Below are 113,180 nucleotides of genomic sequence, written 5' to 3'. Positions count from 1 at the left end.
TCGGAGGACAGCGAGAGGCCGTCCTTCTTGACCAGCTCGGTGTACTCGAAGACCTGGCCGCCGATGAAGACCGCGCCCATGGCGAACGTGAGGATGAACCACGCCCGGAGCTTCTTCACGTCACCCCGCTCGGCGGCGAACACGCCGAGCTGGCAGGTGAGCGAGGAGAGCACCAGGATCGTGGTGTTGACCGACGAGAAGGGCACGTTGAGGGCGTGGGCCTTCTCGGTCCAGAACTCCGGCCCCTTGACGGAGCGGAGCGTGAAGTACATCGCGAAGAGGGCCGCGAAGAACATCAACTCGGAACTGAGCCAGACGATCGTTCCGACGCTGACCATGTTCGGCCGGTTGACCGATCCGTGCGCGTGCCCGGTTTCTACTGCTGTTGCTGTCGCCACGACGGACATTATGTCGGTCCCTTATTCCGTCTTCACGTCGGGGGGTGTCCCTCGGAGTGTCCGGTGCGTGCGGTATGCCCGCTTGGGGGGCGGCGCGGGGTCCGGATGGGGGCTGAGCAGCGGCGTGTCCCTTTTCTGATGGTTCCTCGGAGGGGCCCGCGACCCCGTTGCCCGGTGCGTCGTTGCACGGCTGGAGCAGCCGCGGGAGGTAGGGGACGGGACCCGGGGTCGGCCGTACGGGTGGACCGGACGGGATCGGGTGACGGGCCGTCCTCCGGGTGGGTGAGCCGGGGTGCGGCCCGGTTGGCCGGGAAGCTGCACGAGGAGGACTCGGCGGGGGTGATCGGGAGTAGCATCCGGATCAGGCGAACGTGGTCCGGATCACACTTGAGGGAGCAGGGCCCATGGCGTACACGACCGATGAGATGCTCACCGTCCTCGTCTACAGCGACGACCGCAACACCCGCGAGCAGGTGCTGACGGCGCTCGGCCGCCGGCCCGCCGAGGACCTTCCGGAACTGACCTACCTGGAGTGCGCGACCACCCCCGCGGTGCTCAAGGCACTGGAGAAGGGGGGAGTGGACCTCTGCGTGCTGGACGGTGAGGCCGTTCCGGCCGGGGGGCTGGGCCTCGCGCGCCAGCTCAAGGACGAGATCTACGGCTGCCCGCCGGTGCTGGTGCTGATCGGCCGGCCGCAGGACTCCTGGCTCGCCGCCTGGAGCCGGGCCGACGCGGCCATCTCCCACCCGGTGGAGCCGGTGGCGCTGGCCGAGGCGGCGGCCACCCTGCTGCGGGCGCGACTGGCGAAGCGGACTCCGGCAGTCCGCTGAAGGCGGCCCGGCAACTGGAAAGGACAGGGGTAGAAGCGGAGGCTTCGCTCGATAGGCTGGCTCCATCCGTACGGACGTCCCCCCGTAGTGGGGAACCGACAACAGCTGGAGTCAGCCATGGTGAACGTGAACCCTGCGAACGGCGGTAGCGACCCCGCGCAGGTGGTCCGCACCTGGCCGGACCTCCTGGCGGCGCTGTTGCGGGGGGAGGACCTCGACCGCTCGTCCACCGCGTGGGCGATGGACCGGATCATGAGCGGCGAGGCGTCCCCCGTACAGGTGGCCGGGTTCATGATCGCGCTGCGGGCCAAGGGCGAGTCGGTCGAGGAGATCGGCGGCCTGGTCGACGCGATGTACGCGCACGCGGAGCCGCTGGACATCCCCGGCCCGGCGGTGGACATCGTCGGCACCGGCGGCGACCGGGCGAAGACCGTCAACATCTCCACCATGTCCGCGATCGTCGCGGCGGCCGCCGGCGCCAAGGTGGTCAAGCACGGCAACCGGTCGGCCTCCTCGAGCAGCGGCTCCTCGGACGTGCTGGAGAAGCTCGGGGTGGCGCTGGACCTCTCCGCCCGGCGGGTCGCCGAGGTGGCCGAGGAGGTCGGGCTCACCTTCTGCTTCGCGGCGAAGTTCCACCCCTCGATGCGGCACGCCGCCACCGCGCGGCGCGACCTCGGGGTGCCGACCTCCTTCAACATCCTCGGCCCGCTGACCAATCCGGCCAAGGTCACCGCGCACGCCATCGGCTGCTTCGACACCCGGCTGGCCGGACTGATCGCCGGGGTGCTGGCCGAGCGGGGTGCGACGGCGCTGGTCTTCCGCGGCGACGACGGACTGGACGAGCTGACCATCACCACCACCTCGCAGGTCTGGCTGGTGCGCGAAGGGGTGGTCACCCGGACCGCCTTCGACCCGCGGGACGTCGGCATCGAGCTGGTCGGCATCGAGGCGCTGCGCGGGGCGGACGCCTCGTACAACGCGGAGGTCGCGCGGCGGCTGCTGGCAGGGGAGCACGGGCCGGTCCGGGACGCCGTCCTGCTGAACACGGCGGCGGCGCTGGTCGCGCTCGACCTGCGCGACGCACCGCTCGCCGAGCAGCTGGCGGCCGGCATGGAGCGGGCCGCCAGGGCGATCGACTCCGGCGCGGCCCAAGACCTGCTGCGGCGTTGGTCGGAGGCCACCAGCCGGATCTGACACGGCAGTTGACGGGGCCCGCGGGAACTCCTCCCGCGGGCCCCTCGCGCTGTCCGGATGCCGGACGCCCGTTTGACCGCCCGATGGGCGCGGCCTAGAGTCTTCGCCAGGTCATGAGTGACAGCGCGAAGCCCCAGCTTGCTGTCCGGCAACCCTCCGTCCGTGGCGGGGTGCCCTGGGTGAGGACCGGGTCGTCACGGCAAGCCGTCCGTGCGACAAGCGCGGACGCCGGACGAATGACACTCCCGGGGTCCCTTACCCCTTGAAGGAGTGCATCCCCATGTCCCCCGTCGCCACCGAAATCTGCGCCCCGCTCGCCGTCCTCGGCACCGACGTCCAGGTCCCGCTCGCCAGTGGTGAGAAGGTCGGCTACGCGGCACTCGACTACGCGGCCAGCTCGCCGGCGCTCCAGCGGGTGTGGGACGACGTCGCCGCCTACGCGCCGTACTACGGCAGCGTCCACCGCGGGGCCGGGTACCTCTCCCAGCTGTCCACCGACCTGTTCGAGCAGAGCCGCCGCACCGTCGGCGAGTTCCTCGACCTGCGCGAGGGCGACCAGGTGGTCTTCACCCGGGCCACCACCGACTCGCTCAACCTGCTGGCCGCCGCCGTTCCGGCCGGCACCCGGGTGTTCGCCTTCGAGACCGAGCACCACGCCTCGCTGCTGCCCTGGGCGCACGCCGGACTGGACGTCACCTACCTGCGGGCGCCGCGCTCGCGGGCCGAGGCGGTGGCCGCGCTGGACGCCGCGCTCGCCGAGGCACCCGAGGGCCCCAAGCTGCTCTGCGTCACCGGCGCCTCCAACGTGACCGGCGAGCTGTGGCCGGTCGCCGAGCTGACCGGGACCGCGCACCGGCACGGCGCCCGGGTGGTGCTGGACGCCGCCCAGCTGGCGCCGCACCACCGGGTCTCGGTGCGCGAACTGGACGTCGACTGGATCGCCTTCTCCGGCCACAAGATCTACGCGCCGTTCGGCGCCGGGGTGCTGGCCGGCCGGGCGGACTGGCTGGACGAGGCCGAGCCGTACCTGGCCGGCGGCGGGGCGACCCGGACGGTGGCCCGGGAGGCCGACGGCTCGGTGGCCGTGCAGTGGCACACCGGCCCGGCCCGGCACGAGGCCGGCTCGCCGAACGTCATCGGCGCCTACGCGATCGCCTCGGCCTGCCGGGCGCTGACCGAGGCGGGCTTCGACGCGCTGGAGGCCCGCGAGCGGCAGCTGGTCGCCCGGCTGACGGCCGGGCTGGCCGAGATCCCGCAGGTCAAGGTGCTGAACCTGTTCGGGGCCGACTCCGCCCGGGTGGGCGTGCTGTCCTTCGTCGTCCGGGGCTGGAACAGCTCGCACTTCTCGGCCGCGCTGTCCGCCGAGTACGGCATCGGGGTGCGCGACGGCCTGTTCTGCGCCCACCCGCTGGTGCGCACGCTGCTCGGGGACGAGGACGTCGCGCCGTCCGAGTGCGGGGCGCCCGAGCCCTCGCTGCCGGGCGAGCGCAGCCTGAACGCGATCCGGGTGAGCTTCGGCGCCGGGACGCCGGACGAGCACGTCGACCGCTTCCTGACCGCCGTCCGGGAGCTGGTCACGGACGGTGCGGCGTGGAACTACCGCAACGAGGGCGGGCGTTGTGTCGCCGACTCTCGGCGCGAGGGCTGACCGCTACTCGTCCAGGCCGAGGGCGAAGGCGGCCTCCAGGTCGTGCTGGGAGTAGGTGCGGAAGGCGATCTGGGTCTCGGTGTGGGCCACGCCCGGGACCTTGTTGAGGCGGCCCGGGATGACCTCGGCCAGGTCGTCGTGCCGGCGCACCCGCACCATCGCCACCAGGTTGTAGCCGCCGGTCACCGAGTAGACCTCGCTGACGCCCTCGATGGCGGCGATGGACTCGGCGATCTCCGGGATGCGGTCGACACTGGTCTTGATCAGGACGATGGCGGTGATCACAGTTCGGGCTCCTTTGTGGGGTGCCGCCAGCGTATCGGGCGTCGGCCCGGTCGTCTCGGGGGGTGGCGGACCGCGGTGCAGGCGTAGAGGAACCCGGCCGAGAAGCCGATCACGTGGACCAGGTAGGCCACCCCGGGGCCGGCCGAGTGCACCGACCACCATTGCAGGGCGAACCAGAGGCCGAGCACCAGCCAGGCGGGGAAGCGCAGCGGCAGGAAGAGGAGCAGCGGGACGAGGGCCGTCACCCGGGCCCGGGGATGGAGGCGTAGGTAGGCACCGAGGACGGCCGAGATCGCCCCGGAGGCCCCGATGAGCACCCGGGTGGAGTTCGGCGAGTGCGCCTCGGCGAGCGCGAAGCCGTACGTGGTCAGGCTGCCGGCGGCCAGGTAGAAGAGGACGTACCTGGCCCGGCCGAGCCGCCGTTCCACGGTGGGGCCGAAGACCTGGAGGAAGAGCAGGTTCCCCAGCAGGTGCAGCCAGCCGGCGTGCAGGAACAGCCCGGTGAGGACGGACAGGGCCGGGTGCTTGCCCGGGGTCGGGGCGGCCGGGCAGCCGGGGGCCGGGTCGGGGGCCTCGGCCAGTTGCTCGGCGGTCAGCGGCCGTCCGGCCAGCACCTCGGCCGGGACGGCGCCCCAGCGCTGCTCGTACCGCTGCTCCGAGCAGACCCGGGCCTGGCCGGTGCCGTACAGCGGGTTGAGCCCGGCGGCGGGGCCGAGCAGGAAGACCAGGGTGTTGAGGGCGATCAGGGCGTAGCTGACCACCGGGACGGGCACCGCCGGGCGGCCGCCCCGGGCGGCGGTGTGGTCGGGGACCGCGAGCGCCATGCGGCCAAGCATCCCTCCGGGCGCCGCAGGTGACACGGTGGTTTACGGCAGGTGGACTAGCCGGGGAGTTCAGGCGACCGGTGGCCGCGGTGGTTGCCCCAGGCAATAGGCTTGGGGCGGGCATTCCCGCCTCCCGCCGCCGATGCCGGGGCTCCGGGGGGAGCGCCTAGCCCACCCAGGGACCACCCGAGAGGACCCCCGATGACCGTCCCCGCCCTGACCGCCGAGACGCGCTGGCGCTGCACCCTGTGCGGCAACCTCACCCGCTTTGACGTGACCCGCACCGCGCGGGTGACCGAGTTCCTGCACTTCGACCTGGCCGGCGAGTCCAAGGTCGAGGAGACCGAGGTGCTCAGCGAGACGATCGAGTCGGTGCGCTGCCGCTGGTGCAACGCGGTGGACCAGGTCGAGCTGGTGGCCCGCCCCGGTGCCGAGGGGGAGCAGGCCCCCGCCGAGCAGGGCTGATCCCCGCCGCCGCGGCGGGCGGGTGCGCGGAGCACCCGCCCGCGCCGCACGGGACAATACAGAACAAGACGCACGGAGCGTGACGACAGGGGCGGCCGCGGCCGACCCCGCTGGACCAGGATCGGAGCCGAGGACGTGGTGGACGCAGCGAAGGAGCCCGGCGAAGCCCAGGGGCTTCAGCCCGCTGCGGCCGAGGCCCAGGCCGAGGCGGCCGGGACGGCGGACGACTCCTCCGAGCCCGCGGAGCGCGTGGCCGAGAAGCTCGACCGGCCGCTGCCCGAGGGGGTGCGCCGGCGCGTGGTCGGGCTGGCCTCGGACGCGCTCGGCGGGCTGCCGCCGGCCGAGCTCCCGCAGAGCCTGCGCCAGTACGTCAAGTTCACCCCGGTGCGGCGGGCCAAGTACGCGGCCACGGCGCTGGCGGCGGCGCTGGAGGCGGAGCCGGCCTTCCGGGTGCGGATAGCCGAGCGGCTGCGCCTCGGGCAGCCGGACCTGGTGAGGGCGCTGGAGTGCGGCACCGTCCCGAGCGCCGCCGATCCGATGGACGTCGCGGCCGCCGCCTACCTGGTGCGTTCGGCGGGCTGGAGCCGGCTGGTGGCCGAGGCCGGCGAGGAGGCCGAGCGGGCCGGTGCCGAGGACGCGGCCGCGGAGGCGGCCCGGCTGGTGGAGAAGCTGCAGGCCGAGCTGGCCGAGGTGCGGGCCGCCGCCCGGGCGGACCTGGACCGGCAGCGGGCCGAGTCCGACGGTGTCCGCAAGGAGGCCGAGTCGCTGCGCAAGAAGGTGCGGTCGCTGGAGAGCGACACCCGCCGGGCGCAGGCCGAGACCCGCCGGGTGAGCGGTGAGCTGGAGGCCCTGAAGGCGCAGGCCGCGGCCGAGCGCGGCGCTGCCGAGACCGAGGCGCGCAGGCTCCGGCACCGGCTCTCCGAACTGGAGACCGCGGCCGAGCAGGGCCGTCGGTCGGCCCGTGAGGGGCGCAGCGTCGAGGACATGCGGCTGCGGCTGCTGCTGGACACCGTGCTGCAGTCGGCCCAGGGTCTGCAGCGGGAGCTGGCGCTGCCGGTCTCCCAGATCCGCCCGGCGGACCTGGTGGAGGCGGTGGTGCCGGGGGCGGCCTCGCCGCACGACGTGGCCCGGCGCGGGCTGGCCGAGGACGATCCGGCGCTGCTGGACCAGCTGCTGGCGATCCCCCAGGTGCACCTGGTGGTGGACGGCTACAACGTGACCAAGACCGGCTATCCGGCACTGCCGCTGGAGCAGCAGCGGATCCGGCTGCTGGGCGGGCTGGCGATGCTGGCCCAGCGCACCCAGGCGGAGGTCACCTGCGTGTTCGACGGGCAGGACCTGGACGTCCCGGTGATCATGGCGCCACCGCGCGGGGTCCGGGTGCGGTTCAGCCGGACCGGGGAAACGGCCGACGAGCTGATCCGCCGTCTGGTGCGGGCCGAGCCGCAGGGTCGTCCGGTGGTGGTGGTGTCCACCGACCGGGAGGTCGCGGAGGGCGTGCGGAAGGCGGGCGCGCGCCCCGTGGCGTCGGTGCTGCTGTTGAACCGGCTGGCCCGGCCCTGACGTCGGCCGATTCCGTGTGATTCCTGGTCAGGGGCGGTTCCGGGGCCTTGTGAGGGGGCTGTGGAGTCAGTGTGGGGTGGCCGAGTTCATGCCATCGGGGGAGTGGCAAAACGGATAGATCTTCACTAGGGTCTGGCGTCAAACCTATTTTCGGGAATCTCATCCCATCAGGTGAGTCCGCTGGAAGAAGGAGCCGGTCCCTTGGCCTCCCACCGCCGTCCCAAGCAGCCGAGCCGCGCGCGGATCTCCGTGCTCACCGCTGCCGCTGCGACCGCGGTCGCCCTCTCCGCCCAGGTGGCCGCGCACGCTGCGCCGCAGCCGAACAAGGCGGACGTCAAGGCGCAGATCGACCAGCTCCAGGAGGAGCAGGAGCAGGCGGCGGAGAAGTACAACGGCGCCAAGGAGCGGGCCGACCAGCTGCGCAAGCAGGCCGACCAGCTGCAGGACCAGGTGGCCCGCAGCCAGGAGCAGATGACCCAGCTCCAGGGCGGCCTGGCCGAGGTGGCGGGGGATCAGTACCGCTCCGGCGGCATCGACCCGTCCGTCCAGCTGATGCTCTCCTCCGACCCGTCCGGTTACCTGGAGAAGGCCTCGACAGTCCAGCAGGCGAGCACCAGCCAGGCCGAGGCGCTCAAGGGGCTGCTGGAGCAGCAGCGCCGGCTGGACCAGGAGAAGGCCGAGGCGGCCGCCGTGCTCGCCTCGCTGGACACCACCACCAAGGACCTCAACCAGGCCAAGGCGGACGTCAACACCAAGCTGAAGGCCGCCCAGGACCTGCTGAACTCGCTCAGCGCCGCCGACCGCGCCGCGCTGAAGGCCCAGCAGGCGCAGGACGACCGCGCCTCGCGCGGCAGCGAGCGGGTCGACCTCGGCAGCCTGCCGCCGGCCAGCGGCTACGCGGCCGTGGCGATGGCCAAGGCGATGAGCAAGCAGGGCTCGCCGTACGTGTGGGGCGCCACCGGCTCGACCACCTTCGACTGCTCGGGCCTGATGGTCTGGTCGTACGGGCAGGCGGGCGTCTCGCTGCCGCGCACCTCGCAGGAGCAGGGCCACTACGGCACCCGGGTGCCCTCGCTGGACCAGGCCCAGCCCGGCGACCTGGTGATCTACGGCTCCGACATGCACCACGTCGGGATGTACATCGGCAACGGCATGGTGGTCCACGCGCCGCACACCGGTGACGTGGTGAAGGTGATGAAGGCCGACGCGATGCCGATCAACACCATCCGCCGGGTCTGACGGCCCGACACGCCCGCGGGGCTCCTCGAGGGCCTGTGAAAAGCGCCACCCTCCCCGTGGGGGTGGCGTTCGGCTTTCCCGCCCTTTTGTGACCACATGCTGAGAACCGATCAGCCTTGTGTGTACCAGTGGTCACCATCGGTCATTTTCACAAAAGAACTTGGGTAATCTTCTGTCTTTTTTCTGACAAGGATTTGAACCGATCACGGTTCAGTTACTAGGGTCATGCTCCGAACCACCGCACTGTCGATCGCCCAGCCAGGGTGGCGGCGGTGGTTACCGCCGAGTTCGCGAGGCAGCGGGGCAGGTCGAAGCGACTGCCCGACAGGGGAGCCCGGTGTTCGGGGCGCTGCGGAGCGGAGCCGGGGAACCACGTTCCTCCGGGGTGAATCGGCGCCAGGTCGGCCGGTGGAACGGCCGTGAGGCGTCGTAGGGCATGCTTCCGGCCCGAACCCGTCAGCTCACCCGGTAGGCGGACGTAGGAAGAAGGAGTCCGCCTTCGTGGCGTCCCATCGTCGTCCCAAGCCCGCCGGTCGCGCCCGCGTCTCGATCCTGACGGGTGTCGCCGCGGCGGCCGTCGTCCTCTCCGCGCAGGGTGCCCACGCGGACCCGCAGCCGACCAAGGAGCAGGTCAAGGGGCAGGTCGACCAGCTCAACGAGCAGGCCGAGGTCGCGACCGAGAACTACAACGCCGCCCAGGCCAAGCAGCAGGAACTGGAGAAGCAGGTCTCCGGCCTGCAGGACCAGGTGGCCCGTCAGCAGGCCCAGGTCACCGAGCTCCAGGGCGGCCTCGCCGAGATCGCCGGCGAGCAGTACCGCAACGGGGGCATATCCCCGACCGTCCAGCTGATGTTCTCCTCCAGCCCGGACAACTTCCTCAGCCAGGCCGGCACGCTGAACCAGGCCGGCAGCACCCAGAAGGGTCAGCTGAAGGAGCTCCAGGAGCAGCAGCGCAAGCTCGACCAGGACCGCAACGAGGCCCAGGGCAAGCTCGCCGAGCTGGAGTCGACCACCCAGCAGCTGAAGGCCTCCAAGGACGAGGTCCAGGGCAAGCTGAAGGCGGCCCAGGACCTGCTCAACACCCTGACCGAGCAGGACCGCCAGGCGCTGCGCCAGGCCGAGGAGAAGGCCGCGGCCGACGCCAAGGCCAAGGCCGACGCCGCCCAGGCGCAGCAGCAGCAGGCCGACCGCGCCTCGCGCGACAACAGCCGCGGCAACCTGGCGACCGGCTCGACCGCCGCTCCGGTGAAGGTGGCCGCGGGCAGCTCGCGCGGTGCCGCCGCCCTCTCGTACGCCGCGTCCAAGGTCGGCAGCCCGTACGTCTGGGGCGCCACCGGCCCGGGCTCCTTCGACTGCTCCGGCCTGATGGTCTGGGCGTTCAACCAGGCCGGGGTGTCGCTGCCGCGCACCTCGCAGGCGCAGGCCGGGGCCGGCACCCGGATCGGCTCGGACATCTCCCAGGCCCAGCCCGGCGACCTGCTGATCTTCTACAGCGACGCCCACCACGTCGGCATCTACGCCGGCAACGGCCAGGTGCTGCACGCTCCCAAGCCGGGTGCGTCGGTGCGATACGAGGCGGTCGGCAACATGCCGCTGTCCTCCATCGTGCGGGTCTGATCCCCGCTCGGACGCCTCCGGGCCCGGCCTTCCCCAGGGAAGGCCGGGCCTGCGGCTTTTCCGGCGGGTCGAGCTGATGTCCGATTAGGGGTCGAATATTCGGGTTGGGAAGGGTTTGGACTCGCTTGCCCGGACTCGCTAACGTCTGCCACCGGACTCCCGCTCGACGGCCGCCCGTCCCGGTGCGGCGGCGGGGCCGCGCCGCAGGATTGGAGCCGCTGCCGCCATGCCCGTGCACCGCCGTTCCCAACTGCTCACCCGGGCGCTGGTGCTGACCGCGGCCGCCGCCACCGCGCTGGGCGTGGCCGCCGGAGGCCGTGCCCAGGCCGCGCCGGACAGCCCGGACCCGGGCGATCGTCAGGACGTCAGGACACAGGTCGAGCAGCTGTACGACGAGGCCGAGCAGGCCTCCGAGAAGGCGAACGCGGCGCAGGAGGCCCAGCGGCGGCTCCAGGGCGAGACCACGATCCTCCAGGGCGAGATCGCCATTGCCCAGGACCAGCTCAACGAACTGCGCGGCGACCTGGCCACGGTGGCCGGGGCCGAGTACCGCGGCGGCGGGATGGCCCAGACCGCCCAGCTGTTCCTCTCGTCCGACCCGGAGGGCTACCTGGTCCGCGCCCGCACCCTGGGCCAGGCCGCCGCGCGCCAGCAGGAGACCCTGCACGAGCTGGTCACCCGGCAGCGCCGGCTCGACCAGCGCCGCACCGAGGCGGCCGGCAAGCTCGCCGAGCTGGACCAGACCCGCCGCACGCTCGCCGACACCAAGCAGCAGATCCAGCAGCGGCTCGCCGGGGCGCAGAAGCTGCTGAACGGCCTGGGTGCCGCCGAGCGGGCCCGGATGACGGCCCAGGACGCCCGGGACGCCGAGCAGCGCGCCACCCGGGGCACCGACCGGCTGGACCTCGGCACCGCCCCGCCCGCCTCCGAGCGCGGGGCGGCCGCGCTGGCCGCCGCGGTGCGGATGATCGGCTCCCCGTACGTCTACGGGGCCACCGGACCGCACGCCTTCGACTGCTCGGGTCTGATGTACTACAGCTGGCGGCAGGCCGGAGTGACCCTGCCGCGCACCTCGCAGGCCCAGGCGTACGCCGGGCAGCGGATCAGCCTGTCCGAAGCGCGACCGGGAGACCTGGTGATCTTCTACCGGGACATGCACCACGTCGGCATGTACGCCGGCGGCGGCGTGATCGTGCACGCCCCCCGCCCGGGCGCCAAGGTCCGCTACGAGAGCGTCACCGCCATGCCGGTCTCCGGGGTGGTCCGGCTCTGAACGCCCCGACGCCCGGCTCCGCCGACCCCGAAGACCCCGCCGGGATACCCCGCCCCCGCCGCGCGCTGTCCCGGCGGGGCGCGCTACTGCTCGCGGCCGGCGGGCTGGCCCAGCTGTCGCTGCCCCCGGCCGCCCCGGCGGCGCCGCCCGCGGCGCGCTCGGCGGACCGGCACGGCGAGGTGGCCGCCGCACTGGCGGAGCGGGCCGGGTCGGCACCGCCGTGGGCCGGGCTGCCGGTGGCCGAGGCGGCGTACCGCAACGTGGTGCTCGCCGCCTCCGGCGGGCCGGAACGGCTGACCGCGGCCGCCGACCTGACGGTGCGGATCGCCGGGTACGACGAGTACCCGGTGGTGTACCCGCGCCGGATCGAGCTGGTCCCGGCCGGGGGCGGCTGGCGGGTGGAGCGCGAGGAGGGCGCGGGCGGACCGCCCGCGCCCTGGGACTTCGGGCCGCTGCGGTCGGCGCCGGGCGCGCACTGCCTGGTGCTCGGACCGGTCGACGGCCCCGACCCGGCCGAGCTGGTCGCGGTGGCGGACCGGGCGGTGCCCGCCGTCACCGAGGTCTGGGGCGACGCCTGGCCGCAGCGGCTGCTGCTGGAGCGGCCCGCCACCGAGGAGCGGTTCGCCCGGCTGCTGGAGGGCGACCCGGACGGCTGGACGGGCATGGCGGCGGTCACCGTGGCCGCCCCCGGCGCGCCCTGGCACACCCCGGCGGACCGGGTGCTGGTCAACCCGGAGGCGTACGGGCGGCTCAGCGACTTCGGCCGTCAGGTGGTGATCACCCACGAGGCCACCCACGTCGCCACCAGGGCCGACACCCGGGCCTGGACCCCGCTGTGGCTCTCCGAGGGCGTCGCCGACTGGACGGCCTACCGCGACACGGGCCGCGGCCCGCAGCAGATCGCCCCCGAGCTGGCCAGGGACGTCGCCGCCGGGAAGCAGCCCGCCGCGCTGCCCGCCGACCGGGACTTCGCCGCCGGGGCCGACGGCATCGCCCAGGCCTACGAGCAGTCCTGGCTGGCCTGCGAGCTGATCGCCCGCACCCACGGGCCGCAGCGGCTCGTCGCCTTCTACCGGGCCGTCGGCGCGGCCGACGGGCAGGGCGAGGACCGGGAGCGCCGGACGGACCGGCTGATGCGCCGCGAGCTGGGCGTCGGGCTGGCGGAGTTCACCAGGCTCTGGCTGGAGCAGGTGGCGGCGCTGAAGGGCTGACCGGCGCCCGGCTCAGCGGTGCTGCCGGGCCGGGGCGCCCGGGTGGTCGATGCCGTCCAGCAGGTCCTGCTCGTAGGCGATGCCAGGGCGGACCGGGTAGCCGGCGGCCGGCAGCGCGGCGGGCTCGCGGTCCAGCACCACGGTGGGCGGCAGCGGCGCCTCGCCGCGGGTGGAGCGCCAGAGCCTGACGCAGGAGAGCACGGCCGCGGCCAGCAGCAGCAGGTTGCGCGCGGCCAGTACGGCGACCGCCGCCGGCTCGCTGGCCAGGACCTGGGTGAACACGGTCGGGAACTCGACCAGGGTGAGCGGGCAGGCGAGCAGGATCAGCAGCGCCACCGGCCGCTGGCTGCTGTTGCGCACGGTCAGGCAGACCGCCGCGACGCCGACCAGCCAGACCAGGTACTGCGGGCTGATCACCCGGCTGGTCACCACGAAGATCAGCAGCGCGCACAGCGCCGCGTCGTACATGGTGGCCGCGCTGCGGCGCTTGGAGGTGTAGCGCCACAGCAGCAGCCAGGCGAAGCCCAGCAGGGTGCCGGCCATCATCACCTTGCTGATCACGCTGACCCACGGCCCGAGCATCTCCGGGGAGCCGTAGTTCATGGTGACCTTGCCGTCCCAGGCGCCGGCGAGCCGGGCGAAGTGCAGGGGCAGCGCGCCGAGCGACTCGACCTCGATGCCGCGGTCCTTCTGGAACGCCAGGAACTCGAAGGCGCCGTTCATCCCGGCCGTCAGCAGGAAGCCGATCGAGACGGCGGTGGCCCCCGCCAGCGTCCAGGAGCGGCGGGTGCGGCGGCCGGAGGGGGTGCCGATCAGGCCGAGCAGCGGCCAGATCTTGACGATGCCGCCCAGGCCCAGCAGCAGTCCGCCCACGGCCGGGCGGCGGATCAGCGCCAGCAGGCCGGCCAGGGCGACCGCGGTGACGATGACGTCGAAGCGGTTGTAGATCATCGGGCCGAGCAGCGGGACGCCCACCACCCACATCCAGGCGCCGGTCAGTGCCCGGCCCCGGCGCAGGCCGGTGCGCACCAGCAGCGCGGCCGCGGCGGCGTCGGCGATCCCGCAGATCACCCAGAACGACACCAGGTACGACCAGGGCAGCAGGCCCGGCAGCAGGATCACCAGGGCGGCGCCCGGCGGGTACTGCCAGGTCACGTCGTCGAACGGGAAGGTGCCGGTCTGGAGCACGCCGTACCAGGCGTGGTAGATCATCCAGACGTCCGCGGTGACGTCGCCGCCGGGCGCCTTCAGCACGCCCGTCGCCAGCAGCACCAGCAGGGCGCGGGTGGCGACCCAGGTGGCACCGAGCGCGGCGAGCGCCCCGAGCGGGCGGCCGAGGCGGCCGCGCGAAGAACCGGGCTCGGTGGCCGGGGCCAATTCCACTGCGCTCCCTCGTTCGTCTCGGACGTCCCCACCGGAGGCGTCGTACCGACGGACGCCCGGGCCGCGTCCTGGACGACGGCCTAGGTACTAGGACTGACCCGGGGGTCAAACGGTTGCCGTGTGCGGTTCCGTTCCCGGCGGGTCATGGTGTTGACCTATCGTACGGATCACCCAGCGGTACACCGCGCACCCCCCGACCGAGCGAGCCTGGCCTGATGCACAGAACCTTGATCGTCACCAATGACTTCCCGCCCCGCCCCGGCGGCATCCAGGCGTTCGTGCACAACATGGCCGTCCGTCAGCCCGCAGGCAGCGTGGTGGTCTACGCCTCTACCTGGCGGGACGGCAGCGAGGTGGCCCGCTTCGACGCGGAGCAGCCGTTCCCGGTGATCCGGGACCGGACGAAGGTGATGGTTCCCACACCGCGGGTCACCCGGCGGGCCGCCGAGATCCTGCGGGCGGAGAAGTGCGACTCGGTCTGGTTCGGTGCCGCCGCCCCGCTCGGGCTGATGGCGCCCACGCTGCGCCGGGCCGGGGCCGGCCGGCTGCTCGGCATGACCCACGGGCACGAGGCCGCCTGGGCCCAGCTGCCGGTCTCCCGGCAGCTGCTGCGGCGGATCGGCGCGGGTACCGACGTGCTGACGTACCTGGGCGAGTACACCCGCTCCCGGATCGCCGCCGCGGTCGGGCCGCAGGCCGCGGCCCGGATGGTCCAGCTGCCGCCGGGCGTGGACGAGACGACCTTCCACCCGGACTCCGGGGGCGCCGAGGTGCGCCGCCGGCTCGGGCTGGCGGACCGGCCGGTGGTGGTCTGCGTCTCCCGGCTGGTGCCGCGCAAGGGCCAGGACACCCTGATCGAGGCGATGCCGCAGATCCTCGCCGACGTGCCGGACGCGGTGCTGCTGATCGTCGGCGGCGGCCCGTACCGGGCGGACCTGGAGAAGCTCGCGGACGCCACCGGCGTACGGGACTCGGTGCGGTTCACCGGCTCGGTGCCGTGGGAGGAGCTGCCGGCCCACTACGGCGCCGGGGACGTCTTCGCGATGCCCTGTCGGACCCGGCGCGGGGGCCTGGACGTCGAGGGCCTGGGCATCGTCTACCTGGAGGCGTCGGCGACCGGCCTGCCGGTGGTCGCGGGGGACTCCGGCGGGGCACCGGACGCGGTGCTGGAAGGCGAGACCGGGTACGTGGTGCCCGGCGGCTCGGCCTCGGCGGCGGCCGAGCGGATCGTGCGGCTGCTGCGCGACGAGGAGCTGCGGCGGCGGATGGGCGAGGCCGGGCGGCGCTGGGTGGAGCGCTCCTGGCGCTGGGACCTGCTGGCCGGGCGGCTGACCTCGCTGCTGGCCGGGTGACGACGCGTACGGGCCCCGCCTCCTTCCTGGAGAGGCGGGGCCCGTACGGCGCCGGCGGCTACTTCCGGTAGAGCGCCTCGACGTCGGCCGCGAAGTCCTTCAGCACGGCGTTGCGCTTGAGCTTCAGCGAGGGCGTCAGGTGGCCGCTCTCCTCGGAGAACTCGGTGTCCAGCAGGCGGAACTTCTTGACCGCCTCGGCGTGCGACACGGCCGCGTTGCCGTCGTCGACGGCGGCCTGGAGGGCGGCCAGCAGGTCCGGGTCCTCGGCGAGCTCGGCGACGGTGGCGCCGGCGGGCTTGCCGTTGAGCTCCTTCCACTTCGGGAAGAAGTCCGGGTCGACGGTGATCAGGCAGGCGACGAACGGCTTGCGGTCGCCGACCACCATGACCTCGCCGACCAGGGCGTGGCCACGGATCCGGTCCTCGATCACGGCCGGGGCGACGTTCTTGCCGCCGGCCGTGACGATGATCTCCTTCTTGCGGCCGGTGATGGTCAGGTAGCCGTCGGAGTCCAGCGAGCCGAGGTCGCCGGTGGAGAACCAGCCGTCCTTGAAGGCGTCGGCGGTGGCCTGCGGGTTGTTCCAGTAGCCGGTGGAGACGTGCGGGCCCTTGAGGAGGACCTCGCCGTCCTCGGCGATCCGGACGGAGGAGCCGGGCACCGGCTGGCCGACCGTACCGATCTTCGGCCTGTCCCACGGGTTGAAGGCGGTGGCCGCGCAGGTCTCCGTCAGGCCGTAGCCCTCCAGGACGGTGAAGCCGATGCCGCGGTAGAAGTGGCCCAGGCGCTCGCCGAGCGGGGCGCCGCCGGAGATGGCGTGGGTGGCCCGGCCGCCGAGGGCGGCGCGCAGCTTGCTGTAGACCAGCTTGTCGAAGACCGCGTGCTTGAGCCGCAGGACCAGACCGGCGCCGCCGGCGTCCAGCGCCCGGCTGTAGGCGATCGCGGTGTCGGCGGCCTTGTCGAAGATCTTGCCCTTGCCGTCGGCCTGGGCCTTGGCGCGGGCGGTGTTGTAGACCTTCTCGAACACTCTGGGCACGCCCAGGATCAGGGTCGGCTTGAAGGCGGCCAGCTCGGCGGTGACGTCCCGGATGTCGGAGACGTGGCCGAGCTTGATCGGGGCCATCGCCGGGGCGATCTCGGCGATCCGGGCGAGCACGTGGGCCAGCGGCAGGAAGAGCAGGACGGAGCTCTCGCCGGTGCGGAACAGCGGGGCCAGGCGCTCGACGACGTTGCCGCACTCGGCCAGGAAGTTGCCGTGCGTCAGCTGACAGCCCTTCGGGCGGCCGGTGGTGCCCGAGGTGTAGACGATGGTGGCGACGTCGTCGGGGCCGGCGATCCGGCGGCGCTCGTGGACCGTCGCGTCCGGGACGTCCTGCCCGGCGGCGTCCAGCGCGGCGAGTGCCCCGCCCTCGATCTGCCAGGTGTGCTTCAGCTCCGGCAGCCGGTCGCGGACCTCGCCGACCACCGCGACGTGCTGGGCGGTCTCGGTGATCACGGCGACGGCGCCCGAGTCGCCGAGGATCCACTCGACCTGCTCGGGGGAGGAGGTCTCGTACACCGGCACGGTGACCGCGCCGGCCGTCCAGATCGCGAAGTCCAGCAGCGTCCACTCGTACCGGGTGCGGGACATGATGCCCACCCGGTCGCCCGGCCGCACGCCCGCGGCGATCAGGCCCTTCGCGGCGGCGTGCACCTCGGCCAGGAACTGGACCGACGTCAACTCCTGCCAGTGGCCGTCCACCTTGCGGCTGAGCACGGCGACGTCCGGGTGCTCCTCGGCGTTCCGGTGCACCGGGTCGGCGAGGTTGCCGCCGCTCGGTACCTGGTAGAGGGCCGGAAGGCTGAAGTCGAGCAAGACTGCTCCTCGTTCGCGACGCTGCGGGACGGCAGGACGTTACTGCCCGGTAGGCAGCTTCGACCAGAGGGGTCGGCCCCGGTGTTCGAAGTGTCACACCCGGCCGGGTCCGACCAGGCCGTGACCGGGTCGTTCGAATGGCACCCTACGGCAGCGCGGCCCGACCGGCCGGTAACATGCCCGCCCGCCAGGCGCCCGCCCGTGCCACGGCCGCCCGCGGAGCGAGGCCCGCGCCACCGGGCCGCGCACCGGTCGCGATAGCCTGCTCCGGGCGGACCGGGCCGAGCGCGCCCCGGCCGGACCGGCAGGCAGAGGCGACGAGGCGGAGGGCCATTCCATGGCGGAGCACACCAGGTCGAGCATCACCATCGACGCGATCCCGGCCACGGTCATGGCCGTGATCGCCGACTTCGCCGCCTACCCGGCCTGGACCGGCGAGGTCAAGGAGATCGAGGTCCTGAAGACCGGTGAGGACGGCCGCGCCGCCGAGGTCCGGCTGCTGCTCGACGCCGGCGCCATCCGCGACGAGCACGTCCTCGCCTACACCTGGGACGGCGACCGCGAGGTCTCCTGGACCCTCGTCCGCAGCCAGATGCTCCGCTCGCTGGACGGCTCCTACACCCTCGCCCCGCTGGCCGGCGGCCGCACCGAGGTGACCTACCAGCTCGCCGTGGACGTCAAGATCCCGATGCTCGGCATGATCAAGCGCAAGGCCGAGAAGGTCATCATCGACCGCGCCCTGGCCGGCCTGAAGAAGCGCGTCGAGGACACCGACGGCAAGAAGCCCGCCCAGAGCTGACACCACCGAACGGGGGGAGGACGGCATGACGGCGACACGCACCATCCTGGTCAGCGGCGAGGCCGGCGCGCCCACGGTGGCCGCCGCCACCGCACTGCACGCCGCCCGGCGCGGCCACCGCACCTGGCTGCTGGCCGCCGACGACCCGCACCGAGCCCTGGACTCCGCCCTCGGCACCCGGCTGGAACCCGAACCGCTGCTGTACGCCCCGGGCCTGACCGTCTCCCGGATCGACGAGCAGGCCGCCTTCCGCTACGCCGTCGGCGAGCTCACCGGCCGGCTCAAGCCCGCCCTCGACCTGCTCGGCGCCGAACAGCTCGACCCCGAGGAGCTCACCGCCCTCCCCGGCATCGCCCGGCTCGCCCTGCTGCGCGCCCTGCCCGCCGCCGACCAGGACGTCCTGGTGGTGCTCGCCCCGCCGCCCGCCGAACTGATCGCCACCCTCGCGCTGCCCGAGCAGCTCGCCCGCTACCTCGACCGGCTCGTCCCCGAGCAGCGCCAGGCCGCCCGGGCCCTGCGCCCGCTGCTGGCCGGGCTGGCCGGCGTCCCGATGCCCGCCGACTGGCTGTACGAGGGGCGCACCAAGGCCGCGGCGGCCCTCGCCGAGTCCCGTGCCGCGATCACCGACCCCGGCACCAGCGTCCGGCTGGTCGTCCCGGCCGACGGCCACCCGTACCGGGAGCTGCGCCGGATCAGGGCCGGGCTCGCGCTGCACGGGCACCGGCCGGACGCCGTGGTCGTGCACGGCGCGCTGCCCGAGGCCGCCGCCGCCTCACCCGACCCCTGGCTGGCCGCCCTGGCCCGCCGCCGGCAGGAGGAGCTGACCGGGCTCGCCGCCGAGACCGACGCCCCGGTGCTGGTCACCGGCCTGGCCGAGGTCACCCTGGAGGACGTCGCCGACCGGCTCTACGGGGACGCGGACGGGCCCGAGCGGCTCGCGCCCGAGCCCTGGCCGGTCGAGGACCGGCTCGCCGAGGAGGGCCTGCTGGTCTGGCACCTCGACCTGCCCGGCGCCGACCGCTCCGAGCTGGACCTGGTCCGCCGGGGCGACGAACTGGTGGTCGGACTCGGCACCCACCGCCGGGTGCTCACCCTGCCGTCCGCGCTGCGCCGCTGCACGGTGGCCGGGGCGGGGCTGCAGGAGGGGGTGCTCTCGGTGCGGTTCGCGCCCGACCCGGCGCTCTGGCCCCGGGGCTGACGGGGGGTCGGCCGGGGCGACGGGCGTTCGACGCGGCTCTCGGCGGGCCTCCGGCGGGCGTTCGTCGGCTTTTCGGGCCGCCCGGTCGGTCGGGTAGCGTCGGGCCGGAGGGCCGCGGGGTGCGGCCACGGCTGAGGAGGCGCCCGCGATGACCAGCACCGACGACCGCACCGAGCCCGGCGACGACCGCACCGGGGCCGGCGGCGGGCAGGACGGCGGGCACGGCGGCCAGGGGCACCCGTTCGGGCCGGAGCTGGGCCCACTGGTGGACGAGGTGCGCCGGTTCGCCGGGGCGCTCGGCGAGAAGGCCCAGGAGGCGAGCGCCACCACCCTGATCACCCTCTCCGGGCTGGCCGACCGGCTGCGCACCCAGCAGCCGGAGGTCTACTCCCACCTCGCCGCCGCCGGCACCGGGCTCGCCGCCGCGGGCTCCGAACTGCTGGCCGCCTACCGCGCCGCCGTGGCCGGGCACGAGAGCCGCTGGACCGCCGGGCCGGGCGCGCCGACCGAGAAGATCGACCTCGACGCCGACTCCGACGCCGACTCCGACGCCGCCCCCGGCGCGGACCGTGGTGCCGGCCGTGGCACCGGCTTTGACGAGGCTGACGGGCCGTCCGCCAAGCAGTGAAACCGTAACTTTCGGAGGGTGATCGCGTTGCTCTCGTACGTCACGAAGGAGGAGATTAGATACGACTTTTGAAGCTTCGCGGCCCGTTTTCCCCAGAATTGTCTTCGGATAATGTATGCGAGGCTGTATACGGGGGCCGGGTTGGGCGGTAGCGTTCCGTCCAGCGGAACGAGTGAATAGCTGAGGGACACATGGCTCTGACCATCGGCGTCGATGTCGGCGGGACCAAGATCGCGGCAGGCGTGGTCGACGACGCGGGCGCGATCCTGGCCCGGACGAGGGTGCCCACCCCGGCCGATCCGCAGTGGGCGGTCGACGCCATCGCGCAGGCGGTGCGCGAGCTCAAGGAGGAGCACCCCGGCGTCACGGCGGTGGGTGTCGGAGCCCCCGGCTTCGTCGACAGCAACCGTTCCACGGTGATCTTCGCCCCCAACATCGACTGGGAGAACGAGCCGCTGCGCGGGCGGATCGAGGAGCTCACCGGCCTGTCCACCGTCGTCGAGAACGACGCCAACTGCGCGGCCTGGGCCGAGTTCCGCTTCGGCGCGGCCGCCGACCACCGCGACATGGTGCTGATCACCGTCGGCACCGGCATCGGCGGCGGCATCGTCCTGGACAGCCGGCTGCACCGCGGCCGCTTCGGTGTGGCCGGCGAGATCGGCCACCTCAACATGGTCCCCGACGGCCTGCTCTGCGGCTGCGGCGGCAAGGGCTGCTGGGAGCAGTACGGCTCCGGGCGCGCGCTGCGCCGCTACGGCCGGGAGAAGACGGCCGCCGACCCGCAGCGCGGCCACCGGATGCTGGAGCTCAACGACGGCGTGGCCGAGACCATCCGCGGCATCCACATCACCCAGGCCGCCGAGGAGGGCGACCCGCTCGCCCTGGAGTGCTACGCCGAGCTGGCCGACTGGCTGGGCCGCGGCATGGCCGACCTCGCCGCGCTGTTCGACCCGGGCGTCTTCGTGCTCGGCGGCGGCGTCTCCGACTCCGGCCGACTGCTGCTCGACCCGGTCGCCAAGGCCTTCGAGCACTACCTGACCGGCGGGGTGCACCGTCCGCGCGCCGAGGTCGTGCTGGCCTCGATGGGCTCCGCCGCCGGCATCGTCGGCGCGGCGGACCTCGCCCGCGTCCCGTAACCACGGCCTCCCCCTTGCGCCTTCGGCCGCGGGGGAGAACTCCTCGAGCCCGCCGGCGGCGGTGCGACCGGGCCCCGACCGATCCCGGACGCACCGCCGCCGTCGCACGTCCCGGCCCGGCCGCGTACGGTCGGATCGATCCGGTGACCGCCCAGGGGAGGACCATGAGCGCCGCGACCGAGAACGCCGTGACCACGAACGCCGCGACCGAGAACGCCGGCCCGAGCGCGGGCGCCCCCGCGGCCGAGGCCGCCGCCCGGCCCGCCCCGCTGCCGCCGCCCGGCCCGGGCCGGCTGCGCCTGCTCAGCTACAACATCCGCTCGCTGCGCGACGACCGGCGGGCGCTGGCCCGGGTGATCAGGGCCTGCGAGCCGGACCTGGTCTGCGTCCAGGAGGCCCCGCGCTACTGGCGGCCCGAGGGCCAGGCCGCCTGGCTGGCCCGGAGCACCGGGACGGCCGTGCTGGCCGGCGGCGGCCGCACCGCCGCCGGTCCGCTGCTGCTCGCCCGGCCCGGCGCGGTGGAACTGCTGGAGGTGCACGACCGGCTGCTGCCCAAGACCCGCGGCCTGCACGCCAGGGGCTTCGCCAGCGCGCTGCTGCGACTGCCCGGCACGGCGCCGTTCACCGTCACCAGCTGCCACCTCAGCCTGGACCAGGAGGAGCGCCACGGGCAGTTCGAGCTGCTGCTCGACCAGCTCGGCATCGCCGAACTCGGCGTCGTGGCAGGGGACTTCAACGAGCATCCGGACGGGCCGGGCTGGCGGCTGCTGGCCTCCCGGCTCCAGGACGGGTACCCGACCGCGCCTTGGGGAGGCGAGTTCACCTCCGTGCCGGAGCGCCCCTACCAGCGGATCGACGCCGTCTTCGCCACGCCCGGGATCACCGTCCTCGGCTGCGGGGTGCCGCACGGGCTGCCCGGCGTCACCGAGGCGGACCTGCGGGCCGCGACCGACCACCTGCCGGTGCTCGCCGTCCTCGAACTGCCGATCGTCCCGTCGAACGGCTAGACGACCGCGCCGTGGTCAGGGTCCTCCGGCTCGTCCTCGTCCCGGTCCTTCATCCGCGCGACCAGGGTGACGAAGCCGCCGAGGAAGGCGGTGATCCCGACCCAGGCGGGCCAGCCGGAGATCTCCCGCCAGACCACCGCGTCGACCAGCAGCAGGGCGGGGCCGCCGAGCACCGCCAGCCAGGCGAACTTGGCCGTCACGTCGGCGGTCGGCAGCGGCGGGGGCTCCGGCGGGACGAAGTGGCCCTCGTCGGTCTCCTCGGCCAGCTCGAAGTCCCGAGGACCCGCGCCGCCCGCCGGCATCACCGGCCGGCCGGAGCGGGGGCGGGGCTTGGGGGCGAGGTCGGAGAGGTCGTCCTGGTCGCCGCGGCCGCCGTCCTGGTAGCCGCCCTTGAGCTCGTTCTGCGCCCGGAGGTTCTCGATCTCGGGCCAGTTCGGGTTGTTGAGGTCGACCGGGTCGTCGAACTGGGCGACCAGAGCGGCGAAGATCTCGTCCTGCTCGGCCTGGCTGCGCTCGGGCGCGCGGCGCGGACGGCGCTCGGCGGAGGCCGCGGGCTCGGTGGCGTCCTGCGCGGAGCCCTCGGTGGCGTCCTTGACGGCGTCCCGGACGGGCGGGGGCGTCGGGGCGCCGCCGTCCGCTCCGGTACGGTCCGCCGGCACACCGCCCGGGGCAGCGGCGTTCGTCCCGCCGTCCTTGGTCGCGCCGTCCTCGCGGGGAGTCTCGTCCCCGCCGCCCGCCGTGCTGCTCTCGTGCACTTCCGGCCCTTCAGCCATGGTGGTCGTCGGATTCAACCCGGATGACGCCCGCCGCGTGCGCGGGAGCCAGCCGTCGGATGAAGTCCTGGCTGGCCGCGAATATTTCCGCCGCGTCGTGGTCCAGCGTCGCGACGTGGAAGCTGCGCTGGCACAGCCGCTCCGCCACGTCCGTCGAGGATATCCGGGCCAGCACCAGTTCAGAGTTGGCCGGCGAGACGACGTGGTCCTGCGGGCTGTGGAAGAGCAGCACCGGCTGGGTCACCTCCGGCAGCAGCCCCTGGACCTCCCGCCACAGCCGGCTCAGCGACCAGGCGGCGTGCAGCGGGGTGCGGTCGTAGCCGACCTCGGCCGCGCCCGCCCGGGCGATGTCGCCCGCGACCCCGCGCAGGCTGGGGACCAGGTGGCGCAGCACCGGCAGCAACACACTCGCGGGGGTGTCCGAGCGCACCGACGGGTTGACCAGCACCAGGCCGGAGACGGTCGGCCCGTGCAGCGCCGCGAGCCGCAGCGCCAGCCCGCCGCCCATCGACAGCGCGCAGACGAAGACCTGCTCGCACTCCTCGGCGAGCGCCAGCAGCTCGCGCTCGACCTCCGCGTACCAGTCCTCCCAGCGGGTGACCTGCATGTCCTGCCAGCGGGTCCCGTGCCCGGGCAGCAGCGGCAGCGAGACGGTGTGGCCGGCCGCCGCCAGCTCCTCGGCCCACGGCCGCAGCGACTGCGGCGAGCCGGTGAAGCCGTGGCAGAGCAGTACTCCCACCGGTCCGCCACGGTGGCGGAACGGCTCGGCACCGGGCAGCAACGGCATGGCGGACTCCTTCGCGGGCGGGTGGCGCTGGGGGAGGGACGCTGGAGGGGAGGTGCTGCGGAACCGCATCGTCCCACGCGCCGCGCCGGGTCGTACACCCCCTACGGGCGGGCCCGGGCACCGGCCCCCCGGCGGGGCCGGGCGCGGCGGACGGCCGCGGGGCATTAGGATCGACCGGTCCGCATAACAGGAGGCCCGGGTTGTTCTACCGACTGATGAAGATGATCGTCGCGCCATTGCTTCGGATCTTCTTCCGGCCCTGGATCGAGGGCGAGGAGAACATCCCCGCCGAGGGTGCGGCGATCATCGCGAGCAACCACCTGTCCTTCTCGGACTCGTTCTTCTTCCCCGCGCTGATCAGGCGTCGGGTCACCTTCATCGCGAAGGCCGAGTACTTCAACACCCCGGGTCTCAAGGGCCGGCTGACCGCCGCGTTCTTCAAGGGCGTCGGCCAGCTGCCGGTGGACCGCTCGGGCGTGCGCGGCGCCGGTGAGGCCGCGATCCGCAGCGCCATCGCCGTGCTGGACCGCGGCGAGCTGTTCGGCGTCTACCCGGAGGGCACCCGTTCGCCCGACGGCAAGCTGTACCGCGGCAAGGTCGGCGGTCTGGCCCGCGTCGCGCTGGCCACCGGCGCCCCGGTGATCCCGGTCGCCATGATCGACACCGAGAAGGTGCAGCCGCCCGGCCAGGTCGTTCCCAACTTCGGTATCCGTCCCGGCATCCGGATCGGCCGCCCGCTGGACTTCTCCCGCTACCACGGCATGGAGAACGACCGCTTCATCCTCCGTTCGGTGACGGACGAGGTGATGTACGAGATCATGCGGCTGTCCGGCCAGGAGTACGTGGACATCTACGCGACCGCCGCCAAGCGGCAGATCTCCGAGGAGAAGAAGAAGGCCGACGCCGAGCGCCGGGCCGCCGCCAAGGCGGAGAAGGCGGAGGCCGCCGAGGCCGAGAAGGCTGAGAAGGCGGAGAAGGCCGAGAAGGCCGCCGAGGCGGGCAGCTCGGAGAAGCCGCAGTAGCCGGAGCAGGCGCCCGGGTGGCCGCGTGGCCACCCGGCCGGGCCCAGGGGAGGGGCGGGGGCGGATGACGGACGACGGCGGCAGAGCCGGCGCGGTCGGCGGCACGGTGGCGGCCGGCGGCATGTCCGTCGAACTCCCGCTGTGGCGGGCGATCTCCTACTTCCGGGTGCTGGCCCTGTGCTACGCGCTGCTGCGGTACTTCAACTCGTACCTGCACTTCCTGCACCCGGTGGCCGGCTGGATCTTCCTCGGCGCGCTGACCCTGTGGACGCTGGCCAGCACCCGGGCCTTCGGCAACCCGCAGCGCTGCACCTGGTACGTCCTGGGCACCGACCTCACCCTCGCCGTCACCGGCATCGTGATGAGCGGGATGACCGACTCCCCGGCCAGGATCAGCCACGGCGCGCCCACCCTGCCGACCATCTGGGCGGCCGGCACGGTGCTCGGCTTCGCCGCGAAGGGCGGCTGGCGCCCGGCGGCGGCCTCGGGCTCGGTGATCGGCGTCGCCAACATCCTCGGCCACGGCGGTCCGACCGGCGACAACATCCACAACATCGTGCTGCTGATGGTGGCCGGCTGCGCGATCGGCTACGTGATCGAGCTGGCCCGGGCCAGCGAGGCCACCCTCACCCGGGCGCTCCAGGTCGAGGCGGCCACCCGGGAGCGCGAGCGGCTGTCCCGGGACATCCACGACGGCGTGCTCCAGGTGCTCGCCCTGGTCCAGCGCCGCGCCACGGAGCCTGGCGGCGGACCGGGCCCCGGCGCGGGCCTCGCCGAGCTCGGCCGGCTGGCAGGCGAACAGGAGCGCGCGCTGCGGGCCCTGATGACGGGCGGTCCGCTGCCGGCCCAGCGCTCGCCGCTCGCCGACGCCGCCGGGCCGGTGGACCCGGACGCGCCGTGCGACCTCACCGCGCTGCTGCGCCCGTACGCGGACGAGCGGATCACCCTCTCCGCCCCCGGCACCCCGGTGCTGCTGCCCGGCCGGGCGGCGGGCGAGCTCGCGGCGGCGGTCGGCGCCGCCGTCGACAACGTGCGCAAGCACGCGGGGGAGCGGGCGCGGGCCTGGATCCTGGTCGAGGACGAGCCGGAGGCCGTCACGGTCGGCATCCGGGACGACGGCCCCGGGTACGCCCCCGGGCGGCTCGGCGAGGCGGAGCGGGCCGGCCGGCTCGGCGTCTCCCAGTCCATCCGCGGCCGGCTGCTGGACCTCGGCGGCACGGCCGAGCTGTACTCGGCGCCCGGGGAGGGCGTCGAGGTCGAACTGCGCGTCCCGAGGAAGGCCACTCAATGACCGACCAGCCGATGACCGATCAGCCGACCGCCGACCGGCCGGTGCGGGTGATGGTGGTGGACGACCACCCGATGTGGCGGGACGCCGTCTCGCGCGACCTCGCCGAGGCCGGGCTGGACGTGGTGGCCACCGCGGGCGACGGCGAGGAGGCCGTCCGCCGGGCCCGCGCCTGCACGCCGCAGGTGGTCGTGCTGGACCTCAACCTGCCCGGTCTGCCCGGCGCCGAGGTGTGCCGCCAGGTGGTCGCGCACGACCCGGCGGTCCGGGTGCTGGTGCTGTCGGCCAGCGGCGAGCACCAGGACGTGCTGGAGGCGGTGAAGTCCGGCGCGACCGGCTACCTGGTGAAGTCGGCCGGGCGGGAGGAGCTGCTGGACGCGGTGCGCCGTACGGCCGTCGGCGACGCGGTGTTCACCCCGGGCCTGGCCGGCCTGGTGCTCGGCGAGTTCCGCCGGCTGGCGGCCGAGCCGGCCCCGGCCTCGGCGCCGGCCGCCCCGCAGCTGACCGCCCGGGAGACGGAGGTGCTGCGGCTGGTGGCCAAGGGGCTGTCCTACCGGCAGATCGCCGACCGGCTGGTGCTGTCGCACCGGACGGTGCAGAACCACGTGCAGAACACGCTCGGGAAACTGCAGCTGCACAACCGGGTGGAGCTGGTCCGGTACGCCATCGAGCAGGGCCTGGACGACGAGATCTGAGGACCGGCCGAAGGGCGGCGGGGGCGCCTGGCCCGGTTGTGGCCGGGGGAGCCGCCCCCGGCCACGCCCGTCGGCTCAGCGCAGCGCGGCCGTCGCCTCGCGCAGCAGGCCCGCCACGATGTCGACCCCGTCGCGGGTGAGCACCGACTCCGGGTGGAACTGCAGCCCGGCGAAGCCGTGCCCGCGCAGCGCGTGCACGTCGCCGGTGAGGGCGTCCCGGGAGACCTCGACGCCCCCGGCGGCGAGCCGCGCCGCGTCGGCCTCCGAGCAGCGCGCGGTGAAGGTGTTGTAGAAGCCGACCGTGCGCTTGCTGCCGAACAGGTCGATGCGCTCCTGCGCCCCCTGGTACGGGACGGCCTTGCGGCCCAGCGCGAGCCCGAGCTCGGCGGCCAGCAGCTGGTGGCTCAGGCAGACCGCGAGCAGCGGCGCGGTGCGGGCGCCGGAGCGGACGGCGGCCAGCGCGTCCGCGACGATCGGCCGCAGCACCGCCATCTTGGGGTCGTCCGCGAGCGCCGGGTCGCCCGGGCCGGGGCCGAGCACCAGCGCGCCCCGGTGCGCCGCGACCCGCTCGCGCAGCCCCGGCTCGTCGTACCGGGCCACGGTCACCCGGTGGCCGAGCGAGCCGAGCAGGTGGGAGAGCATCGAGGTGAAGGTGTCCTCGCCGTCCACGACCAGGGTCGGCTCGGCCTCGGTGACCTCGGCCGGCTGCTGCATCCGCAGCCAGAACGGCGCGAGGTCGGCCCGGCGGGCGTCCAGGGCGGCCTGCACCCGGTGGTCGTCGGCGAGCCGGGGCCCGGCCGGGTGGGGGAGCCGGGCGGGCGCGGGCCGGGCGCCGATCGCGGTGAGCACCCCGGCGGCCTTGGCGTGGGTCTCGGCGACCTCGGACTCCGGGACGGAGTGGCGGACCAGGGTGGCGCCGACCCGGACGACCAGCCGGCCGGTGGCCGGGTCGATGTCGGCGGTGCGGATGCAGATCGGCGAGTCCAGCAGCTGCCCGCCGCTGGCGGAGCGGCCGATCAGGGCGAGCGCGCCGGAGTAGTAGCCGCGCCCGGTGGGCTCGTAGCGCCTGATCACGCGGGTGGCGTTCTCGACCGGGCTGCCCGTGACGGTCGCGGCGAACATCGTCTCGCGGAGCACCTCGCGGACGTCCATCGAGGTGCGCCCGCGCAGCTCGTACTCGGTGTGGGCGAGGTGGGCCATCTCCTTGAGCCGGGGCCCGAGCACCTGGCCGCCGAGGTCGCCGACGGTGCACATCATCTTGAGCTCCTCGTCCACGACCATGGTGAGCTCCTCCAGCTCCTTGGGGTCGTGCAGGAAGCGGAGCAGCGAGTCGAGGTCGGAGCCGCCGGTGGGATAGCGGTAGGTGCCGGAGATCGGGTTCATCACGACGGTGCCGCCGCTCTGCCGGACGTGCACCTCGGGGGACGCGCCGACCAGCACCCGTCCGCCGGTGTGCACCAGGAAGGTCCAGTACGCGCCGCGCTCCTGCTCCAGCAGCCGGCGGAAGAGCGTCAGCGCGAGCTCGGGCCCGAAGTCCTCCAGCGTCGCGTGGAAGTCGCGCCGGATCACGAAGTTGGCGCCCTCGCCGTTGCCGATCTCGTCGCGGATCACCCGGCGGACGATCGACGCGTACGCGTCGTCGTCCACGTCGAACCCGCCACCGGCAAGTGAGACCGGCAAGTTCGGTAGGGCGTGGGTGAATTCGGCCAACGGGAGGGTGTGCTGCTCGGTCACCGAGAGGGCCTGCAGCGGTGTGCCGTCGTCGTGCGCCTCGAAGCCGCGCTCGCGGATCTGGCGGTACGGGACGAGCGCGAGCAGGTCGTGCACCGGGCCGCCGCCGGCCGGCGCGCCGCTGCGTACGGGCAGGTCGGCGAGGCGCTCGTAGCTGTCGACGGTGCCGACCAGCACCTCGACGGTGTCCGGGCTGAGCCGGGGGGTGCGGCGGTGCAGCAGGGCGAACGCGGGGGCGTCGGGGCCGGTGAGGCGGGAGAGCAGGTCGACGGCGGTGGTCACGGAAACGGCATCCTTCCGGGTGGACTGGCTGAGAGGCGGTGCAAGGTCCGCTCCCGGAGGGCCGTCTGCTCAGACGCCGACGGCCGCCCCGAGGGGCGGCCGTCGTGTTCGTCTAGGAACGCGTCGTCTGTGGGCCACCCTTGGGGGAGGCCCACCACCAGGAGTGGGTGTGGGGCGCGTGCATGGTCCGACACTAGCGGATACGCCGGGACGGGTGAGGGGGATCACGCGTTTGTCCGAGATGTGTCTCATCCTTCGGGCAATAGTCACAAGTCACTCCTGTCACCCCGTAGCCTTGCGGTGTGACCGCTACGACTGACACTCCGAGGACTGCCCACTCCTGGCAGTCCCTGCCCGCGGCGCAGCAGCCTGAATGGCCGGACCAAGAGGCTCTGCGCAAGACCCTTGCCGAGCTCGCCTCGTATCCGCCGCTCGTCTTCGCCGGCGAGTGCGACCAGCTGCGCGCCCGGCTCGGAGCTGTGGCGCGCGGGGAGGCCTTCCTCCTCCAGGGCGGTGACTGCGCCGAGGCCTTCGACGGTGTCTCGGCGGAGCACATCCGCAACAAGCTGAAGACCCTGCTGCAGATGGCCGCGGTGCTGACGTACGCGGCCTCGGTGCCGGTGGTGAAGGTCGGCCGCATCGCCGGCCAGTACTCCAAGCCGCGCTCCAAGTCGACCGAGACCCGCGACGGCGTGACCCTGCCGGTCTACCGCGGCGACTCGGTGAACGGCTTCGAGTTCACCCCCGAGTCCCGCATCCCGGACCCGGAGCGCCTGAAGCGGATGTACAACGCGTCCGCCGCGACGCTCAACCTGGTGCGCGCGTTCACCACCGGTGGTTACGCGGACCTGCGCCAGGTGCACGCCTGGAACCAGGACTTCGTCCGCAACTCGCCGGCCGGCCAGCGCTACGAGCAGCTCGCCCGGGAGATCGACAACGCCCTGGCGTTCATGAGCGCCTGTGGCGTGGAGCCGGAGGAGTTCAAGGCGGTCGAGTTCTTCTCCTCGCACGAGGCGCTGGTCCTCGACTACGAGACCGCGCTGACCCGCGTGGACTCGCGCACCGGCGAGCTGTACGACGTCTCCGGCCACATGGTGTGGATCGGCGAGCGCACCCGGCAGCTGGACCACGCGCACATCGAGTTCGCCTCCAAGATCCGCAACCCGATCGGCGTCAAGCTCGGCCCGACCACCTCGGTGGACGACGCGCTCGCCCTGATCGAGAAGCTGGACCCGGAGCGCGAGCCCGGCCGCCTGACCTTCATCACCCGGATGGGCGCGGGCAAGATCCGCGAGCACCTGCCCACCCTGGTGGAGAAGGTCACCGCCTCCGGCGCCAAGCCGGTGTGGATCTGCGACCCGATGCACGGCAACACCTTCGAGGCCTCCAGCGGGCACAAGACCCGCCGCTTCGACGACGTCCTGGACGAGGTCAAGGGCTTCTTCGAGGTGCACCGCGCGCTCGGCACCCACCCGGGCGGCATCCACGTGGAGCTGACCGGCGACGACGTCACCGAGTGCGTCGGCGGCGGCGACGAGGTCATGGTGGACGACCTGCACCAGCGCTACGAGACGGCCTGCGACCCGCGCCTCAACCGCAGCCAGTCGCTGGACCTGGCGTTCCTGGTGGCGGAGATGTACCGCGGCCAGTAGGCCCGGCGTCCGTCCGATGTGACGAAGGCCCCTCCGGATTCGGTGTTCCCGAGCCCGGAGGGGCTTTTTCGTAACGGTTTCGCCGGGTAAGGTAAGCCTCAGTGAACTAAGGCAGACCTTAGTCAAGATCCACTCCACTTCACCCCCGGGAGACACCGCGATGTACGTGTGCATGTGCCATGCGGTCACCGAGGACCAGGTGAAGAAGGCGATCGACGGCGGTGCCGGCACCCCGCGCCAGATCGCGAAGGGCTGCGGGGCCGGCACCGACTGCGGGTCCTGCGTGCGCCGCATCCAGGCGCTGCTCGGCGAGCACGGCGCCCGCCCCTGCCCGACCGCCCGGCTGGCCGCGAAGCTCGGCCTCGCGGACCCGGAGGTCCCGGCGGCGGGGCCGACCGTGCCGGCGCCGGCCCCGGGGATCGCCCCGGTGGTCCCGCTGCGGGCGGCCTGAGCCCGGGGCCGTGCGCCCTCAGGACTCCGGCTGTTCGATGACCTGGGCGATGTAGAGCGCCTCGCCGAGCTTCTCCAGCAGCTCCAGCTGGGTGTCGAGGTAGTCGATGTGGTGCTCCTCGTCGGCCAGGATGTCCTCGAAGACGTTCGCCGAGGTGACGTCGTTCTTGGCCCGCATCACCACGATCCCGCGCTTGAGCCGGTCGATCGCCTCGACCTCGATCTGGCGGTCCGCCTCGAACATCTCCTTGACCGTCTGGCCGATCCGGACGTGGAACAGCCGCTGGTAGTTGGGCAGCCCCTCCAGGAACAGGATCCGGTCGGTGAGCGTCTCGGCGTGCTTCATCTCGTCGAAGGACTCGTGCCGGGTGTACTTGGCGAGCTTCGTCCAGCCGAAGTTCTCCTGCATCTTGGCGTGCAGGAAGTACTGGTTGATCGCGGTCAGCTCGGCGGTGAGCTGCTCGTTGAGGAACTCGATGACCTCGGGATCGCCCTGCATGGTGATGCCTCCTGCGCTCGTGCTGCCGGTGTGCTGCGCATCCTGGCACCGCTTTGGGAGGAAATTCCAGTAAGTTCACACTCACTAGGACATGTGTCGGAATATCCGATTCATGCCGAAACGTGCTGGTGGGCGGGTGACCGCCGGTCCGTACGATCGGGGGCGCGAATCAGCGCTAAGGGGCGTGCGCCGAGGCCTGTCCGCCGTCTGTCACCATGGATCCATGGGTCAGTCGAAACACGAACCGCTTCCGCCGTCTGACCCGAGGCTCCCCCCGGGACAGCGCGCGCAGCGCGGCTGGCCCGCCCTGCACTACGGGCCGGTGCCCCGCTTCAAGCCGCTGACCTGGGACCTCCAGGTGTTCGGAGCCACCGCCTCGGCGGAGAAGCACAGCTGGGACTTCGACGCCTTCAACGCCCTGCCGCGCACCACCGTCGTCGGGGACCTGCACTGCGTGACGAGGTTCTCGGTGCTCGGCAACGAGTGGACGGGCGTGTCGGCCGCCACCGTGCTCGAGATGGTGCCGCCCGCTCCCGGCGTCACCCACGTCATGGTCTGGGCCGAGTACGGCTACAGCGCCAACCTGCGGCTGGCCGACTTCGCGGACCCGGACACCCTGCTCGCCACCCACCGCAACGGCGAGGCGCTCACCGCCGAACACGGCTTCCCGGTCCGGCTGGTGGTGCCCCGGCTGTACGCCTGGAAGGGCCCCAAGTGGGTGCGCGCGGTGGAGTACATGCGGGCCGACCGGCGCGGCTTCTGGGAGGAGCGCGGCTACCACAACCTCGCCGACCCCTGGCGGGAGCAGCGCTACTCCTACCAGGAGGAGCCCGGCGACGGGCCGCTGCGCTGACCCCGTCCGGTCCTCGGACTCAGAACAGCGAGAACTTGACCGTCACCGTGCTGCGCTGCGGGCGCCGCTCGCCCGCGGCCGGGCTCTGGCCGGACGACGTGACCGCGCCGAACACGTCCCAGCCGCTGGTCTGCATGGTGAAGCCCGCCGCCTGGAGCGCCTTCTGCGCCTCGTCCTTGCTCATCCCGGTGACGTTCGGGACCGGCACCATGCCCTTGCTGACCACCAGCGAGACCGCGGAGTTCTCCTGCAGCAGCTGCCCGGCCGCCGGCGAGCTGCTGATCACCGAGCCCTCGGGCACCGTGTCGTCGTAGGTCTCGGTCACGGTGCCCCTGGTCAGCTGGGCGCCGGTCAGCGTCGAGGCGGCGTCGGCGGCGCTCCTCCCGGCGAGGTCCGGCACCGCGATCCGCTTGGGGCCCTTGGACAGGGTGACGGTGACGCTGTCGCTCTTGCGGGTGCGCGCGCCCACCCCGGGGTCGGTGGAGATCACCTGCCCGGACGGGACGGACTCGCTGAACACCTCGACGAACTTCCCGTGCAGGCCCTCCCTGTCCAGGACCCGCTGCGCCTCGGCCCGGTCCTTGCCGAGCACGCCCGGCACCGAACCGTACAGCCCCTCGGAGATCCCGTAGGTGGCGCCGCCGATCGCCAGTGCCAGGGCGACCGCCGCGGCCGTCCAGATCAGCGGCCCGCGGGGCAGGCGGCGGCGCGGCCGCCCCGGCCGGCGCCGGTGCACCGGGGTCGGCTCGTCGTACGGGCGCGGCTCGGCGAGCAACTCGTCCATCAGCTCCGGCGGCATGTCCAGCACGCTGGTGCGCTCCGTCGGCGGCTCGTCGGCGGTACGCGGCAGCGGCTGGATCACCGAGGTCGGCTCGCTGGTCGGGTAGCGCGGGCTGGGCCGGGTGGAGGCCGGCGGCTCGGCGTCCAGCTCGGCCGGGGTGAGGGTGCGGCGGACCCGCTGGACGGCGGCGAGCAGCTCGACCGCGTCGTACGGACGGGCGTCGGCGGACCGGGCGCAGGCGCCGGCCACGATCGCGTCCAGCTCGGGGCCCACGGCGGGGGCGACCAGCGACGGGGCCGGGACGTCCTCGTGCAGGTGCTTGTACATGACCTGGACGGGGTTGTCGCCGGTGTGCGGGCGGTGGCCGGTGAGCATCTCGTACAGCAGGATGCCGGCCGCGTAGACGTCCACCCGCTGGTCGGTGGGGGTGTCCGGGAGGATCTGCTCGGGAGCCAGGTAGGAGACGGTGCCCAGGACGGTGCCGCCGGTGGCGGTGGTGGTCGAGGTGGGCGCGCCGTCGGCGGTGCCGAGCACCCGGACCAGACCGAAGTCGGCGACCTTGACCAGGCCGCCCTCGGTGATCAGCACGTTCTCGGGCTTGACGTCGCGGTGGACCAGCCCGGCCCGGTGGGCGGCGCCGAGTGCGGCCAGCACCGGCTCCAGCACGTCCAGCGCGGCCCGGACGGACAGCGCGCCGCGGTCGCGCAGCAGGTCGCGCAGGGTGCGGCCGGGCACGTACTCCATGGCGAGGAAGACGTGGCCGCCGTCCGCGCCCTGGTCGAAGACGTTGACCACGTTGGGGTGGGTGAGCTTGGCGACCGCCTTGGCCTCGCGGATGAAGCGGGCGGTGAAGCCCTCGTCCCCGGCCAGCGAGGGATGCATCACCTTGAGCGCGACCACCCGGTCCAGGCGGGTGTCGGTGCCCCGGTAGACGGTGGACATCCCGCCGGTCGCGATGCGCTGCTCGACCCGGTACCGGTTGTCGAGCAGGCTGCCGATCAGGGGGTCGTGCAGTGCCATGTCCACCCGGTGAGTCTAGTGCCGCCGGGCGAGGCCGGACCCGGAGGACACCGCCTCCGGGCCCGGCTGTGCCCTGCTTGTGACACGGCTTCGCGCCGCGGGGGCCGGTGCCGTGGGCGTGCCGGACGCTCAGAACGCGGGGCGCTCGCGGGTGTCCAGGTCGGCCCGGCCGGCCATCGCGGAGGAGGCCTCGGCATGGAAGCGGCGCGGGATGCGGCCGGCCCGGTGGGCGAGCCGGCCCGCCTCGGCGGCGTGCCGCATCGCCTCGGCCATCAGCACCGGGTCCTGAGCCCTGGTCACCGCGGAGGCGAGCATCACCGCGGCGCAGCCCAGCTCCATCGCCAGCGCCACGTCGGAGGCGGTGCCGGCGCCCGCGTCCAGGATCACCGGGACGCCGGCGCCCTCCACGATCAGCTGGAAGTTGTGCGGGTTGCGGATGCCCAGGCCCGAGCCGATCGGCGAGCCCAGCGGCATGATGGCCGCGCAGCCGACGTCCTCCAGCTTGCGCGCCAGCACCGGGTCGTCATTGGTGTACGGCAGGACGGTGAAGCCGTCGTCGACGAGCGTCTCGGCGGCGTCCAGCAGCTCGATCGGGTCGGGCAGCAGGGTGCGCTCGTCGGCGATCACCTCCAGCTTGACCCAGTCGGTGCCGAGCGCCTCGCGGGCCAGTCGCGCGGTCAGCACGGCCTCGCCGGCGGTGAAGCAGCCGGCCGTGTTGGGCAGCACCCGAACGCCGTTGCGGGTCAGCACGTCCAGTACGGAGCCCTGGGTGCCGGCGTCGACCCGGCGCATCGCGACGGTGGTCAGCTCGGTGCCGGAGGCGAGCAGCGCGCGCTCCAGGACCTCCAGGCTGGGGGCGCCGCCGGTGCCCATGATCAGCCGGGAGGAGAAGGACGTCCCGGCGATGGTCAGAAGGTCGTCGGCCATGGTTCAGCCTCCCTGGACGGCGGTGAGGATCTCGATCCGGTCGCCGGTGTCCAGCGCCGTCGCGGGCCACGAACCGCGCGGCACCACGGCCTCGTTGAGCGCGGCGGCGACGCCGGTGTTGGCGGCGCTGACGGAGGCCACCACCTCGGCGAGGGTGGTCCCGGCGGACAGCCGGCGGGGCTCGCCGTTGACGGTCAGGGTGATCTCGGTCGGGGCGGTCTCGGTCGGGGCGGTCCCGTTCTGCGGGGTCCCGTTCCGGGTGGTCTCGGTCATGCGGAGGCCTTCGTCGTGGAGCGGTCGGGGGAGAAGCGCAGGGGCGTGAACGGCCTTGCAAGATCGGGGACTTCGCCGGTGGCCAGGTACTCGGAGACCAGGTCGGCGGTCACCGGGGTGAGCAGCACGCCGTTGCGGTGGTGGCCGGTGGCGGCGACCAGTCCGGGCAGCGAGGTCGGGCCCAGCAGCGGGGCGTTGTCCGGTGATCCCGGGCGCAGCCCGGCCGAGGTCTCCAGCAGCGGGAGTTCGGTGATACCCGGAACCAACTCGTGGGCGTCACGCAGGAGTTCGTACACCCCGCCGGCGGTGACGGTGGTGTCGTAGCCCTGCTCCTCGGTGGTCGCGCCGACCACCAGCTCGCCGTTCTCGCGCGGCACCAGGTACACGTGCCGGCCGCGGACGACGGCACGGACGTTGCGGGACAGGAACGGACGGTAGGCGTCCGGGACGCGCAGCCGCAGCACCTGCCCCTTCACCGGGCGGATCGCGGGCAGCACTCCCTCGGGCAGGCCGGGCAGCCGGTGGCTGTGCGGGCCGGCGGCGAGCACGACCTGCTCTGCGCTCACCGTCTCCCCGGTGCTCAGGCGGGCGCCGGTCGCCCGGCCGTTCCCGACCAGCAGCTCGACGGCCTCGGCCCGGTGGAACAGGACCCCGGCGCCCTCGCAGGCGAAGACCAGGGCGTCCAGCAGCCGGCGGCCGTCCACCTGGTGGTCCTCGGCCACGTGCAGGCCGCCGCGCACCCCGGGGGCGAGCATCGGCTCCAGCTTGCGGGCCTCCCGGCCGGTCAGCCAGCCGGAGTCCAGGCCGAGGCGCTGGTGGAAGGCGTGCAGTTCGCGCAGTTCCGCGCGGTCGTCGGAGTCCAGCGCGACGGCGAGCGTGCCGCAGCGGCGGTAGCCGGTGTCCCGGCCGCCGCCGGCCTCGGTGAGCTCGGCGGCGAAGTCCGCGTACCGCTCGTTCGAGGCCATGCCGAGGCGCAACAGCGGCTCCTCGCCGTACTGCAGCTCGGTGACCGGGGCGAGCATGCCGGCGGCGACCCGGGCCGCGCCGCCGCCGGGGGAGGGGTCGACCACGGTCACGTTCCGCAGGCCGCGCTGGGCGGCGCGCCAGGCGACGGCGAGGCCGATGACGCCCCCGCCGATCACCAGCACGTCGGCGTGGGCGGGCGATGGCAAGCGTGACAAAGCTGCTCTTCTCCCTTCGCCGGTATGACCCGGATCAGGTTCGGACGGTCGCAGGCCGTGTCAGCCCGCCTCTCAGCCCGGTCCGCCGGGCTCCCGTGTGGTGCCCCCACCTTAACGCCGGGGGTCGGCCCGGCCGAAGGCCCGTACGCAGGGTGGACAGCGGCGCGGGAGGTGGGCCCGCCCGGCCGCAGGCCCGTACCGGGGAGGGACCGACCGCACCCCCCGCCCACCCCCGGCCCCGCGGCCGCCGGTCGGCCGCTGAGTACAGTGACCGGCGTGGCAGAGCTGAGCGGAACGGATCAGGTGGTCGTCGTCGGAGCCGGGCTGGCCGGGGCGCAGTGCGCCCTCAAGCTGCGGCAGGGCGGTTGGCAGGGGCGGATCGTGTTGGTCGGCGAGGAGCCGCACGCGCCGTACGACCGGCCGCCGCTCTCCAAGGACGTGCTGCTCGGCGAGGCCGACTCCACCGCCCTGGACATCGACTACGGGCAGCTCGACATCGAGCTGCTCACCGGCCGCCGCGCCACCGGCCTCACCCCCGGCGTGCTGCACACCGATGGCGGCGACCTCCCGTACGGCTCGCTGGTGATCGCCACCGGCGCCGTGCCGCGCGCCCTGCCCGGCGCCGAGCGGGCGCACCTGCTGCACACCCTGGACGACGCCCTGGCGCTGCGCGCGCTGCTGCGCCCCGGGCTGCGGCTGGTGCTGGTCGGCGCGGGCTGGATCGGCGCCGAGGTGTCCACCGCGGCCCGCGCGGCCGGCTGCGAGGTGACGGTGGTCGAGGCCGGTCCGGCGCCGCTGCCCGGCGCGCTGCCGACGGAGATCGGCTCGGCGATGGCCGGCTGGTACGCCGCGGCCGGGATCGAGCTGCGCTGCGGCGTCGGCGTGGCCGCCGTGGAGCCCGGCGCGGTGCTACTGGCGGACGGCTCGCACCTGCCCGCCGACGAGGTGGTGGTCGGCATCGGGGCCCGCCCCGCGACCGGCTGGCTGGCCGGCTCCGGGGTCGAGCTGGACGCGACCGGAGCCGTCGTCGTGGACGGGCGGCTGCGCACCTCGGTGCCCGGCGTCTTCGCGGCCGGCGACTGCGTCAGCTACCCGTCGGCCCGGGCCGGCGCCCGGCTGGCCGTCCAGCACTGGGACCACGCCCTGCAGTCCGGTGAGGCGGTGGCCGCCGCCGTCCTGGGCGCGGACGCGCCGGACTACGACCCGGTGCCGTACTTCTGGTCCGAGCAGTTCGGGCGGATGGTCCAGTACGCCGGCCGGCACGCCGAGGGCGACGTGCCGCTCTGGCGCGGCGGTCCGCAGGACGGCGAGTGGTCGGTGCTCTGGCTGCGCGACGGCGTGCCGAGCGCGCTGCTGGCCGTGGACCGGCCGCGCGACCTCACCCAGGGGCGCAGGCTGATCGAGCGCGGTACGGCGCTGGATCCGGCCCGCGCGGCCGACCCCGCGGTGCCGCTGAAGGCGGCCGTGGCGTAGGGCCGGGTGCGCGGCGGGCCGTCGAGGTGGCAGTCTGGTGCCGTGAGTGAGATCGATGCCAAGACTGACGCCCTGGTCCCCGAGTGGCTGTACCTGCCCGACATCTCCGAGCGGTGGGGTGTGCTGGTCACCGAGGTCCGCAACATGGTCAAGAAGGGTGACCTGATCGCGGTCCGCCGCGGTCCCAACAAGTCCCTGCAGGTCCCGGCGGCCTTCATCGACGAGACCGGCCCGGTCAAGCACCTGGTCGGCCTGCTGACCGTGCTGCGGGACAGCGGCTTCTCCGACGAGGAGATCATCGAGTGGATGTTCTCCGAGGACGAGTCGCTGCCCGGCACCCCGGTGCAGGCGCTGTGGGAGAACCGGGCGACGGAGGTCAAGCGCCGCGCCCAGGCCATGGCGCTGTGATGACGGACCCCCGCGCCGCCCTCGCCGACGCCCGGCTGTACCTGTGCACCGACGCCCGTCGGGAGCAGGGCGACCTCGCCGAGTTCCTGGACGCGGCCCTGGCGGGCGGGGTGGACGTCGTCCAACTGCGCGACAAGGGCCTGGAGGCCCGGCAGGAGCTGGCGGCCCTGGAGGTCTTCGCCGACGCCTGCCGCCGGCACGGCAGGCTGCTGGCCGTCAACGACCGCGCCGACGTCGCCCACGCGGCCCGACCGGACGTGCTGCACCTCGGCCAGGACGACCTGCCGGTACCGGCCGCCCGGGCGATCCTCGGCGAGGACGTGCTGATCGGCCGCTCCTGCCACGCCGAGTCCGAGGTGGACGCGGCGATAGCCGAGCCGGGCGTGGACTACTTCTGCACCGGCCCGGTCTGGCCGACCCCGACCAAGCCGGGCCGCCCGGCCCCGGGCCTCGGCCTGGTCTCGTACGCGGCGAAGCAGGCCACCGACCGGCCGTGGTTCGCGATCGGCGGGATCGACCTCGGCAACCTGGACGAGGTGCTGGCCGCCGGCGCTCGCCGGATCGTCGTGGTGCGGGCGATCACCGCCGCGGCGGACCCGGGGGCGGCCGCCGCCGAGCTGTCCCGCCGGGTGCGCGCCGCGCTCTGACCGCCCGGGTCCGCGGAACCCGCCGGATCCGCCCGGATCCGCCCGGATCCGTGGGGCCCGGCCCGAACCGGTAGAGGACCCGCCCGAGGCCGTCGCCGTCCGTCAGTACTTGCGGACGGTGGCGGCCTCGGCCAGTGCCAGCAGCACCGTACGGGCCCGCCCGTCGGCGAGCGGCGCCGCCTCCAGCGCGGCCAGCGACTGCCGCATCAGCTCCTCGATCCGGCGTTCCACCACCTCCGGCGCGCCGCTGCGGGCGACCAGGGCGCGCAGTTCGGCGACCTCGGGGGCGGCCAGGTCCGGTGCGCCGAGCCGCTCGTCCAGGTGTCGGGCGTCGGCGGCCGACAGGCCCCGCATCGCGTGGGCGACCAGCAGGGTGCGCTTGCCCTCGCGCAGGTCGTCCCCGGCCGGCTTGCCGGTGACGGCGGGGTCCCCGAAGACGCCGAGCAGGTCGTCGCGCAGCTGGAAGGCCTCGCCCAGCGGCAGCCCGAACGCCCCGTACGCCTCGACCAGCTCGGGGCCGGCGCCGGCCAGCAGCGCTCCCACCTGGAGCGGCCGCTCGATGGTGTACTTCGCGGACTTGTAGTGCAGCACGGTCTGCGCGCGGTCCAGCGCGCCCTCGTCGGTCGAGTCGCCGGCCACCGGCTCCAGCACGTCCAGGTACTGGCCGAGCATGACCTCGGTGCGCATCAGGTCGAACACCGGCTTGGCGGCCAGGACGGCGGCGGGCTCCAGGCCGGAGCGCAGGAAGAGCTCGTCGCACCAGATCAGCAGCAGATCGCCGAGCAGCACCGCGGCCGAGGCGCCGTACTGCTCGCGGTCACCGCGCCAGCCGTTGTCGCGGTGCAGCGCCTCGAAGCGGCGGTGGACCGAGGGCAGGCCGCGGCGGGTGTCGCTGCGGTCCATCAGGTCGTCGTGGACCAGGGCGCTCGCCTGGAGCAGCTCCAGGGCGGCGGCCGCGTTGGCGATCGCCTCGCCGGTGGTGCCCCCGGCCGGGCCGCCGGCGCCGCGCCAGCCCCAGTAGCAGAACGCCGGGCGCAGCCGCTTGCCGCCGTCCAGCAGGAAGTCGCGCAGCGCGTCGGCGGCGGGGGCCAGCTGGGGCGAGATCTTGTCGAGCAGCACGGACTGGCCGTCCATGAACGCGGCGAGCGCCGCGTTGACGCGGGTGCGGACGTCCTCCACGTCAATGGGATTGGCCGCACTGATGGCCGAACCGGGGTTGGCCGGCCGGGTGCTGGACGAGGTCACGATGGGGCTCCGCTGGTTCTCTGGGGGTGCAGCAAGCGTAGCGGGGCGGCTGGGAACGGGCGTGCGAGCGGCCCCGCCGGGGGCGTGCGGGAGGCGTCGCGGAGCCCTACCGGGGTGAACCGGAGCGCCGTCCATCAGTTGTCTCAATAGATGGAATCCGATGTCCGGCCCCTCCGACCGCCGGATAGCCTGCCAGCATGGCACTCGGCATCGCTTCCACGAGAACGGATCGCGCACTGACCGTGCGCGAACTCCTGGCGGCCGGCAAGCGCTCCTTCTCCTTCGAGTTCATGCCGCCGCGCACCGAGGTCGGCGAGCAGAAGCTCTGGGACGCCATCCGCCGGCTCGAGCCCCTCGACCCCAACTTCGTCTGCATGACGTACGGCGCCGGCGGCTCCTCGCGCGAGCGCACCGTCAACATGGTCGGCCGGATCGCCACCGAGACCACCCTGACCCCGGTCGCCCACCTCACCGCGGTGGACCACTCGATCGCCGAGCTGCGCAACATCATCGGCCAGTACGCCGACCAGGGCGTGCGCAACGTCCTCGCGGTCCGGGGCGACCCGCCCGGGGACCCGATGGGCGAGTGGGTCAGGCACCCCGACGGCGTCACCTACGCGTACGAGCTGGTGGAGCTGATCAAGGGCATCGGCGACTTCTGCGTCGGCGTCGCGGCCTCGCCGAACATGCACCCGCGCTCCACCGACTGGGACGAGGACATCCGGCACTTCGTCGCGAAGATCCGCTCCGGGGCCGACTACGCGATCACCCAGATGTTCTTCGAGGTGGACGACTACCTGCGGCTGCGCGACCGGGTGACGGCCGCCGGCTGCGAGGCGCCGATCATCCCGGAGATCATGCCGGTCACCAACGCCAAACAGCTGGAGCGCTTCCCGCAGCTCAGCGGCTCGGCCTTCCCGGCCGACCTGGAGGCCCGGCTGCGGGCGGCCATCGACGACCCGGCGGCCCTGCGGGCCGTCGGCATGGAGCACGCCACGGCGATGGCCGAGCGCCTCCTCGCCGAGGGCGCGCCCGGTCTGCACTTCATCACGCTCAACCACTCGACGGCGACGCTGGAGATCTACCAGAACCTGGGGCTGCACCAGCGCTGACGCCGGGTGTTCACGAGCCCGTCACCGTACCGGGGGTGGCGGGCCCGGTCGTGTGCGGCCGGTGTCCGGGGGCCCGGGGAACGCGATGCGGTACCCCGGCCGTTGAACCGGTACAGTCGCCGCACACGCGCGGCGCACACGCGCGGGCACGCGACTGGAGGTAGCGGGCGGATGGGCATCGGATACCTGCTGCTGTACGCCGCGTTGGCGGTGGTGGCGCTCTGGCTGGTCGCGGAGGTGCTGCTGCAGAACCGGGCCCCGGTGCACTGGCGGGTCCTGGCCCTGGCCGGCTTCCTGGGCGTGGCCGTCGGGATGGTCCTCGGCTCGGTCGTGGTGATCGGCGCCGGCGCCGCGCTGTTCGCGGTCGGCCAGACCTTCGTCACCCTCTCGGTCAGGCGCGGCTACCAGACCGGCTGGTCCCTGCGGAAGCCCGACGGCAGCCTGCCCGGACCGCTCGCCAAGGTGCCGCTGCTCGGCGCCCTCACCGGCGGCACCGCCGCGGTGGCGGCCGCCGCGGCCACCCGGAAGCGGGTCGGCGAGGTCAGCGCCGTCGAGGAGACCCCGGAGCCCCTGCCGGTGCCCGACGAGGTGCCGGAGGTCGAGCAGACCGCCGCCTTCGAGATGCAGGAACTCGCCCAGGACGGCGTCTACGCCTCCGCGTACTACGAGCAGCAGCCGCAGGTCCAGCACCAGCCCCAGGACCCGTACGCCGGCGCCTACCAGGCCGGCTACGACCAGCAGCAGTGGCAGACCCAGCAGCAGCCCGCCTTCGGCTACGAGCAGCAGCCGTACGAGCAGCCGTCCTACGACCAGCAGTCCTACGGCGGCTACCCCCAGCAGCAGGACCCGTACGGCGGCTACCCGCAGCAGGATCCGTACGCGGGCTACCAGCAGCCGCAGCACCAGCAGGCCTGGGACCAGAACGCCCAGCCCCAGCAGCAGTGGCAGCCCCAGCCCGACCCGAACGTCCAGGGCATCCCGCAGCAGCCGACGTACGACCAGAACCACGGCTACCAGCAGCAGCACACCTGGCACCAGGGCTGACCCCGGGCCGACGGCCCTAGGCCGGGCCGATCAGCCCGGCGGTGATGCAGGCCGACATACCGACCCGGGCGAGGCCGCCGCCGGGGTGGGCGTTGCCGCCGACCAGGTAGAGCCCGGGGACGGGCGACTCGTTGGCGGCCTTCAGCCAGGAGCCCCCGGAGCCGGCCAGGGCCGGGCGGGCGACCGCGCCGCCGAGGGCTCCGGTCTCCCTGCGGGTGTCCTCCGGGGTGCGCACGACCCGCCACAGCACCCGCTCGCGCAGGCCCAGGCCGGCCGCGTCCACATGGGCGAGCAGGTGGTCGGCGTAGCGGTCGGCGACGCCCGGCGCCGTCCAGTCGAACTCGCCCTGGGCGGGAACGGTCGCGGTCAGCACCACGCTCTCGTGGTCGTCGTCGGGCCGCAGCGCCGGGTCGTCCGGGCGCAGCACCTGGACGGTGGGGCGCTCGCAGGGCGGGACGGAGAGGGTGAGGGCGTTCGCCTCGGCGGCCGGATCGGCCGCGTGCACCACCGTGCGGTGCGCGGTGCCCTCCGGGCGGGGCCCGCGCAGTGCGAGCAGCACGCTGAACCGGCCGGGCACCTCCTGCGGCTCCCAGTCCTCGGCCGGCACCCCCGGCCACTCGCAGAGGCCGTGGCGGTGGAGGGCGGCGGTGTCCATCGCGGAGACCACCAGGTCCGCGTCGATCCGGCCGCCCGCCGTCTCGACCCCGCGTGCCCGGCCGCCCTCGACGACCACCCGGGTGACCGGGGTGTCGAAGCGGAACTCGACCTTGCGCAGCTCGCAGCGGCGGAACACCGCGTCCGCGAGCGCCCGCAGGCCGCCCCGGACGTACCAGACGCCGAAGGACTGCTCCATGTACGGCAGCACGGTGGCCCCGGCGGGCGCCTCGGCGGGGTTGAAGCCGTACCGGACGGCCGACTCGAACAGCAGGGCGGTCAGGCCGGGGTGGCCGCCGAGCTCGCGCGCGGCCACGTGCTCCAGGGACCACGGCTGCGCGCGGCGCAGCCGGGCCAGGCCGGTGCGCGGCGGGACGGGGTACGGGTCGGTGCCCAGCAGGGCCCGGTCGGCCGCGGACAGCACGCCGCGCTCGGCCGGCAGCGGCTCCTCCAGCAGCGGGCGGCGGGTGGCCTCCCAGACCGTCCGGCCGTGGTTCATCACCGCGCTCCAGCGGGCGCCGGAGCCCGCGCCGAAGGCGGCGTCCAGGGCCTGGCTGACACCGCCGCGGGAGGCGTTCGGCAGGGTGACGACGGTGCCGTCGGCGAACAGGTGCCGGCTCTCCGGGTCGACCGGGGCCAGCTCGACCAGCTGCTCCAGCGGCTCCCTGCCGGTCTTCAGCGCCAGGTCGCGGTAGACCGCGGGGAGGGCGAGCAGCCCGGGCCCGGTGTCGAAGGCGAAGCCCTCGCGCTCGTACCGCCCGACCATGCCCCCGTGGGTGCCGCCCGCCTCGCAGACCGTCACCCGGTGGCCGATGGTCGCCAGCCGTGAGGCCGCCGCGAGCCCGCTCATTCCTGCGCCGATGATGACGATCCGTGCCATGGCACCAGATCCTAGGACGGCCCTTACGCGACCCCCGCCGCCCGGGCGGCCCGGCGCTCGCGGCGGCGGGCCCGGAAGGCCCGGATCCTGCCGACCGCCAGCCAGACCAGCAGCAGCCCGACGGCCAGTACCACGGCGGCCGCGGTGGCGGCCAGCCAGGGGTGGAAGATCGCCAGGGTGATCAGGCCGGCCACCGAGAGGTCCTCCGCCAGGCTGACCACGATGTTGCTGGCCGGCTCGGGGGAGGTGTTGACGGCCATCCGCAGCGAGGCCTTCACCAGGTGGCTGACCAGCGCCGAGGTGCCGCCCATCGCGCCCGCCGCGACCTCGCTCAGCGAGCCGGGGTCGTTGCTCGCGATCAGCACGCCGACGGTGGCGCCGGCGACCGGCCGGATCACCGTGTGCACGGCGTCCCAGACGCTGTCCAGGTACGGGATCTTGTCGGCCACCGCCTCCAGTGCGAACAGCACGCCGGCCACGACCAGCACGTCCGTGCGCTCCAGCGCCCGCGGCACCGAGTCCGCGTCGGCGAACCTGCCCAGCAGGCCGAGCAGCAGCACCACCGCGTAGGCGTTGACGCCGCTGGCCAGTCCGCTGGTGAAGATCAGCGGCAGGACCGTCATCTCGTCCCCCTCCTCGTCATCGCGTCCCCTCGTCGTCCGGTGGGGCCGGTCCGTGCCCGGCTCCGCCGTACCGTACCGGCAGCCGGGACGCGGTGGGCGCACCTCCCGGTTCCGGCGGCCGCCGGTCCGGGGCGGACTGAGTACGGATACTCAGATCCACGGTTGAGTACCTCAGCGGATGGCCGCCGACCTGCGCAGACGGGAGAGTGGAGGCACCCGGGAGGGCGGCGCGTCGGGCGCCGGGCCCACCCGGGCGGCGGATCCGTCCGTCCCCCGGAAGCGAAACGCCAGGGGGAGGCGGCGGACGGACCGCCACGGGGCTGGTCACGGTCCTCGCACCGCCGACACGGGGCGGCGGAGCGGGCCGGGGGGAGACCGGCCGTACGGGGGAGTCGCACCGCCGACCGTGGGATCGGCGGAGCGACGGCATGGCGGCGGCGCGGAACCGGGGGAGGACCGCGCCCGCCGCCTTACGCCGTTTCCGGAGCCTTTCCGGCCACCCTTGCCCGCTTCCGGCTCACCGGCGGCCCGGATTGTCAGTGCCGCCGTTCACGATGGAGACGCACGGACCACCCGGTCCGCGCGCTGCCTCGGAACGGGGGAGACCATGACCATCAGCCGTCCTGAGCCCGTCACCGCCCGCCTCCACTCCGCCGCCCTGCCGCTCTTCCCGGGCCCGTCCTCCGGACGCCCCGCCACAGCGGACGTCCACCCCGTGCTGCGCCGGGTCTCCGCGCCGCCGGCCGCCCTCGACCTGCTCGCCGACGCCCACCGCACCCTCGCCCGGGCCCGCGCCCTGGAGGATCCGCTGGAGCGCTACGCCACCGCCCACCTGGCCGCGCTGCGCACGGTGGCCGCCGTCCTGGCGGTGCGCGGCCGCCCGGAGAAGAGCCCGCGCCGCCGCAAGGCCATCCGCAGCGCCTGGGAGGTACTGCCCGAGGTGGCCCCCGAGCTCGCCGAGTGGGCGCTCTACTACGGTGCGGGTGCCCGCCGCCGGGCCGCCGCCGAGGCCGGGATCAGGGGCGCCGCCTCGGCCCGCGACGCCGACGACCTGATCCGCAACTCCGCCCTGTTCCTGCGCCTGGTCGAGCGCCTGCTCGGCCTGCACGCCGCCCCGCCCCCGCCCCGGCTGCCGCCGGACGGCGGCGAGCCGCCGGGCGTGGGCGTGGTCCCCGCCGGGCCGGTCTAGGGCCTGTCTCTCGGATTTCGTCGGATCAGGCCGCGGCGTCGGGGTGCGTGCATCGCAAGGCGGAGGTGGGGGTACCACCCGGCCGCAGGCGGGGGGAGCGTCGTGGGCCCGGCAAGGATCCGAGGGACAGGCTCTAAGGTGGAGGCATCCTGATCGAACTGCACGTGCCAAGGAGCCCCACCTTGTACCCGACGCGTCCCCGCAGCGCCCTGCGTACCGCCGTGGTGTGGGAGGTGGTCCGGGCGGCCCTGGAGAAGCGGTCGGCCGAGCTGGACCAGCCGGTGCTCGACGTGGTCGACACCGGCGGCGGCACCGGGAACTTCGCCGTGCCGGTCGCCAAGCTCGGCCACCGGGTCACCGTGGTCGACCCGAGCCCGGACGCCCTGTTCGCCCTGGAGCGCCGGGCCGCCGAGGCCGGTGTGACGGACCTGGTGCGGGCCGTCCAGGGCGACACCCAGACCCTGCCCGAGCTGGTCGCCGCCGGCAGCGTCGACGCGGTGCTCTGCCACGGCGTGCTGGAGATGGTGGACGACCCGGCCGAGGCGCTCGGCAGCCTGGCGGGCACCCTGCGCGAGGGCGGCGTGGTCAGCCTGCTGGCGGCCAACCGCAACGGCGCCGTGCTGGCCCGCGCCCTGGCCGGCCACTTCAACGAGGCCCGCACCGTGCTCACCGCCGCCGACGGCCGCTGGGGCGAGCAGGACCCGATGCCGCGCCGCTTCACCGGCGAGGAGCTGGGCCGGCTGGCCGAGGCCGCGGGCCTGCGGGTGGAGTCGGTGCACGGCGTACGGGTCTTCTCCGACCTCGTCCCCGGCGTGCTGGTGGACACCGAGCCGGGCGCGCTGGACGCGCTGCTGAAGCTGGAGGAGGCCGCCGCCGCGCAGCCCGCCTTCCACGCCGTGGCGACCCAGCTGCACCTGCTGGCCACCCTGGGCTGAGGCGCCCCTCCGGGCCCGCGCGCCCCTTCACCGACCCTCCCGCCGCCGTACGGCTTTTTCGCACGCCGTACGGCGGCGGTTCAGGATCTTGAAGCCGCCGGTTCTCCCGGCCGTGTCCCCGTCCCGCGCCGCCCGGCTCCGGCCCTGCCACGGCGCCCGGTGGCGAACCTGCCCAGGTCCGGGACGATTCCATCCGATCGGGCACTTGTCCGGGGCGTGGTGCGTTGACACCGGTGCGGCCGTCCCCGCACGAAGTGGCCCGTCCCACGCGGCGCCGACCACTCCGTAACGGGCCCACGGACCGTATGATCTGGGTAAAGCCGGAAAGCATGACAGCCGGACGCGTGGGGCATATGGACGACACGGGCCGGGTCCCCCGCACGGGCGTCCGACCGTGTGCCCCAAGGCTGATTGGACTTGCCTCCCCGACCGGGGTGGGCGGACCGGTCGCACCCGCGACCGACGAGTAGGAGGACTCCGTGCCGCTCTCGGAGCACGAGCAGCGACTGCTCGACCAGATGGAGCGAGCGCTGTATGCCGAAGATCCCAAATTCGCGTCTGCGCTTGAGGGAACCGGGCTGCGCACCTACACCCGTCGGCGGGTCTACCTGGCCGTCGCCGGCTTCGTGGTGGGCATCGGCCTGCTGATGGGCGGCATGGTCGTGCCGGACCAGATCTGGGTCAGCGTCGTGGGCTTCCTGGTGATGCTCGGGTGTGCGGTGTTCGCCGTGACCGGCTGGCGCCGTGGGCCCGCCGGCCAGGGGGCCGGGGCCCGCCCGGCCGCCGCCCCGCGCCGCAAGGCCGGGATGATGGACCGGGTGGAGCAGCGCTGGCAGCGCCGCCGGGACGAGCAGACCGGGGGCTTCTGAGCCGCCGGGCCGATACGTGTGAAGCCGGGGCGGGCAGTCGATCGACTGCCCGCCCCGGCTTCGTGTCCGGACCCTCGTACCGGGACCGGACGCCGGAGTCAGGACTTCGGAGTGGACCGCTCGCGCCGGGCGCGCACCCGCCGCGCCGGCGCGGAGAGCGTCTCGACCATCCGCTCGACCGCGGTGCCGACCGCCGTCCGGGCCGCCCGCCCCGCGTCGGAGATCCGCCACCACAGCTGCGCCGAGGACGGCGGCAGCAGCAGCGCCCGGGTCCGCCCGGCCCGCCCGGCCGTCGCCAGCATCCCCCGCCGGACGGTGCGGACGTCGGCGGCCAACGGCTCCGTGGCGGCCTGCCCGGGTGGGGCGTAGAGCACCCGCTCGGTGGCCAGTGCCAGCCGTCCGGTGGCCGCCGCCGAGTCCGCGTCCAGCTTCGCCTTCTCGGTGATCCGGCGTGCCGCCGAGCGCGGGGTGCGTGACTCGTCCGGGGGAATTCCGAGGTCCCAGGCGGAGTCGATCAGCTCGTCCCAGGCGGCCAGCACCTGGGCGTCGGTCAGCTCCGCCGGTCCGCCGCCGGGCCCGCGCCGCCCGCCGCCGCCCAGCCGGCGGCGGCGCAGGGCGGTGCGCCAGAGCATCGGGACGAGCAGCAGGGCGATCAGCGCGAGCACCGCGGCCAGGGTGCCGAGCACCTGGCCGGAGAGCAGCCAGGACTCCTCGGCGGCCGTGGAGAGGGCCTTGTCCTTGGTGCCGCACTCGCCCAGCTGGCGCTGCTTGGGGGTGCAGTCCGAGCTGGAGGTCGGCGCCGGGGCGGCCGACGCGGTCTGCGGGGCGGCGGTCGCCTGCTGGGTCGGCGCGGTGGTCGGGGCGCTGGACGTGTCGGTGTAGCGGGCCGGGACGCCGCGGCTCGGGGTCGGCTCGAAGCGCAGCCAGCCGTAGCCCGCGAAGTACAGCTCCGGCCAGGCGTGGTACATCCGGCCGGTCACCGAGTAGTTGTCGCCGCCCTTGCTGTCGCCGGGGGTGAAGCCCACGGCCACCCGGGCCGGGATCTTGAGGACCCGGGCCATCGCCGCCATGGTGGAGGCGAAGTGCACGCAGAAGCCCCGGCGGTTCTGCAGGAAGACGGCGATCGCGTTGTTGCCGGTGCCGCCGTTGACCGCGGTGTCGTACTCGAAGTCCGGCCCGGTGAACCAGTTGACCAGTGCCGTCGCCCGGTCGTAGTCGTTCCGCGCGCCGGCGGTGACGGACTTGGCCTTCTCGGCGACCACCGGCGGCAGGTCGGCCGGGACGGCGGTGTAGTGCTCCCTGATGTCGGACGGCGCGGAGGCCGCGAGGCGCAGCTCGGTGGCGGTGGGCCGCAGGTCCAGGGCGCTGACGTGGTACTCCAGGCCGCGGATCGCCTTGTCGTTGGTCGGCAGGACGGTGCGGGTCAGCGGGTCGAGTTTCCAGTCGCCGCGGTTGGGGACCTGGACGGTGGCGGCCGGGTAGGGCATCGGCAGCCAGCTGCCCGTCAGCCGTTCCTTGACCTTGAAGTCGCCCTCGATCCGCGGGACCTGGGCGTTGCGCAGGCCCTCGGGGGTGGGCAGGGTCGCCGGGAGGTCGGTGACCGCGGTGCTGCCGAGCTTCCAGTTGGTGCCGTCGAACTGGTCGAGCGAGCCGGTCCGCAGGTAGATCTGGTCGGCCAGCGGGCTGTCCATGGTGTAGGTGAGCAGCTCCTCGTCGGTCGGCTTGGTGATCGCGGCCTCCAGGCTGACCAGCGGGTCGAGGCTGGTCGACAGGCTCCCGCCGCCGTGCTTGCCGCCCGATCCGCCGGAGCCGGAGTCCAGCAGTCCGGAGCTCCAGTTCGGCAGGACGACGGGCAGCAGCAGCGCCACCGCCAGGGCCAGCACGCCGACCTGGCGGCCGCCCGGGTTGACCCTGCCGGACTCCGTGGCGCCGCGCGCGCCGCCGTAGAACACCCGGCCCCAGCGGGAGACCCGGTCCTGGCCCTCGGCGAACAGCAGCAGCAGGTAGCCGGCCGCGGCGGCGGCGAACCAGACCCAGCTGCCGTGCTCCCCGGCCAGGCCGTTGCCGACCGAGTACAGCGCCAGCAGCGGCAGCCCGGCCAGCGCCGAGCGCCGGTAGGTCACCGCGACGGTGTCCACCGCGACGGCGATCAGACCGACCGCCGTGACCAGGATCAGCCGCAGTCCGGCGCTGGGCGGAGCCGGGATGGCGTACTGCTGGATGTCGTCCAGGCCGGCGCTGAAGACCTGGCCCAGCACCCGCATGGTGGCCGGTCCCGGCAGCACCCCGCCGGCGCCGGCGAAGCCGAGCAGCATCAGCAGGAGCAGCACCAGCAGCTGCCCGAGCGGCACCGTCCAGCGGTACAGCGGGGCGCGGCGCAGGCCCGCGCCGACCGCGGCGATCACGGCGACCACCAGGAAGGCGTGGGTGAGCCAGCTGCGGGTGGTGAGCAGCGGCATCATGCACAGCGAGGCGAGGGCGGTGGCCAGCGCCGAGTACGCGGTCAGTTTGGCCCGGGTGGTCACGCGCCGGCCTCTTCTCGGTAGGGGGCGGTCGTCCTGCTGCCGTCGGCGGCCCGCCACAGGTCCGGTACGGAGTCCCCGGCACGCACCGGGAGGACCGTCCAGCCGGACTCCCGCAGCTGTCGGACCCTGGCCTCGAAGTCGTCGCCGCCGGTGTGCGGGGCGAGCATCCGCAGGCCGGCCCAGGTGCCGGTGTCCAGGAGGAAGGCGATCGCCCCGCCGGCCCGGCTGCGCAGCCGGCCCAGCCGGGTGGCCTGGGCCTCGTCCAGCTCGCCGAGGACGGCGACCAGCAGGCCCTCGCCGCCGGCCCGCAGCGGGTCCTCGGCGCGGGAGAGGGTGCCGCCGTCGGACAGGTCGGCGACCGCGAGGGCGTCCAGGACCAGCCCTGAGGTGTCGGCGGTGCTGTGGCTTCCGCCCGCGCCCGGCCCGGGCACGGACTGCCCGGTGTCGGTGAGCAGCCGGGTCTGGTAGCCGCGCTCCAGCAGGTGCACGGCGACGGAGGCGGCGCAGCCGATCGCCCACTCGAAGGAGGAGGCGGGGCCGCTGCCCCGGTGGGCGATCTCCCGGGTGTCCAGCACGACGGTGGCCCGGGCCTGCTGGGGCTGCTCCTCGCGGCGCACCATCAGCTCGCCGTACCGGGCGGTGGAGCGCCAGTGCACCCGGCGCAGGTCGTCGCCGGGCCGGTACTCGCGCAGGATCACGTCGTCGTCGCCGGCCAGCGCCAGGGTGCGGCTGTGGCTCTCGCCCTGGCCGATCCACTCGCCGCTGAGCCGTACCGACGGCAGGGCCTGGACCTGGGGGACGACGGTGAGGACGTCGGAGGCGGTGAAGGCGCGGGTCACCTCGCACATCCCGAACGGGTCGGACAGCCGCAGCTGCAGCGGCCCGAGCGGATAGCGGCCGCGCAGGTCGGAGCGGACCCGGTAGGAGACCTCGCGGTGGCCGCGCGGCTCGACCCGGTCCAGCACGAAGCGCGGGCGCGGCCCGAGCACGTAAGGGACCTTGTCCTCCAGCAGCAGCACGCCGGTGGGCACCCGGGAGACGTTGTCGACCCGCAGGTGGACCCGGGCCTCCTGGCCGGCGACCGCCCGGCGCGGGCTGAGCCGGCGTCCGCTGGCCACCCGGTAGCGGGTGTTGGCGACCACCACCACGGCGGCCAGCGGCAGCGCGGCGAGCAGCACGCCGACGCGCAGCAGGGCGTCCTGGTCGAGCAGGTACGCGCAGACCACCGCGGTGACCCCGGCGGCGAGGAAGGACCGCCCCCGGGTGGTGAGACCGCGGAGCCCGGCCCGCAGTCCCGATGCCGAGTCGGACTGGGCCACCTCAGCCCCTCCGGACGGCCGGGCCGCCCTGCGGGCGCGGCAGCGGCAGCCGGGAGACCAGGTCGGCCACGATCTGCTCGGAGGTGCGGCGGCTGAGCTGGGTCTCGGCGGTCGGCATCAGACGGTGCGCCAGGACCGGGACGGCGAGGCGCTGGATGTCGTCCGGGGTGACGTAGTCGCGCCCGTCCAGCGCGGCGGCGGCGCGTGCGGCCCGGACCAGGTGCAGGGTGGCGCGGGGCGAGGCGCCCAGGCGCAGCTCGGGGCTGGTGCGGGTGGCGCCGACCAGGTCGACGGCGTAGCGGCGGACCGGGTCGGCGATGTGCACACTGCGGACCAGGTCGATCAGCTTGAGGATGTCGGAGGCGTGCGCGACCGGCTGGAGGTCCTCCAGCGGGCTGGCGCCGGCGTGCACGTCCAGCATCGCGAGCTCGGCCTCGGGGCTGGGGTAGCCGATCGAGATCCGGGCCATGAAGCGGTCGCGCTGGGCCTCCGGCAGCGGGTAGGTGCCCTCCATCTCGACCGGGTTCTGGGTGGCCACGACCATGAACGGCGAGGGCAGTTCGTAGCTGGTGCCGTCGATGGTGACCTGGCGCTCCTCCATGGACTCCAGCAGCGCGGACTGGGTCTTGGGCGAGGCGCGGTTGATCTCGTCGCCGACCACGACCTGGGCGAAGATCGCGCCCGGGCGGAACTCGAAGTCGTGCCGCTGCTGGTCGTAGATGTTGGTGCCGGTGACGTCCGACGGCAGCAGGTCGGGCGTGAACTGGATGCGGCGCACGGTGCAGTCGAGCGAGCGGGCGAGCGCCTTGGCCAGCATGGTCTTGCCGACGCCGGGCACGTCCTCCAGCAGCAGGTGGCCCTCGGCGAGCAGGACGGTCAGGGCGATCCGGACGGCCTCCGGCTTGCCCTCGATCACGCTCTCGACGTTGGCCCGGACGCGGTCGACGACCGCGGCGAGCTCGGGGAGCCCGACCTGCCGGTACCCGTTCGCCCTCTGCTTCTCGTCCCCCGCAGGACTGCCGAGACCGGCCTGGTCGTTGTAGCTCGTCACCCGTTTACGCTCCCTGGCACCCTGTGCCCGCCCCGTCCCGAGGCCGGACCCCACCCCATGCTTGACGCGGCCGTCCCGGGGGCGGTTCCGCACGAGGGATCCGGCGCCGGGAAGGCGGCCTGCGGCCTGGCCGCCCCAGGTGGTTCGGGGTCCGACCGGCAGGCGCATTCTCCCTTGCGGGACGGCCGGAAGTCACCATTCGGGGACGCCCGAATGCCCGGGCGCCCGGACGTCGTCGGCCGGGCCGGGCCGGGCGGAGCGGGTCAGTCGATCTCGCGCAGCAGGCCGGTGTGGACGTCGAAGACGAAGCCGCGGACGTCGTCGGTGTGGAGCAGGAAGGGAGAGGTGCGGACGCGCTGCATGGACTGGCGGACGTCGCCGTCCAGGTCGACGAAGGCCTCCACCGCCCACTGGGGGCGCTGGCCGACCTCCAGTTCCAGCTCGCGGCGGAAGTCCTCGGTGAGTCCGAGCAGGCCGCAGCCGGTGTGGTGGATCAGCGCGATCGAGCGGGTGCCGAGGGCGCGCTGGCTGATGGTCAGGGACCGGATGGTGTCGTCGGTGACGACGCCGCCGGCGTTGCGGATGACGTGCGCGTCGCCCAGTTCGAGGCCGAGCGCCGCGAACAGGTCGAGGCGGGCGTCCATGCAGGCGACCACGGCGATCTTCTGGACCGGACGGGCGTCCATGCCGCCGTCCTGGAAGGTCACCGCGTAGCTGCGGTTGGCCGTGACGAAGCGGTCGATGACGGTGGGTCCGGCAGGGGCGGCAGCGGCGTTCGGCGAGGGCCGGTCAGGTGTCACTGTCATGGTGGCGACGTTAGTGCGGATCGGGCCCGCGCGGTGGGGAGAGTGGCGACAGAACCCGGCGCTGTGATCGAGCGCATAGCCACAACCGGAGGGTTTGTCCCGGCTGGTCCCACAGTGCCCGCACGCGGTGGCGGACAGGGGGCGCGCGCCCGCCGCCGAAGGCCCCCAGTCCGCACCGCCGCCGGGCCGCCCCGACGGCTGCGACCTGCGGTGATCCGTACCGCCGCCCGGGTGGTGCGCCGGAGCGGGCCATTGACTGGCAGGACCCGCGCGATAGAGTTTGCGGCGCAGTGGAGCACACCCGCCGGGGCCCGTCAACGGGGTCCTCCCGGCCGGTGCGGCCCGTTCGACGCGGCCCGTGGCCTCCTCCCGCTCCGTGACCACCTGGCGCACCTTCCCCGGCGCCGGGCGGTCACGATCTTCCCCTCGAGCGGGCGGGGACCACGGGCCGCTTCGTCGTGCCGGGGCGCGGTGGGCGAGAATGGTCGCAGCTCCCGGACGTCGGGCTGCTCCGCACCGAGGAAGGGCGCCACCGCGCATGACCACCAACGAACCGGGCCCCAAGCACGTTCCGGTGATGCTCCAGCGGTGCATGGACGCGCTGGCCCCGGCGATCTCCCGCCCCGGTGCCGTCGTGGTGGACGCCACCCTCGGCCTCGGCGGGCACAGCGAGGCGCTGCTCACCCAGTTCCCCGACGTGCGGCTGGTCGCGGTGGACCGCGACCCGGTGGCGCTGAAGCTGTCCGGCGAGCGGCTGGCCCCGTTCGGCGACCGGGCCACCCTGGTGCACGCCGTCTACGACGAGATCCCCGAGGTGCTGGAGCGCCTGGGCATCGACCGGGTGGACGGCGTCCTGTTCGACCTCGGCGTCTCCTCGATGCAGCTGGACGAGGCGGAGCGCGGCTTCGCGTACGCGCAGGACGCGCCGCTGGACATGCGGATGGACCAGACCCGGGGGATCAGCGCCGCGGAGGTGCTGAACACCTACAGCCACGGCGCCCTGGCCCGGATCCTCAAGGTGTACGGCGAGGAGCGGTTCGCCGGGAAGATCGCCTCGGTGATCCTGCGGGAGCGGGAGAAGGAACCGTTCAGCAACAGCGCGCGTCTGGTCGAGTTGGTGCGCAACGCCATCCCGGCGGCGACCCGCAGGACCGGCGGGAACCCGGCCAAGCGGACGTTCCAGGCGCTGCGGATCGAGGTCAACGGCGAGCTGGAGGTCCTGGACCGGGCCATCCCCGGCGCGCTGGACGCCCTCGCGGTCGGCGGCCGGATCGTCGTGATGTCCTACCAGTCGCTGGAGGACCGGCTGGTCAAGCAGTACTTCGCCGCCGGTGCGACCAGCACCGCCCCGCCGGGGCTGCCGTTCATCCCGGAGGAGCACCAGCCCTGGCTCAAGTTGATCACTCGCGGTGCCGAGCTGGCCACCGAGGAGGAGATCGAGGAGAACCGGCGCGCCGCGCCCGTACGGCTGCGGGTGGCGGAGAGGATCAGGGACCGAAGCAAGCGGGGCTGACGAACCGGCCCCGGCGGGGTCCGAAGGGCGGAGGAAAGCAGTGGGGCCGGTGGCCGGTGAGGTCCGGGCGGGGCGGGGTGGACTCCCCGGGCAGGGCAGGGCGCGGATCACGGTCCGGCCGGGCAGGCGTCCGGTACGGCGGCGTACGCCGTTCGCGGTGCTCATCGTGGTGCTGCTGGCGGCCGGGCTGCTCGGCCTGCTCGCGTTGAACACCGCGCTCAACGAGGGCTCCTTCGAGCTGTCCCGGCTGCAGAAGCAGACCACCGCGGCGACCGACGAGCAGCAGAGCCTCCAGCACGAGATCGACAAGAACTCGGCCCCGGACGCGCTGGCCAGGCGCGCCGCCGAGCTGGGCCTGGTCCCGGCCGGCGGGATGGCCTTCCTGGACGTCCCGAACGGCGGCAAGGTGGTCGGCACCCCCGGCGCTGCGCAGGACAGCCCGCCGGTCAAGCGCTCCACGGCCGAGCCGTGGCCGACCAGGGCCCAGTCCGGCGCGGCCCAGCCCGCCGCCGGGCCCTCGCCGGCCGCGCCGCCACCGGGCGGGGCCCCGTCGCCGGCCGCCCCGCCGCCGGCCGCCCCGCCGCCCACGCCGACCCCGGCGGCCTCCGCCGGTGACTCGGTGATCCAGCTCAACCCGGTCCAGCCCACCGCGGCCGCGAAGCCGAGCGGGGGTGCCGGCCGATGACTCCTCCACGTCAGCCCTCCGGTTCCGGATCCGGCAGCGGCAACGGCCGCCGTCCGGTCCCCCGGGGCAGCGCGCAGTCCGCCTCCGGCCGCAGTCAGCCCGCCAAGGGCCAGCCCGCCCGGGGTCAGTCGGCCAAGGCCCAGCCCGCGAAGCCGCAGCCCGCGAAGGCCCAGCCCGCCCGCAGCCAGTCGGCCAAGGCCCAGCCCGCCAAGTCGGCGTCCGTCGGCCGTACCCCGCGGGCGCCCCAGCAGCGCCGCCCCGAGGGCCGCCCGCCGGCCCGCAGCCAGGCCGCGGTGCGCCCGAAGGGCCGTCCGCCGCTGCGCCCCAAGGCGCTCAAGCTGGCCGAGCCGAAGCGCCGGCTACGGGCGATCACCGTGGTGCTGTCGCTGGTGTTCTCCGTCTTCGCGGGCCGCCTGGTGCAGCTCCAGCTGGTGGACGCCGACGCGCTGGCCGCCGACGCCAACACCAACCGCTACCTGAACATCCCGATCACCGCCGAGCGCGGCGCGATAACGTCCTCCGACGGGGTCGCCCTGGCGGCCACCGTGGACGCGTACGACATCACCGCCGACCCGGCGATGTTCACCCCGGAGGCGACCGGCATCCCGGACGCGCCGGAGCAGGCGGCCGCGCTGCTGTCGCCGATCCTCGGCGTGCCCAAGGAGAAGATCGCCGCCGACCTGCACACCCCCAAGAGCCGCTACAAGCGCCTCGCGGCCCAGCAGACCCCGGCCGCCAAGAAGCAGATCAGCGACCTCAAGTCGGGCCTGGAGAAGCAGGCAGGATCGCGGGCCTGCCAGGCCCAGAAGAAGCTGCTCGGCAAGCCCGCCGACCAGGGCGGGCGCACCCGGGTCGACAACGAGTGCGCCAACCCGCTGGCCGGGGTGTTCAACCGGGAGACCCAGAAGCGGATCTACCCGGCGGACGGCCTGGCCGCCAACCTGGTCGGCTTCGTCAACGCCGAGGGCGAGGGCGCCGGCGGCCTGGAACTCCAGTACCAGAAGCTGCTGGCCGGCAAGGACGGCCACAGCAGCTACGCCCAGTCGGGCGGGCGGCTGGTGCCGACCGCCGGAGGCTCGATGGAGCCGGCCGTGTCGGGCAGCGACGTGAAGCTGACCGTCAACCGGGACATCCAGTGGGCCGCCCAGCGGGCGATCACCGACCAGGTGGCCAACTCCGGCGCGGAGAAGGGCTACGTGGTCGTCCAGGACGTGAAGACCGGCCAGGTCCTCGCGATGGCCACCGCGCCCGGCTTCAACCCGAACGACCTGAGCCTGTCCAAGCAGGCCCAGCTGGGCAACCCCGCCCTGGGCGACGCGTACGAGCCGGGCAGCACCGCCAAGCTGATGAGCATGGCCGCCGTGCTGGACTCCGGCAAGGCCACCTGGGACACCAAGGTCACCGTGCCCAACCGGCTGGTCCGCGCCGGGCAGCAGTTCAAGGACGACGTCGACCACGACACCTGGTACCTGACCCTGGCCGGGGTGCTGGCCAAGTCCTCCAACATCGGCACCATCGAGGCGGTCGAGACCCTCGGCGACGGCGACCAGCTGAAGGCCAACCAGGCCCTCGACGGCTACATGCGCAAGTTCGGCGTGGCCGCGCCGACCGGCCTGGGCTTCCCCGGGGAGACCCCCGGGATGCTCAAGAAGCCGGAGGACCTGGTCGCCTCGGAGAAGTACAACATCTCCTTCGGCCAGGGCCCGATGCAGATGAACGCGCTGCAGGCCACCTCGGTCTACTCGACCATCGCCAACGGCGGGGTGCGGGTCGCGCCCAGCATCGTCCAGGGCGTCACCGACCCGGACGGCACGTACAAGCCGAGCGCGCCGGGGGAGCAGACCAGGGTGGTCAGCCCGGAGACGGCCAAGACCCTCACCTCGATGCTGGAGTCGGTCGTCGACGACGAGCAGGGCACCGGCGGCAAGGCCGCCATCCCCGGCTACCGGGTCGCGGGCAAGACCGGAACCGCCAACCGGGGCGCCGCCAACGGCGTCGGCTACGACGGCTACACCGCCTCCTTCATCGGCTTCGCCCCCGCCGACGCCCCCCGGTACACCGTCTCCTGCACCCTCCAGGGCCCGGTCAACGGCCACTTCGGCGGCCAGCTCTGCGGCCCGGTGTTCAAGCAGGTGATGGAGTTCACCCTGAAGACCATGCAGGTCCCGCCGAGCGGCAGCCAGGCGCCCAACCTCACCGTCGACTGGAAGCCGTGAGCGAGCGATGAGCAACGAACGGACGGGGCCGGAGCACGGCGCGGCGGAGGGCCGGTTTGGCCCTGGACACCCTTCGGCGGATAGCCTTCCCGCCGTGCCGAAACCCGATCAAACCACCGTGAGTCCGCCCCGCCCGACCGGGACCACCGCCCTTCCGCTCGCCGAGCTGGCCGCCGAACTGGGCCTCGCGCCCGTCGAGGGCGGCGCCGTCAGCGGCGTCACCCACGACTCCCGCGCGGTCCGGCCGGGCGACGTGTACGTGGCCTTCCCGGGCGCCAACCACCACGGCGCGGCCTTCGCCGCCAAGGCCGCCCAGGCCGGCGCGGTGGCGGTGCTCACCGACCCGGCAGGCGCCGAGATCGCGGCCGCCACCGGCCTGCCGCTGCTGGTCGTCGACCGGCCGCGGGCCGTCATGGGCGAGCTGGCCGCGATCGTCTACGGCCGCCCCTCCGGGCGGCTGCTGATGATCGGGCTGACCGGCACCAACGGCAAGACCACCACCTCCTACCTGGTCGAGGGCGGTCTGCGCGGCGCCGGGCGCAGCCCGGGCGTCATCGGCACCGTCGAGATGCGGGTCGGCGAGGAGCGGATCAAGAGCGAGCGCACCACCCCCGAGGCCACCGACCTGCACGCGATCCTCGGCGTGATGGCCGAGCGCGGCGCCGACGCGGTGACCATGGAGGTCTCCAGCCACGCCCTGGTCTTCGGCCGCACCGACGGGGTGGCGTACGACGTCGCGCTGTTCAACAACCTGACCCCCGAGCACCTCGACTTCCACCCGGACATGGAGGACTACTTCCAGGCGAAGGCCCGGCTCTTCCAGCCCGGCAAGTCCCGCCACGGCGTGGTCAACCTGGACGACGAGTACGGCCGCCGGCTCGCCGCCGAGGCCAAGATCCCGGTGACCACCTTCTCGGCCACCGGCGCCGCCGAGGCCGACTGGCGGGCCGTGGACGTCCGGCTGGGGCCGGTCGGCTCCACCTTCCGGGTGCTGGGCCCGGACGGCGCCGAGGCCGAGGCCTCCGTCCCGCTGCCCGGCCCGTTCAACGTCGCCAACGCGCTCGCCGCGATCACCACGCTGGTCGCCGCCGGGCTGCCGCTGGACCGGGCCGTGGCCGGCGTCGCCGCCGTCCCCGGCGTCCCGGGCCGGCTGGAGCGGGTGGACGCCGGACAGCCGTTCGTCGCCGTCGTCGACTACGCGCACAAGCCGGACGCCCTCAAGGCCGTCCTCGCCTCGCTGCGCGAGGTCACCGAGGGCCGGCTGCACGTCGTGGTCGGCTGCGGCGGCGACCGTGACCCGCACAAGCGCGGCCCGATGGGCGCCATCGCCGCCCGTCTCGCCGACACCGCCCTGCTGACCAGCGACAACCCGCGCAGCGAGGACCCGCTGGCGATCCTCGCCAGCATGCTGACCGGCGCCGCCACGGTGCCCGAGGCCGAGCGCGGCGCCGTCCTGGTCGTCCCCGACCGGGCCGAGGCGATCGGGCTCGCCGTCGCCCGCGCCCAGGCGGGGGACACCGTGCTGGTGGCCGGCAAGGGCCACGAGCTCGGCCAGTACGTACGAGACGAGATCCGCCCCTTCGACGACCGGGAGGTGCTGCGCGAATCCATCGCGCGGACCACGGCCGCACGGGGCGACCGAGGAGTAGAGCAGCAGTGATCGCACTGACCCTCGCCGAGGTGGCCGCCGCCGTCGGAGGCACGCTGGACGGCGCCGACCCGGACGCCCTGGTCACCGGCCCGGTCGAGGTCGACTCGCGGAAGGTGGGCCCGGGCGGCCTGTTCGTGGCCTTCGTCGGCGAGAACGTGGACGGCCACGACTACGCGGCCAAGGCGGTCGAGGACGGCGCCGTCGCGGTGCTGGCCTCCCGCCCGGTCGGCGTGCCCGCCGTCCTGGTGGACAGTGTGGTGGAGGCGCTCGGCAGGCTGGCCCGCACGGTGGTCGCCCGCGCCGAGGGCACCGCCGTGGTCGCGCTGACCGGCTCGGCCGGCAAGACCAGCACCAAGGACCTGATCGCCCAGCTGCTCCAGCGCCGCGGCCAGACCGTCTTCCCGCCCGGCTCGCTCAACAACGAGATCGGCCACCCGATGACCGCGCTGCGGGTCGAGGCCGGCACCCGGCACCTGGTCATGGAGATGGGCGCCCGGCACAAGGGCGACATCGAGTACCTCACCTCGATCACCCCGCCCCGGATCGGCCTGGTCCTCAACGTCGGCACCGCCCACGTCGGCGAGTTCGGCTCCCAGGAGGCGATCGCCGAGGCCAAGGGCGAACTGGTCGAGTCGCTGCCCGCCGACGGCACCGCGATCCTCAACGCGGACGACCGGCTGGTGCGCGCGATGGCCTCCCGTACCAGGGCGAAGGTCGTCCTGTTCGGGGAATCCCCGGACGCCCACGTACGGGCCACCGACGTTCGCCTGGACGCCACCGGGCGGCCATCGTTCACGCTCACCACCCCGGCCGGTTCCGCGCCCGTGCAGCTGCGCCTGTACGGTGAGCACCACGTCTCGAACGCCCTCGCCGCCGCCGCGGTGGCGGTGGAGCTCGGGATGTCCGTCGACGACACCGCGGCAGCCCTGGGCGAAGCGGGTGCGCTGTCCCGCTGGCGCATGGAGGTCGTCGACCGGGCCGATGGTGTCACCATCGTGAACGACGCCTACAACGCGAACCCCGACTCGATGCGGGCCGCGCTGCGGGCGCTCGTCTCGATGGGGGGCCGGGGCCCGGAGCGCCGCCGCACCTGGGCGGTGCTCGGCGAGATGCGGGAGCTCGGCGAGGAGAGCCTGGCCGAGCACGACGCCATCGGGCGGCTCGCCGTCCGGCTGGACGTCACCAAGCTGGTGGCGGTCGGCGGACGCGAGGCGGCCTGCATGGAACTCGGCGCGAGGAACGAAGGTTCGTGGGGTGAGGAGTCGGTGCTGGTGTCCGACGCGGACGCGGCGGTCGAGCTGCTGCGCAGTCAGCTTCGGCCGGGGGATGTGGTCCTGGTGAAGGCTTCCCGTTCGGTGGGGCTGGAGAAGGTGGCCGAGGCCCTCCTGGCGGACGGTGTGGCCGAATAATGAAGCAGATCCTTTTCTCCGGGATGATCGGTCTCATCCTGTCGCTGCTCGGCACCCCCGCCCTGATCAAGCTGCTCGCGAAGCACGGCTACGGCCAGTACATCCGTGACGACGGCCCGAAGGCGCACCACAGCAAGAAGGGCACGCCCACCATGGGCGGCATCGCCTTCATCCTGGCGACCCTGATCGCGTACTTCGCCACGAAGGCGATAACGGGCGAGAGCCCGACCGCCTCCGGGCTGCTGGTGCTCTTCCTGACCGCGGGCCTCGGCCTGGTCGGCTTCCTGGACGACTACATCAAGGTGGTCAAGCGCCGCTCGCTGGGCCTGCGGGCCAAGGCGAAGCTGGCCGGCCAGTCGATCGTCGGCCTCGGGTTCGCCGTCCTGGCGATGCAGTTCCCGGACGACCGCGGGCTCAACCCGGCGTCCCAGAGCCTGTCCTTCGTCCGGGACTTCAAGTGGGCGATCGGCCCCGTCCTGTTCGTCATCTTCGCGTACTTCATGATCGCCGCGATGTCGAACGGCGTGAACCTGACGGACGGTCTGGACGGCCTCGCCACCGGTGCCTCGGTGATGGTCTTCGGCGCCTACACCTTCATCGGCATCTGGGAGCACACCCAGAGCTGCGCCTACGCCATCACCGCGACCGCCAACTGCTACGACATCCGCGACCCGCTGGACCTCGCCGTCGTGGCCTCCGCCCTGATGGGCTCCTGCTTCGGCTTCCTGTGGTGGAACACCTCGCCCGCCAAGATCTTCATGGGTGACACCGGCTCGCTCGCCCTCGGCGGCGCCCTGGCCGGTCTGGCGATCTGCTCCCGCACCGAGCTGCTGCTCGCCCTGCTCGGCGGCCTCTACGTGATCATCACCCTCTCGGTGATCATCCAGGTCGGCTCCTTCCGGATGACCGGCAAGCGCGTCTTCAAGATGGCGCCACTGCAGCACCACTTCGAACTCAAGGGCTGGACCGAGGTCCTGATCGTCGTCCGGTTCTGGATCATCCAGGGCCTGTGCGTCGCGGTCGGCCTCGGCCTGTTCTACGCGGGATGGGTGACCGGATGACCAACCCCGACTTCCAGGGCCTGCCGGTCGTCGTGGCCGGGCTCGGCGTCTCGGGCATCAGCGCCGCGCGCGTCCTGCACGGCCTCGGCTCCCGGGTCACCGTGGTGGACGGCGGCAGCGGGCCCGGCCTGGCCGCCCGGGCCGCCGAGCTGGAGGCGCTGGGCGTCACCGTGCGGCTCGGCGACGGCGCGAGCCTGCCCGAGGGCACCGAGCTGATCGTCACCTCGCCCGGCTGGGCGCCGGACAGCCCGCTGTTCGCCGCCGCCGAGGCGGCCGGGGTGCCGGTCTGGGGCGACGTCGAGCTGGCCTGGCGGCTGCGCAAGCCGCTGCCCGGCACCGGCGAGCCCGCCCCCTGGCTGGCCGTCACCGGCACCAACGGCAAGACCACCACCGTCCAGATGCTCGCCTCGATCCTCACCGCCGCCGGCAAGCGCACCGCCGCGGTCGGCAACGTCGGGGTCTCGGTGCTGGACGCGGTGCTCGCCGAGGAGCCCTACGACGTACTCGCGGTCGAGCTCTCCAGCTACCAGCTGCACTGGGCGCCCTCGCTGCGCCCGTACTCGGCGGCGGTGCTCAACCTGGCGCCCGACCACCTCGACTGGCACGGCTCGATGGAGGCGTACGCCGCCGACAAGGGCCGGATCTACGAGGGCAACGTGGTCGCCTGCGTGTACAACCTGGCCGACCCGGCCACCGAGGCGCTGGTCCGCGAGGCCGACGTCGAGGAGGGCTGCCGGGCGATCGGCTTCGGCCTCGGCGCGCCCGGCCCGTCGAACTTCGGCGTGGTGGACGGGTTGCTGGTGGACCGCGCCTTCGTCGAGGACCGGGCCAAGAACGCGGCCGAGCTGGGCGCCGTCGCCGACGTGCACCCGCCGGCGCCCCACAACATCGCCAACGCGCTCGCCGCGGCGGCGCTGGCCCGGGCGTACGGCGTCGAGCCGAAGGCCGTCCGGGAGGGCCTGCGCGCCTTCCGCCCGGACGCCCACCGGATCGCCGAGGTCGGTACGGTCCGCGAGGTCACGTACATCGACGACTCCAAGGCCACCAACACCCACGCGGCGGCCGCCTCGCTGGCCGCCTACCGGCCGATCGTCTGGATCGCCGGGGGCCTGGCCAAGGGCGCGACCTTCGACGACCTGGTGCAGGGCGCGGCCGAGCGGCTGCGCGCGGTGGTGCTGATCGGCCAGGACCGGGCGGTGATCCGCGAGGCACTGGAACGACACGCTCCGGATGTGCCGGTGATCGAGGCGGCCGAGGGCCAGACTGGCGCGGTGGCGATGGCCGAGGTCGTTCGAACGGCCGCGTCGCTCGCCCGATCGGGTGACACGGTGCTGCTGGCACCGGCCTGCGCCTCGATGGACATGTTCACCAACTACGGCGAGCGCGGCGACCTCTTCGCGGCGGCCGTCCGGGAGCTGGCGGGCGAGTAGGCGGGCCGGCGCGGAGCGTCGGACGGAAGAGAGTGAGCGGGGAGCGGTGGCGGGGCAGGGCAGAGCGGATTCCGGCGTCGTGAAGCGGGATGCCGCCGAGCCGATGAGAGTGATCTCCGCCACCACGACCAAGTACAAGTCGGCCGGTCCACTGGCCCGCGTCCAGGCCCTCCGGGCCCGGGTGCGGTACTGGCTGGACCGGCCGCTCACCCCGTACCTGCTGATCGTCGGCAGCACCCTGCTGCTGGTCGTGCTCGGCCTGATGATGGTCTTCTCGGCCTCGCAGATCCTCGCCCTGAACCAGCACCACACGGCGCAGTACTACTTCCTCAAGCAGCTGATCGCGGCCATCCTCGGCCTGGTCCTGCTGATCGGCTTCGCCTCCGTCCCGCTGGCGGTGCTGCGGGTGATCGTCTACCCGGTGATGATCGGGGTGATCGGCGCCCTCACCCTGGTCGCCATCCCCGGCATCGGGGTGCGGATCAACGGCAACCAGAACTGGCTGGACTTCGGCTTCTTCCAGTTCCAGCCCTCGGAGTTCGCCAAGCTCGCGCTGGTGCTCTGGGGCGCCGACCTGCTCGCCCGCAAGCAGAAGGCCGGCACCCTCACCTCCTGGAAGCACCTGCTGGTGCCGCTGGTGCCGGGAGCCCTGCTGCTGCTCGCGCTGATCATGTTCGGCGGCGACATGGGCACCTCGATGATCCTGGTGGCCATGGTGTTCGCGCTGCTCTGGATGGTCGGCGCGCCGATGCGGCTGTTCGTGGCCACCCTCGGGGTGGCGGTGGTGGTCTGCACCGCCCTGGTGGTCACCGTGCCGCACCGGGCGGAGCGGCTGAGCTGCATCGGCGTCACCAAGATCGACCCGGAGGGCGCCTGCTTCCAGGCCCTGCACGGCGCCTTCGCGTTCGCCAACGGCGGCGGCTTCGGCACCGGCCTCGGCGCCGGCGTGGAGAAATGGGGCCAGCTGCCCGAGGCGCACACCGACTTCATCTTCGCCGCGACCGGCGAGGAACTCGGTCTGGTGGGGACGCTGTCGGTCCTCGGCCTCTTCGCGGCACTAGGCTACGCGGGTATCCGTGTGGCCATCGGCACGAAGGACCCCTTCGTCAGGTACGCCGCGGGAGCCGCCACCACCTGGATCATGGCGCAGGCCATGATCAACCTGGGGTCGGCACTGGGACTGCTGCCCATCGCGGGCGTCCCGCTCCCGCTGTTCTCCTACGGCGGTTCCGCCATGCTGTCGGCCATGTCCGCGATCGGAGTGCTGCTGTGCCTGGCGCGCAGTTCCTCCGGCGCGAAGGCGGCCCTGGCCGCCCGGACCAAGAACTCCCGGATCAGGAGACAACTGGCCCGGGTGCTGCCACGACGACGAACCACAGCGCGCCCGGCCCCGGGGCCGGCACGCAGGGAGCGGTGAATTTCGGTGCATGTCGTACTCGCCGGCGGGGGGACCGCCGGTCACATCGAGCCGGCCATGGCCCTCGCGGATGCCCTCCGCAGGCACGACCCGTCCGTCGGGATCACCGCCCTGGGCACCGAGCGCGGACTGGAGACCCGGCTGGTACCCGAGCGCGGCTACCAGCTGGAGCTCATCCCGGCCGTCCCGCTGCCCCGCAAGCCCACCCCGGAGCTGATCACCGTCCCCGGCCGGCTGCGCGGCACCGTCCGGGCCGCCCAGGAGATCATCGAGCGGGTCAACGCGGACGCCGTGGTCGGCTTCGGCGGCTACGTCGCGATGCCCGCCTACCTGGCCGCCAAGCGGGCCGGCGTGCCGATCGTGGTGCACGAGGCGAACGCCCGCCCTGGCCTGGCCAACAAGATCGGCGCCCGCTACAGCGACTTCGTGGCGGTCTCCACGCCGGACAGCAAGCTGCGCGACTCCCGGTACATCGGCATCCCGCTGCGCCGGACCATCGCCACCCTGGACCGCGGCGCCGCCCGCCCCGAGGCCCGCCAGTACTTCGGCCTCGACCAGCGGCTGCCCACGCTGCTGGTCTCCGGCGGCTCCCAGGGCGCGCGCCGGCTCAACGAGACGATCACCGCGATCGCCCCGCGGCTCCAGCAGTACGGCGTGCAGATCCTGCACGCGGTCGGCCCCAAGAACGAGCTGCCGCAGGTGGCGGACGTCCCCGGGATGCCGCCGTACCGCCCGGTTCCGTACCTGGACCGGATGGACCTCGCCTACGCGGCCGCCGACATGATGCTCTGCCGGGCCGGCGCCATGACGGTGGCCGAGCTGGCGGCCGTCGGCCTGCCCGCCGCCTTCGTCCCGCTGCCGATCGGCAACGGCGAGCAGCGGCTGAACGCCCAGCCGATGGTCAAGGCCGGCGGCGGTCTGCTGGTGGACGACGCCGAGCTGACCCCGGACTGGGTGCTGCAGAACGTGCTGCCGGTGCTCACCGACCCGCAGCGGCTGTGGGACATGAGCCGGGCGGCCGCCGAGTTCGGTCGCCGGGACGCCGACGACCTGCTGGTCGGCATGGTCTACGAGGCGATCCAGGCCCACCGCGGCGGCCGCCGCCGTGGCTGACGGCCGGCTCGCCGACCCGTTGGAGGAGGAGCTGGAGGAGGAGGAGTCCGCTCCCCGCCTCCGGCTCTCCCGGCGGGGCATCGTGGTGCTGGGCGCGCTCGGCGCCGCGGTGTCCGGCGTGCTGGCCTGGCTGGTGTTCTTCTCCTCGGTCCTGGACGTGCGCGACGTCGCCGTCCAGGGGACGAGCGACGGCAAGCTGACGGCGGACCAGGTCCGCGCGACGATCGGCGGGCTCGGCGACGGCCCGCTGGCGCGCGTGGACCTGGACGACGTCCGCCACCGGGTGGAGGCGATCCCCCGGGTGGCCGGTGCCGAGGTGTGGCGGGGCTGGCCGCACACCCTGCGGGTGAAGGTCGTCGAACGCAAGGCGGTGGCCGCGGTCAAGGGGGATGACGGCCAGTTCACCCAGGTGGATGCCGGGGGCGTGAGCTTCGCCACCGAACCGGCCCCGCCGGAGGGCCTTCCCGTGGTCGAGCTGCGGCTCAGTCAGCAGGCGAACGACGCGGACGGGGTGATCTCCCGTCCGCAGTTGGTGCAGGGCGCGGTGGCGGTGGCCGCCGGGCTGCCGCCGGAGGTCGCCAAGCGGGCAGGATCGGTGCTGGTGCACTCGTACGACGACATCGAGTTGCAGCTCAGCGGGGGTGCGACGGTGCGCTGGGGGAGTCCGGAGCAGATCGACCGCAAGGCCCGGGTCCTGGTCGCCCTGATGAAACAGAAGGGTACGAACTTCGACGTGACGGCGCCGGAGGCGCCGGCGGTGTCGGGATGATCCGGTAGGTTCTCTGCCTGAGGGTGGGGTTGACGCCTCGAAGTGTCGGCCCGACTCTTGGTGGTCACCCCCGGTTTCCTAAGCCGGCCGATGATCACATAGGCTCAAAAGAAAAAGGGAAGCTCGGCGTGTTCGTTGAAACACGTGCCTGGAGCCACCTAGTGTCCTGTGTCACCAGACTGTGTTTCCTGGTGATGTGACGGAGGCACAGAACTAACCCTAAAGGTCAAGTTTAGGGTTGGGGTCGGCGGTCGGCATTTCGGACATTCAGTCAGAAACCAGGCTCCCTACCCATCGACATCCGTCGGTACGGCCCCGCCCCGGGTCGGCCGACCCGGAAATTCGAGGCGAGAGGCCTTCGACGTGGCAGCACCGCAGAACTACCTCGCAGTCATCAAGGTCGTCGGAATCGGCGGCGGTGGTGTCAACGCCATCAACCGGATGATCGAGGTCGGTCTCAAGGGCGTCGAGTTCATCGCGATCAACACCGATGCGCAGGCCCTCCTGATGAGCGACGCCGACGTCAAGCTCGATGTGGGCCGTGAACTCACCCGGGGCCTCGGCGCCGGCGCCAACCCCGAGGTCGGCCGCAAGGCCGCCGAGGACCACCGCGAGGAGATCGAGGAGGTCCTCAAGGGGGCCGACATGGTCTTCGTGACCGCCGGTGAGGGCGGTGGCACGGGCACGGGCGGCGCTCCCGTCGTCGCCAACATCGCGCGCTCGCTGGGCGCCCTGACCATCGGCGTGGTCACCCGCCCGTTCACCTTCGAGGGCCGCCGCCGGGCCAACCAGGCCGAGGACGGCATCGCCGCCCTGCGCGAAGAGGTCGACACCCTCATCGTGATCCCCAACGACCGGCTGCTGTCCATTTCGGACCGCCAGGTCAGCGTGCTCGACGCTTTCCGCTCGGCCGACCAGGTCCTGCTCTCCGGTGTCCAGGGCATCACCGACCTGATCACCACCCCGGGTCTGATCAACCTCGACTTCGCCGACGTCAAGTCCGTCATGTCGGAGGCCGGTTCGGCGCTCATGGGCATCGGCTCGGCCCGCGGCGAGGACCGCGCCAAGGCCGCCGCCGTGATGGCGATCTCCTCGCCGCTGCTGGAGGCCTCGATCGACGGCGCCCGCGGCGTGCTGCTGTCCATCTCGGGCGGCTCCGACCTCGGTCTGTTCGAGATCAACGAGTCGGCCCAGCTGGTCAGCGAGGCGGCCCACCCCGAGGCGAACATCATCTTCGGTGCGGTCATCGACGACGCGCTCGGCGACGAGGTCCGGGTCACCGTCATCGCGGCCGGCTTCGACGGCGGGCAGCCGCCGGCGATCGTCCGCGACCCTGTGGTCAAGTCCACCACCCCGGAGCGCCCGGCCACCCCGCCGGCCGCCCCGGAGCGCCCGGCCGGCCGCCCGTACGGGAGCATCGGCTCGGTGACGTCCCGTTCGGAGGGCGAGTCCTCGACCTCCGGGTCGAGCCGGACCGCCGAGACCCAGGCCACCGCGACCGCCGCCGCCCCGGTGCCGCCGCAGGTGCAGCCGGCCCGGCAGCCGTTCGTGGAGAGCCCGGCCGAGGAGCTCGACGTCCCGGACTTCCTTAAGTGATCGATCACGCGATCCGCGCGGGTGCTCACTTCGCCTTCACCTCCCGGTGGGGCGGGGTGAGCACTTCGCCGTACGGGGAGCTCAACCTCGGCGGCGCCGTGGGGGACGACCCGCAGGCCGTGCGGGAGAACCGGGCGCTGGCCGCCCGGCGGCTGGGGCTCGACCCGGCCGACGTGGTGTGGATGAACCAGGTGCACGGCGCCGAGGTCGCCGTGGTGACCGAGCGCCAGCAGCTCGGACAGGCCCCGACGGTGGACGCGGTGGTCTCCGACCGGCCGCTCGCGCTGGCGGTGCTGACCGCCGACTGCACCCCGGTGCTGCTGGCCGATCCGGTGGCGGGCGTGGTGGGCGCGGCCCACGCGGGCCGGCCCGGGCTGGCGGCCGGGGTGGTGCCCGCGGCCGTCCGGGCGATGGTCGAACTGGGCGCGGAGCCCTCGCGGATCACCGCCGCCACCGGACCCGCGGTCTGCGGCCGCTGCTACGAGGTGCCGGCCGGGCTGCGCGACGAGGTCGCCGCGGTGGTGCCGGAGGCCTTCGCCGAGACCTCCTGGGGGACTCCGGCCCTGGACGTTCCGGAGGGAGTCGCGGCCCAGCTGGCCGCGGCGGGGGTCAACGAGCTGGTGCGGTCACCGGTCTGCACCCTCGAATCCGCCGATCACTACTCCTATCGCCGCGAGCAACGCACCGGCCGGCTCGCGAGCTACGTCTGGTTGGGCTCTGATCACTGATGACGAACGACATCTACGGACCGTTCCCGGGAAGCACCGAGTTCGTGGCGGCGCTGACGGAGGGCCAGCGGGCCCGGTACGAGGAACTCGGCACCAACCTCGAGGTGGTCGAGCGCCGGATCGCGGACGCGTGCGCGGCCGCCGGGCGCGCCCGGGACGAGGTCACCCTGGTCGTCGTCACCAAGACCTACCCCGCCGAGGACACCGCGCTGCTGGCCGGACTCGGTGTGACGGACGTCGCCGAGAACCGCGACCAGGACGCCGCTCCCAAGGCGGAGCAGTGCAGAAACCTTCCTCTTGACTGGCACTTCGTCGGCCAGCTGCAGACCAACAAGGTCCGCTCGGTCGTCCGGTACGCGAACCACGTGCACTCGGTGGACCGGCTCCGGCTGGTCGAGTCGCTCTCCGCGGCGGTGCTCAAGTCGGAGCGCCCGGAGCTGGGTTGCCTGGTGCAGGTGGCGCTGGACAAGGCGCACGGGGAGGGCGAGCACCGGGCCGGGGTCGCGCCGGAGGACGTCGCGCGACTGGCCGACGCCATCGCCGACACGCCCGGGCTGCGACTGGACGGTGTGATGACCGTCGCTCCGCTGGCCGGCCCGCTGGCCGGAGATCCGGCCTGCGCCTTCGAGCGACTGGCGGAAATCGCAACCGCCGTACGGGCGGACCATCCGGCTGCCACCATGGTCTCCGCAGGGATGAGCGGCGACCTTGAGCAGGCGATCGCGGCCGGAGCGACACATGTGCGCGTCGGAACGGCGGTACTCGGAGTGAGGTCACCCCTCAGGTAACGTCACCGGGTAAGTAGATCAGACAGCAGGACAAAATAGGACAGAATCTAGCAGCTCTTCGGAGTGCTAGCGAACCGTGGATCGCAGCTCCGCGGCCCCCGCTCCACGCATCTGACCGGCCGTCGGGCTGACACGCCGTCGTGGAGGGACCGCGGAATCCGCAGGCGGGGCCGTCACGAGCCCGGGCTGCCGGGACGGAGCGCCGGTCCGCACGGAGCGAGCGAAGCGGGCGACCGTCAGAAGGTGCGCGCGTCGCGAAGCTGCCGCCGAGCGTCAGCGAGGCGGCTATGAGCGGAGGAGACAGGAGCATGGCCGGCGCAATGCGCAAGATGGCGGTCTACCTCGGCCTCGTGGAGGACGAGACGTACGACGGCCAGGGGTACGACCCCGACGACGACTACGACGCGGATCCCGAACCGATCCGGACGGGCCAGCGGACCGAGGACATCCCCCGGCCGGCTCCGGCCCCCGCGGCCGCCGCGCCCGCCCCGGTCTCCTCGATCACCCCGCAGCCGGTGCCCGCGGCGGTGCCGATCCGGCAGGAGACCCCGAGGATGGCCCCCGTGTCGTCCATCACACCCGAACGCCGCCACAACCTGGAGAAGAGCGCACCGGTGATCATGCCCAAGGTCGTGAACGAACGAGAGCCCTACCGCATCACCACGCTGCACCCCCGAACCTACAACGAGGCCCGTACCATCGGGGAACAGTTCCGCGGCGGGACCCCTGTGATCATGAATCTGACCGAGATGGACGACACCGACGCGAAGCGACTCGTAGACTTCGCCGCTGGACTCGTCTTCGGTCTGCACGGCAGTATCGAGCGCGTGACACAGAAGGTGTTCCTGCTGTCGCCTGCTAACGTCGATGTCACGGCGGAGGACAAGGCTCGGATCGCCGAGGGTGGGTTCTTCAACCAGAGCTGACCCGGCCACGACTTTACGTGTGGATCTGATCAACAGTGGGTTAGCGACAGGTGACGAGCGGCAGGCCCGAGGGATCGGGACCGGGGAGAGGGAAACGCGATGGACATCGTGTGGGCGGTGCTCTACTACGCCCTGACCGTCTTCCTGGTGTTCCTGCTCGTACGACTGGTCATGGACTGGGTCTTCCAGTTCGCGCGTTCGTGGCGGCCCGGCAAGGCCATGGTCCTGGTCCTGGAGGCCACGTACACTGTCACGGATCCGCCGCTCAAGCTTCTTCGGCGGCTCATTCCGCCGTTGCGTTTCGGGGGCGTGGCGCTCGACCTGTCCTTCTTCGTACTGATGATCATTGTGTATGTCCTGATCTCGCTTGTGCACCCCTAGTCGTAGGTGAGCGATGCGACAGGATGCCGGTGTGCCGACGATCACGTTGAGGTGAAGAGATGCCATTGACCCCCGAGGACGTTCGGAACAAGCAGTTCACGACCGTCCGCCTGCGTGAAGGCTATGACGAGGACGAGGTCGATGCCTTCCTCGACGAGGTCGAGGCGGAGCTGACCCGCCTCCTCCGGGAGAACGAGGACCTGCGCGCCAAGCTGGCCGCCGCGACTCGTGCCGCCGCGCAGAACCAGGCCAACCTGCGCAAGGAGCCGCAGCAGGACGCCCCCCGACAGGGCGGCGCTCCGGTGCCCGCCGCCATATCCGGCCCGCCGGTCCCCGGCCAGCAGGGTCCGGGCGGCCCCCAGCAGATGGGCCCCGGTGGTCCGCAGCAGATGGGTCCGGGTGGTCCCCAGCAGATGGGCCCCGGCGGCCCCCAGCAGCAGATGGGCAACCAGCCCCTCGGCCTGCCCGCCGGCTCCGCCCCGCAGCTTCCCGCTGCCGGCGGCCCGCAGCAGCAGATGAACCAGACCATGGGCGGCCAGCAGCAGCTGGTCCAGCCGATGGGCGGTCAGATGCTCCAGCCCATGGGCGGCCCCGGTGGCCCGCAGCAGATGGGCAACCCGATGGGCCAGGGCATGGGCCAGCAGCAGATGCAGCCGATGGGTGGCCCCATGGGCGGCCCGCAGCAGATGGGCGGCCCGATGGGCGCCCCGATGCAGCAGCAGGGTCCCGGTGGCGACAGCGCCGCCCGCGTGCTGGCGCTCGCTCAGCAGACCGCCGACCAGGCGATCTCGGAGGCCCGTTCCGAGGCCAACAAGATCGTCGGCGAGGCGCGCAGCCGGGCCGAGGGCCTGGAGCGCGACGCCCGTGCCAAGGCCGACGCGCTGGAGCGGGACGCGCAGGAGAAGCACCGCGTCGCGATGGGTTCGCTGGAGTCGGCGCGGGCCACGCTGGAGCGCAAGGTCGAGGACCTGCGGGCGTTCGAGCGTGAGTACCGCACGCGTCTGAAGTCGTACCTGGAGACCCAGCTGCGCCAGCTGGAGTCGCAGGCCGACGACTCGCTCGCTCCGCCGCGGATCCCCGCCACCGCGTCGCTGCCGCCGGCGGCCTCGTCGATGGCTCCGGCCGGTGCCGGTGCGATGAGCAGCGGCGCGCCGAGCTTCGGTGGCAACCAGCCGTCCTTCGGGGGCAACTCGCCGTCCTTCGGTGGGAACAGCTCCTTCGGTGGCGGCTCCTCCGCGCCGAGCTTCGGCGGTCAGTCGACCGGTGGCAACAGCGGTGCTCCGCAGATGCAGCCGGCCGGGATGACCCAGCCGATGGCGGCCGTCCGTCCGCAGCCGCCGCAGCCGATGCAGCAGGCTCCGGCGCCGATGCGGGGCTTCCTGATCGACGAGGACGGCGACAACTGAGGTTGTAGCAGGGCCTTCTGAGGGCGCCCCCTTTCCGACCCACGGGTCGGGGAGGGGGCGCCCTTTGGCGTGCCTGGGGGCGTGCGCGAGGAGGTGGGGGCGCGCTCGTTGGTACGGGGCGCGGGCGTGGGGAACTCGGAGGGGGCGTGCGGGAGTTGGGGGGAGCGTGTGGTGTGGGTGGGTACGGCGAAGCCGCCGTCACCCCGGAGGTGACGGCGGCTCCGTGGTGGGGCGTCAGGCCTTGCGGAGCTGGAAGGCCAGGCCGAGGGACTCGTCGGTGAAGGTCTCGGACTCCCAGTCCGCCGCACCGGCGGCGAAGTCCGTGGCCAGGACCTCCTCGGCGACGAGGGGGCCGTGCTCGGCGACGGCCTCGGCGGTCTCCTCCGAGGTGGCGCGCCAGCGCAGGACGATCCGGTCGGCGACGTCCAGGCCGGAGTTCTTGCGGGCCTCCTGGATCTGGCGGATGGCGTCGCGGGCGATGCCGAGGCGCTTGAGCTCCGGGGTGATGGCCAGGTCGAGCGCGACCGTGGCGCCGGACTCGTTGGCGACGGCCCAGCCCTCGCGCGGGGTCTCGGTGATGATCACCTCGTCCGGGGAGAGGGTGACCGTCTCGCCGTCCAGCTCGACCGAGGTCTCGCCGTTGGCGCGCAGTTCGGCGGCCAGGCGGGCGGCGTCGGTGGCGGCGACCGCCTTGGCGACGTCCTGGACGCCCTTGCCGAAGCGCTTGCCCAGCGCGCGGAAGTTGGCCTTGGCACTGGTGTCGACCAGGGAACCGCCGACCTCGGCCAGCGACTCCAGGGTGGAGACGTTGAGCTCCTCGGCGATCTGCGCGCGCAGGTCGGCGGGTAGCTCCTCCCAGCCCTGGGCGGCGACCAGCGCGCGGGAGAGCGGCTGACGGGTCTTCACGCCGGACTCGGCGCGGGTGGCCCGGCCCAGCTCGACCAGGCGGCGGACCAGCGCCATGTGCCGGGAGAGCTCGGTGTCGATCAGCGACTCGTCGGCGGTCGGCCAGCTCGCCAGGTGCACCGAGGCCGGGGCGTCCGGGGCGACCGGAACGACCAGGTCCTGCCAGACCCGCTCGGTGATGAACGGGGTGAGCGGGGCCATCAGGCGGGTGACCGTCTCCAGGGCCTCGTGCAGGGTGGCGAGCGCGGCGGCGTCGCCCTGCCAGAAGCGGCGGCGGCCGCGGCGGACGTACCAGTTGGACAGGTCGTCGACGAAGCCGGAGAGCAGCTTGCCGGCACGCTGGGTGTCGTACGCCTCGAAGGCGGCGTCGACCTCGCGGACCAGGGTGTTCAGCTCGGAGAGCACCCAGCGGTCCAGCTGCGGACGGTCGGCCGGGGCCGGGTCGTTCGCCGAGGGCGCCCAGTTCGCGGTGCGGGCGTACAGGGCCTGGAAGGCGACGGTGTTCCAGTAGGTGAGGAGGGTCTTGCGGACCACCTCCTGGATGGTGCCGTGGCCGACCCGGCGGGCCGACCAGGGCGAGCCGCCGGCCGCCATGAACCAGCGGACGGCGTCGGCGCCGTGCTGGTCCATCAGCGGGATCGGCTGGAGGATGTTGCCCAGGTGCTTGGACATCTTGCGGCCGTCCTCGGCCAGGATGTGGCCCAGGCAGACGACGTTCTCGTAGCTGCTCTTGTCGAACACCAGGGTGCCGACGGCCATCAGCGTGTAGAACCAGCCGCGGGTCTGGTCGATCGCCTCGGAGATGAACTGCGCCGGGTAGCGCTTCTCGAACAGCTCCTTGTTCTGGTACGGGTAGCCGTACTGGGCGAAGGGCATCGAGCCCGAGTCGTACCAGGCGTCGATGACCTCGGGCACGCGGGTGGCGGTGCCGCCGCAGTCGCGGCAGGCGAAGGTCACCGCGTCGATGTACGGGCGGTGCGGGTCGAGGCCGCTCTGGTCGGTGCCGGTGAGCTCGGACAGCTCGGCCAGCGAGCCGACGCAGGTGAGGTGGCCCTCCTCGCAGCGCCAGATCGGCAGCGGGGTGCCCCAGTAGCGGTTGCGGCTGAGCGCCCAGTCGATGTTGTTGTTCAGCCAGTCGCCGAAGCGGCCGTGCTTGACCGTCTCAGGGAACCAGTTGGTGGCCTCGTTCTCGCGGATCATCGCGTCCTTGACGGCGGTGGTCCGGATGTACCAGGACGGCTGCGCGTAGTAGAGCAGCGCGGTGTGGCAGCGCCAGCAGTGCGGGTAGCTGTGCTCGTACGGCAGGTGGCGGAAGAGCAGGCCGCGCTCCTTGAGGTCCGCGACCAGGGCCTCGTCGGCCTTCTTGAAGAACTGGCCGCCGACCAGCGGGACCTCGGGGGCGAAGGTGCCGTCGCCGAGCACCGGGTTGACCACCGGCAGGCCGTAGCGGCGGCAGGTCGCGAGGTCGTCCGCGCCGAAGGCGGGGGACTGGTGGACGATGCCGGTGCCGTCCTCGGTGGTGACGTAGTCGGCGGTGAGGACGTAGTGGGCGTTCTCGATCTCGACCAGGTCGAAGGGGCGGCTGTAGTTCCAGCGCTCCATCTCCGCGCCGGTGAAGGACTCGCCGGTGGTCTCCCAGCCCTCGCCGAGCGCCTTGGCGACCAGCGGCTCGGCGACGACGAGCTTCTCGGTGCCGTCGGTGGCCACCACGTAGGTGACCTCCGGGTGGACGGCGGCGGCGGTGTTGGAGACCAGGGTCCACGGGGTGGTGGTCCAGACCAGCAGGGCGGCCTGGCCGGCCAGCGGGCCGCTGGTCAGCGGGAAGCGGACGAAGACCGAGGGGTCGACCACGGTCTCGTAGCCCTGGGCCAGCTCGTGGTCCGAGAGGCCGGTGCCGCAGCGCGGGCACCAGGGGGCGACCCGGTGGTCCTGGACCAGCAGGCCCTTGTCGAAGATCTGCTTGAGCGACCACCAGACGGACTGGACGTACGACGGGTCCATCGTCCGGTAGGCCTCGTCGAGGTCGACCCAGTACCCCATGCGGGTGGTCAGCTCGGTGAAGGCGTCGGTGTGGCGGGTCACCGACTCGCGGCACCTGGCGTTGAACTCGGCGATGCCGTACGCCTCGATGTCCTGCTTGCCGGAGAAGCCCAGCTCCTTCTCGACGGCGAGCTCGACCGGCAGGCCGTGGCAGTCCCAGCCGGCCTTGCGGGCGACGTGGTAGCCCTTCATGGTCCGGTAGCGCGGGAAGACGTCCTTGAAGACGCGGGCCTCGATGTGGTGGGCGCCGGGCATGCCGTTGGCGGTGGGCGGGCCCTCGTAGAACACCCACTCGGGGCGGCCCTCGGACTGCTCCAGGCTGCGCTGGAAGATCTTGTTGTCCTGCCAGAAGGACAGGATCTGGTGCTCCAGGGCAGGCAGATCCACCTGCGCGGGAACGGGGTTGTAGGAGCTCATCGCGGGCGTCTACCTCCGGCGGATGCTGGGACTGGATCCTCCGGAGGGACGAGACGGACCTGCCGCCCCGCGGTACCACCCTCCTTGGCCGCGGTGCTGCGTTCGCGGCCCTCTTGTTTGGGCTTGCTGCCGGGTCTAGTGGGCCACCGCGGTGATCGCGGCGGCCGTTCTTCCGGCGGCTCCGGGGTGATCTTCCCGCCGTGCACACCCCCGGGCTCACACCGTCCCCGGGTCGCTGGTGGCTGCGTACGTCGGTACTCGTCCCATCTGCGCCTTGCACGGCCAGTGTATCGGCCGGGTGAGTCGGTTTGTCCAAACCGTTTCCGGCGGGCGGGTGGGAGCGCTCCCCGGGGCGCTCTGGGAGCACTTCCGGGGCACTCCCGGAGCACTGCGAGGGCGTGCGGCGACGGAGGTTAGCCGGAGTCGATCTGGGCACAAATCTCTGAGCACACGGGGCGTGACGATTGGGGCGGCTGCCTGGGTGGGAACGTTATGAGGCGCCGGTATGTCATGTTGTGACCGGTTTTGATCGGGATTATCGTTCCGGCACTGGGAGCCGCCGGGAACCGGCGGCTCGATTCGTTCGTAGATGGGGTCGAAAGCCATGGCTGAGAAGGGAACCGGCGCGGGTACCGCCACCAAGCGGGCACGCAAGGCCGTGGCGGTCGACCCAGGGGAGGGGACCGTGACCACTACCGCACCGAAGAGCAGCACCGACACCGTCACCGCGTCGCGCGGCGCCGAGTCGGTGGACCCGGCCACGCTGCCGGTCCGGCCCGGCGAGGACCCGTGGACCACCGAGGAGGTCCACGAGCTGCACGACGAGCTGATCAGCGAGCTGGACCGGCTCCGGAACGAGATCGACGCCGCCGAGACGGCCATCTCCGGCCTGATGCGCGACTCCAACGACGGGGCCGGCGACGACCAGGTGGACGCCGGTACGAAGAACATCTCGCGGGAGAGCGAGCTGGCGCTCGCCAACAACGCGCGGGACAGCCTGGCCCAGACCGAGCGCGCGCTGGAGCGGCTGGAGGGCGTCGGCTTCGGCACCTGCGAGTCCTGCGGCCAGGCCATCGGCAAGGCCCGGATGCAGGCCTTCCCCAGGGCGACGCTCTGCGTGCAGTGCAAGGCCAAGCAGGAACGCCGCTGAACCGGGCGACCGGAGCGACGCGGGGGGTCGGGCTTGCCGTACGCTCGACCCCGTAACGTCGCCTGAATAACGTCGCCTGACGCGTTCGTGAACGCGGGCAGGCCGGCACGGGCCCACCACCCTCCCCCTCCAGCGGACCGGGGGAACTCCATCGGCAGCGGAGCGGATCATCAGTACGCAAGGTTCCCCCCAGACCCGGGACGACGCCGTCCCGTCCCCCGCCGATGCCGTGGAGGTGCCCGTGACCGAGCCGACCGGGGCGTCCGCGGACGCCGCCACGGCCGAGAAGCCCAAGGGGCCGCGCCGGGTCGGCGTGCTGCTGGTCGTCGCCGTACTCGCCTTCCTGATCGACCTCGGCAGTAAGCTGCTGGTCGTCGCCCGACTGGAGAACCACGCGGCGATCAAGGTGATCGGGGACGTCGTCACCTTCCAGGTGATCCGCAACTCGGGCGCGGCCTTCGGGATGGGGCAGGCGCTGACCGTCGTCTTCACGATGATCGCCTCCGCCGTCATCGTGGTGATCTGGCGGATCGCCCGCCGGCTGTACAGCCTGCCTTGGGCGATCGCGCTCGGGTTGCTGCTCGGCGGGGCGCTCGGCAACCTCACCGACCGGCTGTTCCGCGCGCCCGGCGTGTTCCGCGGGCACGTGGTGGACTTCATCTCCGTCCAGCACTTCGCGGTGTTCAACCTCGCGGACTCGGCGATCGTCTGCGGCGGGATCCTGGTGGTCCTGCTCTCCTTCCGGGGCAGCAACCCGGACGGGACCGTCCACCAGCCGGCGGAGAAGGCCGAGAAGACGGAGCAGGCCGAGAAGTGGGCCGGGCCACCGGCGGGCGGGGGCGGGTCGCGTTTCCGGCATACTCGTACGGGTGAGTACCGCAGCGCAGAACCGAAGCCTCCCCGTACCCGACGGCCTGGAGGGTGAGCGCCTCGACGCCGCCCTGGCCCGGATGTTCGGCTTCTCCCGGACCAAGGCCGCCGAGCTGGCCGCCGACGGCAAGGTCACGCTCGACGGCGCCGTGGCCGGCAAGTCGGACCGGGTCACCGCCGGTTCCTGGCTGGAGGTCGAGATCCCCGCCCCGGCCGCCCCCGTGCAGGTCGTCGCCGAGCACGTCGAGGGCATGCGGATCGTCCACGACGACGAGGACATCGTGCTGGTGGACAAGCCGGTCGGCGTCGCCGCGCACCCCAGCCCGGGCTGGAGCGGTCCCACCGTGATCGGCGGACTGGCCGCGGCCGGGTACCGGATCTCCACCTCGGGCGCCGCCGAGCGCCAGGGCATCGTGCACCGGCTGGACGTCGGCACCTCGGGGCTGATGGTGGTCGCCAAGTCCGAGCGCGCCTACACCGACCTCAAGCGGCAGTTCCACGACCGGATCACCGAGAAGCGCTACCACACGCTGGTGCAGGGCCACCCGGACCCGATGAGCGGGACGGTGGACGCGCCGATCGGGCGGCACCCCAGCTCGGACTGGAAGTGGGCCGTCACCCGGGACGGCAAGCCGTCCGTCACCCACTACGACCTGATCGAGGCGTACCGGGCCGCGTCGCTGCTGGCGATCAAGCTGGAGACCGGACGCACCCACCAGATCCGCGTCCACATGTCCGCGCTGCGCCACCCCTGCGTGGGCGACCTGACGTACGGCGCCGACCCGACGCTGGCCAAGCGGCTCGGGCTGACCCGGCAGTGGCTGCACGCGGTGTCGCTCGGCTTCGAGCACCCGTCGGACGGGCAGTGGGTCGAGTTCTCCAGCGAGTACCCGGAGGACCTGCGGAAGGCGCTGGACATCATCGCGGCGGAGAGCTGAGGTGACGGCCGCCGCGATCCGGGTCGCCGTGGGGGAAGCGGACCTGGAGCTGGTGCGCGCCGTCCGGCACGAGGTCTTCGTCGTCGAGCAGAACGTGCCGGAGGAGCTGGAGTACGACGAGTACGACGCGACCTCGGTGCACCTGCTGGCCGTCGGGGCGGACGGGGCCGCGCTGGGGACGGCGCGGCTGATCCACGGTGAGCCGGCGCGGAAGCTGACGGGCGGTGTCGACGGGCGGGTGCTGCTGGGGCGTCTCGCGGTCGTCGCGGCGGCCCGGGGGGCGGGGCTGGGCGCGGAGCTCGTGCGGGCGGTCGAGGCCGCGGGGGCCGAGCACGGGGGTGCGGAGGTCGAACTGCACGCCCAGGTGCAGGCGCTCGGGTTCTACGAGCGGCTGGGGTACGTGGCGGAGGGGCCGGTGTACGACGACGCGGGGATCGCGCATCGGACGATGACGCGGGTGCTCTGAGGCGATCGAGGCGGGTGGGGCTGGACCTCCGGGGGTGGGTTTCCGGTGGTCGCCTTCCGCTCCGCGCAGCTCCCCGCGCCCCTGACGGGGCGCGGGGAGCTGCGTTTCTCGGGTCAGGTGTCGGTGGTGCGCAGGCGGGGGAGGGCGTGGGGGTGTTCGTCGCGCAGGTGGGCGATGAGCTGTTCGCGGATGTCGAAGCGGAGCTGGGCGGCGTCGTCGGGGGTGCGGGCGGTCATGGTGGCGCGGACGACGATGGTGCTGGGCGTGGTGTCCGTGACCTGGAGGGCCCACTCGGCGCCGTCCCAGAGCGGGTGCCGGTCGAGGCGGGCGCGCAGGGTGGTGCGCAGCTCGTCCACCGGGGTGGTGTGGTCGAGGTGGAGCAGGACGGCGGCCAGTAGGCCGGGGTCGCGGCGGGTCCAGTTCTCGAAGGGCTTGTTGACGAAGTACGAGACCGGGACGACCAGCCGGCGGTAGTCCCAGAGCCGGACCACCAGGTAGGTGAGGGTGATCTCCTCGACGGTGCCCTGCTGGCCGTCCACCACCACGGTGTCGCCGATCCGGACGGTGTCGCTGAAGGCGATCTGGAGGCCGGCGAAGAAGTTGCCCAGGGTGCTCTGGGCGGCGATGCCGGCCACGATGCCGATGAGGCCGGCCGAGGCGAGCAGGCTGGCGCCGACGGTGCGCATGGCGGAGAAGGTCAGCAGCATCACGGCCACCGTGACCACGACGATCAGCGCGCTGACCACGCTGCGCAGCATGCTGATCTGGGTGCGCACCCGCTGGATCCGGGCCGGGTCGTCGACGCGGGTCTCGTAGCGGCTGAGCAGGGCCTCCAGGGCGGCGGCCACCACGCGGACGGTGAGCCAGCCCAGCGAGGCGATCAGGAGCAGCAGGAGCAGGTGGTGCGCGCCGTCGTCGCCCGCCGTGCGGAGGATCCGCTGGAGCGGCTTGTTGGCGAGCAACAGGGCTGATGCCACGGTGAGTTGGAGCGGGATCCGGCATCTGCGGAGCAGTGGCCAGACCGGGGCCGAGGGGTGGCGGGCGGCGGTCCGCTGGAGGGCCTGGTCGACGATCCAGCCGACCGCCAGGGTGGCGGCGACGGTGGCGAGGAGCGAGATCAGCAGCCAGGGCATGGGCCGTACGATACTCGGGCGCAGTGGGGTGAAACGGGCGAAATGGTGTGGTGGCCTTATCGGACGCCTACCCGGATGGCCGATACGATCAGCGCCCATGGAGTTCGGTGGGGCATGGCGTCGTTGGCGCGCCCGGGGAACAGCGGTCAGACGCAGGCTGCTGGCCGGGGCGGTGGCCCTGGTGGCGGTGGCCGCGGCGGGTACCGCGACGGTGGCGTCCGGCGGTGAGCAGACGGTCCATCGGGAGGACCGTTTCCTCGGCATGCCGGAGACCCCCGGCAGCGCCGAGCAGGTCCAGCTGGACACCTCGTTCTTCACCACCGAGGGCGGCGGCCCGCGCCCGGCGGTGCTGCTGGCGCACGGCTTCGGCGGTTCCAAGGAGGGTCAGCGCGAGCGCGCCGAGCAGCTGGCCCGGCAGGGGTACGCGGTGCTGACCTGGTCGGCGCGCGGCTTCGGGCGCTCGGGCGGCCGGATCGGGCTGAACGCGCCGGACCGCGAGGTCGAGGACGTCAGGCACCTGGTGGACTGGCTTGCCCAGCGGCCCGAGGTGCGGCTGGACGCGCCCGGCGACCCGAAGGTCGGCATCACCGGCGCCTCGTACGGCGGGGCGGTGTCTCTGCTGGCCTCCGCGTACGACCACCGGATCGACGCGGTGGCCACCCAGATCACCTGGTGGAACCTGGCCGACGCGCTGTTCCCGCAGGGTGTGCAGGGCTCGGGCGCGGCTGACGGTGTGTTCAAGAAGCTGTGGGCCGGGATCTTCTTCACCACCGGCGCGGCCGGGGACCTCGGGCCCTCCGGCGAGGCGCCGCGGGAGAGCGGCGGCGCGGAGCCGAAGACGGACGGGCCGGTCGGCTGCGGGCGGTTCCTGGAGTCGCTCTGCCGGATGTACGACCGGGTCGCCACCGCCGGGCACGCCGATCCGGAGGCCGTCGCGCTGCTGGAGCGTTCCAGCCCGTCCTCGGTGGCGGCGCAGCTCAAGGCGCCCACGCTGGTGGTGCAGGGGCAGCAGGACTCGCTGTTCCCGCTGGACCAGGGGGACCGCATCGCCCGGGCGGTGGCCGCCAACGGCGCACCGGTGGCGGTGGACTGGTTCGCCGGCGGCCACGACGGGGGGACGGACACCAGCGCAAGGGTCGACGACCGGGTGACGGCCTGGTTCGACCACCATCTGAAGGGGCGGGGCAACGACACCGGCGCCGCGTTCCGGGTCACCCGCACCGGCGGGCTCGACTCGACCGGCTTCCAGGCCGTGCTGCGCGGGGCCACCGCCGACCGGTACCCGGGGCTCGGCGGCACCGGCTCGCGGACCGTCGAGCTGGCGGGCGGCGAGCGGACCCTCGCCAACCCGCCCGGCGGCGCGCCGCCCGGGATCTCGACGCTGCCGGGCGTCGGCGCACTCAGCCAGGCGGCCTCGCTGGGCGCCGGGCTCTCACTGGACTTCCCCGGGCAGAACGCCGCCTTCGACTCGGCGCCGCTGGACTCGCCGCTGCACCTGACCGGGCAGCCGACCGTCCCGGTGCGGGTGACGGCGGACCGGCCGGACGCCGTGCTGTTCGCGAAGCTGTACGACGTCGGGCCGGACGGCAAGGCGGTGCTGCCGCAGCAGCTCGCCGCCCCGCTGCGGGTCACCGGCGCCGACGCCGGACAGACCGTCACGGTGGCGCTGCCGACCGTGGACCACACCTTCCCGGCCGGGCACCGGGTGCGGCTGGTGCTGGCGAGCACCGACCTCGCGTACGCCTCGCCGGTCGAGCCGGCCACCTACCGGGTGGCGCCGGCCGGGGCGCTCACCGTGCCGACCGTCGAGGAGCTCGTCACCGAGGCGGCGCCGCTGCCCGCGCGCACCTGGGTGCTGCCGGTGATCGCCGTGCTGGTGGCCGCGGCCCTGGTACTGGCGCCGCGGCTGCGGCGCCGGCGGACCGCCACCGGCCCCGCCCTCGATCCGGAGCTGGCCGCGGTGCCGCTGTGGATCAACGGGCTGAGCAAGCGCTACAAGGGTGCCCAGGATCGTTACGCCGTGCGGGAGTTGAGCTTCCGGGTGGAGCAGGGGCAGGTGCTCGGGCTGCTCGGGCCGAACGGCGCGGGCAAGACCACCACGCTGCGGATGCTGATGGGGCTGATCCGGCCGGACGCCGGGGAGATCCGGATCTTCGGGCACCTGGTGCGGCCCGGCGCGCCGGTGCTGTCGCGGGTCGGGGCGTTCGTGGAGGGCGCGGGCTTCCTGCCGCACCTCACCGGGCGGGCCAACCTGCGGCTCTACTGGCAGGCGACCGGACGGCCGGAGGCCGACGCGCGCTTCGACGAGGCGCTGGCCATCGCCGGGCTCGGCGAGGCGCTGGACCGCGCGGTGCGCACGTACTCGCAGGGCATGCGGCAGCGGCTGGCGATCGCCCAGGCGATGCTCGGGATGCCGGACCTGCTGATCCTGGACGAGCCGACCAACGGGTTGGACCCGCCGCAGATCCGCGAGATGCGCGAGGTGATGATCCGGTACGCGGCCGGCGGGCGGACCGTGATCGTCTCCAGCCACCTGCTGTCCGAGGTCGAGCAGAGCTGTACGGACCTGGTGGTGATGGACCGCGGGCAGCTGGTCACGGCCGGCCCGGTCGCGGACATCGTGGGCGCCGGCGAGCTGCTGATGATCGGCATCGCCGGGCCGTACGACCCGGTGCCGGTGGTCGAGAAGGTGGGCGCGCTGGCCGGGGTCGGCTCGGTGGAGGCCGTCGAGGGCGGGCTGCTGGTGCGCCTGGACGGACTGGCGGCCGGCGCGCTGCTGGCCGAACTGGTGCGGCTGGAGGTGCCGGTGGAGAGCGCCGGGCCGCAGCGGCGGCTGGAGGACGCGTTCCTGTCGTTGATCGGAGGTGGAGCGTGAGCGTCGTTCCCGAGGACCGCGCCGAGTCGAAGGACCGTGCCGGATCGATGGACCGTGTCGGGTCGGCGGACCACGCCGAGGGGTACCGGGCGAGCCGGACGCTGCCGCTGCGGGTGGAGGCGATGCGGCAACTGCGCCGGCGCCGCACCATGGTGATCGGTGGGGTGCTGGCCGCCATGCCGTTCGTCATCCTGGCCGCGTTCCAGATCGGCGGTACCCCCGGCCGCCCGGGCCGCACCACCTTCATCGAGCTGGCCACCGCCTCGGGGGCCAACTTCGCGGTCACCATGCTGTTCGTCGGCACCGGCTTCATGCTGGTGATCCCGGTCGCGCTGTTCTGCGGGGACACCGTCGCCTCCGAGGCCAGCTGGTCCTCGCTGCGCTACCTGCTGGCCGCGCCGGTGCCCCGGGCCCGGCTGCTGGCCCGCAAGTTCGCGGTCGGGCTGGCGTTCTCCGCGGTGGCGGTGGCGATGCTGCCCGCGATCGGACTGGTCGTCGGCACGGCGGCGTACGGCTGGGGAGACCTCAAGCTGCCCGCCGGGGTCAGCCTGCCGGCCGGACAGGTGCTGCCCCGGATCGCCATCGCGGTGGCCTTCGTGTTCCTCGGCGAGATCGTGATCGCCGCGCTCGCGTTCTGGCTCTCCACGGCGACGGACGCGCCGCTGGGTGCGGTCGGCGGCGCCGTGTTCGCCTCCATCATCACCGGGGTGCTGGACGCCGTCACCGCGCTGGGCGACCTGCGGGAGTGGCTGCCGGCGCACTGGCAGTACTCCTGGGCGGACGCCCTGCAGCCGCAGCTGGAGTGGGGTGGCATGGTGCAGGGCGTCTCGCTGTCGCTCTCGTACGCGGTGGTGCTGCTGGCGCTGGCGTTCCGCGGCTTCGCGCGCAAGGACGTGGTGTCCTGAACGACCGCCGGGCCCCGGCCGGACGTGCGTTCGCGGGGCCCGGCGGGGGATGCGCGATCATGGGTGGGTAGCTGACCTCCCTGGTGAAGGACCCTGACCGTGGCCCAGATCATCCTCTTCCACTCCGCCTACGGACTGCGCCCGGCCGTGCACGCCGCCGCCGCCCGGCTGCGCGCCGCCGGGCACACCGTGCACACGCCGGACCTGTTCGACGGGCGGACCTTCGATTCCGTCGAGGAGGCGCAGGAGTTCCAGGAGGAGCTCGGCGGCCGCGACGAGCTGCTGCGGCGGGCGGTGACGGCGGCCGCGCCGGTGTCCGAGGGCGGGCTGGTGTACGCCGGCTTCTCGCTCGGCGGCGCGGTGGCGCAGAACCTGGCGCTGGCCGACGAGAAGGCGCGCGGACTGCTGCTCCTGCACGGCACCTCGGACCTGCGGGAGGACGCGGCCACCGAGATCCCGGTGCAGCTGCACATCGCGGAGCCGGACCCGTTCGAGCCGGAGGACTGGCTGAACGCCTGGTACCTGCGGATGCGGCGGGCCGGGGCCGAGGTGGAGGTGCACCGCTACCGGGGCGCCGGACACCTGTTCACCGACCCGGAGCTGCCGGACTGGGACGAGGAGGCGGCCGAGCGCGCCTGGGCGGCGTCGCTGGACTTCCTGGCGGAGCTGGACGACTGACGCCTCGGCCGGGAGCCGGCGCCGTGACCGAGAACCGGCGCCGGGCCGGAACCCGGCGCCGTGACCGGGAACCGACGTCGAGACGGAACCCGGCGCCGTGACCGAGAGCCGGCGCCGGGCCGGAAGGACTGTTTCCGGACAGCTACGGACCGTGATCGAGGCCCGAGTGGTCCAGACCTCTCGGGCGTCCCGCGCCGCCCGGCCAGCACTGATGGCCGGACCGGGTGTGATCGTTCACCGTGCGGCCGCCCCGGCGTAACGGTCGGCGGGCCCGTCCGGACGGCCGGAATTCCCAGGGCGTTGTTGATCTCCCGTGAATTGCCTTCATAGCATCGGTGTGCACTCCAACCCTCACTTGCCTGACGAATCCGTGGAAATGCCTTCGAGTCCTACCTCGGGCCATTTCCCGCGAACCCAGCTTGGAGCGGCACATGCTTGTTCTCGGAATTACCAACAACGACCTGGCCGGCGCCTGTCTGGTTCAGGACGGGACTGTCCTCGCGGCCGTCAGCGAGGAGCGGTTCACCCGGGTCAAGGACCACAACGCCTGGCCGGAGCGATCCATCGAGTACGTTCTGAAGGAGGCCGGGGTCACCCTTTCCGAGGTCGACCGGGTGGCCTACGGATGGCAGGCGGGATTCGACGCCGAAAAGCACCTGCTGCTCTATGTGGACCGCATTTCGGAGGAGGCCCTGCAGCGCCCCGAGGCGCTTCCGCACCTCCGTAAGCGGATATCCGACGAAATTCGCAACGACCGCGCGAAGCGCGCCGAGTTCGACGCCTTCATAGAGGACAACGGGCTGCGCGCCAAGGTGGTTCACGTCGACCACCACGAGTCCCACGGGCTCGGTGCCTTCCTGTGCTCGCCGTTCGACGAGGCGCTCGTGGTCACCTGCGACGGCCGCGGGGACTTCCAGTCCCTGACCGTCACCCACTACCACCCCGGCGGCGAGGAGGTGCTCCAGCGCGAGACCTCGATCGACAGCCTCGGCTACTTCTACGGCCGGATCACCAAGCTGCTCGGCTTCCGCCCCAACCGTCACGAGGGCAAGATCACCGGCCTGGCCGCCAACGGCGACCCGGACAAGCTCCTCCCGCTGATGCGGCGGATGATCGACGTCGAGGAGGACGGCTCGATCCGCGCCCGCTGCGGCGACTGGTACCAGCCGTCCTACGACGGCTACTCCGACGAGCTGCTGCGCGAGATCGCGACCCACGAGCCGGCCGATGTCGCGGCGGCGGCCCAGCGGCACGTGGAGAACCTGCTGACCGCGGTGGTGGCGCGGCACATCGGCCGGGTGCCCAGCGGCAACGTCTGCCTGTCCGGCGGGGTCTTCGCCAACGTCAAGCTGAACCAGCGGATCTTCGAGACCCCGGGCGTGCGGAACATCTACGTGCTGCCGCCGATGGGTGACGGCGGGCTGCCGCTGCAGGCCGCCGTGGTGGTGGCCCACCGGGAGACCGGCGAGCGCCCGCGGGTGCCCTCGATGGCGCTCGGGCCGGACGCGGCGATCTCCGAGGGCCGGCTGGAGGAGATCCTGCACGACTACCCCGAGCTGCGCTACCGGCGGATCGGCGAGGACATGCGCGAGGTGCTGCTCGCCGCGCTGGAGGCGGACCAGGTCATCGGCACCTACCGCGGCCGGATGGAGTTCGGCCCGCGCGCGCTCGGGCGGCGCAGCGTCATCTACGGCACCGCCGACGTGACGATGAACGACTGGCTCAACAAGCGCCTGAACCGTACCGAGTTCATGCCCTTCGCGCCGATCACCGCCGAGGACCTGGCGGCCGACTGCTACGTGGGCTGGGACCCCGAGCAGCCCTCGGCGCTGTTCATGACGATCACCTACGACTGCCACGAGACCTTCGCCAAGGCCTGCCCGGCGGTGGTGCACGTCGACAACACCGCCCGGCCGCAGATCGTCCGGGCCCAGGACGACCCGTTCCTGCACGGTCTGCTGATGGCCTGGTACGAGCGCAGCGGGCAGGCCGCGCTGGTGAACACCTCGTTCAACAAGCACGAGGAGCCGATCGTCGGCTCGCACCGCGACGCGCTCGACCCGGTGCTCGACGAGGTGGTCGACCTGCTGCTGGTGGACGACGTGTACCTGGTCTGGAAGGACTCCGCCGAGGGCTTCATGGCGCGGCAGTCGGCCTGACCGGGCCCGATCCCGGGAGCGGGCCGGGCGGGCGAGGGGCCAGGCTGCGAAGTGAGGTCTAGTCCAATTGACCGTCCGGCCCGTCGGCCGGGAGAGTGTGAACCATCGTCAGACCGTATGGCGCGAGCGCCGAGTGAGGAGACCGATGCAGCCGCAAGCCGGAACCCGGTACGAGGTCGAGGCCGTCGTCTTCGACATGGACGGGGTCCTGATCGACTCCAGGCCGGTGATCGAGGAGGCGTGGCGGTCGGTGGCTCGGCGCCACGGCCGGGTGCTGACGGACCCGGAGCTGGAGGAGTACGTCCACGGGCGGACCGGCGACCAGACGGTCCGGTTGATCTTCCCGGACCACTCGGACGCCGCCCGGAAGGCGATCTGGGCCGAGGTGGACACCGTCGAGGAGGAGGCCCCGTACCCGGTGATCCCCGGGGCCGACGGGCTGGCCACCCGGCTCCGGCGGGCGGGCGTGCCGGTGGGCCTGGCCACCAGCAGCTGGCCGCGGAAGATCGAGAACGCGCTCGGCGGGCTCGGCCTGCTCGACGTCTTCCGGGTGCGCGTCACCCGGGACGACGTCGAGCGGGGCAAGCCGCACCCGGACCCGTACCTGGCGGCCTGCCGGGGGCTCGGGATCCGGCCGCAGCGCACGCTGGTCTTCGAGGACTCGGTCAGCGGGGTCCGCTCGGCGGTCGACGCGGGGGCGGTGTGCGTCGGCATCGGCGGGCCGGCCCTGGTGGCGGCGGGCGCGGTGGTCGCGGTGCCGGACTTCACCGCGCTGGTGGTGGACCACGGCGGTGACGCGGGGCCGCTCGTGCTGACCGACCCGGACGGGCTGGTGGCGGTGGTGCTGACGGCCGGGCCGCACGGTGGCTGAGCCGGGGCGGGCGGCGGCGGACGTGTCGGCGGGCGCTCCGGCGGATGCGATGGCGGGCGTGCCGGCGGGGGTGGCGTCGGGGGTGGCGTCCGGGGCGGCGGACGCGCCGGTGATGGCCAGGTCGGCGGCCGTCTCGGCGTTCGGCGTCTTCCTCGTCCTGGGAGTGCTCACCGCCTCGCTCGGAGCCTCGCTGCCCTTCCTGCGGGAACGTTTCGGCGCCGAGCACGAGGTGGGACGGGTGGTCTCCGCCTACAACCTCGGCGCGCTCGCCGCGACCGTCGGCATCGGTCTGCTCGGGCGGCGGCTGAACGTCAGGGCGGCGCCGCCCCTCCTGCTCGCCGTCTTCGCGGCGGGCGCGGCCGGGATGGCGGCCAGCCCCGGCTGGGTCGGCTACCTCGGCTGCGCGGCGGTGGCCGGCGTCGGCTACGGCGGACTGGCGCTCACCCTCAACACGGCGTTCGCGCGCGGCTTCGCGGGCAACAGCGTGGTGATGGTCAACCGGCTGAACGCGGTGTTCGGGATCGGCGCGATGCTGGGGCCGCTGGCCGCCGGGGCCCTGGGCCGAACCGACATCCGGCTGCTGGCGCTGGCGGCGGCGGTGTGCTCGCTGCCGTGCTTCCTGGTCGGGCGGGCCGGGGCGGTGCTCGCCGCGGCGCCCCGGACCGGAGCCGACGACCGCGGCGGGGCCGGTGGACGGCGGGGCGGGGTCGTCGTGGCGTTCCTGCCGTTCCTGCTGGTCGGCCTGGTGTACGCGGGCCTGGAGACCAGCATCGGCGCCTGGCAGTCGACCCAGCTGGTCCGCGAGGGCTGGAGCACCCAGGCGGCGACCACCGCGGCCTCGGGGTTCTGGGCCGGGCTGGCCGTCGGCCGCCTGGTGATCCCGCAGCTGACCCGGCGGGTGCCGGGCCGCACCGCGCTGCCGGCCTACCTGGCGGCCGCGTTCGGCGCGCTGGCGCTGGCCGCCGTGCCGCACCTCGCGGTGGCGGCCTACCCGCTGGCCGGGCTGGCGCTGGCGCCGGTGCTGCCGACGCTGATCGCCTGGGTCTCGGGCGTGGCGGAGGTGCCGCAGCAGGCGACCTCGGTGCTGACGCTCTGCTGCATGCTCGGCAACGCCGTCGTACCGGCGGTGGTGGGGGCGCTCGGCGGGTCCGGCGGGCCGGTGGTGATACCGGTGGTGCTGGCGGGGGCGTGCCTGCTCTGCCTCGGACTCGCGGGATGGCTGCGGGCCGTACGGCGGTGAGCGCCGGCCGGCCCGGGCGGGAGCGGGCCGGCGGGCGGGCGGGTGCCCCGCGCGGGGGCCGGGCGAGGGGCGCGGCTCGGGGGCCGGGCGAGGGGCGCGGCTCGGGGGCTGCGGCACGATGGACCCCATGCACACCGACCACTACGCGCCGACGACCACCCTGCCCGGGCTCCTGCAGCGCGGCCGCGGCCAGGGCGCGCTGATCGCCGCCGAGGACGGCCCGTCGGTCGCCGAGCTGGTGTACGGCTGCATCCGCTGGGATTGGCGGTGGGACCCGACGGCCGACGACCGGGACCGCTACCTCGCCCGTCTGATCCGGGACTTGGGGCTGCCGCTCGCGCCGGTGGTGGAGCTCCTGTCCGGCGACGAGGGCACCCGGCACCGGGCCACCCGGGTCCTGGAACTGCTCGCGCTCGGCGGCTCGGCGCAGGCCCGGGCGGCACTGCCGGACCCCGCCCCGGCGCCGGACGGCCCGATCCCGCACCGCCACCCGAAGGACGCCTGCCCGGACCGCGGCGACGCGTACCCGTCGGCGGGCCCCGGCGACGAGCGCGACATACCGGCCCTGGTCGCCGAGCTGGAGCGGTGCTGGGTGGCGCGGACCTGGTGCGGCCCCGCCGCCCTCGCCCGCGACCTCGCCTGCTTCGGCCCGCGGGCCGCCGACGCCGTCTCCCTGCTGCGCCGCTTCTGGCTCTCGACCCCGCACTCGTCCGAGCGCCCCGCCTACCTGGAGGCGCTGGCGGCGATGGGGGCCGCGGGCATGCCCGAGGTGTACGTCGAGTCGCTGGACGACTGCGAACCGCGGGCCCGGCTCCTCGCCGTCCGCCACGCCCCCGACCGGCCCGCCGTGCGGGCCCGCCTCGGCCGCCTCCAGGACGACCCGCTGGAGGCGCCGGAGGTCCGCGAGGCCGCCGCGGCGCGACTCTCGGGGCTGGGTCGCCAGCTGTTCGAGGGGGCTAAAGTAGACGCGTGAACGTGTGAGTGGTGGTCCGGGCCCCGAGAGGCGCTCCGGGCCACATCCATTTCCAGGGCATTCCCTGTGAGCTGCACGTTCGCCGGCCCACCAGACCAGCACCAGAGCCTCCGGAGGCCCCGCCTTGAGCGACCAGCCGTTCGCGCATCTGCACGTCCACACCGAGTACTCGATGCTGGACGGTGCCGCCCGGCTGAAGCAGATGTTCAAGGAGGTCGAGCGCCTCGGTCAGACCCACGTGGCCATGACCGACCACGGCAACATGTACGGCGCCGCCGAGTTCCACAAGCAGGCCACCGCCGCCGGCATCACGCCCGTCATCGGCATTGAGGCGTACGTCGCCCCGGAGTCCCGCTCCAACACCAAGCGCATCCTGTGGGGCCAGCCGCACCAGAAGCGGGACGACGTCTCCGCGTCCGGCGCGTACACCCACAAGACCATCTGGGCCCGCAACAAGGAGGGCCTGCACAACCTCTTCAAGCTGACCTCGCGCTCCTACGCCGAGGGCTGGCTGGTGAAGTGGCCCCGGATGGACAAGGAGCTGATCTCCGAGCTCTCCGGCGGCCTGATGGCCACCACCGGCTGCCCCTCCGGCGAGGTGCAGACCCGGCTGCGCCTCGGCCAGTTCGACGAGGCCCTCAAGTCGGCCGCCGACTACCAGGACATCTTCGGCAAGGAGAACTACTTCCTGGAGCTGATGGACCACGGCCTCGACATCGAGAAGCGGGTCCGCGACGGGCTGCTGGAGATCAGCAGGAAGCTGGGCATCCCCCCGGTCGTCACCAACGACTCGCACTACACCACCGAGGCCGACGCCGGCGCGCACGACCTGCTGCTCTGCGTCCAGACCGGCAAGAACCTCTCGGACCCGGACCGCTTCCGCTTCGACGGCACCGGCTACTACATCAAGTCCGCGGCCGAGATGTACGCCCTCGACTCCTCCGACGCCTGGCAGGAGGGCTGCCGCAACAGCCAGCTCCTCGTCGCCTCCCGGGTCGACACCGAGGGCATGTTCAAGTTCAAGAACCTGATGCCCCGCTTCCCCATCCCGGAGGGCTTCGAGTCCGAGGCGGACTTCTTCAAGTCCAAGGTCTGGGAGGGGATGGACTGGCGCTTCCCGAACGGGTACGACGAGGAGCACAAGAAGCTCGCCGAGTACGAGATGGACACCATCATCCAGATGGGGTTCCCGGCGTACTTCCTCGTGGTCGCCGACTTCATCATGTGGGCCAAGAGCCAGGGCATCGCGGTGGGCCCCGGCCGTGGTTCGGCGGCCGGCTCGCTGGTCGCGTACGCGATGGGCATCACCGACCTCGACCCCATCCCGCACGGCCTGATCTTCGAGCGCTTCCTCAACCCCGAGCGCATCTCCATGCCCGACGTCGACATCGACTTCGACGAGCGCCGGCGCGGTGACGTGATCCGCTACGTGACCGAGAAGTGGGGATCCGACAAGGTCGCCATGATCGTCACGTACGGCACCATCAAGGCGAAGGCCGCCATCAAGGACTCCTCGCGCGTCCTCGGCTACCCGTACGCGATGGGCGACCGGATCACCAAGGCGATGCCGCCGGACGTCATGGGCAAGGGCATCCCGCTCTCCGGCATCACCGACCCCTCGCACCCGCGCTACAGCGAGGCCGGGGAGATCCGCGGGCTGTACGAGACCGACCCGGACGTCCGGAAGGTCATCGACACCGCGCGCGGCATCGAGGGCCTGATCCGCCAGCCCGGCGTTCACGCCGCGGGCGTCATCATGTCCGCCGAGCCGCTGACCGACCACATCCCGGTCTGGACCCGGCACACCGACGGCGTCACCATCACGCAGTTCGACTACCCCACTTGTGAGAGCCTCGGCCTCCTCAAGATGGACTTCCTCGGCCTGCGCAACCTGACGATCATGGACGACGCCGTCAAGGCGATCGAGAAGAACAAGGGCATCAAGATCAACCTGCTTGATCTGCCCCTGGACGACAAGCCGACCTACGAACTCCTCGCCCGCGGCGACACGCTCGGCGTCTTCCAGCTCGACGGCGGGCCGATGCGCTCGCTGCTGCGCCTGATGAAGCCCGACAACTTCGAGGACATCTCCGCCGTCCTGGCGCTGTACCGCCCGGGCCCGATGGGCGTCAACTCCCATACGAACTACGCGCTGCGCAAGAACGGGCAGCAGGAGATCACCCCGATCCACCCGGAGCTGGAGAAGCCCCTGGAAGAGGTGCTCCGGCCGACGTACGGCCTGATCGTCTACCAGGAGCAGGTGCAGAAGGCCGCGCAGATCCTGGCCGGCTACTCCCTCGGCCAGGCCGACCTGCTGCGCCGGGCGATGGGCAAGAAGAAGAAGGAGATCCTGGAGGCGGAGTTCGTCCCCTTCCAGAAGGGCTGCCGCGAGCGCGGCTACTCCGACGCGGCCATCCAGGCCGTGTGGGACGTCCTCGTCCCCTTCTCCGGCTACGCGTTCAACAAAGCGCACACCGCCGGCTACGGGCTGGTCTCCTACTGGACCGCCTACCTCAAGGCCAACTACCCGGCCGAGTACATGTCCGGCCTGCTCACCTCCGTCAAGGACGACAAGGACAAGTCCGCGGTCTACCTCAACGAGTGCCGCAAGATGGGCATCCAGGTGCTGCCGCCGGACGTCAACGAGTCGGACTCGGACTTCACCCCGCACGGTGACACCCTGGTCCGCTTCGGCCTGACCGCCATCCGCAACGTCGGTGGGCCGGTGGTCGACTCGATGATCCGGACCCGGAAGGCGAAGGGGAAGTTCGCGTCCTTCCCCGACTTCCTGGACAAGGTGGAGTCAGTGGTCTGCAACAAGCGGACCGTCGAATCGCTGATCAAGGCCGGTGCGTTCGACTCGCTCGGGCACACCCGCAAGGGCCTGAGCGCGCAGTTCGAGCCGATGATCGACAACGTCGTCGGCGTGAAGCGCAAGGAGGCCGAGGGACAGTTCGACCTCTTCGGCGGCGACGCCACCACGGACGAGCCGAGCTTCGGGCTGGACGTCGTCTTCTCCGAGGAGGAGTGGGAGAAGTCCTTCCTGCTCACCCAGGAGCGGGAGATGCTCGGCCTGTACGTCTCCTCGCACCCGCTGCACGGCATCGAGCACGTGCTCGCCGACAAGGCGGACTGCGCGGTGGCCGACCTCGCGGAGCGGCCGGACGGGACGATCGTCACCATCGGCGGCATCATCTCGGGCCTCCAGCGGAAGATGACCAAGCAGGGCAACGCGTGGGCGATCGCCACGGTGGAGGACCTCGCGGGGTCCATCGACTGCATGTTCTTCCCGGCGAGCTACCAGCTGGTGTCCTCGCAACTGGTCGAGGACGCCGTGGTGTTCGTGCGCGGCAAGCTGGACAAGCGGGAGGACGTGCCGAGGCTGATGGGGATGGAGCTGTCCGTCCCCGACCTGTCGAACGCCCACGCCGAGGCGCCGATCACCATCAACATCCCGAGCGGGAAGATCACCCCGCCGCTGGTGGCCCGGCTCGGCGAGGTGCTCGGGAGCCACCGCGGCACCACCGAGGTGCGGGTGCGGCTGGAGGGCCGCAACAAGACCACGGTGCTGCGGTTGGACCGGCACCGGGTGAAGTCGGACCCGGCGCTGTTCGGGGATCTGAAGCAGCTGCTCGGGCCGAGCTGTCTGGCGGGGTGAGGCCGGGCGGCGGCCGGGAGCGGCTGCCGGTGCTCGAGTGCGGGTAGCGGCCTTCCGCTTCGCGCAGTTCCCCGCGCCCCTTCGGGCGCGGGGACTTCTGTTGTGGGGAGGGGGCGCGGGGGCGAGGGGAACGGGGAGCTGCTGGCGGGGGAGCGGCGGTGGGCGGCGTCGGGAGGGTGCGGGGGTGTCAGGTGCCGCTGCCGAGGCCAGGTGGGACGGCCGTGTGCAGGGCCGAGACGAAGGCGGAGATGGCCGGGTGGGAGCCGGCGCCGGCGCGGAAGGCGGCGCGGGTGCGGCGGTACATCGGCAGGCGGGTGAGGACGACGCCGGGCGGGAGTCCGGCCGTGCCCAGGTGGGGCACCAGGGCGACGCCCTGGCCGGCCGCCACCAGGGCCAGCACGGTGGTGAAGTCGTCGATCTGGTGCCGGATCCGGGGTGCGAAGCCCGCCGCCTCGCAGGCGCGGACGGCCATGGTGTGGCAGAGCGTGTCGGGCGGCGACATGATCCACGGCGCGGCGCGCTGCTCGGCGACGGTGCCCGGGACGCGGGCGGCCAGGTACATGGGTTCGGTGAAGACCGGGCGGGTCACCGCGAGGCCCGGCTCCGGGTCGGTCGGGACGAGGTCGTACTCGTGCACCAGCGCCACGTCCAGCTCGCCCGCCCGCAGCGCCGCGCCGACGGCCGCCGGGTCCACCTCGGTGACCATCGGCTCCAGCCCCGGGTGCCAGCTCGCCAGTTCGGCGAGCACCCCCGGGATGATCGCCCGGGCCGCCGAGGGGTAGGTGCCGATCCGCAGTGGGCCGGCCAACCCCCGCTTGGTGTGGGCGAGTTCGGCGCCGGCCTGCTCCAGCAGGGCGAGCACGGCCTCGGCGTGCCGGACCAGGTTGCGCCCCGCCGGGGTGAGGGTGACCCGCCGCCCGGTGCGCTCCAGCAGCGGGACGCCCGCCTCCTTCTCCAGGACGGATAGCTGCTGGGACACGGCCGAGGGGCTGAAGGAGAGCGCCTCGGCGACGGCCGCGATGGTGCCGAGGTGGGCGAGTTCGCGCAGCAGGCGCAGGCGTCGGACGTCCAGCATCGGTCCAGCCTAGTCGGGCACCGGCCCGGGCACCGGCCCGAGCATCGGCTCAGCTTACGAGTAGCGTCGGAAATGTGAACTGGACCTGGGCGATCGGCACGCCGCAGGATCGTGGGCATGGAACTCAAGGGCATCCACGTCCCCCTGATCACCCCCTTCGCCGCCGACGGCTCCGTCGCCCTCGACGCGCTGGAGAAGCTCTCGTACGAGCTCCTGGACGCCGGCGCGGCCGGGCTGGTCGCCCTCGGCACCACCGGTGAGCCGGCCGCGCTGACCGCCGGGGAGCGGGACGCGGTGGTGGACGTCGCCGCGGCCGCCTGCGCCGCGCGCGGGGCGCAGCTGACCGTCGGCGCCTCCGGCGGCGACACCCGGGCCGTCGGCGAGGCGCTGGCCGCGCTCGGCGCGCGGGTGCCGCAGGCCGCGGCGCTGGTCACCACGCCGTCCTTCGTCCGGGCCGGCGAGGCCGGGACGGTCGCGCACTTCCGGGCGCTGGCCGCGAGCAGCCCGCTGCCGCTGGTCGTCTACCACATCCCGTACCGCACCGGGCAGCAGCTCTCCACCGCCGCGCTGCGCGAACTCGCCGCGATCGAGGGCGTGGTGGGCGTCAAGTACGCGACCGGCGGGCTGGACCAGACGGCCGCCGAACTGCTCGCCGACGCCCCCGTGGGGTTCGCGTTCCTCACCGGCGAGGACGCGTACCTCTCGCCGATGCTGGCGCTCGGCGCGGCCGGTGGCATCCTCGCCTCCGCCCACCTGGCGACCGGCCGGTTCGTCGAGCTGGTCGAGGCCTGGCAGGCCGGGGACGTGGCGCGGGCTCGGGCGCTCGGGCACCGGCTGACCGGCCTGGCGCTGTCCGCGTTCACCGCGCCGAACCCGACGGTCACCAAGGGTGTGCTGCACGCCCAGGGCCGCATCCCGACCCCCGACGTGCGGCTGCCGCTGCTGCCGGCCGGGGAGGCGGAGGTCCGCGCCGCGCTGGCCCTCGCCAGTGGTCTGGACCACTAGGGTCCGCCCGGGCGGCCTCTCACACCGTGGAACGCCAGGCCGCCGCACCCGCGTGACAAGGCATGATGGACGGAGTGCGGCCGTGAACAGCACCATTCAGAGGAGTAGTCGGAGATGAAGATCGGCATTGTCGGTGCCACCGGCCAGGTCGGCGGCGTGGTCCGCGAGATCCTGGCGGAGCGCAACTTTCCGGTGGAGCAGCTGCGGCTGTTCGCCTCGGCCCGCTCGGCCGGGCGCACGCTGCCCTGGCAGGGCACCGAGGTCACCGTCGAGGACGCGGCCACGGCCGACTACACCGGCCTCGACATCGTGATCTTCTCGGCCGGCGGCTCGACCTCCAAGGCCCTGGCCCCCAAGGTCGCCGCGGCCGGTGCCGTCGTGATCGACAACTCCTCCGCCTGGCGCCGCGACCCCGAGGTCCCGCTGGTCGTCTCCGAGGTCAACCCGGAGGCCGTCGCGGACCGCCCCAAGGGCATCATCGCCAACCCGAACTGCACCACCATGGCCGCCATGCCCGTGCTGCGCCCGCTGCACGAGGAGGCCGGCCTGGCCGCGCTCGTCGTCTCCACCTACCAGGCCGTCTCCGGCAGCGGTGTGGCCGGCGTCGCCGAGCTGCAGGACCAGGCCGCCAAGGTCGTGGAGGGAGCCGCCGGGCTCGCCCACGACGGCGGTGCCGTCGAGTTCCCCGAGCCCAGGGTCTACGCGCGACCGATCGCCTTCAACGTGGTGCCGCTGGCCGGATCCCTCGTGGACGACGGCTCCAACGAGACCGACGAGGAGCAGAAGCTCCGCCACGAGAGCCGCAAGATCCTCGGCATCCCCGAGCTGAAGGTCTCCGGCACCTGCGTGCGCGTCCCGGTCTTCTCCGGCCACTCGCTGCAGATCAACGCCCGCTTCGAGCGCCCGATCAGCCCCGAGCGCGCCGTCGAGCTGCTCGACGGCGCCCCCGGCGTCGAGCTGTCCGACATCCCCACCCCGCTCCAGGCCGCCGGCCGGGATCCGAGCTACGTCGGCCGCGTCCGGGCGGACGAGACGGTGGACAACGGCCTGTCGCTGTTCGTCTCGAACGACAACCTGCGCAAGGGCGCCGCGCTGAACGCCGTCCAGCTGGCCGAGCTGGTCGCCGCCGAGCTCAGGGGCTGAGCGTCCCCGGCCGAGCCGCACCGGCCGGACCACCGGTGTCCGCCGTCCGGAACACCGCCGCGTGACCCAGGGCGGGCCCCGTCGTTGTACGGGGCCCGTCCTCGCTTCTGTTCGCTCCCGGCCCGGACGGCTGTTGCGGTACCGGGACAAGCGGCGAGGTTCGGCGGGCGAACCGCGGGTAAAAGGGGACCCAACGATCGGGCGGCGACGGGGGCCCCTCACCTCGGCACGTCGGGACGACGGGCCGACCGGCCCGTTCCCGAATCGATCCACCCGACTGATTCCGAGGGCGAGCGAAAAGAGGTGCGCGATGGACCGCTGTGTCGTCCTGGTGGACGCCGGATACCTGCTGGGCGCCGCCGCCAGCCTGCTCGCCGGGGATCCGTCCCGTTCCAGGGTCACCGTGAACCACACGGCCCTGATCACCGCACTGCGCGAGCGGGCCGAGGCCGAGACCGGGCTGCCGCTGCTGCGGATCTACTGGTTCGACGCCGCGCCCGACCGGCGCCCGATGCCCGAGCACAGGCGGCTGCGGGTGCTGCCCCGGGTCACCGTACGGCTGGGCGCGCTCACCCGGGCCGAGGGGCGCTGGGTGCAGAAGGGCGTGGACGCCGCGATGCACGCCGAACTCTCCGAACTCGCCCGCAACCGGGCCTGCGCCGACGTCGTGCTGATCACCGGCGACGGGGACCTGCTGCCCGGCATGATGACCGCCAAGGAACACGGAGTGGCCGTCCACCTGTGGGCCCTGCAGGCCGCCGACGGCGACTTCAACCAGTCCGAGGACCTGGTCGGCGAGGCGGACGAGCGGCGGGTGCTGGACCGCGAGTGGATCGAGGGGTCCTTCTCGCTGCGCGAGCACTCCAGCCTGTTCCCGGCCCCGGGCGCCCGGCAGGAGATCGCCAAGATCCTCGCCGCCCCGCCGGCCGCCCCGCCCGCCACGCTGCCCACCGTGGTGCCGCCGGTGGTCCGCCCGGCCGCCGCCGAGGCAGCCGCCGCGGCCCCGGAGAGCGCCGCCCCCGCCGCCGACGGACGGCCGCAGCCGGCCGCGGCCGCGCTCAAGGTCGTGCCGACACCGAAGGACCTGGCCGGGCGCGCCCCCTCCGTCACCCCGGTCACCCCGGTGGCGAGCGGCACCAACGGCCACGCCGCCAACGGGCACGCCGCCGCCGCGCAGGGCGGGCCGGTGCTGCGCTGGTCCTCCGACCGGGGCTGGGTGGACCGGCCCGCCCCGGAGCCCGCCGTCACCGCCGGCGACAGCTTGCCCACCCTCGCCCAGCTCACCACCGCCGAACAGCGCTGGGCCGACCGCGAGGAGGACATCACCTCCATCGGCGGCGACGCCCACGAGGTCGGCCAGGTCTTCGCCCGCCGCTGGAGCGAACGCCTCGGCGACAACGAGAGACTCACCGTGCTCTGGCCCGACTACCCGCGCATCCCGCACCGGGTGGACGGCGAGCTGCTGCGCTACGCCGCCCGCTTCGGACTGCTGGCGCACAAGGACGACCAGATCGACGAACACGACCGCTACGCCATCCGGGCCGGGTTCTGGAAGGAACTGGCGGCGCGGGTGCCGGGCGGGTCGATGGTCGTCGAGGACTGAGCCGACCCGACCGGCCCGAGGGCCCCCTTGTCCGGTTCGCCCGTATGAGCGCGTAGAGTCTTCGGTCGTGAACGAGACGGCCGGGCGAGCACCCGAGGAACCCCAGCCGTGCGTGGCCGTACGCGACCTGGTCAGGACCTACCGCAGCGGACGCGGCGCGGCCGCCACCGAGATCCGGGCCAACGACGGCATCAGCCTCACCGTCCGCCAGGGCGAGATCTTCGGGCTGCTCGGGCCGAACGGAGCCGGGAAGTCGACGCTGGTGCGCCAGCTCACCGGGCTGCTGCGCCCCGACTCGGGATCCGTCGAACTCCTCGGCCACGACATCGTGCGGCACCCCGACCGGGCCGCCCGGCTGCTCGGCTACCTCGGGCAGGAATCCACCGCGCTGGACGAGCTGACGGTGGCGCTCGCCGCCGAGACCACCGGACGGCTGCGCGGACTCACCCGGGCGCAGGCCCGCGGCGCGGCCGCGGACGTGCTGGCCGAGCTCGGGCTGGAGCCGATCGCCACCCGGCCGCTCGCCAAGCTGTCCGGCGGACAGCGGCGGCTCGCCTGCTTCGCCGCCACCCTGGTGGGGGAGCGGCCGCTGCTCGTCCTGGACGAGCCCACCACCGGCATGGACCCCGTCGCCCGGCGGGCCGTATGGAGCGCCGTGGACCGGCGGCGCGCCGAGCACGGGACGACGGTGCTGCTGGTCACCCACAACGTGATCGAGGCGGAGACGGTGCTCGACCGGGTCGCCGTGGTGGACGACGGCCGGGTGATCGCCTGCGACACGCCCGGCGGGCTCAAGGCACTGGTGGACGGCGACGTCCGGCTGGACCTGGTCTGGCGGGACGAGGCGCCGGTCGGCGTGCCCGCCGTCGCCGCGCTGCGCGAACGGGCCGAGTGCACCGGGCGCCGCTGGACCGTCCGCACCACCCCCGAGCAGGCCCGCGAACTGGTCGCCGCCGTCACCACCGGCCCGGCCTTCGCCGCGCTCGACGACTTCACCCTCGCCACCCCGAGCCTTGAGGACGCCTACCTCAAGCTGGGCGGCCGCCACGGAGGACTGGCCAAGTGACACTGCTCTCGGTGCCGCCGGAGACCCGCCGGTCCACGGCCGCCCCCGCTCCGCTCGCCCCCGCGGCCGGGCTGCTGCCGGCGCTCGCGGCCGTGTACCGGGCGCAGCTCGCCCGGGCGCGGGTGGCGCGCATCCCGCTGCTGTTCGTGGCCACCTTCCAGTCCGTCGGCATCCTGGTGATGATGCGGGGCGTGGTGGACGCCGGGCAGTCCTCGGAGGCGCGGTCGGTGGTCGCCGGCTCGAGCGTGCTGGTGGTGGCCTTCGTGGCGCTGAACCTGCTCGCCCAGTACTTCGGGAAGCTGCGGGCCACCGGCGGGCTCGACCACTACGCGACGCTGCCGGTGCCGGCCGCCTCGGTGGTGCTGGGGACGGCCGCCGCGTACGCCTCCTTCACCCTGCCGGGGACGCTCGCCACGGCGGCGTTCGGGGCGGTGACGTTCGGGCTGCCGCTCGGGCAGCTGTGGGTGCTGCTGGCGGTCGTGCCGCTGGCCGGGGCCGCGCTGTCGGGGCTGGGGGCGGCCTGCGGGCTGCTGGCGCCGCGGCAGGAGATCGCGACGATGCTCGGGCAGCTCGGGATGTCGGCCGCCCTGCTGCTGGGGGTGCTGCCGGCGGACCACCTGCCGCAGCCGGTGCAGTGGCTGCGGGACCTGCTGCCGTCCACGTACGGGGTGGACGCCTTCGCGCGGACCTTCGCGCCGGATCCGGACTGGGCGCTGGTGCTCGGGGACCTCGCGGTCTGCGCGGGGGTGGGCGTGGTGTCGCTGGCCGTCGCCACCTGGGCGTACCGGCGGGCGGTCTCGCGGTAGGGGCGTCCCGTGGCGGGACCGTCCCGGTTCCGTGGGTACGGTGGTGGGTCGTTCGAGTGGCCGTCGTGAAACGATGGGGCCTGTGACCGTACCGAACACACCTCCGGATCCCGCCCCCGCCGATGCGCAGGCGGAGCCGGACGCAGCGCCCGACCCGTTCGCGCCGCCGGCGCACGGCGCCACCGCCTTCGGGGAGGGGGCGACTCCGCTCGGGAAGCGGCTGCTGCCGGAGGTGCGGGTCGGTGCCGGTGTCGTGGTCGCCTGTCTGGTGGCCGCACTGGTGGTGGCCGGGCTGTGGGCCTGGCTGGCGCCGAAGGTGCCGCTGCTGGTGGACGGGGACCGCATCCTCTACGCCGACCCCGAGGGCGAGCAGCGGGCCGGGGCCGACGCGGTGTTCGTGCTCATCGCGCTGGGGGCCGGGATCCTGACCGCGCTCGGGGCCTTCCTGGTGACCCGTCGGCGCGGCGGCGGCATCGCGGTCGCGGTGGGGCTGACCGTCGGCGGGCTGCTCGGATCGATCGGGGCCTGGCGGATCGGGCGGTGGCTCGGGCCGAGCGGCGACCTGATCGGCCAGGCCCGGCGGGTCGGCGACGGCGGCCACTTCGACGCGAGCATCGACCTGGGGGCGCTGGGGGCGCTGCTGGTCTGGCCGATGACGGCGATGGTGGTGCTGCTCCTGCTCTCGGCCGCGTTCGGCAAGCGCGAGGAGGACCCGCCGCCGTACTGGGCGCCGGTCGCGCAGGCTCCGCTGGGGGTGCCGCCGACGGGCACTCCGCAGGGCACACCGACGGACACGCCGACGGGCACTCCGCAGGGCACGCCGACGGGGCAGTGGGCCGGGCCGGGGACGGGGAGCGGCCCGGAGCGCTGACCGCTGACCGCCGGGCGCGGGCGCTGGTGGGCTCAGGGGGCCCGGTGCGGCGGGCTCAGCGGGTTCAGTGGGTTCGGTGGATTCAGTGGGTTCAGCGGGCGATGGCGGCGGTGTGGGCCCCGGTGAGCGCGACCAGGTCGGCGGGGGCGAGTTCCACTTCGAGGCCGCGGCGGCCCGCCGAGACGTAGACGGTGGGGTGGCCGAGCGCGCTGGCGTCGACGACGGTGCGCAGCGGGCGGCGCTGGCCCAGCGGGGAGATGCCGCCGCGGACGTAGCCGCTGCTGCGCTCGGCGGCGGCCGGGTCGGCCATGGCGGCGCGCTTGCCGCCGACGGCCGCCGCCAGGGCCTTGAGGTCGAGCTGGCCGGCGACCGGGACCACACCGACGGTGAGGGTGCCGTCCACGTCGGCGACGAGGGTCTTGAAGACCCGCTCGGGCGTGACGCCGAGGGCCTCGGCGGCCTCGCCGCCGTAGGAGGCGGCGGCCGGGTCGTGGTCGTAGGCGTGCACGGTGAACGGGACGGCGGCGGCTTCCAGGGCGACGGTGGCGGGGGTGCCCTGCCCGCCCTTCCTGCTCTTCTTGGCCATGCGGGGTCCTCGGGCTCCTCGGTCAGTTGGGGCTGAAGCGCTGGCGGGTGAGGTCGGCGGCGGGCAGCGAGGGCAGCCAGCTGAGGACGGCGGTCTCGCGGCGCAGCAGGTCGAGTTCGGCGCGCAGCCGCTGGGCGGTGTCCGGGCAGGCGAGCAGCCGCTGCTTGACCGGGGTCTCGAACACCGAGGCGGCGGCGACCAGGTAGGAGAGCACCTGGGGGTCGTCCGGCAGCTCCTGGCGGCCGACGGTGCTGGCCTCGCGGGCGCCGGCCAGGCGCTTCTGGTAGACCCGGAACGCCCGCTCGACCTCGGAGGCCAGGGCGCCGGAGCCCTCGCCGGGGAGCTCGTCGATCGGCTCGATCTCGCCGGTCAGGTACGGGCCGGAGACGTCCGCCGAGCGCAGCCGGAACCGGGTGGTGCCGGTGACCAGCAGCTCGTAGCGGCCGTCCGGCTGGTGCTCGACGGAGGCGACGTCGGCGACGCAGCCGATGTGGAACAGCGCCTCCAGCGGGTCCCCGGTGGCGGTGCCGAGGCCGTCCAGCGGGCCGGCCGGGCCCTCCTCGGGTCTGACCGGCGCGACCTCCCGGCCGTCCCTGATCGCGAGCACGCCGAACCGCCGGGGGGTGTCCTCGGAGCGTTCGAGCAGGTCGGCGACGAGACGGCGGTAGCGCTCCTCGAAGACGTTCAGGGGCAGCACCAGGCCCGGGTAGAGCACGGTGTTCAGCGGGAAGAGCGGCAGCCGTTCTGTCACGGCGGACAGCGTAGTTCCCCGGACGGGGGCCTTGTCGCACGGATGACGAGGCCACCCGGTCGGCGGCCCCCGCCGCCGCCCGGCTCAGCCACGCTGGAGCATCCGCGTGGCGCCGGCGACGACCGTGGAGGCGAGCAGCCAGCCGATGACGACCAGCCCGGCGGAGATCCACTGGGAGAGGCCGCCCGGGTTCCAGCCGCCCTGGCTGAGGTCCACGATCGGCAGCAGCTGGTTCAGGGTGTACAGCACCGGGTTCCAGTGCGGGCGCTCGTCGGCCTTGAGCGGCTCCGGCGGGTGGGAGGCGAACCAGAGGCTGCCGAGGATCCAGGCGAGCAGCAGCCACAGGCCCGCCCGGCCGGGCCGGTAGCCGTAGCCGACGGTGGCGTCCTGGACCGCGCCCCAGACGCGGGCGGGCAGCGGCAGCGTGCGGCGGCGCCGGCGCTGCTTGGCGTAGAGCACCTCGCGGGCGTCGTCGTCGGCGCCGTCGCGGCGCAGGGCGGCGGCCAGCTGCTCGTAGGACTCGGGCTGGAAGTCCACCGAGGAGCCCTCCAGCCAGGCGATCCGCTGCTGGACGGTGAACGTGCTGATCGGGCGCAGGTTCTCGTAGACGAAACCGGTGAGGCCCAGGTGCTTGCCGAGCGGCCAGGCGTGCGGCCTGTCGACCAGGTTGCCGACCCGGGCGCGGGAGAGCGAGACGGTGCCGGTGGGGCGGAAGTCGCAGGAGAACCGCAGCTCGGGGGTCTGGATGCGGCGCAGCGAGAGCTCGTCGTCGTCCTCCAGGTGGAACTCGCCGGAGATCAGGCAGGCGCCCTCGAAGCGGGAGTCGGACAGCCGGACCCGGCCGAAGGCCCGGAACGGGGTGACGGGGCCGTCGGCCGGCGGGACCTCGCCGTAGCCGGAGCCGTAGTAGCCGCGGGAGCCGGTCCAGCCGAGGTCGGCGGAGCCGGTCAGGTAGAGGGTGTGGCCGATGGTGACCCGGACGGCGTTGAGGCAGGTGCGGCTGTGCCGGCGGTCGGCGTGCAGCTGGGCGCCGCGCAGCGACAGCCGGCCGCCTATTCGGGCCGTGCGTATGCTCAACTCGCCCCGGGCCTCCAGGCGTTCGGCTTCGAAGTCCTGGTTGACGGTGATCCCGTCGGCGGAGACGGCCCGGCCGTAGCGGTCGCCGCCGACCCGGGTCTGGTTGAGCAGCAGGTCGGTGCCGATCTTGGAGTCGGTGAGCCGGATGCCGTCGGGGAGGCGGCAGCGGGCCAGGTGGAGGTCACCGGTGGTGGAGAGCCGGGAGGCCTCCAGCCGGGGGATCAGGCAGTTCACGAAGCGCAGCGTCGGCGCCGAGGCCTCGGAGAGCAGGATCTTGTGCTCGAAGCGGCACTCGTGGAGCTCGATGTAGCGGTCTATGGCGGCGCCGGCCAGGTTGAGCGCGCCGGTGACCAGCACACCGCTGAACCGCAGCGAGGCGACCCGCCCGGGGGCGGGCCGCGGGCCGGCCAGCAGCAGGTGGGCGAGCACCTCGGCGCGGACGGTGCGCTCGGGGCCCCAGTCGGCGTCGCCGAAGGGGTCGTCGGCGTCCGCGTCGCCCGTTCGCAGGTCCAGGATCACACCTTGGCGGTAAGCCTCCCAGAGTCGCTGCTCGACCCCCGTCCAGCCCTCCGGAGCACGCTCCGCCATGGTTTCCCCCGTCCCCCGGTCGTCTCGCCTTTCGTATCACGGACTGAAATGCGGGACCAGCGGTTCCGGCCACTCCTTACACTGGGTGGCGTGATCTCTCGAATCGACCTCCGCGGCTCGCTGGACGACCCGCGTGACCTGCTGCCCCGTGCCGAGTTCGACGTCGCGGCCGCCCTGGAGAAGGTGCGGCCGATCGCCGAGGACGTACGCCATCGCGGGGTCGCGGCACTGATCGAGATCACCGAGCGCTTCGACGGCGTCCGGCTGGAGTCGACCCGTGTCCCGGCCGAGCAGCTCACCGCCGCGCTGGAGACGCTGGACCCGAAGGTGCGGGCCGCGCTGGAGGAGTCGATCCGCCGGGCCCGCGCCGTGCACGCGGACCAGCGCCGCACCGGGCACACCACCCAGGTGGTGCCGGGCGGCACCGTCACCCAGCGCTGGGTGCCGGTCGAGCGGGTCGGCCTGTACGTGCCGGGCGGGCTGGCGGTCTACCCGTCCTCCGTGGTGATGAACGTGGTGCCGGCCCAGGAGGCGGGTGTCCGGGGCATCGCGGTCACCTCCCCGCCGCAGAAGGAGTTCGGCGGACGCGTCCACCCGACCATCCTGGCGGCCTGCGCGCTGCTCGGCGTGGACGAGGTCTACGCCGTCGGCGGCGCCCAGGCGGTCGCGATGTTCGCCCTCGGCACCGAGGAGTGCGCGCCGGTCACCATGGTGACCGGCCCGGGCAACATCTACGTGGCCGCCGCCAAGCGCTACTTCGCCGGCCGGATCGGCATCGACTCCGAGGCCGGGCCGACCGAGATCGCCGTCCTCGCCGACGACAGCGCGCTGGCGTCCGACGTCGCCGCCGACCTGATCAGTCAGGCCGAGCACGGCCCGACCTCCGGCTCGGTGCTGGTCACCGACTCCCCGGCGCTCGCCGACGCCGTCGAGGCCGAGCTGGCCGCGCAGGTCGCGCGGACCAAGCACTCCGAGCGGGTGGCCGAGGCGCTGGGCGGCAAGCAGTCCGGCATCATCCTGGTCGACGACCTGGAGCAGGGCCTCGCCGTGGTCAACGCGTACGCGGCCGAGCACCTGGAGATCCAGACCCGTGACGCGCACGCGGTGGCGGCCCGGGTGGTCAACGCCGGCGCGATCTTCATCGGCCGCTGGACCCCGGTCTCGCTGGGCGACTACGCGGCCGGCTCCAACCACGTGCTGCCGACCGGCGGCTGCGCCTGCCACTCCTCCGGGCTGTCGGTGCAGACCTTCCTGCGCGGCGTCCAGGTCGTCGAGTACGACCGGGACGCGCTGGCGGACGTCGCCGCGCACGTGGTCAACCTGGCGAACGCCGAGGACCTGCCGGGGCACGGGGACGCGATCAAGGCCCGCTTCGACTGGACGGTGCCGGGCTCGTGACCCACATGACCCGCATCGACGACCTCCCCGTCCGCGACGAGCTGCGCGGGCAGTCCCCGTACGGCGCGCCGCAGCTGGACGTGCCCGTCCAGCTGAACACCAACGAGAACCCGTACCCGCTGCCCGAGGAACTGGTGGCCCGGATCGCCGAGCGCGTCGCCGAGGCCGCCCGCGGGTTGAACCGCTACCCCGACCGGGACGCGGTCGAGCTGCGCGAGGGCCTCGCCGCGTACCTCGCCGAGACCACCGGCTTCCCGGTCGGCCGGGCGCAGGTGTGGGCCGCCAACGGCTCCAACGAGGTGCTCCAGCAGCTGCTGCAGACCTTCGGCGGCCCCGGCCGCAGCGCGCTCGGCTTCGAGCCCTCGTACTCCATGCACGCGCTGATCTCCCGGGGCACCGGCACCGCCTGGATCTCCGGGCCGCGCAACGACGACTTCACCATCGACGTGGACGCCGCCGTCGCCGCCATCGCGGAGCACCGACCCAACGTGGTGTTCGTCTGCTCGCCCAACAACCCGACCGGCACCGCCGTGGACGCCGACACCGTGCTGCGGCTGTACGAGGCCGCGCAGGCCGCCCGGCCCAGCCTGGTCGTGGTGGACGAGGCGTACGTCGAGTTCTCGCACCGCGCCTCGCTGCTACCGCTGATCGAGGGCCGGCCCAACCTGGTGGTCAGCCGCACCATGTCCAAGGCCTTCGGCGCGGCCGGGCTGCGCCTGGGCTACCTGGCCGCCGACCCGGCCGTGGTGGACGCGGTGCAGCTGGTGCGCCTGCCGTACCACCTGTCGGCCGTCACCCAGGCCACCGCGCTGGCCTGCCTGGAGCACACCGACACCCTGCTCGGGTACGTCGGGCGGCTCAAGGAGGAGCGCGACCGGCTGGTCGACGCGCTGCGCGGGATGGGCCTGGAGGTCACCGACTCGGACGCCAACTTCGTCCAGTTCGGCCGCTTCGCCGACACCCACGCGGTGTGGCAGGCGATCCTGGACCAGGGCGTCCTGGTCCGCGACAACGGCGTCCCCGGGTGGCTGCGCGTCACCGCCGGCACGCCCGCCGAGAACGACGCCTTCCTGGACGCCGTCCGTTTCGTGATCAAGGAGCTGTAACCCCATGTCCCGCATCGGACGCGTCGAGCGCACCACCAAGGAGACCTCGGTCCTGGTCGAGATAGACCTCGACGGCACCGGGAGGACCGACATCTCCACGGGCGTCGGCTTCTACGACCACATGCTCGACCAGCTCGGCCGGCACGGCCTGTTCGACCTCACCGTCAAGACCGACGGCGACCTGCACATCGACACCCACCACACCATCGAGGACACCGCCCTCGCGCTCGGCGCCGCCTTCAAGCAGGCGCTCGGCGACAAGGTGGGCATCTACCGCTTCGGCAACTGCACGGTGCCGCTGGACGAGTCGCTCGCCCAGGTCACCGTGGACCTCTCCGGCCGGCCGTACCTGGTGCACACCGAGCCCGAGGGCATCGCGCCGATGATCGGCTCGTACGACACCACCATGACCCGGCACATCCTGGAGTCCTTCGTGGCCCAGGCGCAGATCGCGCTGCACGTCCACGTGCCGTACGGGCGCAACGCGCACCACATCGTGGAGTGCCAGTTCAAGGCGCTGGCCCGGGCGCTGCGCTACGCCGCCGAGCGCGACCCGCGCGCGGCCGGAATCCTCCCGTCGACCAAGGGTGCGCTGTGAGCAACACCGCGATGATCCTCATCTTCGTCGGCCTCTTCCTGGCCGGCGGAGTCATCTCCTTCTGGAAGCAGAAGCAGTCGAAGGGCGTCATCCTGGTGCTCGCCTTCGGCTCCGTGATGTGCCTGGCCTCCGGCCTCATGCGCCTGTAGACCCGCCGCCCGCCGCAGAGAGACTGGACACCTGAACATGGGCAAGAACGTCGTCGTCCTCGACTACGGCTCCGGCAACCTCCGCTCCGCGCAGCGCGCCCTGGAGCGGACCGGAGCGGACGTCACCGTCAGCTCCGACTACGACACCGCGATGGCCGCGGACGGCCTGCTCGTCCCCGGCGTGGGGGCCTTCGAGGCCTGCATGCGCGGACTCAGGTCCGTCCGCGGGGACTGGATCATCGGCCGCCGGCTCGCCGGGGGCCGACCGGTCATGGGCATCTGCGTCGGCATGCAGATCCTCTTCGAGAAGGGGGTCGAGCACGGCGTGGAGACGGCCGGCTGCGACGAGTGGCCGGGCACCGTGGAGCCGCTGGAGGCCCCCGTCGTCCCGCACATGGGCTGGAACACCGTGGACGCCCCCGAGGGCAGCCGGATGTTCGCCGGCCTCGACCCCGAGACCCGCTTCTACTTCGTGCACTCCTACGGGGTGCGGCACTGGGAACTGGAGACCCACAGCGCGCGGATCAACGCGCCGCTGGTCACCTGGGCCACCCACGGGCAGCCGTTCGTCGCGGCCGTCGAGAACGGCCCGCTCTGGGCCACCCAGTTCCACCCCGAGAAGTCCGGCGACGCCGGCGCCGCCCTGCTGACCAACTGGGTCAACACCCTCTGACTTTCTGAGAGTTGGATCTCTGATGAGCCTCGAACTGCTGCCCGCCGTCGACGTCCGCGACGGTCAGGCCGTCCGTCTGGTCAAGGGCGCCTCCGGCACCGAGACCTCCTTCGGCGAGCCGCTCGCCGCCGCCCTCGCCTGGCAGAACGCCGGCGCCGAGTGGCTGCACCTGGTCGACCTGGACGCCGCCTTCGGCACCGGCTCGAACTACGAGCTGCTGCGCGAGGTCACCGCACAGCTGGACGTCAAGGTCGAGCTGTCCGGCGGCATCCGCGACGACGAGTCGCTCGCCCGCGCGCTCGCCACCGGCTGCACCCGGGTCAACCTCGGCACCGCCGCCCTGGAGGCCCCGGAGTGGGTCGCCAAGGCCATCTCCGAGCACGGCGACAAGATCGCCGTCGGCCTGGACGTGGTCGGCACCACCCTGCGCGGCCGCGGCTGGACCCGCGACGGCGGCCAGCTCTTCGAGGTGCTGGAGCGCCTCGACCGGGAGGGCTGCGCCCGCTACGTCGTCACCGACGTCAACCGCGACGGCACCCTGACCGGCCCCAACCTCCAGCTGCTGCGCGACGTCTGCGCCGCGACCGACAAGCCCGTCGTCGCCTCCGGCGGCGTCTCCTCGCTCGACGACCTGCGGGCGATCGCCTCGCTCGTCGCCGAGGGTGTCGAGGGCGCCATCGTGGGCAAGGCACTCTACGAGCAGAAGTTCACCCTCGAAGAGGCCCTGGAGGCGGTTTCCGGATGACGGACGGTCGGATCGTACGCGGCAGGGTCGGTGGATTCTCCCCCTGGGAGGACGAGTTCGGCTACGCCCGGGCGGTCGCCGCGGGTGACCACGTGCACGTGGCCGGCTCCACCGCCTGGGTGGACGGCCGGATCGAGCACGAGGGGGACCCGTACCGGCAGACCCTCGCCGCGTTCGGCGTCGGGCTCCACGCCCTGGCCGCGTACGGTCTGACCGCGCAGGACGTGGTGCGCACCCGGATGTACATCACCCACGTCCGCGACGCCGAGGAGGTGGGCCGGGCCCACCGCGAACTCTTCGACGCCGCCCGCCCGGCGGCCACCATGGTGGTCGTCGAGGGACTGATCGACTCCCGGATGCTGGTCGAGGTCGAACTCGACGCGTACCGATCCGGGCTGGCAAGGATCCTGGAAACCCAGGAGCCCCCGAAGCCCCTGGAATCCCCGGAACCCCTGGAAGGCAAACAGCCGTGACCCTCGCAGTACGTGTCATCCCCTGCCTGGACGTCGACGCCGGGCGGGTGGTCAAGGGCGTCAACTTCCAGAACCTGCGCGACGCGGGGGACCCGGTCGAGATGGCCAAGCTCTACGACGCCGAGGGCGCCGACGAGCTGACCTTCCTCGACATCACCGCCTCCTCCGGCGACCGGGAGACCACCTACGACGTGGTCCGCCGCACCGCCGAGCAGGTCTTCATCCCGCTGACGGTCGGCGGCGGCATCCGCGCCGTCGAGGACGTCGACAAGCTGCTGCGGGCCGGCGCCGACAAGGTCGGCGTCAACACCGCGGCCATCGCCCGGCCGGAGCTGGTCCGCGAGATCGCCCAGCGGTTCGGGCGGCAGGTCCTGGTGCTCTCGGTGGACGCCCGGCGCTGCCCCGAGGGCACCGAGACGCCGTCCGGCTTCGAGGTCACCACCCACGGCGGGCGGCAGGGCACCGGCCTGGACGCCGTCGAATGGGCGGGCCGCGCCGCCGAGTTGGGCGCGGGCGAGATCCTGCTCAACTCGATGGACGCGGACGGCACCAAGGACGGCTACGACCTGGAGATGATCCGGGCCGTGCGCAAGGCCGTCTCGGTGCCGGTGATCGCCTCCGGCGGGGCGGGCAAGCTCGCGGACTTCGCGCCGGCCGTCGACGCGGGCGCGGACGCGGTGCTGGCCGCCAGCGTGTTCCACTTCGGGGACCTGCGGATCGGTGAGGTCAAGGGCGCGCTGCGGGAGGCCGGGCACCCGGTGCGGTGACGCTGCGTGCGTGACGAGGGCCCGCGGTTCCGGGAACCGCGGGCCCTCGCCGTGTGCTCGGGACTCCCGTGTGCTCGGGACTCCCGGGTGTTCAGGACTCCCGCGGCTTGCCGTGGATCAGCGCGAACGGGGCGCCGTTCGGGTCGGCCAGCCAGGCGATCCGGCCGACGTTCTCCACGTCCGTGGCCTGCATCAGCACCGAGCCGCCGGCCGCCGTCGCGGCGGCCACCCGCGCGTCCACGTCCTCGGAGGCGAAGTACGGCGTCCAGGCGGAGGGCTGCTCCGGGGACATGGTCGGGGCGATGCCGCCGAAGCTGGTGGCCTCCTGGTCGCCCTCGGCGGCGGAGAGCACCCGGTAGGTCATGCCCGGCGACGGCTCGAACTTCTGCATCCGCCAGCCGAAGAGCTTCTCGTAGAAGGCGAGGGCGACGTCCGGGGCGGAGGTGTGCAGCTCGGACCAGACCAGGGCGCCCTCCTCGGAGACGGCGCCCAGCCCGGTGGTGCCGCCGGACTGCCAGAGGGCGAACTCGGCGCCCTGGGGATCGGTGAGGGCGGCGAACCGGCCCTCCTGCATCACGTCCATCGGCGGCACCCGGACGGTCGCGCCGGCCTGCTCGGCGGCCTTCACGGTGGCGTCCGCGTCCCTGGTGCGGAAGTACGTCGTCCAGGCGGACCGCGCGCCCGGGTCGAGGTTGCCGATGGCGCCGACAATCCTGCTGTCCAAATGGAGGAGCCCGTAGCCGCCGGCCTCGGGGACCTCCTGGAAGGTCCAGCCGAACACCTTGCCGTAGAACGCGGCGGTGGCGGGGATGTCCGGGCTGCCCAGGTCGATCCAGCAGGGCGAGCCGATGGGGAAGTCGGTGGTGAGCATTGCGGGGTGCTCCTTCGACGCGGAGGGACCGGGACGGTTCCATCGGGCGCGCCCACGCGCCACCCCGGCCACCTGCGAGTCTGCACCCGGGCCCGGACATCCGCAGCCGGAGGCCGTCCGCGCCGGACGGCCGGGCCGCTACCGCGGCGGCAGCGGCAGCACGTGGCGCAGGGCCTCGACGGCGTCCGGGGCGCCGTCGACGGTGAGGGTGGTCCGGGCGCCGCGGCCGTAGGTGAAGAGGACGAGCTCGGCGGGTTCGCCGGTGAGGCGGACGGTGGGGGAGCCCGCGGGACCGACGGTGAGGGAGCGGCCGTCGGGGTGGGCGAGGGCCAGGCGGACCGGGGACCGGCGGCCCGCCTCCATGCGGGCGATGAGGGGCAGACGGCGCCAGAGGGCCTCGGCGCGGCCCGGCGGGACGGGCTGCGGGGTCCAGTCCTCGGCCGCGCGCAGGACGTCCTCGGCGTGGACGTAGTACTCGATGGTGTTCGCCGCCTCGTCGGCGCCGGGCAGCGCGAACGGGGAGTAGACCGGCGGGCCGGCCCGGAACAGCCGCACCAGCTCCTCGTACGGCCGCTCGGCGTACTCGTCCTGCACCCGCCGCGTCCACCCGGCGAGGGCACCGACCCGGATGCCGGCCGCCGCGTCGGGGCGGCGCTCGCGGATCACCAGGTGGGCGGCCAGGTCCCGGGTGGTCCAGCCGGCGCAGAGGGTGGGGGCGTCCGGGCCGGCGGCGGTGAGCAGCCGGGCGAGGCGGTGGCGTTCGGCGAGGGCGTGGTTCGACATGGCGTCAGCCTAAGCGCTCGGCCGCCAGAGCCCGGCGCGGAAATCGAGGTCACCGCCACCTCGATATCGGTCCGCGTCCGATGACCCTACGGATAGGCTCCGCAGTCATGACCCCAGTCCACCTGGCCGGCCCCCGCCTGGCGATGTGCGAGGTCGAACCCAGGGACACCGACGCCCTCCTGGCCATCTACGGCGACCCTGAGGCCACCCGGCACCTCAGCTTCGAACCCCGCACCCGCGAGCAGGTCGAAGCCCCGAGGTAGGGGAAGGGCCGGAAAATAATTTCCTCTTTTATGTTTAAGTTTCTTTTTTCTGGCGTTAGGTGTCCTGCGTCCCCCTGCTTCAGGGCGCAGCTGACTTTCGGTGGCGGGCCTGCGCCCGGAGGCAGCCCCCGTGCGGGGTGAGTTCGGCGAACCGCCTGCCGGGGACGGGGTGGGTGGGCCATCCTCTTGGCCATGACCTCCGAGCAGCCGCCGTCCGCAGCCGGCTCCCGTCCGTCCCGGGGCCTGGTCCTCACCGTCGCCGCCGTGCTGGTGGTCCTGCTCGCGGTGGTGGCCACCGCGGTGCTGTGGCCGGACGACGGGAAGCCGGCCGCCGCACCGCCCCCGCCCACCCCCACGGCCACGGAGACCCCGACGCCGACACCCACCCCGACGCCCACACCGGCGAAGCCGCAGCCGCCGTACGCCTTCTTCCCGGTCGGCGCCTGCTTCGACCACCCGCAGCTGAGCCCGGTGATCACCAAGCCCGAGGAGCGGCCCTGCGCCGGCGAGCACGACGGCGAGGTGATCGCCGACCTCAGGCTCGCCGACGGCCTGACCGGTGAGATCCAGGTCGCCCTCGCCATGCGGGAGGGGTGCAAGGACGTCGAAGCCGCCGCCAGGGCCCACCAGACCGACGGAAGGACCTACTACGGTCGCCAGTTCGGCCCGGCGATGGCCAACTACCAACAGGGCTGGCGCGACTACACCTGCACCCTGGCCGTCAGCAACAAGCAGGGCGGCCCCAAGCTCATCGGGCAACTGCATTCCTAGCGGTTCCCCGGTTCCCAGGTTCCCAGGGGTTCCCCCGCGGGCGATCCGTGCCCCCGCGGGGGAGCAGGGCGGGGCACGCCGGGGCGGCGGGGCGGGCTGACACAATGGGGCTCATGTCCACCACACCCGCCACGCCCGGCACCACCGCCCTCGCCCCCGAGATCGCCGCGCGGCTCAAGCGCACCGAGGACGGGCTGATCCCGGCCATCGCCCAGCAGTACGACACCGGCGAGGTGCTGATGCTCGGCTGGATGGACGACGAGGCGCTGCACCGCACCCTCACCACGGGCCGCTGCACCTACTGGAGCCGCAGCCGCCGTGAGTACTGGGTGAAGGGCGACACCTCCGGCCACGTCCAGGCGGTCAAGTCGGTGGCCCTGGACTGCGACGGCGACACCCTGCTGGTCAGGGTCGACCAGAGCGGCGCGGCCTGCCACACCGGCGACCGCACGTGCTTCGACGCCGACGTGCTCCCGCTGTCCTGACCCCACCCCGTCCACAACTCCAGAAGGTGCCGCCCGTCATGGATCTCGAAGCCTTCCGCAAGCTCGCCGTCGACACCCGGGTCATCCCGGTCACCCGCAGGCTCCTCGCGGACGGCCTCACCCCGATCGGCCTCTACCGCAGCCTCGCCGAGGAGCGGCCCGGCACCTTCCTGCTGGAGTCCGCCGAGCAGGGCCGCAGCTGGTCGCGCTACTCCTTCGTCGGGGTGCGCAGCGCCGCCGTGCTCACCGTCGGCCCGGACGGC

General features: G+C 73.4%; 102 protein-coding genes, 1 pseudogene and 3 riboswitches (2 of these 106 only partly in view). Of the genes and pseudogenes, 75 read left to right on the top strand and 28 right to left on the bottom strand.

The annotated features are described in order from the left end of the window. Positions 1–407 carry the 5' portion of an aa3-type cytochrome oxidase subunit III gene (gene ctaE / locus ACZ5OX_RS03485; RefSeq protein WP_049651835.1) on the bottom strand. The gene continues 214 nt to the left of window position 1, outside the view, so only the first 407 of its 621 coding nucleotides appear in the window; its start codon is at positions 405–407; its stop codon lies beyond the left edge, outside the window. Between the two features lie 395 nt (positions 408–802). Here ctaE and ACZ5OX_RS03480 point away from each other — a divergent pair, with 395 nt between their 5' ends. The 3 genes from ACZ5OX_RS03480 to ACZ5OX_RS03470 all read left to right on the top strand — a co-directional run bounded on the left by ACZ5OX_RS03480 (position 803) and on the right by ACZ5OX_RS03470 (position 4,070). Then, positions 803–1,228 (top strand): response regulator, encoded by a 426-nt coding sequence (locus ACZ5OX_RS03480; RefSeq protein WP_402405385.1) that lies wholly within the window; start codon positions 803–805, stop codon positions 1,226–1,228. A gap of 117 nt (positions 1,229–1,345) precedes the next feature. After that, complete coding sequence (trpD, locus tag ACZ5OX_RS03475) at positions 1,346–2,422, top strand: anthranilate phosphoribosyltransferase (protein ID WP_465628545.1); 1,077 nt, start codon at positions 1,346–1,348, stop codon at positions 2,420–2,422. A gap of 109 nt (positions 2,423–2,531) precedes the next feature. Further along, a riboswitch (SAM riboswitch) is annotated at positions 2,532–2,650 on the top strand. A 52-nt stretch (positions 2,651–2,702) separates the two neighbouring features. Next, a complete protein-coding gene (locus ACZ5OX_RS03470; RefSeq protein WP_465628544.1) occupies positions 2,703–4,070 on the top strand; it encodes an aminotransferase class V-fold PLP-dependent enzyme in 1,368 nt (455 codons plus the stop codon). 3 nt (positions 4,071–4,073) lie between these two features. Here ACZ5OX_RS03470 and ACZ5OX_RS03465 read toward each other — a convergent pair whose 3' ends face one another. Continuing rightward, positions 4,074–4,355 (bottom strand): Lrp/AsnC family transcriptional regulator, encoded by a 282-nt coding sequence (locus ACZ5OX_RS03465; RefSeq protein ID WP_224278336.1) that lies wholly within the window; start codon positions 4,353–4,355, stop codon positions 4,074–4,076. Then, positions 4,352–5,179 carry a rhomboid family intramembrane serine protease gene (locus tag ACZ5OX_RS03460; RefSeq protein WP_465628543.1) on the bottom strand — a complete coding sequence of 276 codons (828 nt, stop codon included), beginning with the start codon at positions 5,177–5,179 and terminating at the stop codon, positions 4,352–4,354. Before ACZ5OX_RS03460 ends, ACZ5OX_RS03465 begins: the two co-directional genes overlap by 4 nt. Positions 5,180–5,380: 201 nt before the next feature. Here ACZ5OX_RS03460 and ACZ5OX_RS03455 point away from each other — a divergent pair, with 201 nt between their 5' ends. The 6 genes from ACZ5OX_RS03455 (at position 5,381) to ACZ5OX_RS03430 (ending at position 12,547) form a co-directional block, all read left to right on the top strand. After that, complete coding sequence (locus ACZ5OX_RS03455) at positions 5,381–5,644, top strand: hypothetical protein (protein WP_360353827.1); 264 nt, start codon at positions 5,381–5,383, stop codon at positions 5,642–5,644. 249 nt (positions 5,645–5,893) lie between these two features. Continuing rightward, positions 5,894–7,207 (top strand): NYN domain-containing protein, encoded by a 1,314-nt coding sequence (locus ACZ5OX_RS03450; protein ID WP_465628890.1) that lies wholly within the window; start codon positions 5,894–5,896, stop codon positions 7,205–7,207. A 201-nt stretch (positions 7,208–7,408) separates the two neighbouring features. Then, positions 7,409–8,446, top strand: a complete 1,038-nt coding sequence (locus tag ACZ5OX_RS03445) for a C40 family peptidase (RefSeq protein ID WP_392869402.1) — start codon at positions 7,409–7,411, stop codon at positions 8,444–8,446. Positions 8,447–8,783: 337 nt separating this feature from the next. Beyond that, positions 8,784–8,937, top strand: a riboswitch (cyclic di-AMP (ydaO/yuaA leader). Between the two features lie 10 nt (positions 8,938–8,947). Continuing rightward, entirely contained in the window at positions 8,948–10,063 is a 1,116-nt protein-coding gene (locus tag ACZ5OX_RS03440; RefSeq protein ID WP_465628542.1) for an NlpC/P60 family protein, read from the top strand. Positions 10,064–10,289: 226 nt separating this feature from the next. Next, positions 10,290–11,336 carry a C40 family peptidase gene (locus tag ACZ5OX_RS03435; RefSeq protein WP_449790739.1) on the top strand — a complete coding sequence of 349 codons (1,047 nt, stop codon included), beginning with the start codon at positions 10,290–10,292 and terminating at the stop codon, positions 11,334–11,336. 179 nt (positions 11,337–11,515) lie between these two features. Next, positions 11,516–12,547, top strand: a complete 1,032-nt coding sequence (locus ACZ5OX_RS03430) for a hypothetical protein (protein WP_465628541.1) — start codon at positions 11,516–11,518, stop codon at positions 12,545–12,547. A 12-nt stretch (positions 12,548–12,559) separates the two neighbouring features. Here ACZ5OX_RS03430 and ACZ5OX_RS03425 read toward each other — a convergent pair whose 3' ends face one another. Further along, the gene (locus ACZ5OX_RS03425; protein WP_465628540.1) at positions 12,560–13,930 is read right to left on the bottom strand and encodes a glycosyltransferase 87 family protein; all 1,371 of its coding nucleotides are present in this window, start codon (positions 13,928–13,930) and stop codon (positions 12,560–12,562) included. A gap of 215 nt (positions 13,931–14,145) precedes the next feature. Here ACZ5OX_RS03425 and ACZ5OX_RS03420 point away from each other — a divergent pair, with 215 nt between their 5' ends. Next, a complete protein-coding gene (locus ACZ5OX_RS03420) occupies positions 14,146–15,282 on the top strand; it encodes a glycosyltransferase family 4 protein (RefSeq protein WP_392869394.1) in 1,137 nt (378 codons plus the stop codon). A gap of 58 nt (positions 15,283–15,340) precedes the next feature. On the opposite strand, the gene ACZ5OX_RS03415 is transcribed toward ACZ5OX_RS03420, so the two are convergent. Next, positions 15,341–17,134, bottom strand: a complete 1,794-nt coding sequence (locus ACZ5OX_RS03415; RefSeq protein WP_465628539.1) for an AMP-dependent synthetase/ligase — start codon at positions 17,132–17,134, stop codon at positions 15,341–15,343. 337 nt (positions 17,135–17,471) lie between these two features. Between ACZ5OX_RS03415 and ACZ5OX_RS03410 the strand changes: the two genes are divergently transcribed. The 5 genes from ACZ5OX_RS03410 to ACZ5OX_RS03390 all read left to right on the top strand — a co-directional run bounded on the left by ACZ5OX_RS03410 (position 17,472) and on the right by ACZ5OX_RS03390 (position 21,902). Beyond that, positions 17,472–17,933, top strand: a complete 462-nt coding sequence (locus ACZ5OX_RS03410; RefSeq protein WP_465628538.1) for an SRPBCC family protein — start codon at positions 17,472–17,474, stop codon at positions 17,931–17,933. Between the two features lie 25 nt (positions 17,934–17,958). After that, on the top strand, positions 17,959–19,131 hold the full coding sequence (locus ACZ5OX_RS03405) for an ArsA family ATPase (protein WP_465628537.1): 1,173 nt from the start codon (positions 17,959–17,961) through the stop codon (positions 19,129–19,131). Between the two features lie 148 nt (positions 19,132–19,279). Further along, on the top strand, positions 19,280–19,759 hold the full coding sequence (locus ACZ5OX_RS03400; protein WP_465628536.1) for a DUF5304 family protein: 480 nt from the start codon (positions 19,280–19,282) through the stop codon (positions 19,757–19,759). Between the two features lie 191 nt (positions 19,760–19,950). Next, entirely contained in the window at positions 19,951–20,895 is a 945-nt protein-coding gene (locus ACZ5OX_RS03395) for an ROK family glucokinase (protein WP_449790732.1), read from the top strand. Between the two features lie 164 nt (positions 20,896–21,059). Beyond that, the gene (locus ACZ5OX_RS03390) at positions 21,060–21,902 is read left to right on the top strand and encodes an endonuclease/exonuclease/phosphatase family protein (RefSeq protein ID WP_465628535.1); all 843 of its coding nucleotides are present in this window, start codon (positions 21,060–21,062) and stop codon (positions 21,900–21,902) included. Here the strand turns inward: ACZ5OX_RS03390 and ACZ5OX_RS03385 are convergent. Continuing rightward, on the bottom strand, positions 21,899–22,657 hold the full coding sequence (locus ACZ5OX_RS03385) for a hypothetical protein (RefSeq protein ID WP_465628534.1): 759 nt from the start codon (positions 22,655–22,657) through the stop codon (positions 21,899–21,901). The genes ACZ5OX_RS03390 and ACZ5OX_RS03385 overlap by 4 nt on opposite strands. Positions 22,658–22,667: 10 nt before the next feature. Next, the gene (locus tag ACZ5OX_RS03380; protein ID WP_465628533.1) at positions 22,668–23,462 is read right to left on the bottom strand and encodes an alpha/beta hydrolase; all 795 of its coding nucleotides are present in this window, start codon (positions 23,460–23,462) and stop codon (positions 22,668–22,670) included. A 200-nt stretch (positions 23,463–23,662) separates the two neighbouring features. Between ACZ5OX_RS03380 and ACZ5OX_RS03375 the strand changes: the two genes are divergently transcribed. The 3 genes from ACZ5OX_RS03375 (at position 23,663) to ACZ5OX_RS03365 (ending at position 26,467) form a co-directional block, all read left to right on the top strand. Continuing rightward, the gene (locus tag ACZ5OX_RS03375; protein WP_449790728.1) at positions 23,663–24,484 is read left to right on the top strand and encodes a lysophospholipid acyltransferase family protein; all 822 of its coding nucleotides are present in this window, start codon (positions 23,663–23,665) and stop codon (positions 24,482–24,484) included. 64 nt (positions 24,485–24,548) lie between these two features. Next, positions 24,549–25,775: a MacS family sensor histidine kinase gene (macS, locus tag ACZ5OX_RS03370; protein ID WP_465628532.1), complete on the top strand. Its 1,227-nt coding sequence runs from the start codon at positions 24,549–24,551 to the stop codon at positions 25,773–25,775. Beyond that, positions 25,772–26,467, top strand: coding sequence for a response regulator (locus ACZ5OX_RS03365; protein WP_392869375.1), 696 nt, complete (start codon positions 25,772–25,774; stop codon positions 26,465–26,467). The genes macS and ACZ5OX_RS03365 overlap by 4 nt, the downstream gene beginning before the upstream one ends. 75 nt (positions 26,468–26,542) lie before the next feature. Here ACZ5OX_RS03365 and ACZ5OX_RS03360 read toward each other — a convergent pair whose 3' ends face one another. Then, positions 26,543–28,480 (bottom strand): anthranilate synthase family protein, encoded by a 1,938-nt coding sequence (locus ACZ5OX_RS03360; protein WP_465628531.1) that lies wholly within the window; start codon positions 28,478–28,480, stop codon positions 26,543–26,545. A 302-nt stretch (positions 28,481–28,782) separates the two neighbouring features. On the opposite strand from ACZ5OX_RS03360, the gene ACZ5OX_RS03355 reads away from it, so the two are divergent. After that, positions 28,783–30,132 carry a class II 3-deoxy-7-phosphoheptulonate synthase gene (locus tag ACZ5OX_RS03355; protein ID WP_465628530.1) on the top strand — a complete coding sequence of 450 codons (1,350 nt, stop codon included), beginning with the start codon at positions 28,783–28,785 and terminating at the stop codon, positions 30,130–30,132. Positions 30,133–30,292: 160 nt separating this feature from the next. Then, on the top strand, positions 30,293–30,583 hold the full coding sequence (locus ACZ5OX_RS03350) for a (2Fe-2S)-binding protein (RefSeq protein ID WP_465628529.1): 291 nt from the start codon (positions 30,293–30,295) through the stop codon (positions 30,581–30,583). Between the two features lie 18 nt (positions 30,584–30,601). Here the strand turns inward: ACZ5OX_RS03350 and bfr are convergent, their stop codons facing one another. Further along, positions 30,602–31,081, bottom strand: coding sequence for a bacterioferritin (gene bfr / locus ACZ5OX_RS03345; protein WP_465628528.1), 480 nt, complete (start codon positions 31,079–31,081; stop codon positions 30,602–30,604). Between the two features lie 223 nt (positions 31,082–31,304). Between bfr and ACZ5OX_RS03340 the strand changes: the two genes are divergently transcribed. After that, the gene (locus ACZ5OX_RS03340) at positions 31,305–31,934 is read left to right on the top strand and encodes a sulfite oxidase-like oxidoreductase (protein WP_465628527.1); all 630 of its coding nucleotides are present in this window, start codon (positions 31,305–31,307) and stop codon (positions 31,932–31,934) included. A 19-nt stretch (positions 31,935–31,953) separates the two neighbouring features. Here ACZ5OX_RS03340 and pknB read toward each other — a convergent pair whose 3' ends face one another. The 4 genes from pknB to thiO form a co-directional block, all read right to left on the bottom strand. Next, positions 31,954–33,735 (bottom strand): Stk1 family PASTA domain-containing Ser/Thr kinase, encoded by a 1,782-nt coding sequence (gene pknB / locus ACZ5OX_RS03335; RefSeq protein WP_465628889.1) that lies wholly within the window; start codon positions 33,733–33,735, stop codon positions 31,954–31,956. Between the two features lie 129 nt (positions 33,736–33,864). Next, positions 33,865–34,662 (bottom strand): thiazole synthase, encoded by a 798-nt coding sequence (locus ACZ5OX_RS03330; RefSeq protein WP_449790722.1) that lies wholly within the window; start codon positions 34,660–34,662, stop codon positions 33,865–33,867. A 3-nt stretch (positions 34,663–34,665) separates the two neighbouring features. Then, entirely contained in the window at positions 34,666–34,935 is a 270-nt protein-coding gene (gene thiS, locus ACZ5OX_RS03325) for a sulfur carrier protein ThiS (protein ID WP_465628526.1), read from the bottom strand. Beyond that, the gene (gene thiO, locus ACZ5OX_RS03320) at positions 34,932–36,116 is read right to left on the bottom strand and encodes a glycine oxidase ThiO (protein ID WP_465628525.1); all 1,185 of its coding nucleotides are present in this window, start codon (positions 36,114–36,116) and stop codon (positions 34,932–34,934) included. The genes thiS and thiO overlap by 4 nt, the downstream gene beginning before the upstream one ends. After that, positions 36,111–36,223: riboswitch (TPP riboswitch) on the bottom strand. (Overlaps the previous gene by 6 nt.) Before the next feature lie 160 nt (positions 36,224–36,383). Here thiO and ACZ5OX_RS03315 point away from each other — a divergent pair. Genes ACZ5OX_RS03315 through thiE form a run of 3 tightly spaced genes read left to right on the top strand, consistent with a single transcriptional unit; the run spans position 36,384 to position 38,644 of the window. After that, positions 36,384–37,589 (top strand): NAD(P)/FAD-dependent oxidoreductase, encoded by a 1,206-nt coding sequence (locus ACZ5OX_RS03315; RefSeq protein WP_465628524.1) that lies wholly within the window; start codon positions 36,384–36,386, stop codon positions 37,587–37,589. A gap of 42 nt (positions 37,590–37,631) precedes the next feature. Then, positions 37,632–37,997, top strand: a complete 366-nt coding sequence (locus tag ACZ5OX_RS03310) for an Rv2175c family DNA-binding protein (RefSeq protein WP_449790718.1) — start codon at positions 37,632–37,634, stop codon at positions 37,995–37,997. Continuing rightward, positions 37,997–38,644, top strand: a complete 648-nt coding sequence (gene thiE, locus ACZ5OX_RS03305; protein WP_449807190.1) for a thiamine phosphate synthase — start codon at positions 37,997–37,999, stop codon at positions 38,642–38,644. The genes ACZ5OX_RS03310 and thiE overlap by 1 nt, the downstream gene beginning before the upstream one ends. 102 nt (positions 38,645–38,746) lie before the next feature. Here thiE and ACZ5OX_RS03300 read toward each other — a convergent pair whose 3' ends face one another. After that, on the bottom strand, positions 38,747–39,889 hold the full coding sequence (locus ACZ5OX_RS03300) for a polyprenyl synthetase family protein (RefSeq protein WP_465628523.1): 1,143 nt from the start codon (positions 39,887–39,889) through the stop codon (positions 38,747–38,749). 197 nt (positions 39,890–40,086) lie between these two features. On the opposite strand from ACZ5OX_RS03300, the gene metF reads away from it, so the two are divergent. Together metF and ACZ5OX_RS03290 are read left to right on the top strand one after the other, a co-directional pair. After that, positions 40,087–41,001 carry a methylenetetrahydrofolate reductase [NAD(P)H] gene (gene metF / locus ACZ5OX_RS03295; RefSeq protein ID WP_465628522.1) on the top strand — a complete coding sequence of 305 codons (915 nt, stop codon included), beginning with the start codon at positions 40,087–40,089 and terminating at the stop codon, positions 40,999–41,001. Positions 41,002–41,172: 171 nt separating this feature from the next. Beyond that, positions 41,173–42,045, top strand: coding sequence for a hypothetical protein (locus ACZ5OX_RS03290; RefSeq protein WP_465628521.1), 873 nt, complete (start codon positions 41,173–41,175; stop codon positions 42,043–42,045). A gap of 16 nt (positions 42,046–42,061) precedes the next feature. Here the strand turns inward: ACZ5OX_RS03290 and ACZ5OX_RS03285 are convergent, their stop codons facing one another. Both ACZ5OX_RS03285 and ACZ5OX_RS03280 read right to left on the bottom strand, forming a co-directional pair. After that, the gene (locus ACZ5OX_RS03285; protein WP_465628520.1) at positions 42,062–43,579 is read right to left on the bottom strand and encodes a phytoene desaturase family protein; all 1,518 of its coding nucleotides are present in this window, start codon (positions 43,577–43,579) and stop codon (positions 42,062–42,064) included. A gap of 23 nt (positions 43,580–43,602) precedes the next feature. Further along, positions 43,603–44,202 (bottom strand): DUF4126 domain-containing protein, encoded by a 600-nt coding sequence (locus ACZ5OX_RS03280; RefSeq protein WP_465628519.1) that lies wholly within the window; start codon positions 44,200–44,202, stop codon positions 43,603–43,605. A 607-nt stretch (positions 44,203–44,809) separates the two neighbouring features. On the opposite strand from ACZ5OX_RS03280, the gene ACZ5OX_RS03275 reads away from it, so the two are divergent. The 3 genes from ACZ5OX_RS03275 to ACZ5OX_RS03265 all read left to right on the top strand — a co-directional run bounded on the left by ACZ5OX_RS03275 (position 44,810) and on the right by ACZ5OX_RS03265 (position 47,195). Further along, positions 44,810–45,391, top strand: a complete 582-nt coding sequence (locus tag ACZ5OX_RS03275; protein ID WP_465628518.1) for an SAV_6107 family HEPN domain-containing protein — start codon at positions 44,810–44,812, stop codon at positions 45,389–45,391. Between the two features lie 182 nt (positions 45,392–45,573). Next, positions 45,574–46,326, top strand: coding sequence for a methyltransferase domain-containing protein (locus ACZ5OX_RS03270; RefSeq protein WP_392922450.1), 753 nt, complete (start codon positions 45,574–45,576; stop codon positions 46,324–46,326). A gap of 479 nt (positions 46,327–46,805) precedes the next feature. Beyond that, positions 46,806–47,195 (top strand): DUF3040 domain-containing protein, encoded by a 390-nt coding sequence (locus ACZ5OX_RS03265; RefSeq protein WP_074000911.1) that lies wholly within the window; start codon positions 46,806–46,808, stop codon positions 47,193–47,195. Between the two features lie 98 nt (positions 47,196–47,293). Here ACZ5OX_RS03265 and ACZ5OX_RS03260 read toward each other — a convergent pair whose 3' ends face one another. The 4 genes from ACZ5OX_RS03260 to ACZ5OX_RS03245 all read right to left on the bottom strand — a co-directional run bounded on the left by ACZ5OX_RS03260 (position 47,294) and on the right by ACZ5OX_RS03245 (position 52,896). Beyond that, positions 47,294–49,720, bottom strand: a complete 2,427-nt coding sequence (locus ACZ5OX_RS03260) for a transglutaminase TgpA family protein (RefSeq protein ID WP_465628516.1) — start codon at positions 49,718–49,720, stop codon at positions 47,294–47,296. Beyond that, positions 49,717–51,039 carry a DUF58 domain-containing protein gene (locus ACZ5OX_RS03255; RefSeq protein ID WP_449789847.1) on the bottom strand — a complete coding sequence of 441 codons (1,323 nt, stop codon included), beginning with the start codon at positions 51,037–51,039 and terminating at the stop codon, positions 49,717–49,719. Before ACZ5OX_RS03255 ends, ACZ5OX_RS03260 begins: the two co-directional genes overlap by 4 nt. Position 51,040: 1 nt before the next feature. Beyond that, positions 51,041–51,955 carry an AAA family ATPase gene (locus tag ACZ5OX_RS03250; protein ID WP_465628888.1) on the bottom strand — a complete coding sequence of 305 codons (915 nt, stop codon included), beginning with the start codon at positions 51,953–51,955 and terminating at the stop codon, positions 51,041–51,043. A 398-nt stretch (positions 51,956–52,353) separates the two neighbouring features. After that, complete coding sequence (locus tag ACZ5OX_RS03245) at positions 52,354–52,896, bottom strand: beta-class carbonic anhydrase (RefSeq protein ID WP_449789846.1); 543 nt, start codon at positions 52,894–52,896, stop codon at positions 52,354–52,356. Between the two features lie 538 nt (positions 52,897–53,434). Here ACZ5OX_RS03245 and rsmH point away from each other — a divergent pair. The 16 genes from rsmH to ACZ5OX_RS03165 all read left to right on the top strand — a co-directional run bounded on the left by rsmH (position 53,435) and on the right by ACZ5OX_RS03165 (position 71,985). Further along, positions 53,435–54,409: a 16S rRNA (cytosine(1402)-N(4))-methyltransferase RsmH gene (gene rsmH / locus ACZ5OX_RS03240; protein ID WP_465628514.1), complete on the top strand. Its 975-nt coding sequence runs from the start codon at positions 53,435–53,437 to the stop codon at positions 54,407–54,409. Between the two features lie 157 nt (positions 54,410–54,566). Then, complete coding sequence (gene ftsL, locus ACZ5OX_RS03235) at positions 54,567–55,094, top strand: cell division protein FtsL (protein ID WP_465628512.1); 528 nt, start codon at positions 54,567–54,569, stop codon at positions 55,092–55,094. After that, entirely contained in the window at positions 55,091–57,310 is a 2,220-nt protein-coding gene (locus tag ACZ5OX_RS03230; RefSeq protein WP_465628510.1) for a peptidoglycan D,D-transpeptidase FtsI family protein, read from the top strand. Before ftsL ends, ACZ5OX_RS03230 begins: the two co-directional genes overlap by 4 nt. Positions 57,311–57,404: 94 nt before the next feature. Beyond that, complete coding sequence (locus ACZ5OX_RS03225; RefSeq protein WP_465628508.1) at positions 57,405–58,970, top strand: UDP-N-acetylmuramoyl-L-alanyl-D-glutamate--2,6-diaminopimelate ligase; 1,566 nt, start codon at positions 57,405–57,407, stop codon at positions 58,968–58,970. Continuing rightward, positions 58,967–60,370, top strand: coding sequence for a UDP-N-acetylmuramoyl-tripeptide--D-alanyl-D-alanine ligase (locus ACZ5OX_RS03220; RefSeq protein WP_449789841.1), 1,404 nt, complete (start codon positions 58,967–58,969; stop codon positions 60,368–60,370). The genes ACZ5OX_RS03225 and ACZ5OX_RS03220 overlap by 4 nt, the downstream gene beginning before the upstream one ends. Further along, a complete protein-coding gene (gene mraY, locus ACZ5OX_RS03215; RefSeq protein WP_355249882.1) occupies positions 60,370–61,431 on the top strand; it encodes a phospho-N-acetylmuramoyl-pentapeptide-transferase in 1,062 nt (353 codons plus the stop codon). The genes ACZ5OX_RS03220 and mraY overlap by 1 nt, the downstream gene beginning before the upstream one ends. Beyond that, entirely contained in the window at positions 61,428–62,861 is a 1,434-nt protein-coding gene (gene murD / locus ACZ5OX_RS03210) for a UDP-N-acetylmuramoyl-L-alanine--D-glutamate ligase (RefSeq protein WP_392869327.1), read from the top strand. The genes mraY and murD overlap by 4 nt, the downstream gene beginning before the upstream one ends. 103 nt (positions 62,862–62,964) lie before the next feature. Continuing rightward, positions 62,965–64,278 carry a putative lipid II flippase FtsW gene (ftsW, locus tag ACZ5OX_RS03205; protein ID WP_465628506.1) on the top strand — a complete coding sequence of 438 codons (1,314 nt, stop codon included), beginning with the start codon at positions 62,965–62,967 and terminating at the stop codon, positions 64,276–64,278. A 6-nt stretch (positions 64,279–64,284) separates the two neighbouring features. Further along, positions 64,285–65,391, top strand: coding sequence for an undecaprenyldiphospho-muramoylpentapeptide beta-N-acetylglucosaminyltransferase (gene murG, locus ACZ5OX_RS03200; RefSeq protein ID WP_392869323.1), 1,107 nt, complete (start codon positions 64,285–64,287; stop codon positions 65,389–65,391). Beyond that, a complete protein-coding gene (locus tag ACZ5OX_RS03195) occupies positions 65,384–66,160 on the top strand; it encodes a cell division protein FtsQ/DivIB (RefSeq protein WP_465628504.1) in 777 nt (258 codons plus the stop codon). The genes murG and ACZ5OX_RS03195 overlap by 8 nt, the downstream gene beginning before the upstream one ends. A 363-nt stretch (positions 66,161–66,523) precedes the next feature. After that, positions 66,524–67,756 carry a cell division protein FtsZ gene (ftsZ, locus tag ACZ5OX_RS03190; protein WP_465628502.1) on the top strand — a complete coding sequence of 411 codons (1,233 nt, stop codon included), beginning with the start codon at positions 66,524–66,526 and terminating at the stop codon, positions 67,754–67,756. After that, positions 67,753–68,484, top strand: a complete 732-nt coding sequence (pgeF, locus tag ACZ5OX_RS03185) for a peptidoglycan editing factor PgeF (RefSeq protein ID WP_465628500.1) — start codon at positions 67,753–67,755, stop codon at positions 68,482–68,484. The genes ftsZ and pgeF overlap by 4 nt, the downstream gene beginning before the upstream one ends. Beyond that, complete coding sequence (locus ACZ5OX_RS03180; protein WP_465628499.1) at positions 68,484–69,272, top strand: YggS family pyridoxal phosphate-dependent enzyme; 789 nt, start codon at positions 68,484–68,486, stop codon at positions 69,270–69,272. Before pgeF ends, ACZ5OX_RS03180 begins: the two co-directional genes overlap by 1 nt. Positions 69,273–69,580: 308 nt before the next feature. Beyond that, positions 69,581–70,198 (top strand): cell division protein SepF, encoded by a 618-nt coding sequence (locus ACZ5OX_RS03175; protein ID WP_224276937.1) that lies wholly within the window; start codon positions 69,581–69,583, stop codon positions 70,196–70,198. A gap of 99 nt (positions 70,199–70,297) precedes the next feature. Continuing rightward, a complete protein-coding gene (locus ACZ5OX_RS03170) occupies positions 70,298–70,579 on the top strand; it encodes a YggT family protein (RefSeq protein WP_030060143.1) in 282 nt (93 codons plus the stop codon). Positions 70,580–70,638: 59 nt separating this feature from the next. Further along, positions 70,639–71,985, top strand: coding sequence for a DivIVA domain-containing protein (locus ACZ5OX_RS03165; RefSeq protein ID WP_449789836.1), 1,347 nt, complete (start codon positions 70,639–70,641; stop codon positions 71,983–71,985). A gap of 234 nt (positions 71,986–72,219) precedes the next feature. Here ACZ5OX_RS03165 and ileS read toward each other — a convergent pair whose 3' ends face one another. After that, positions 72,220–75,348 carry an isoleucine--tRNA ligase gene (ileS, locus tag ACZ5OX_RS03160; protein ID WP_465628497.1) on the bottom strand — a complete coding sequence of 1,043 codons (3,129 nt, stop codon included), beginning with the start codon at positions 75,346–75,348 and terminating at the stop codon, positions 72,220–72,222. A gap of 685 nt (positions 75,349–76,033) precedes the next feature. Between ileS and ACZ5OX_RS03155 the strand changes: the two genes are divergently transcribed. From ACZ5OX_RS03155 to ACZ5OX_RS03140, 4 genes and pseudogenes are all read left to right on the top strand, one after another. After that, the gene (locus ACZ5OX_RS03155; protein WP_402405290.1) at positions 76,034–76,498 is read left to right on the top strand and encodes a TraR/DksA family transcriptional regulator; all 465 of its coding nucleotides are present in this window, start codon (positions 76,034–76,036) and stop codon (positions 76,496–76,498) included. Positions 76,499–76,664: 166 nt separating this feature from the next. Continuing rightward, a pseudogene (gene lspA, locus ACZ5OX_RS03150) lies at positions 76,665–77,273 on the top strand (signal peptidase II); the annotation flags it as partial. Positions 77,274–77,367: 94 nt separating this feature from the next. Then, entirely contained in the window at positions 77,368–78,306 is a 939-nt protein-coding gene (locus ACZ5OX_RS03145; RefSeq protein ID WP_449789832.1) for an RluA family pseudouridine synthase, read from the top strand. Between the two features lies 1 nt (position 78,307). Further along, positions 78,308–78,772, top strand: coding sequence for a GNAT family N-acetyltransferase (locus tag ACZ5OX_RS03140; RefSeq protein ID WP_465628495.1), 465 nt, complete (start codon positions 78,308–78,310; stop codon positions 78,770–78,772). 113 nt (positions 78,773–78,885) lie between these two features. Here the strand turns inward: ACZ5OX_RS03140 and ACZ5OX_RS03135 are convergent, their stop codons facing one another. Further along, a complete protein-coding gene (locus ACZ5OX_RS03135) occupies positions 78,886–79,905 on the bottom strand; it encodes a mechanosensitive ion channel family protein (RefSeq protein ID WP_465628494.1) in 1,020 nt (339 codons plus the stop codon). A 97-nt stretch (positions 79,906–80,002) separates the two neighbouring features. Between ACZ5OX_RS03135 and ACZ5OX_RS03130 the strand changes: the two genes are divergently transcribed. From ACZ5OX_RS03130 to dnaE, 8 genes are all read left to right on the top strand, one after another. Continuing rightward, positions 80,003–82,780, top strand: coding sequence for an alpha/beta fold hydrolase (locus tag ACZ5OX_RS03130; protein ID WP_465628492.1), 2,778 nt, complete (start codon positions 80,003–80,005; stop codon positions 82,778–82,780). Between the two features lie 47 nt (positions 82,781–82,827). Continuing rightward, complete coding sequence (locus tag ACZ5OX_RS03125) at positions 82,828–83,685, top strand: ABC transporter permease (RefSeq protein WP_465628887.1); 858 nt, start codon at positions 82,828–82,830, stop codon at positions 83,683–83,685. 99 nt (positions 83,686–83,784) lie between these two features. Beyond that, entirely contained in the window at positions 83,785–84,363 is a 579-nt protein-coding gene (locus ACZ5OX_RS03120) for a dienelactone hydrolase family protein (protein ID WP_465628490.1), read from the top strand. Positions 84,364–84,794: 431 nt separating this feature from the next. Beyond that, positions 84,795–86,522 carry a carbamoyltransferase family protein gene (locus ACZ5OX_RS03115; RefSeq protein ID WP_465628488.1) on the top strand — a complete coding sequence of 576 codons (1,728 nt, stop codon included), beginning with the start codon at positions 84,795–84,797 and terminating at the stop codon, positions 86,520–86,522. A gap of 145 nt (positions 86,523–86,667) precedes the next feature. Next, a complete protein-coding gene (locus ACZ5OX_RS03110; RefSeq protein ID WP_465628485.1) occupies positions 86,668–87,393 on the top strand; it encodes an HAD family hydrolase in 726 nt (241 codons plus the stop codon). Between the two features lie 112 nt (positions 87,394–87,505). Next, on the top strand, positions 87,506–88,633 hold the full coding sequence (locus tag ACZ5OX_RS03105) for an MFS transporter (RefSeq protein WP_465628483.1): 1,128 nt from the start codon (positions 87,506–87,508) through the stop codon (positions 88,631–88,633). 127 nt (positions 88,634–88,760) lie between these two features. Further along, entirely contained in the window at positions 88,761–89,606 is an 846-nt protein-coding gene (locus ACZ5OX_RS03100; protein WP_465628481.1) for a hypothetical protein, read from the top strand. A gap of 124 nt (positions 89,607–89,730) precedes the next feature. After that, a complete protein-coding gene (gene dnaE, locus ACZ5OX_RS03095; RefSeq protein WP_465628479.1) occupies positions 89,731–93,264 on the top strand; it encodes a DNA polymerase III subunit alpha in 3,534 nt (1,177 codons plus the stop codon). Positions 93,265–93,451: 187 nt separating this feature from the next. On the opposite strand, the gene ACZ5OX_RS03090 is transcribed toward dnaE, so the two are convergent. Then, the gene (locus ACZ5OX_RS03090; protein WP_392869282.1) at positions 93,452–94,339 is read right to left on the bottom strand and encodes a LysR family transcriptional regulator; all 888 of its coding nucleotides are present in this window, start codon (positions 94,337–94,339) and stop codon (positions 93,452–93,454) included. Positions 94,340–94,456: 117 nt separating this feature from the next. Between ACZ5OX_RS03090 and ACZ5OX_RS03085 the strand changes: the two genes are divergently transcribed. The 6 genes from ACZ5OX_RS03085 (at position 94,457) to ACZ5OX_RS03060 (ending at position 100,833) form a co-directional block, all read left to right on the top strand. After that, entirely contained in the window at positions 94,457–95,344 is an 888-nt protein-coding gene (locus ACZ5OX_RS03085) for a dihydrodipicolinate synthase family protein (protein ID WP_465628477.1), read from the top strand. 114 nt (positions 95,345–95,458) lie between these two features. Further along, on the top strand, positions 95,459–96,487 hold the full coding sequence (locus tag ACZ5OX_RS03080) for an aspartate-semialdehyde dehydrogenase (protein ID WP_392869278.1): 1,029 nt from the start codon (positions 95,459–95,461) through the stop codon (positions 96,485–96,487). A gap of 310 nt (positions 96,488–96,797) precedes the next feature. Further along, a complete protein-coding gene (locus ACZ5OX_RS03075; RefSeq protein ID WP_465628475.1) occupies positions 96,798–98,090 on the top strand; it encodes an NYN domain-containing protein in 1,293 nt (430 codons plus the stop codon). A gap of 67 nt (positions 98,091–98,157) precedes the next feature. Further along, on the top strand, positions 98,158–99,156 hold the full coding sequence (locus ACZ5OX_RS03070) for an ABC transporter ATP-binding protein (protein WP_392869275.1): 999 nt from the start codon (positions 98,158–98,160) through the stop codon (positions 99,154–99,156). Further along, the gene (locus ACZ5OX_RS03065; protein ID WP_402405262.1) at positions 99,153–99,962 is read left to right on the top strand and encodes an ABC transporter permease; all 810 of its coding nucleotides are present in this window, start codon (positions 99,153–99,155) and stop codon (positions 99,960–99,962) included. Before ACZ5OX_RS03070 ends, ACZ5OX_RS03065 begins: the two co-directional genes overlap by 4 nt. An 82-nt stretch (positions 99,963–100,044) precedes the next feature. Next, positions 100,045–100,833: a hypothetical protein gene (locus ACZ5OX_RS03060; RefSeq protein ID WP_465628473.1), complete on the top strand. Its 789-nt coding sequence runs from the start codon at positions 100,045–100,047 to the stop codon at positions 100,831–100,833. Positions 100,834–100,924: 91 nt separating this feature from the next. On the opposite strand, the gene ybaK is transcribed toward ACZ5OX_RS03060, so the two are convergent. The 3 genes from ybaK to ACZ5OX_RS03045 form a co-directional block, all read right to left on the bottom strand. Then, positions 100,925–101,419: a Cys-tRNA(Pro) deacylase gene (ybaK, locus tag ACZ5OX_RS03055; RefSeq protein WP_392869269.1), complete on the bottom strand. Its 495-nt coding sequence runs from the start codon at positions 101,417–101,419 to the stop codon at positions 100,925–100,927. Between the two features lie 22 nt (positions 101,420–101,441). Next, the gene (locus tag ACZ5OX_RS03050; RefSeq protein ID WP_465628471.1) at positions 101,442–102,170 is read right to left on the bottom strand and encodes an LON peptidase substrate-binding domain-containing protein; all 729 of its coding nucleotides are present in this window, start codon (positions 102,168–102,170) and stop codon (positions 101,442–101,444) included. A gap of 84 nt (positions 102,171–102,254) precedes the next feature. Then, complete coding sequence (locus tag ACZ5OX_RS03045) at positions 102,255–103,835, bottom strand: oxidoreductase (RefSeq protein ID WP_465628469.1); 1,581 nt, start codon at positions 103,833–103,835, stop codon at positions 102,255–102,257. A gap of 90 nt (positions 103,836–103,925) precedes the next feature. On the opposite strand from ACZ5OX_RS03045, the gene hisD reads away from it, so the two are divergent. Genes hisD through hisF form a run of 8 tightly spaced genes read left to right on the top strand, consistent with a single transcriptional unit; the run spans position 103,926 to position 109,744 of the window. Further along, positions 103,926–105,233: a histidinol dehydrogenase gene (gene hisD / locus ACZ5OX_RS03040; protein ID WP_465628468.1), complete on the top strand. Its 1,308-nt coding sequence runs from the start codon at positions 103,926–103,928 to the stop codon at positions 105,231–105,233. 5 nt (positions 105,234–105,238) lie between these two features. Next, a complete protein-coding gene (locus ACZ5OX_RS03035) occupies positions 105,239–106,339 on the top strand; it encodes a histidinol-phosphate transaminase (protein WP_465628886.1) in 1,101 nt (366 codons plus the stop codon). A 4-nt stretch (positions 106,340–106,343) separates the two neighbouring features. Next, positions 106,344–106,937, top strand: a complete 594-nt coding sequence (gene hisB, locus ACZ5OX_RS03030) for an imidazoleglycerol-phosphate dehydratase HisB (protein WP_049650368.1) — start codon at positions 106,344–106,346, stop codon at positions 106,935–106,937. Beyond that, positions 106,934–107,086 (top strand): hypothetical protein, encoded by a 153-nt coding sequence (locus tag ACZ5OX_RS03025; RefSeq protein WP_449789859.1) that lies wholly within the window; start codon positions 106,934–106,936, stop codon positions 107,084–107,086. The genes hisB and ACZ5OX_RS03025 overlap by 4 nt, the downstream gene beginning before the upstream one ends. 37 nt (positions 107,087–107,123) lie before the next feature. Continuing rightward, on the top strand, positions 107,124–107,759 hold the full coding sequence (gene hisH, locus ACZ5OX_RS03020; RefSeq protein WP_449789810.1) for an imidazole glycerol phosphate synthase subunit HisH: 636 nt from the start codon (positions 107,124–107,126) through the stop codon (positions 107,757–107,759). Positions 107,760–107,781: 22 nt separating this feature from the next. Further along, positions 107,782–108,504, top strand: a complete 723-nt coding sequence (priA, locus tag ACZ5OX_RS03015) for a bifunctional 1-(5-phosphoribosyl)-5-((5-phosphoribosylamino)methylideneamino)imidazole-4-carboxamide isomerase/phosphoribosylanthranilate isomerase PriA (RefSeq protein WP_402405251.1) — start codon at positions 107,782–107,784, stop codon at positions 108,502–108,504. Beyond that, positions 108,501–108,977 carry a RidA family protein gene (locus ACZ5OX_RS03010; protein WP_465628466.1) on the top strand — a complete coding sequence of 159 codons (477 nt, stop codon included), beginning with the start codon at positions 108,501–108,503 and terminating at the stop codon, positions 108,975–108,977. Before priA ends, ACZ5OX_RS03010 begins: the two co-directional genes overlap by 4 nt. Further along, positions 108,974–109,744, top strand: coding sequence for an imidazole glycerol phosphate synthase subunit HisF (gene hisF / locus ACZ5OX_RS03005; protein ID WP_392869253.1), 771 nt, complete (start codon positions 108,974–108,976; stop codon positions 109,742–109,744). The genes ACZ5OX_RS03010 and hisF overlap by 4 nt, the downstream gene beginning before the upstream one ends. Positions 109,745–109,835: 91 nt before the next feature. Here hisF and ACZ5OX_RS03000 read toward each other — a convergent pair whose 3' ends face one another. Together ACZ5OX_RS03000 and ACZ5OX_RS02995 are read right to left on the bottom strand one after the other, a co-directional pair. Then, positions 109,836–110,615, bottom strand: coding sequence for a VOC family protein (locus ACZ5OX_RS03000; RefSeq protein WP_465628465.1), 780 nt, complete (start codon positions 110,613–110,615; stop codon positions 109,836–109,838). Positions 110,616–110,753: 138 nt separating this feature from the next. Continuing rightward, complete coding sequence (locus ACZ5OX_RS02995) at positions 110,754–111,398, bottom strand: TIGR03085 family metal-binding protein (RefSeq protein ID WP_465628463.1); 645 nt, start codon at positions 111,396–111,398, stop codon at positions 110,754–110,756. Between the two features lie 107 nt (positions 111,399–111,505). Here ACZ5OX_RS02995 and ACZ5OX_RS02990 point away from each other — a divergent pair, with 107 nt between their 5' ends. The 4 genes from ACZ5OX_RS02990 to ACZ5OX_RS02975 form a co-directional block, all read left to right on the top strand. After that, positions 111,506–111,661: a hypothetical protein gene (locus ACZ5OX_RS02990; protein WP_465628461.1), complete on the top strand. Its 156-nt coding sequence runs from the start codon at positions 111,506–111,508 to the stop codon at positions 111,659–111,661. A gap of 192 nt (positions 111,662–111,853) precedes the next feature. Next, positions 111,854–112,432, top strand: coding sequence for a hypothetical protein (locus tag ACZ5OX_RS02985; protein WP_465628459.1), 579 nt, complete (start codon positions 111,854–111,856; stop codon positions 112,430–112,432). A 113-nt stretch (positions 112,433–112,545) separates the two neighbouring features. Beyond that, the gene (gene hisI, locus ACZ5OX_RS02980) at positions 112,546–112,917 is read left to right on the top strand and encodes a phosphoribosyl-AMP cyclohydrolase (protein ID WP_465628458.1); all 372 of its coding nucleotides are present in this window, start codon (positions 112,546–112,548) and stop codon (positions 112,915–112,917) included. Between the two features lie 38 nt (positions 112,918–112,955). Further along, positions 112,956–113,180, top strand: the 5' portion of a protein-coding gene (locus ACZ5OX_RS02975; protein WP_465628456.1) for an anthranilate synthase component I. It continues 1,299 nt past the right edge of the window; only the first 225 of its 1,524 coding nucleotides appear in the window; it begins with the start codon at positions 112,956–112,958; the stop codon falls past the right edge of the window.

The organism is Kitasatospora sp. NPDC032121 (assembly GCF_055580145.1).
The sequence above is the reverse complement of the archived record's forward strand: the minus strand, read 5'-3'. Positions and strand labels throughout refer to the sequence as shown.

Excerpts from the sequence above, each read along its gene's own strand:
- ACZ5OX_RS03420 (WP_392869394.1), top strand. The coding sequence starts at position 14,146 with ATGCACAGAACCTTGATCGTCACCAATGACTTCCCGCCCCGCCCCGGC.
- ACZ5OX_RS03125 (WP_465628887.1), top strand. The coding sequence starts at position 82,828 with ATGGACCGTGTCGGGTCGGCGGACCACGCCGAGGGGTACCGGGCGAGC.
- ACZ5OX_RS03350 (WP_465628529.1), top strand. The coding sequence starts at position 30,293 with ATGTACGTGTGCATGTGCCATGCGGTCACCGAGGACCAGGTGAAGAAG.
- ACZ5OX_RS03275 (WP_465628518.1), top strand. The coding sequence starts at position 44,810 with ATGACCATCAGCCGTCCTGAGCCCGTCACCGCCCGCCTCCACTCCGCC.
- rsmH (WP_465628514.1), top strand. The coding sequence starts at position 53,435 with ATGACCACCAACGAACCGGGCCCCAAGCACGTTCCGGTGATGCTCCAG.
- ACZ5OX_RS03480 (WP_402405385.1), top strand. The coding sequence starts at position 803 with ATGGCGTACACGACCGATGAGATGCTCACCGTCCTCGTCTACAGCGAC.
- ACZ5OX_RS03395 (WP_449790732.1), top strand. The coding sequence starts at position 19,951 with ATGGCTCTGACCATCGGCGTCGATGTCGGCGGGACCAAGATCGCGGCA.
- priA (WP_402405251.1), top strand. The coding sequence starts at position 107,782 with ATGAGCCTCGAACTGCTGCCCGCCGTCGACGTCCGCGACGGTCAGGCC.
- ACZ5OX_RS03280 (WP_465628519.1), bottom strand. The coding sequence starts at position 44,202 with ATGACGGTCCTGCCGCTGATCTTCACCAGCGGACTGGCCAGCGGCGTC.
- ACZ5OX_RS03285 (WP_465628520.1), bottom strand. The coding sequence starts at position 43,579 with ATGGCACGGATCGTCATCATCGGCGCAGGAATGAGCGGGCTCGCGGCG.
- ACZ5OX_RS03390 (WP_465628535.1), top strand. The coding sequence starts at position 21,060 with ATGAGCGCCGCGACCGAGAACGCCGTGACCACGAACGCCGCGACCGAG.
- ACZ5OX_RS02990 (WP_465628461.1), top strand. The coding sequence starts at position 111,506 with ATGACCCCAGTCCACCTGGCCGGCCCCCGCCTGGCGATGTGCGAGGTC.
- ACZ5OX_RS03180 (WP_465628499.1), top strand. The coding sequence starts at position 68,484 with ATGACGAACGACATCTACGGACCGTTCCCGGGAAGCACCGAGTTCGTG.
- trpD (WP_465628545.1), top strand. The coding sequence starts at position 1,346 with ATGGTGAACGTGAACCCTGCGAACGGCGGTAGCGACCCCGCGCAGGTG.
- ACZ5OX_RS02995 (WP_465628463.1), bottom strand. The coding sequence starts at position 111,398 with ATGTCGAACCACGCCCTCGCCGAACGCCACCGCCTCGCCCGGCTGCTC.
- thiS (WP_465628526.1), bottom strand. The coding sequence starts at position 34,935 with ATGACCGAGACCACCCGGAACGGGACCCCGCAGAACGGGACCGCCCCG.
- ACZ5OX_RS03110 (WP_465628485.1), top strand. The coding sequence starts at position 86,668 with ATGCAGCCGCAAGCCGGAACCCGGTACGAGGTCGAGGCCGTCGTCTTC.
- ACZ5OX_RS03085 (WP_465628477.1), top strand. The coding sequence starts at position 94,457 with ATGGAACTCAAGGGCATCCACGTCCCCCTGATCACCCCCTTCGCCGCC.
- hisH (WP_449789810.1), top strand. The coding sequence starts at position 107,124 with ATGGGCAAGAACGTCGTCGTCCTCGACTACGGCTCCGGCAACCTCCGC.
- thiE (WP_449807190.1), top strand. The coding sequence starts at position 37,997 with ATGACGGACCCCCGCGCCGCCCTCGCCGACGCCCGGCTGTACCTGTGC.
- ACZ5OX_RS03165 (WP_449789836.1), top strand. The coding sequence starts at position 70,639 with ATGCCATTGACCCCCGAGGACGTTCGGAACAAGCAGTTCACGACCGTC.
- hisB (WP_049650368.1), top strand. The coding sequence starts at position 106,344 with ATGTCCCGCATCGGACGCGTCGAGCGCACCACCAAGGAGACCTCGGTC.
- ACZ5OX_RS03400 (WP_465628536.1), top strand. The coding sequence starts at position 19,280 with ATGACCAGCACCGACGACCGCACCGAGCCCGGCGACGACCGCACCGGG.
- ACZ5OX_RS03105 (WP_465628483.1), top strand. The coding sequence starts at position 87,506 with ATGGCCAGGTCGGCGGCCGTCTCGGCGTTCGGCGTCTTCCTCGTCCTG.
- ACZ5OX_RS03365 (WP_392869375.1), top strand. The coding sequence starts at position 25,772 with ATGACCGACCAGCCGATGACCGATCAGCCGACCGCCGACCGGCCGGTG.
- ACZ5OX_RS03090 (WP_392869282.1), bottom strand. The coding sequence starts at position 94,339 with ATGCTGGACGTCCGACGCCTGCGCCTGCTGCGCGAACTCGCCCACCTC.
- ACZ5OX_RS03460 (WP_465628543.1), bottom strand. The coding sequence starts at position 5,179 with ATGGCGCTCGCGGTCCCCGACCACACCGCCGCCCGGGGCGGCCGCCCG.
- ACZ5OX_RS03470 (WP_465628544.1), top strand. The coding sequence starts at position 2,703 with ATGTCCCCCGTCGCCACCGAAATCTGCGCCCCGCTCGCCGTCCTCGGC.
- ileS (WP_465628497.1), bottom strand. The coding sequence starts at position 75,348 with ATGAGCTCCTACAACCCCGTTCCCGCGCAGGTGGATCTGCCTGCCCTG.
- ACZ5OX_RS03230 (WP_465628510.1), top strand. The coding sequence starts at position 55,091 with ATGACTCCTCCACGTCAGCCCTCCGGTTCCGGATCCGGCAGCGGCAAC.
- murD (WP_392869327.1), top strand. The coding sequence starts at position 61,428 with ATGACCAACCCCGACTTCCAGGGCCTGCCGGTCGTCGTGGCCGGGCTC.
- ACZ5OX_RS02985 (WP_465628459.1), top strand. The coding sequence starts at position 111,854 with ATGACCTCCGAGCAGCCGCCGTCCGCAGCCGGCTCCCGTCCGTCCCGG.
- ACZ5OX_RS03100 (WP_465628481.1), top strand. The coding sequence starts at position 88,761 with ATGCACACCGACCACTACGCGCCGACGACCACCCTGCCCGGGCTCCTG.
- ACZ5OX_RS03410 (WP_465628538.1), top strand. The coding sequence starts at position 17,472 with ATGGCGGAGCACACCAGGTCGAGCATCACCATCGACGCGATCCCGGCC.
- ACZ5OX_RS03330 (WP_449790722.1), bottom strand. The coding sequence starts at position 34,662 with ATGGCCGACGACCTTCTGACCATCGCCGGGACGTCCTTCTCCTCCCGG.
- macS (WP_465628532.1), top strand. The coding sequence starts at position 24,549 with ATGACGGACGACGGCGGCAGAGCCGGCGCGGTCGGCGGCACGGTGGCG.
- pknB (WP_465628889.1), bottom strand. The coding sequence starts at position 33,735 with ATGGCACTGCACGACCCCCTGATCGGCAGCCTGCTCGACAACCGGTAC.
- ACZ5OX_RS03405 (WP_465628537.1), top strand. The coding sequence starts at position 17,959 with ATGACGGCGACACGCACCATCCTGGTCAGCGGCGAGGCCGGCGCGCCC.
- ACZ5OX_RS03010 (WP_465628466.1), top strand. The coding sequence starts at position 108,501 with ATGACGGACGGTCGGATCGTACGCGGCAGGGTCGGTGGATTCTCCCCC.
- ACZ5OX_RS03290 (WP_465628521.1), top strand. The coding sequence starts at position 41,173 with ATGGGCATCGGATACCTGCTGCTGTACGCCGCGTTGGCGGTGGTGGCG.
- ACZ5OX_RS03135 (WP_465628494.1), bottom strand. The coding sequence starts at position 79,905 with ATGCCCTGGCTGCTGATCTCGCTCCTCGCCACCGTCGCCGCCACCCTG.
- ACZ5OX_RS03130 (WP_465628492.1), top strand. The coding sequence starts at position 80,003 with ATGGAGTTCGGTGGGGCATGGCGTCGTTGGCGCGCCCGGGGAACAGCG.
- ybaK (WP_392869269.1), bottom strand. The coding sequence starts at position 101,419 with ATGGCCAAGAAGAGCAGGAAGGGCGGGCAGGGCACCCCCGCCACCGTC.
- ACZ5OX_RS03455 (WP_360353827.1), top strand. The coding sequence starts at position 5,381 with ATGACCGTCCCCGCCCTGACCGCCGAGACGCGCTGGCGCTGCACCCTG.
- hisI (WP_465628458.1), top strand. The coding sequence starts at position 112,546 with ATGTCCACCACACCCGCCACGCCCGGCACCACCGCCCTCGCCCCCGAG.
- ACZ5OX_RS03080 (WP_392869278.1), top strand. The coding sequence starts at position 95,459 with ATGAAGATCGGCATTGTCGGTGCCACCGGCCAGGTCGGCGGCGTGGTC.
- ACZ5OX_RS03000 (WP_465628465.1), bottom strand. The coding sequence starts at position 110,615 with ATGCTCACCACCGACTTCCCCATCGGCTCGCCCTGCTGGATCGACCTG.
- ACZ5OX_RS03115 (WP_465628488.1), top strand. The coding sequence starts at position 84,795 with ATGCTTGTTCTCGGAATTACCAACAACGACCTGGCCGGCGCCTGTCTG.
- ACZ5OX_RS03045 (WP_465628469.1), bottom strand. The coding sequence starts at position 103,835 with ATGGCGGAGCGTGCTCCGGAGGGCTGGACGGGGGTCGAGCAGCGACTC.
- ACZ5OX_RS03340 (WP_465628527.1), top strand. The coding sequence starts at position 31,305 with ATGGGTCAGTCGAAACACGAACCGCTTCCGCCGTCTGACCCGAGGCTC.
- ACZ5OX_RS03170 (WP_030060143.1), top strand. The coding sequence starts at position 70,298 with ATGGACATCGTGTGGGCGGTGCTCTACTACGCCCTGACCGTCTTCCTG.
- bfr (WP_465628528.1), bottom strand. The coding sequence starts at position 31,081 with ATGCAGGGCGATCCCGAGGTCATCGAGTTCCTCAACGAGCAGCTCACC.
- mraY (WP_355249882.1), top strand. The coding sequence starts at position 60,370 with ATGAAGCAGATCCTTTTCTCCGGGATGATCGGTCTCATCCTGTCGCTG.
- ACZ5OX_RS03435 (WP_449790739.1), top strand. The coding sequence starts at position 10,290 with ATGCCCGTGCACCGCCGTTCCCAACTGCTCACCCGGGCGCTGGTGCTG.
- ACZ5OX_RS03035 (WP_465628886.1), top strand. The coding sequence starts at position 105,239 with ATGACCCGCATCGACGACCTCCCCGTCCGCGACGAGCTGCGCGGGCAG.
- ACZ5OX_RS03075 (WP_465628475.1), top strand. The coding sequence starts at position 96,798 with ATGGACCGCTGTGTCGTCCTGGTGGACGCCGGATACCTGCTGGGCGCC.
- ACZ5OX_RS03380 (WP_465628533.1), bottom strand. The coding sequence starts at position 23,462 with ATGCCGTTGCTGCCCGGTGCCGAGCCGTTCCGCCACCGTGGCGGACCG.
- ACZ5OX_RS03245 (WP_449789846.1), bottom strand. The coding sequence starts at position 52,896 with ATGACAGTGACACCTGACCGGCCCTCGCCGAACGCCGCTGCCGCCCCT.
- ACZ5OX_RS03175 (WP_224276937.1), top strand. The coding sequence starts at position 69,581 with ATGGCCGGCGCAATGCGCAAGATGGCGGTCTACCTCGGCCTCGTGGAG.
- ftsW (WP_465628506.1), top strand. The coding sequence starts at position 62,965 with ATGAGAGTGATCTCCGCCACCACGACCAAGTACAAGTCGGCCGGTCCA.
- metF (WP_465628522.1), top strand. The coding sequence starts at position 40,087 with ATGGCACTCGGCATCGCTTCCACGAGAACGGATCGCGCACTGACCGTG.